Source organism: Rhodococcus antarcticus (assembly GCF_026153295.1).
Lineage (GTDB): Bacteria > Actinomycetota > Actinomycetes > Mycobacteriales > Mycobacteriaceae > Rhodococcus_D > Rhodococcus_D antarcticus.
Map to the genome: position 1 here is coordinate 2,337,914 of NZ_CP110615.1, position 114,588 is coordinate 2,452,501.

Annotated in this window: 103 protein-coding genes, 7 tRNA genes, 1 other RNA gene and 2 pseudogenes (2 of these 113 only partly in view); 38 read left to right on the forward strand and 75 right to left on the reverse strand. The window is 73.3% G+C overall.

The annotated features are described in order from the left end of the window. From rpmA to RHODO2019_RS11395, 4 genes are all read right to left on the reverse strand, one after another. Positions 1–171, reverse strand: partial view of a 50S ribosomal protein L27 gene (gene rpmA, locus RHODO2019_RS11380; protein ID WP_265381912.1) — the 5' portion only. 105 nt of this gene lie to the left of the window's left edge; 171 of the gene's 276 nt are visible here — the first part of the coding sequence; it begins with the start codon at positions 169–171; its stop codon lies beyond the left edge, outside the window. Positions 172–217: 46 nt separating this feature from the next. Continuing rightward, the gene (gene rplU, locus RHODO2019_RS11385; protein ID WP_265381913.1) at positions 218–526 is read right to left on the reverse strand and encodes a 50S ribosomal protein L21; all 309 of its coding nucleotides are present in this window, start codon (positions 524–526) and stop codon (positions 218–220) included. Positions 527–729: 203 nt separating this feature from the next. Then, a complete protein-coding gene (locus tag RHODO2019_RS11390; protein WP_265381914.1) occupies positions 730–3,855 on the reverse strand; it encodes a translation initiation factor IF-2 N-terminal domain-containing protein in 3,126 nt (1,041 codons plus the stop codon). A gap of 136 nt (positions 3,856–3,991) precedes the next feature. Continuing rightward, a complete protein-coding gene (locus RHODO2019_RS11395) occupies positions 3,992–4,807 on the reverse strand; it encodes a TIGR03936 family radical SAM-associated protein (RefSeq protein WP_265381915.1) in 816 nt (271 codons plus the stop codon). A gap of 115 nt (positions 4,808–4,922) precedes the next feature. Between RHODO2019_RS11395 and acs the strand changes: the two genes are divergently transcribed. Beyond that, positions 4,923–6,851, forward strand: coding sequence for an acetate--CoA ligase (gene acs, locus RHODO2019_RS11400; RefSeq protein WP_435532112.1), 1,929 nt, complete (start codon positions 4,923–4,925; stop codon positions 6,849–6,851). A 28-nt stretch (positions 6,852–6,879) separates the two neighbouring features. Here acs and RHODO2019_RS11405 read toward each other — a convergent pair whose 3' ends face one another. The 7 genes from RHODO2019_RS11405 to mobA form a co-directional block, all read right to left on the reverse strand. After that, positions 6,880–8,511 (reverse strand): hypothetical protein, encoded by a 1,632-nt coding sequence (locus tag RHODO2019_RS11405; protein ID WP_265381916.1) that lies wholly within the window; start codon positions 8,509–8,511, stop codon positions 6,880–6,882. Positions 8,512–8,574: 63 nt separating this feature from the next. Beyond that, the gene (locus RHODO2019_RS11410) at positions 8,575–10,557 is read right to left on the reverse strand and encodes a TIGR03960 family B12-binding radical SAM protein (protein WP_265381917.1); all 1,983 of its coding nucleotides are present in this window, start codon (positions 10,555–10,557) and stop codon (positions 8,575–8,577) included. 121 nt (positions 10,558–10,678) lie between these two features. Then, the gene (gene ndk / locus RHODO2019_RS11415) at positions 10,679–11,092 is read right to left on the reverse strand and encodes a nucleoside-diphosphate kinase (protein WP_265381918.1); all 414 of its coding nucleotides are present in this window, start codon (positions 11,090–11,092) and stop codon (positions 10,679–10,681) included. A gap of 9 nt (positions 11,093–11,101) precedes the next feature. Further along, positions 11,102–11,506, reverse strand: coding sequence for a DUF4233 domain-containing protein (locus RHODO2019_RS11420; RefSeq protein ID WP_265381919.1), 405 nt, complete (start codon positions 11,504–11,506; stop codon positions 11,102–11,104). Continuing rightward, positions 11,503–12,894 carry a bifunctional tetrahydrofolate synthase/dihydrofolate synthase gene (gene folC, locus RHODO2019_RS11425; RefSeq protein WP_265381920.1) on the reverse strand — a complete coding sequence of 464 codons (1,392 nt, stop codon included), beginning with the start codon at positions 12,892–12,894 and terminating at the stop codon, positions 11,503–11,505. Before folC ends, RHODO2019_RS11420 begins: the two co-directional genes overlap by 4 nt. Further along, positions 12,891–15,521 (reverse strand): valine--tRNA ligase, encoded by a 2,631-nt coding sequence (locus RHODO2019_RS11430; RefSeq protein WP_265384739.1) that lies wholly within the window; start codon positions 15,519–15,521, stop codon positions 12,891–12,893. Before RHODO2019_RS11430 ends, folC begins: the two co-directional genes overlap by 4 nt. A 113-nt stretch (positions 15,522–15,634) precedes the next feature. Continuing rightward, positions 15,635–16,204, reverse strand: coding sequence for a molybdenum cofactor guanylyltransferase (gene mobA / locus RHODO2019_RS11435; RefSeq protein ID WP_265381921.1), 570 nt, complete (start codon positions 16,202–16,204; stop codon positions 15,635–15,637). A gap of 425 nt (positions 16,205–16,629) precedes the next feature. Between mobA and RHODO2019_RS11440 the strand changes: the two genes are divergently transcribed. Next, on the forward strand, positions 16,630–18,939 hold the full coding sequence (locus RHODO2019_RS11440; RefSeq protein WP_265381922.1) for an FdhF/YdeP family oxidoreductase: 2,310 nt from the start codon (positions 16,630–16,632) through the stop codon (positions 18,937–18,939). 70 nt (positions 18,940–19,009) lie between these two features. Here the strand turns inward: RHODO2019_RS11440 and RHODO2019_RS11445 are convergent, their stop codons facing one another. The 3 genes from RHODO2019_RS11445 to RHODO2019_RS11455 form a co-directional block, all read right to left on the reverse strand. After that, positions 19,010–19,147 carry an MFS transporter small subunit gene (locus tag RHODO2019_RS11445; RefSeq protein WP_265381923.1) on the reverse strand — a complete coding sequence of 46 codons (138 nt, stop codon included), beginning with the start codon at positions 19,145–19,147 and terminating at the stop codon, positions 19,010–19,012. After that, positions 19,144–20,532: an L-lactate MFS transporter gene (locus tag RHODO2019_RS11450; protein WP_265381924.1), complete on the reverse strand. Its 1,389-nt coding sequence runs from the start codon at positions 20,530–20,532 to the stop codon at positions 19,144–19,146. Before RHODO2019_RS11450 ends, RHODO2019_RS11445 begins: the two co-directional genes overlap by 4 nt. Positions 20,533–20,667: 135 nt before the next feature. Then, complete coding sequence (locus RHODO2019_RS11455) at positions 20,668–21,372, reverse strand: TVP38/TMEM64 family protein (RefSeq protein ID WP_265381925.1); 705 nt, start codon at positions 21,370–21,372, stop codon at positions 20,668–20,670. An 87-nt stretch (positions 21,373–21,459) separates the two neighbouring features. Between RHODO2019_RS11455 and fdhD the strand changes: the two genes are divergently transcribed. After that, positions 21,460–22,284: a formate dehydrogenase accessory sulfurtransferase FdhD gene (gene fdhD, locus RHODO2019_RS11460; protein ID WP_265381926.1), complete on the forward strand. Its 825-nt coding sequence runs from the start codon at positions 21,460–21,462 to the stop codon at positions 22,282–22,284. Between the two features lie 4 nt (positions 22,285–22,288). Here the strand turns inward: fdhD and clpX are convergent, their stop codons facing one another. From clpX to RHODO2019_RS11485, 5 genes are all read right to left on the reverse strand, one after another. Next, the gene (gene clpX, locus RHODO2019_RS11465; RefSeq protein WP_265381927.1) at positions 22,289–23,569 is read right to left on the reverse strand and encodes an ATP-dependent Clp protease ATP-binding subunit ClpX; all 1,281 of its coding nucleotides are present in this window, start codon (positions 23,567–23,569) and stop codon (positions 22,289–22,291) included. Positions 23,570–23,799: 230 nt separating this feature from the next. Then, on the reverse strand, positions 23,800–24,462 hold the full coding sequence (locus RHODO2019_RS11470; protein WP_265381928.1) for an ATP-dependent Clp protease proteolytic subunit: 663 nt from the start codon (positions 24,460–24,462) through the stop codon (positions 23,800–23,802). A 53-nt stretch (positions 24,463–24,515) separates the two neighbouring features. Further along, the gene (locus tag RHODO2019_RS11475) at positions 24,516–25,100 is read right to left on the reverse strand and encodes an ATP-dependent Clp protease proteolytic subunit (RefSeq protein ID WP_265381929.1); all 585 of its coding nucleotides are present in this window, start codon (positions 25,098–25,100) and stop codon (positions 24,516–24,518) included. Between the two features lie 151 nt (positions 25,101–25,251). Next, entirely contained in the window at positions 25,252–26,676 is a 1,425-nt protein-coding gene (gene tig, locus RHODO2019_RS11480) for a trigger factor (RefSeq protein ID WP_265381930.1), read from the reverse strand. 73 nt (positions 26,677–26,749) lie between these two features. Then, a tRNA-Pro gene (locus RHODO2019_RS11485) sits at positions 26,750–26,823 on the reverse strand. Between the two features lie 81 nt (positions 26,824–26,904). Here RHODO2019_RS11485 and RHODO2019_RS11490 point away from each other — a divergent pair. Further along, positions 26,905–26,978, forward strand: a tRNA-Gly gene (locus RHODO2019_RS11490). 96 nt (positions 26,979–27,074) lie between these two features. On the opposite strand, the gene RHODO2019_RS11495 is transcribed toward RHODO2019_RS11490, so the two are convergent. The 3 genes from RHODO2019_RS11495 to RHODO2019_RS11505 all read right to left on the reverse strand — a co-directional run bounded on the left by RHODO2019_RS11495 (position 27,075) and on the right by RHODO2019_RS11505 (position 28,963). After that, entirely contained in the window at positions 27,075–27,545 is a 471-nt protein-coding gene (locus tag RHODO2019_RS11495) for a hypothetical protein (RefSeq protein WP_265381931.1), read from the reverse strand. A gap of 136 nt (positions 27,546–27,681) precedes the next feature. Continuing rightward, on the reverse strand, positions 27,682–28,488 hold the full coding sequence (locus RHODO2019_RS11500; protein ID WP_265381932.1) for an Fpg/Nei family DNA glycosylase: 807 nt from the start codon (positions 28,486–28,488) through the stop codon (positions 27,682–27,684). Between the two features lies 1 nt (position 28,489). Continuing rightward, complete coding sequence (locus RHODO2019_RS11505) at positions 28,490–28,963, reverse strand: ribose-5-phosphate isomerase (protein ID WP_265381933.1); 474 nt, start codon at positions 28,961–28,963, stop codon at positions 28,490–28,492. A 16-nt stretch (positions 28,964–28,979) separates the two neighbouring features. Here RHODO2019_RS11505 and RHODO2019_RS11510 point away from each other — a divergent pair, with 16 nt between their 5' ends. Next, complete coding sequence (locus RHODO2019_RS11510; RefSeq protein ID WP_265381934.1) at positions 28,980–29,648, forward strand: DUF429 domain-containing protein; 669 nt, start codon at positions 28,980–28,982, stop codon at positions 29,646–29,648. A gap of 100 nt (positions 29,649–29,748) precedes the next feature. Here RHODO2019_RS11510 and RHODO2019_RS11515 read toward each other — a convergent pair whose 3' ends face one another. Continuing rightward, the gene (locus RHODO2019_RS11515) at positions 29,749–30,372 is read right to left on the reverse strand and encodes a mycothiol-dependent nitroreductase Rv2466c family protein (RefSeq protein WP_265381935.1); all 624 of its coding nucleotides are present in this window, start codon (positions 30,370–30,372) and stop codon (positions 29,749–29,751) included. A 103-nt stretch (positions 30,373–30,475) separates the two neighbouring features. On the opposite strand from RHODO2019_RS11515, the gene pepN reads away from it, so the two are divergent. After that, on the forward strand, positions 30,476–33,043 hold the full coding sequence (pepN, locus tag RHODO2019_RS11520) for an aminopeptidase N (RefSeq protein WP_265381936.1): 2,568 nt from the start codon (positions 30,476–30,478) through the stop codon (positions 33,041–33,043). A gap of 78 nt (positions 33,044–33,121) precedes the next feature. Here the strand turns inward: pepN and RHODO2019_RS11525 are convergent, their stop codons facing one another. The 4 genes from RHODO2019_RS11525 to RHODO2019_RS11540 all read right to left on the reverse strand — a co-directional run bounded on the left by RHODO2019_RS11525 (position 33,122) and on the right by RHODO2019_RS11540 (position 35,981). Further along, positions 33,122–33,688, reverse strand: coding sequence for a DUF5130 family protein (locus tag RHODO2019_RS11525; protein ID WP_265381937.1), 567 nt, complete (start codon positions 33,686–33,688; stop codon positions 33,122–33,124). 4 nt (positions 33,689–33,692) lie between these two features. Further along, complete coding sequence (ctaJ, locus tag RHODO2019_RS11530; protein ID WP_265381938.1) at positions 33,693–33,953, reverse strand: aa3-type cytochrome oxidase subunit CtaJ; 261 nt, start codon at positions 33,951–33,953, stop codon at positions 33,693–33,695. Positions 33,954–34,034: 81 nt separating this feature from the next. Continuing rightward, complete coding sequence (locus RHODO2019_RS11535; protein WP_265381939.1) at positions 34,035–35,285, reverse strand: MFS transporter; 1,251 nt, start codon at positions 35,283–35,285, stop codon at positions 34,035–34,037. Positions 35,286–35,432: 147 nt separating this feature from the next. Beyond that, complete coding sequence (locus RHODO2019_RS11540; RefSeq protein ID WP_265381940.1) at positions 35,433–35,981, reverse strand: HNH endonuclease; 549 nt, start codon at positions 35,979–35,981, stop codon at positions 35,433–35,435. Positions 35,982–36,282: 301 nt separating this feature from the next. Between RHODO2019_RS11540 and RHODO2019_RS11545 the strand changes: the two genes are divergently transcribed. From RHODO2019_RS11545 to RHODO2019_RS11560, 4 genes are read left to right on the forward strand one after another with little or no spacing between them, the layout of a single operon-like run. Continuing rightward, positions 36,283–38,388: a prolyl oligopeptidase family serine peptidase gene (locus RHODO2019_RS11545; RefSeq protein ID WP_265381941.1), complete on the forward strand. Its 2,106-nt coding sequence runs from the start codon at positions 36,283–36,285 to the stop codon at positions 38,386–38,388. Positions 38,389–38,420: 32 nt separating this feature from the next. Then, a complete protein-coding gene (locus RHODO2019_RS11550; protein ID WP_265381942.1) occupies positions 38,421–39,368 on the forward strand; it encodes a mechanosensitive ion channel family protein in 948 nt (315 codons plus the stop codon). A gap of 13 nt (positions 39,369–39,381) precedes the next feature. After that, positions 39,382–39,783 (forward strand): globin, encoded by a 402-nt coding sequence (locus tag RHODO2019_RS11555; RefSeq protein ID WP_435532113.1) that lies wholly within the window; start codon positions 39,382–39,384, stop codon positions 39,781–39,783. A 56-nt stretch (positions 39,784–39,839) separates the two neighbouring features. Further along, a complete protein-coding gene (locus RHODO2019_RS11560; protein WP_265381944.1) occupies positions 39,840–41,450 on the forward strand; it encodes a glycoside hydrolase family 13 protein in 1,611 nt (536 codons plus the stop codon). A gap of 42 nt (positions 41,451–41,492) precedes the next feature. On the opposite strand, the gene RHODO2019_RS11565 is transcribed toward RHODO2019_RS11560, so the two are convergent. From RHODO2019_RS11565 to RHODO2019_RS11605, 9 genes and pseudogenes are all read right to left on the reverse strand, one after another. Further along, complete coding sequence (locus tag RHODO2019_RS11565) at positions 41,493–42,131, reverse strand: DUF8185 domain-containing protein (RefSeq protein WP_265381945.1); 639 nt, start codon at positions 42,129–42,131, stop codon at positions 41,493–41,495. After that, positions 42,124–42,495, reverse strand: coding sequence for an acyl-CoA thioesterase (locus RHODO2019_RS11570; protein WP_265384740.1), 372 nt, complete (start codon positions 42,493–42,495; stop codon positions 42,124–42,126). Before RHODO2019_RS11570 ends, RHODO2019_RS11565 begins: the two co-directional genes overlap by 8 nt. Before the next feature lie 227 nt (positions 42,496–42,722). After that, a complete protein-coding gene (locus tag RHODO2019_RS11575) occupies positions 42,723–47,561 on the reverse strand; it encodes an NAD-glutamate dehydrogenase (protein WP_265381946.1) in 4,839 nt (1,612 codons plus the stop codon). A gap of 104 nt (positions 47,562–47,665) precedes the next feature. Continuing rightward, positions 47,666–48,094, reverse strand: coding sequence for an acyl-CoA thioesterase (locus RHODO2019_RS11580; RefSeq protein WP_265381947.1), 429 nt, complete (start codon positions 48,092–48,094; stop codon positions 47,666–47,668). A 4-nt stretch (positions 48,095–48,098) separates the two neighbouring features. Then, positions 48,099–49,778 (reverse strand): energy-dependent translational throttle protein EttA, encoded by a 1,680-nt coding sequence (gene ettA, locus RHODO2019_RS11585; RefSeq protein WP_265381948.1) that lies wholly within the window; start codon positions 49,776–49,778, stop codon positions 48,099–48,101. Positions 49,779–49,814: 36 nt separating this feature from the next. Beyond that, a pseudogene (locus tag RHODO2019_RS11590) lies at positions 49,815–50,152 on the reverse strand (thiolase C-terminal domain-containing protein); the annotation flags it as partial. Between the two features lie 172 nt (positions 50,153–50,324). Continuing rightward, a complete protein-coding gene (ssb, locus tag RHODO2019_RS11595) occupies positions 50,325–50,795 on the reverse strand; it encodes a single-stranded DNA-binding protein (RefSeq protein ID WP_265381949.1) in 471 nt (156 codons plus the stop codon). 278 nt (positions 50,796–51,073) lie between these two features. Then, the gene (locus RHODO2019_RS11600; RefSeq protein WP_265381950.1) at positions 51,074–52,282 is read right to left on the reverse strand and encodes an acetyl-CoA C-acetyltransferase; all 1,209 of its coding nucleotides are present in this window, start codon (positions 52,280–52,282) and stop codon (positions 51,074–51,076) included. A gap of 61 nt (positions 52,283–52,343) precedes the next feature. Continuing rightward, a complete protein-coding gene (locus RHODO2019_RS11605) occupies positions 52,344–54,380 on the reverse strand; it encodes a bifunctional copper resistance protein CopD/cytochrome c oxidase assembly protein (RefSeq protein WP_265381951.1) in 2,037 nt (678 codons plus the stop codon). 98 nt (positions 54,381–54,478) lie between these two features. Between RHODO2019_RS11605 and RHODO2019_RS11610 the strand changes: the two genes are divergently transcribed. From RHODO2019_RS11610 to RHODO2019_RS11640, 7 genes are all read left to right on the forward strand, one after another. Beyond that, positions 54,479–54,555 (forward strand) — tRNA-Arg (locus tag RHODO2019_RS11610). Between the two features lie 21 nt (positions 54,556–54,576). Then, entirely contained in the window at positions 54,577–55,356 is a 780-nt protein-coding gene (locus RHODO2019_RS11615; protein ID WP_265381952.1) for an enoyl-CoA hydratase/isomerase family protein, read from the forward strand. A gap of 44 nt (positions 55,357–55,400) precedes the next feature. Continuing rightward, positions 55,401–57,038: an AMP-binding protein gene (locus RHODO2019_RS11620; protein WP_265381953.1), complete on the forward strand. Its 1,638-nt coding sequence runs from the start codon at positions 55,401–55,403 to the stop codon at positions 57,036–57,038. 56 nt (positions 57,039–57,094) lie between these two features. Continuing rightward, positions 57,095–59,137, forward strand: coding sequence for an SDR family oxidoreductase (locus RHODO2019_RS11625; RefSeq protein ID WP_265381954.1), 2,043 nt, complete (start codon positions 57,095–57,097; stop codon positions 59,135–59,137). A 49-nt stretch (positions 59,138–59,186) separates the two neighbouring features. Continuing rightward, positions 59,187–60,329, forward strand: a complete 1,143-nt coding sequence (locus RHODO2019_RS11630; RefSeq protein ID WP_265381955.1) for a LolA-like protein — start codon at positions 59,187–59,189, stop codon at positions 60,327–60,329. Continuing rightward, positions 60,326–61,276, forward strand: coding sequence for an ABC transporter ATP-binding protein (locus RHODO2019_RS11635; protein WP_265381956.1), 951 nt, complete (start codon positions 60,326–60,328; stop codon positions 61,274–61,276). Before RHODO2019_RS11630 ends, RHODO2019_RS11635 begins: the two co-directional genes overlap by 4 nt. Further along, positions 61,273–62,082, forward strand: a complete 810-nt coding sequence (locus RHODO2019_RS11640) for an ABC transporter permease (protein WP_265381957.1) — start codon at positions 61,273–61,275, stop codon at positions 62,080–62,082. Before RHODO2019_RS11635 ends, RHODO2019_RS11640 begins: the two co-directional genes overlap by 4 nt. On the opposite strand, the gene RHODO2019_RS11645 is transcribed toward RHODO2019_RS11640, so the two are convergent. After that, positions 62,079–62,897 (reverse strand): lipase family alpha/beta hydrolase, encoded by an 819-nt coding sequence (locus tag RHODO2019_RS11645; RefSeq protein WP_265381958.1) that lies wholly within the window; start codon positions 62,895–62,897, stop codon positions 62,079–62,081. The two genes, RHODO2019_RS11640 and RHODO2019_RS11645, sit on opposite strands and share 4 nt — an antisense overlap. A gap of 45 nt (positions 62,898–62,942) precedes the next feature. Then, positions 62,943–64,496: a helicase HerA-like domain-containing protein gene (locus RHODO2019_RS11650; protein ID WP_265381959.1), complete on the reverse strand. Its 1,554-nt coding sequence runs from the start codon at positions 64,494–64,496 to the stop codon at positions 62,943–62,945. A 43-nt stretch (positions 64,497–64,539) separates the two neighbouring features. Between RHODO2019_RS11650 and orn the strand changes: the two genes are divergently transcribed. Together orn and RHODO2019_RS11660 are read left to right on the forward strand one after the other, a co-directional pair. Continuing rightward, on the forward strand, positions 64,540–65,142 hold the full coding sequence (orn, locus tag RHODO2019_RS11655) for an oligoribonuclease (RefSeq protein ID WP_265381960.1): 603 nt from the start codon (positions 64,540–64,542) through the stop codon (positions 65,140–65,142). Between the two features lie 66 nt (positions 65,143–65,208). After that, positions 65,209–65,281, forward strand: a tRNA-His gene (locus RHODO2019_RS11660). Between the two features lie 112 nt (positions 65,282–65,393). On the opposite strand, the gene RHODO2019_RS11665 is transcribed toward RHODO2019_RS11660, so the two are convergent. From RHODO2019_RS11665 to RHODO2019_RS11675, 3 genes are all read right to left on the reverse strand, one after another. After that, positions 65,394–65,834 carry a helicase associated domain-containing protein gene (locus tag RHODO2019_RS11665; protein WP_265381961.1) on the reverse strand — a complete coding sequence of 147 codons (441 nt, stop codon included), beginning with the start codon at positions 65,832–65,834 and terminating at the stop codon, positions 65,394–65,396. Between the two features lie 87 nt (positions 65,835–65,921). Further along, positions 65,922–67,787 carry a GGDEF domain-containing protein gene (locus RHODO2019_RS11670; RefSeq protein WP_265381962.1) on the reverse strand — a complete coding sequence of 622 codons (1,866 nt, stop codon included), beginning with the start codon at positions 67,785–67,787 and terminating at the stop codon, positions 65,922–65,924. A 116-nt stretch (positions 67,788–67,903) separates the two neighbouring features. Further along, positions 67,904–68,617, reverse strand: coding sequence for a hypothetical protein (locus tag RHODO2019_RS11675; RefSeq protein WP_265381963.1), 714 nt, complete (start codon positions 68,615–68,617; stop codon positions 67,904–67,906). Positions 68,618–69,158: 541 nt separating this feature from the next. Here RHODO2019_RS11675 and RHODO2019_RS11680 point away from each other — a divergent pair. Further along, a pseudogene (locus RHODO2019_RS11680) lies at positions 69,159–69,446 on the forward strand (WhiB family transcriptional regulator); the annotation flags it as partial. 244 nt (positions 69,447–69,690) lie between these two features. On the opposite strand, the gene RHODO2019_RS11685 reads toward RHODO2019_RS11680, so the two are convergent. From RHODO2019_RS11685 to RHODO2019_RS11700, 3 genes are all read right to left on the reverse strand, one after another. Then, on the reverse strand, positions 69,691–70,470 hold the full coding sequence (locus RHODO2019_RS11685; RefSeq protein WP_265381964.1) for an SDR family NAD(P)-dependent oxidoreductase: 780 nt from the start codon (positions 70,468–70,470) through the stop codon (positions 69,691–69,693). Positions 70,471–70,975: 505 nt separating this feature from the next. Then, entirely contained in the window at positions 70,976–71,881 is a 906-nt protein-coding gene (locus tag RHODO2019_RS11695; protein ID WP_265381965.1) for an SDR family NAD(P)-dependent oxidoreductase, read from the reverse strand. A gap of 156 nt (positions 71,882–72,037) precedes the next feature. Next, positions 72,038–72,247 carry a hypothetical protein gene (locus RHODO2019_RS11700; protein WP_265381966.1) on the reverse strand — a complete coding sequence of 70 codons (210 nt, stop codon included), beginning with the start codon at positions 72,245–72,247 and terminating at the stop codon, positions 72,038–72,040. 570 nt (positions 72,248–72,817) lie between these two features. On the opposite strand from RHODO2019_RS11700, the gene RHODO2019_RS11705 reads away from it, so the two are divergent. Continuing rightward, on the forward strand, positions 72,818–73,516 hold the full coding sequence (locus tag RHODO2019_RS11705; protein ID WP_265381967.1) for a polyamine aminopropyltransferase: 699 nt from the start codon (positions 72,818–72,820) through the stop codon (positions 73,514–73,516). Between the two features lie 92 nt (positions 73,517–73,608). Beyond that, the gene (locus tag RHODO2019_RS11710) at positions 73,609–75,936 is read left to right on the forward strand and encodes a thiamine pyrophosphate-binding protein (protein WP_265381968.1); all 2,328 of its coding nucleotides are present in this window, start codon (positions 73,609–73,611) and stop codon (positions 75,934–75,936) included. Between the two features lie 10 nt (positions 75,937–75,946). On the opposite strand, the gene RHODO2019_RS11715 is transcribed toward RHODO2019_RS11710, so the two are convergent. Then, on the reverse strand, positions 75,947–76,105 hold the full coding sequence (locus tag RHODO2019_RS11715) for a WhiB family transcriptional regulator (protein ID WP_290428870.1): 159 nt from the start codon (positions 76,103–76,105) through the stop codon (positions 75,947–75,949). Between the two features lie 186 nt (positions 76,106–76,291). Here RHODO2019_RS11715 and RHODO2019_RS11720 point away from each other — a divergent pair, with 186 nt between their 5' ends. Next, the gene (locus RHODO2019_RS11720; protein ID WP_265381969.1) at positions 76,292–76,543 is read left to right on the forward strand and encodes a hypothetical protein; all 252 of its coding nucleotides are present in this window, start codon (positions 76,292–76,294) and stop codon (positions 76,541–76,543) included. Here RHODO2019_RS11720 and RHODO2019_RS11725 read toward each other — a convergent pair. After that, entirely contained in the window at positions 76,533–76,703 is a 171-nt protein-coding gene (locus tag RHODO2019_RS11725; RefSeq protein WP_265381970.1) for a hypothetical protein, read from the reverse strand. The genes RHODO2019_RS11720 and RHODO2019_RS11725 overlap by 11 nt on opposite strands. Positions 76,704–76,826: 123 nt before the next feature. Here RHODO2019_RS11725 and RHODO2019_RS11730 point away from each other — a divergent pair. After that, positions 76,827–76,899: transfer RNA gene (locus RHODO2019_RS11730), tRNA-Lys, on the forward strand. 164 nt (positions 76,900–77,063) lie between these two features. Here RHODO2019_RS11730 and RHODO2019_RS11735 read toward each other — a convergent pair. Next, entirely contained in the window at positions 77,064–77,285 is a 222-nt protein-coding gene (locus RHODO2019_RS11735; RefSeq protein ID WP_265381971.1) for a DUF3618 domain-containing protein, read from the reverse strand. A gap of 64 nt (positions 77,286–77,349) precedes the next feature. Here RHODO2019_RS11735 and bcp point away from each other — a divergent pair, with 64 nt between their 5' ends. From bcp to RHODO2019_RS11755, 4 genes are all read left to right on the forward strand, one after another. Further along, entirely contained in the window at positions 77,350–77,823 is a 474-nt protein-coding gene (gene bcp, locus RHODO2019_RS11740) for a thioredoxin-dependent thiol peroxidase (protein ID WP_265381972.1), read from the forward strand. A 16-nt stretch (positions 77,824–77,839) separates the two neighbouring features. Continuing rightward, positions 77,840–77,915, forward strand: a tRNA-Leu gene (locus tag RHODO2019_RS11745). Between the two features lie 76 nt (positions 77,916–77,991). Beyond that, a complete protein-coding gene (locus RHODO2019_RS11750; RefSeq protein ID WP_435532222.1) occupies positions 77,992–78,381 on the forward strand; it encodes a hypothetical protein in 390 nt (129 codons plus the stop codon). Beyond that, positions 78,378–78,734, forward strand: coding sequence for a DUF3817 domain-containing protein (locus RHODO2019_RS11755; protein ID WP_265381974.1), 357 nt, complete (start codon positions 78,378–78,380; stop codon positions 78,732–78,734). Before RHODO2019_RS11750 ends, RHODO2019_RS11755 begins: the two co-directional genes overlap by 4 nt. Here the strand turns inward: RHODO2019_RS11755 and rdgB are convergent. Further along, a complete protein-coding gene (rdgB, locus tag RHODO2019_RS11760) occupies positions 78,731–79,333 on the reverse strand; it encodes an RdgB/HAM1 family non-canonical purine NTP pyrophosphatase (protein ID WP_265381975.1) in 603 nt (200 codons plus the stop codon). The genes RHODO2019_RS11755 and rdgB overlap by 4 nt on opposite strands. Next, positions 79,333–80,106 (reverse strand): ribonuclease PH, encoded by a 774-nt coding sequence (gene rph, locus RHODO2019_RS11765; RefSeq protein WP_265381976.1) that lies wholly within the window; start codon positions 80,104–80,106, stop codon positions 79,333–79,335. The genes rdgB and rph overlap by 1 nt, the downstream gene beginning before the upstream one ends. Positions 80,107–80,343: 237 nt before the next feature. Here rph and RHODO2019_RS11770 point away from each other — a divergent pair, with 237 nt between their 5' ends. Then, positions 80,344–81,348: an FAD binding domain-containing protein gene (locus RHODO2019_RS11770; protein WP_265381977.1), complete on the forward strand. Its 1,005-nt coding sequence runs from the start codon at positions 80,344–80,346 to the stop codon at positions 81,346–81,348. A gap of 4 nt (positions 81,349–81,352) precedes the next feature. Here RHODO2019_RS11770 and RHODO2019_RS11775 read toward each other — a convergent pair whose 3' ends face one another. The 6 genes from RHODO2019_RS11775 to clpS form a co-directional block, all read right to left on the reverse strand. Next, positions 81,353–82,132 carry an MBL fold metallo-hydrolase gene (locus RHODO2019_RS11775; protein ID WP_265381978.1) on the reverse strand — a complete coding sequence of 260 codons (780 nt, stop codon included), beginning with the start codon at positions 82,130–82,132 and terminating at the stop codon, positions 81,353–81,355. Positions 82,133–82,158: 26 nt separating this feature from the next. After that, positions 82,159–83,040 (reverse strand): glutamate racemase, encoded by an 882-nt coding sequence (gene murI / locus RHODO2019_RS11780; RefSeq protein WP_265381979.1) that lies wholly within the window; start codon positions 83,038–83,040, stop codon positions 82,159–82,161. After that, the gene (locus tag RHODO2019_RS11785; RefSeq protein WP_265381980.1) at positions 83,037–83,618 is read right to left on the reverse strand and encodes a rhomboid family intramembrane serine protease; all 582 of its coding nucleotides are present in this window, start codon (positions 83,616–83,618) and stop codon (positions 83,037–83,039) included. The genes murI and RHODO2019_RS11785 overlap by 4 nt, the downstream gene beginning before the upstream one ends. A gap of 92 nt (positions 83,619–83,710) precedes the next feature. After that, positions 83,711–84,703, reverse strand: a complete 993-nt coding sequence (locus tag RHODO2019_RS11790; RefSeq protein ID WP_265381981.1) for a P1 family peptidase — start codon at positions 84,701–84,703, stop codon at positions 83,711–83,713. Beyond that, on the reverse strand, positions 84,700–85,284 hold the full coding sequence (gene aosR / locus RHODO2019_RS11795) for an oxidative stress transcriptional regulator AosR (protein ID WP_265381982.1): 585 nt from the start codon (positions 85,282–85,284) through the stop codon (positions 84,700–84,702). Before aosR ends, RHODO2019_RS11790 begins: the two co-directional genes overlap by 4 nt. A 38-nt stretch (positions 85,285–85,322) precedes the next feature. Beyond that, a complete protein-coding gene (gene clpS / locus RHODO2019_RS11800) occupies positions 85,323–85,622 on the reverse strand; it encodes an ATP-dependent Clp protease adapter ClpS (protein WP_265381983.1) in 300 nt (99 codons plus the stop codon). Between clpS and RHODO2019_RS11805 the strand changes: the two genes are divergently transcribed. The 3 genes from RHODO2019_RS11805 to RHODO2019_RS11815 all read left to right on the forward strand — a co-directional run bounded on the left by RHODO2019_RS11805 (position 85,621) and on the right by RHODO2019_RS11815 (position 89,677). Continuing rightward, on the forward strand, positions 85,621–86,967 hold the full coding sequence (locus tag RHODO2019_RS11805) for a nicotinate phosphoribosyltransferase (RefSeq protein ID WP_265381984.1): 1,347 nt from the start codon (positions 85,621–85,623) through the stop codon (positions 86,965–86,967). The genes clpS and RHODO2019_RS11805 overlap by 2 nt on opposite strands. A gap of 30 nt (positions 86,968–86,997) precedes the next feature. After that, a complete protein-coding gene (locus tag RHODO2019_RS11810) occupies positions 86,998–87,579 on the forward strand; it encodes an isochorismatase family protein (protein ID WP_265381985.1) in 582 nt (193 codons plus the stop codon). 79 nt (positions 87,580–87,658) lie between these two features. Then, entirely contained in the window at positions 87,659–89,677 is a 2,019-nt protein-coding gene (locus RHODO2019_RS11815; protein ID WP_265381986.1) for an ATP-dependent DNA helicase, read from the forward strand. On the opposite strand, the gene RHODO2019_RS11820 is transcribed toward RHODO2019_RS11815, so the two are convergent. The 12 genes from RHODO2019_RS11820 to RHODO2019_RS11875 form a co-directional block, all read right to left on the reverse strand. Next, on the reverse strand, positions 89,674–90,321 hold the full coding sequence (locus RHODO2019_RS11820; protein WP_265384742.1) for a peptidyl-tRNA hydrolase: 648 nt from the start codon (positions 90,319–90,321) through the stop codon (positions 89,674–89,676). The two genes, RHODO2019_RS11815 and RHODO2019_RS11820, sit on opposite strands and share 4 nt — an antisense overlap. A 74-nt stretch (positions 90,322–90,395) precedes the next feature. After that, positions 90,396–91,616, reverse strand: coding sequence for a phosphoserine phosphatase SerB (gene serB, locus RHODO2019_RS11825; protein ID WP_265384743.1), 1,221 nt, complete (start codon positions 91,614–91,616; stop codon positions 90,396–90,398). Positions 91,617–91,730: 114 nt separating this feature from the next. Beyond that, the gene (gene ctaD / locus RHODO2019_RS11830) at positions 91,731–93,494 is read right to left on the reverse strand and encodes an aa3-type cytochrome oxidase subunit I (protein ID WP_265381987.1); all 1,764 of its coding nucleotides are present in this window, start codon (positions 93,492–93,494) and stop codon (positions 91,731–91,733) included. A gap of 220 nt (positions 93,495–93,714) precedes the next feature. Beyond that, positions 93,715–93,787 (reverse strand) — tRNA-Ala (locus tag RHODO2019_RS11835). A 74-nt stretch (positions 93,788–93,861) separates the two neighbouring features. Continuing rightward, complete coding sequence (locus RHODO2019_RS11840; protein WP_265381988.1) at positions 93,862–94,656, reverse strand: DsbA family protein; 795 nt, start codon at positions 94,654–94,656, stop codon at positions 93,862–93,864. Further along, positions 94,653–95,177, reverse strand: a complete 525-nt coding sequence (locus RHODO2019_RS11845) for a MauE/DoxX family redox-associated membrane protein (RefSeq protein WP_265381989.1) — start codon at positions 95,175–95,177, stop codon at positions 94,653–94,655. Before RHODO2019_RS11845 ends, RHODO2019_RS11840 begins: the two co-directional genes overlap by 4 nt. Positions 95,178–95,186: 9 nt before the next feature. Continuing rightward, the gene (locus tag RHODO2019_RS11850; RefSeq protein ID WP_265381990.1) at positions 95,187–96,674 is read right to left on the reverse strand and encodes a cryptochrome/photolyase family protein; all 1,488 of its coding nucleotides are present in this window, start codon (positions 96,672–96,674) and stop codon (positions 95,187–95,189) included. Between the two features lie 26 nt (positions 96,675–96,700). Continuing rightward, positions 96,701–97,963 carry an MFS transporter gene (locus RHODO2019_RS11855; RefSeq protein ID WP_265381991.1) on the reverse strand — a complete coding sequence of 421 codons (1,263 nt, stop codon included), beginning with the start codon at positions 97,961–97,963 and terminating at the stop codon, positions 96,701–96,703. Positions 97,964–98,018: 55 nt separating this feature from the next. Beyond that, a complete protein-coding gene (locus RHODO2019_RS11860) occupies positions 98,019–98,861 on the reverse strand; it encodes a GNAT family N-acetyltransferase (RefSeq protein WP_265381992.1) in 843 nt (280 codons plus the stop codon). A gap of 52 nt (positions 98,862–98,913) precedes the next feature. Next, on the reverse strand, positions 98,914–100,524 hold the full coding sequence (gene pgm, locus RHODO2019_RS11865) for a phosphoglucomutase (alpha-D-glucose-1,6-bisphosphate-dependent) (RefSeq protein WP_265381993.1): 1,611 nt from the start codon (positions 100,522–100,524) through the stop codon (positions 98,914–98,916). 93 nt (positions 100,525–100,617) lie between these two features. Further along, on the reverse strand, positions 100,618–100,968 hold the full coding sequence (gene crcB / locus RHODO2019_RS11870; RefSeq protein WP_265381994.1) for a fluoride efflux transporter CrcB: 351 nt from the start codon (positions 100,966–100,968) through the stop codon (positions 100,618–100,620). Then, positions 100,965–101,381: a fluoride efflux transporter FluC gene (locus tag RHODO2019_RS11875; protein WP_265381995.1), complete on the reverse strand. Its 417-nt coding sequence runs from the start codon at positions 101,379–101,381 to the stop codon at positions 100,965–100,967. The genes crcB and RHODO2019_RS11875 overlap by 4 nt, the downstream gene beginning before the upstream one ends. Positions 101,382–101,444: 63 nt before the next feature. Here RHODO2019_RS11875 and RHODO2019_RS11880 point away from each other — a divergent pair, with 63 nt between their 5' ends. Both RHODO2019_RS11880 and RHODO2019_RS11885 read left to right on the forward strand, forming a co-directional pair. Next, entirely contained in the window at positions 101,445–102,305 is an 861-nt protein-coding gene (locus tag RHODO2019_RS11880; RefSeq protein ID WP_265381996.1) for an aldo/keto reductase, read from the forward strand. 141 nt (positions 102,306–102,446) lie between these two features. After that, the gene (locus tag RHODO2019_RS11885) at positions 102,447–104,129 is read left to right on the forward strand and encodes a class I adenylate-forming enzyme family protein (protein WP_265381997.1); all 1,683 of its coding nucleotides are present in this window, start codon (positions 102,447–102,449) and stop codon (positions 104,127–104,129) included. Between the two features lie 81 nt (positions 104,130–104,210). Here the strand turns inward: RHODO2019_RS11885 and ssrA are convergent. The 8 genes from ssrA to RHODO2019_RS11925 form a co-directional block, all read right to left on the reverse strand. After that, positions 104,211–104,581, reverse strand: a transfer-messenger RNA (tmRNA) gene (gene ssrA / locus RHODO2019_RS11890). Positions 104,582–104,845: 264 nt separating this feature from the next. Beyond that, a complete protein-coding gene (locus RHODO2019_RS11895) occupies positions 104,846–105,682 on the reverse strand; it encodes a DMT family transporter (protein ID WP_265381998.1) in 837 nt (278 codons plus the stop codon). Positions 105,683–105,692: 10 nt separating this feature from the next. Beyond that, entirely contained in the window at positions 105,693–106,592 is a 900-nt protein-coding gene (locus RHODO2019_RS11900) for an amidohydrolase family protein (RefSeq protein WP_265381999.1), read from the reverse strand. Beyond that, complete coding sequence (gene smpB / locus RHODO2019_RS11905) at positions 106,589–107,065, reverse strand: SsrA-binding protein SmpB (protein ID WP_265382000.1); 477 nt, start codon at positions 107,063–107,065, stop codon at positions 106,589–106,591. Before smpB ends, RHODO2019_RS11900 begins: the two co-directional genes overlap by 4 nt. Positions 107,066–107,089: 24 nt before the next feature. Continuing rightward, positions 107,090–107,992 (reverse strand): permease-like cell division protein FtsX, encoded by a 903-nt coding sequence (ftsX, locus tag RHODO2019_RS11910; protein ID WP_265382001.1) that lies wholly within the window; start codon positions 107,990–107,992, stop codon positions 107,090–107,092. A gap of 74 nt (positions 107,993–108,066) precedes the next feature. Beyond that, positions 108,067–108,756 (reverse strand): cell division ATP-binding protein FtsE, encoded by a 690-nt coding sequence (gene ftsE, locus RHODO2019_RS11915; protein WP_265382002.1) that lies wholly within the window; start codon positions 108,754–108,756, stop codon positions 108,067–108,069. A 95-nt stretch (positions 108,757–108,851) separates the two neighbouring features. Continuing rightward, a complete protein-coding gene (gene prfB, locus RHODO2019_RS11920) occupies positions 108,852–109,967 on the reverse strand; it encodes a peptide chain release factor 2 (RefSeq protein WP_265382003.1) in 1,116 nt (371 codons plus the stop codon). 44 nt (positions 109,968–110,011) lie between these two features. Next, entirely contained in the window at positions 110,012–110,536 is a 525-nt protein-coding gene (locus RHODO2019_RS11925; RefSeq protein ID WP_265382004.1) for a PadR family transcriptional regulator, read from the reverse strand. A gap of 106 nt (positions 110,537–110,642) precedes the next feature. Here RHODO2019_RS11925 and RHODO2019_RS11930 point away from each other — a divergent pair, with 106 nt between their 5' ends. From RHODO2019_RS11930 to RHODO2019_RS11945, 4 genes are all read left to right on the forward strand, one after another. Next, positions 110,643–110,789, forward strand: coding sequence for a hypothetical protein (locus RHODO2019_RS11930; RefSeq protein WP_265382005.1), 147 nt, complete (start codon positions 110,643–110,645; stop codon positions 110,787–110,789). Further along, entirely contained in the window at positions 110,786–111,766 is a 981-nt protein-coding gene (locus RHODO2019_RS11935) for an ABC transporter permease (protein ID WP_265382006.1), read from the forward strand. The genes RHODO2019_RS11930 and RHODO2019_RS11935 overlap by 4 nt, the downstream gene beginning before the upstream one ends. Positions 111,767–111,904: 138 nt before the next feature. Then, positions 111,905–112,765, forward strand: coding sequence for an ABC transporter permease (locus RHODO2019_RS11940; protein WP_265384744.1), 861 nt, complete (start codon positions 111,905–111,907; stop codon positions 112,763–112,765). Continuing rightward, positions 112,762–114,588, forward strand: the 5' portion of a protein-coding gene (locus tag RHODO2019_RS11945) for an ABC transporter ATP-binding protein (RefSeq protein WP_265382007.1). 276 nt of this gene lie beyond the right edge of the window; only the first 1,827 of its 2,103 coding nucleotides appear in the window; the start codon lies at positions 112,762–112,764; its stop codon lies off the right edge, out of view. The genes RHODO2019_RS11940 and RHODO2019_RS11945 overlap by 4 nt, the downstream gene beginning before the upstream one ends.

Consider the following 114,588-nt stretch of genomic DNA (forward strand, 5'->3'; position numbering starts at 1 on the left):
GTCGTCGCCACCCCGGCCGACGTTCAGCCCCGGGTGGAAGTGGGTGCCGCGCTGGCGCACGATGATCTCGCCGGACTTCACGACCTCGCCACCGAAGCGCTTGACGCCCAGTCGCTGGGCGTTCGAGTCGCGACCGTTGCGGGAGCTGGAAGCACCCTTCTTGTGAGCCATGGAGCGTCCCTCCTGGGGAAGTGCGGGTTCTGGGGAGCCGGGAAGGCTAGGCGGAAAGGCCGGTGACCTTGAGGATCGTCAGCTTCTGACGGTGCCCCTGGCGCTTGTGGTATCCGGTCTTGTTCTTGAACTTGTGGATCCGGATCTTCGGTCCCTTGGTGTGCTCGACGATCTCGCCGGTCGCGGTGACCTTGGCGAGGGCGTCGGCGTCCGTGGTGACCTCGGTGCCGTCCACGAGGAGGAGCACGGGCAGGGCGACCTGGGCACCGGGGGCACCGTCGACCTTCTCGACCTCGACGAGGTCACCCTCGGTGACCTTGTACTGCTTGCCGCCGGTCTTGACGATCGCGTACATCGGAGGGGATCTCCTGCTCTTTCGCACTCTGGCCGCAGCACCCCGTGCGGGGTGGTGCGCGTGTCTGGGGAACATCTGTGGTGGTGCTGCGGTCCTGCTCGCCACGACGACGCACGGACGCGCGTCACGGTGCCGCGGACCAGCGACCATCTGAGGTTACGGGGCGCCTCGACGGCTGGTCAAACCGCGGTGTGCGGCACCGGTCACGCCGACTCCCCCACCGGGGGCCCGGCCGGACGGCCGGCTGCGCGCCGGCGGCGGGGCCGGGTGACGGCGGGCTGCTCCACGGGCGGGGCAGCGGCCTCCGGGAGCACGGTCACCACGGCGGGATCCACCGCGGGGGACTCCGGGACCGCGACCGCGACCACCACGGGTGCGGTGCCGGACTCCGGGGCCGCCTCGGGGCGCGAGGCGGTCCGGCGGGCGCGGCTGCGCCGGGCCGGCGGGGCGACCACCGGCGCGTCCTCCACCGGCTCCACGACCGGGACCACAAGCTCATCGACCACGGGCTCCACCGGGGCTGCGGGCTCGACGGCCGCCGGCTCAGCAACCACCGGCTCCACGACCACCGGCTCCCCGGCCACGGCGTCACCGTCGGTCGGTGCGGACGCCGGGCGGGAGGCCCGACGGGCCCTGGAGCGCCGGGCGGGCGCCGGCTCCGGGGTGGCGACGGCTGGCTCGGGCGTGGACTCGGCGACCGTGGTCGACGTCTCCGACACCTCGGCGGCCGTCTCCTCGGCCGCGCTGGTGACCGGGGCCGGGGCCGAGACGGGGCGCCCCTTGGGCCCGGGCACGGGAGGGGTGCTGCGGACCAGCGGGCCCGGGTCCAGCACCACCGGTGCCGCGGTGGCGGGCCGGTCGTGGCGACGGTCGCGGCCGGTGCCGGCGGACTCGGCCCGGGCGCCCCCGGTGGAGGACTGCACCACCGGCTCGGCCTGCACGATCACGCCGCGTCCGTGGCAGTGCTCGCAGGGGACGGAGAACTCCTCGATGAGCCCGGCACCCATGCGCTTGCGCGTCATCTGCACCAGGCCGAGCGAGGTCACCTCGGACACCTGGTGGCGGGTGCGGTCCCGACCGAGGCACTCGGTGAGCCGTCGCAGGACCAGGTCACGGTTGCTCTCCAGCACCATGTCGATGAAGTCCACGACGATCATGCCGCCGATGTCGCGCAGCCTCATCTGCCGCACGATCTCCTCGGCGGCCTCGATGTTGTTGCGGGTGACCGTCTCCTCGAGGTTGCCGCCGGCACCGGTGAACTTGCCGGTGTTGACGTCGACCACGGTCATCGCCTCGGTGCGGTCGATGACCAGCGTGCCGCCCGAGGGCAGCCAGACCTTGCGGTCCATCGCCTTGGCCAGCTGCTCGTCGATGCGGTGCGCCGCGAACACGTCGGTGTCCTCGGTCCAGCGCTGCACGCGTGGGAGCAGGTCGACCGCGACCGAGGAGACGTAGCGCTCGACGGTGCCCCACGCGTCCTCACCGGCTACCACGAGCGAGCTGAAGTCCTCGTTGAACAGGTCGCGGACGACCTTGACCAGCAGGTCGGGCTCCTCGTGCAGCGCGACGGGTGCGGTGAACTTGGCCCCGCCCGCGGTGGCCGCCGCGGCCTTGGCGGAGATGTCCTCCCACTGCGCCTGGAGCCGCTCCACGTCCTTGGCGAGCTCCTCCTCGCTCACACCCTCCGACGCGGTGCGGATGATGACGCCCGCCTCGGCCGGGACGATGCGCTTGAGGATGTCCTTGAGCCGCTTGCGCTCGGTGTCGGGCAGCTTGCGGCTGATACCGGTGGAGCCACCGCCGGGGACGTAGACCAGGAAGCGACCGGGCAGGCTGATCTGGGTGGTCAGGCGGGCACCCTTGTGGCCGACCGGGTCCTTGCTGACCTGCACGAGCACCGGGTCGCCGGAGTGCAGCGCCTGCTCGATCTTGCGGGAGCGGCCACCGAGGCCGGCGGCGTCCCAGTCGACCTCGCCGGCGTAGAGCACGCCGTTGCGGCCCCGACCGACGTCGAGGAACGCGGCCTCCATGCTGGGCAGGACGTTCTGGACGCGGCCGACGTAGATGTTGCCGACCATGGCCGTGGAGCTGGCGCTGGTGACGAAGTGCTCGACGAGGACGTCGTCCTCCAGGACGGCCACCTGGGTCTGCTGCCCGTGCTGGCGGACGACCATCTTCCGGTCGACGGCCTCACGACGGGCCAGGAACTCCGACTCCGACAGGATCGGCGGACGACGCCGACCCACGTCACGGCCGTCGCGGCGGCGCTGGCGCTTGGCCTCGAGCCGGGTGGAGCCGGTGATGCCCTGGACCTCGTCGGAGCCCTCGCGGACGGCGTCACCCTTGTCGCGGGACTCGCCCCGACCGCCCCGGCTGCGGCGGGCGCGCGGCTCGCGCTCGTGCACGACCGTGTTGGGCGGGTCGTCGTCGGTCTGGGTCTCCCCCTCGGCGGACTCCCCGGAGGAGCGGCGACGCCGACGCCGACGCCGACGCCGGCCGTTGCCGCCGTCCTCGTCGGAGGAGTCCTCCGCGTCGTCGTCGCGCTCGTCGGCGTCGTCGGAGGTGTCCTCGGCGGCGGGCGGGACGGCCTGGTCACCGTCTCGTTGCGGCTCGGAGCCGGTGGACTCGGACCCCTCGTCGTTCTGCTCGTCGGCGGACGGGCCACGGCCACGGCCACGGCCACGGCGCCCGCGGCGGCGGCGCTTGGGCTGGCCGTCCTCGTCGAGCGAGTCGTCGGACTGGTCGTGATCCTGGGCGTCGGGGTCCGACGGCTCCTCGGACGCGGCTGCGGGGGTACCGGTCGTCGGGGCGTCGCCCTCGGCGTCGGCCGGCTTGGACGTGCGGCGGCGGCGGCCGCGACCCGACGACGGGGGGGACTGGTCCGCCTCGGGGGTCTCGGCGGCGGGCGCGACCGGCGCCTGCGCGGCCGCGGGCTCGGCAGGCGCGGCGTCGGTGACCTCGGTGGGCACGTCGGCCTCGGCCGGGGCGGCGGGACGGCTCGCGCGGCGGCGGCGCGGCGGGGCGGCCACGGGCTCGGGGGCCATGAACAGCGGCGCCTGGACAGCCGGGGCGGCGGCTGTGGGCGGGGCCGTGGGCTCCGGCTCCGCGGCTGGCTCCGGAGCCGGGCTCGCGGCGGCCGGGGCGAGCGCGGCGCGCACCTGCTCGGCGACGGCGCGGTCGATGCTCGACTGGGCGCTGCCGACGGCGGAGCCGAGGCGCTCGAGCTCGACCAGCACGGCCTTGCTCGTCACCCCCAGCAGCTTCGCCAGGGCGTGCACCCGCAGGCGGGTGGGGAGGTCGGTGTTCTCGGGCGGCACGATCTGGGCCACGTGTTCTCCTCGGGCCCCCGGGCGCGTCCACCGGGTGGTGGGACGCGGCCACGCGAGGGCCGGTTCGGTTCGGGTCACGGCGCCCGTGCGGGCGCCGGGTGGAGCGGGTCTCTCACCGCCGCAGACCTCGGAGAGATCAGGCGGTGCCGGTCTCGACCACGTGAGGCCCTCGCTGCGCCGGGTCGCCGAGCCCTGGGGGGCCGGCCTCCCGATCAGCGGCGAGCGGATCGCCGAGCGTCCCGTCGTCGTCGAGCGGGCCCTGGGCGACCCGGGTGGCCCTCACGGGCACCGGGAGCTCCAGACCAGCGACGACGAGCAGAGCGCTCATCACGTCATCCGGCCGAACGGCGGGACTTGCCTGCCGCACGACCGCGTCGAGTATCCCACACGGCGGCGCGCCCGGAGCCCGGGACGCGTCCGGGGGGCGCACCGACATGCTCACCACGGGACCCCGCGCGTCGAGCTGGCGGCGGCCGTCCTTGGTCAACCGCTCCACGGGTGCGGTCTCCAGGGCGAGGAACGCCTCGACGGCCGCGGCGAGGACGGCTGGCTCCACCCCGTCGACGACGAGCTCCCACAGGCTCGCGTGCATCCGCTCCGGGAGGGACCCGCCGGAGGCGGTCACCGCGTCCACCACGTCCAGCCCGGGGGGCAGCGCCTTGTCGATCTCGCGACCCACGAGCTGGGCGTCGAGCACCCGGACCAGGGAGATCTCGACGTACTCGGCCTCGCTGGCCACACCGGTGGGAGCCGCCCCCACCCAGGAGATCTTGGGGTGCGGGTGGAAGCCCTGGGAGTAGGCCATCGGTACCCCGGCCCGGCGCAGCGCACGCTCGAAGGCTCGGGCGACGTCGCGGTGGGAGGTGAAGCGCAGCCGGCCCCGCTTGGTGTAGCGCAGGCGGATCTTCTGGGCGGGCGCGGCCGAGGGGTTGGGCTCGTGCTGGGCGGGCACCGGTGCCTCCGGTCTCGTGGGTGGGTGCTGGCGGGCGGCACCTCCGACGGTAGCGGCCGGACGGGTGGGGGTGGTCACCACGGCGTGGGACTCGGCCCCGGGCGTGGCTACGGTCGTGCCCGTGACCGCCCCGGACCTGTACCCCGCCCCCGACGCCCTCGCCGCCGCGGCGAACGTGACCGAGGAGGCCTACGCCCGGGCCGCGGCCGACCCGGAGGCGTTCTGGGCCGAGCAGGCCCGCCGGCTGGAGTGGACCCGCCCGTGGGACACCGTCTACGACGGCCGCGACTTCCCCTTCGTCCGGTGGTTCTCCGGCGGCGAGCTGAACGTCGCCCGCAACTGCGTGGACCGCCACGTCGAGGCCGGCCGCGGCGACAAGGTGGCGCTGCTGTGGGAGGGCGAGCCGGGCGACTCCCGCACCGTCACCTACGCCCAGCTGCAGGTCGAGGTGTCCCGCTGCGCCCACGCGCTCACCGAGCTCGGCGTCGGCCGTGGCGACGTGGTGGTGGTGTACCTGCCGGTGCTCGTGGAGACCGTGGTCGTCATGCTGGCGTGCGCCCGGATCGGCGCGATCCACTCGATGGTGTTCGGCGGCTTCTCGGCCGAGGCCCTGCGCTTCCGGGTCGCCGACGCCCGCGCCAAGCTCCTCGTCACCACCGACGGCCAGCACCGCCGCGGCAAGGTCGTCCCGGTGAAGGCCTCCGCCGATGCGGCCGTCGAGGGCATCGAGTCGGTGGAGCACGTCCTGGTGGTGCGGCGGACCGGGTCCGACGTGGCGTGGACCGACGGACGCGACGTGTGGTGGCACGACGTGGTCGACCACCAGCCCGTCGAGCACACCGCGCCCGCGTTCGAGGCCGAGACCCCGCTGTTCCTCATCTACACGTCGGGGACCACGGGCAAGCCCAAGGGCATCGTGCACACGATGGGCGGCTACCTCACCCAGACCTCGTGGACGGCGTGGGCGTGCTTCGACCACAAGCCGGACGACGTCTACTGGTGCACCGCCGACCTCGCCTGGGTCACGGCGCACACCTACGAGGTCTACGGCCCGCTGAGCAACGGCGTGACCCAGGTGCTCTACGAGGGCACCCCCGACACCCCGCGCCGCAGCCGGCACGCGGAGATCATCGCCAAGCACGGGGTGACCGTCTACTACACCGCCCCGACCCTGGTGCGGACGTTCATGAAGTGGGGCGAGCAGGAGACCTTCGGCGGCCACGACCTGTCCTCGCTGCGGCTGCTGGGCAGCGTGGGCGAGGCGATCAACCCCGAGGCGTGGCGCTGGTTCCACCGCGTGGTCGGCGGTGGGCGGTGCCCGGTCGTGGACACCTGGTGGCAGTCCGAGACCGGGGCCGCGGTGGTCGCACCCCTGCCCGGGGTGACCGCGCTCAAGCCGGGCTCGGCCACCCGGGCACTGCCCGGGCTCTCGGTGCGGGTGGTGGACGAGTCCGGTCGCGACTGCGACCCCGGTGAGGGGGGCCTGCTCGTGATCGACCGGCCGTGGCCGGCGATGGCCCGCGGGGTGTGGGGCGACCCGGAGCGCTTCCGCAGCTCCTACTTCGCGAAGTTCGCGGCGCAGGGCTGGTACACCGCCGGGGACGGCGCCCGGACCGACGCCGACGGCTACGTGTGGCTGCAGGGGCGGGTGGACGACGTCATGAACATCTCCGGCCACCGGCTGTCGTCCATCGAGCTGGAGTCCGCCCTGGTCAGCCACCCGCGCGTGGCCGAGGCGGGGGTGGTCGGTGCCCCGGACGCCACCACCGGCCAGGCCGTCGTCGCGTTCGTGGTCACCCGGGGCGAGGCAGTAGCGGGTGAGGACCTCGTCGCCGAGCTGCGGGCCCACGTCGCGCGGGAGATCGGACCGGTCGCGAGGCCGCAGGAGGTCATCGTCGTCGAGGAGCTGCCCAAGACCCGCTCCGGCAAGATCGTGCGCCGGCTGCTGCTGGACATCACCGCCGGTCGGGAGCCCGGGGACACCACCTCGCTGGTGGACCCCGACGCACTGGTGGGACTCGCGGAGCAGTTCAGGACCCGCTGAGACCCCGCCCGCCCAGGGTGAGCCGGCGCTACTGGTAGCTGACCATCAGCGGCACGGGGTGGCGCCGGACGGTGTCGGCGGGGCTCGCGATCTGCGGGTCCTCGTCGTAGAAGTTCTTCCAGCCGAAGTGGATCCCCGCCGGCGCCGCCCGCACGATCGCGTGCCAGGTGGCCTCCTTCTGGCTGCGCCCACCCTGGCCGTCGGCGTGGATCAGCAGGGTCACGTCGTCGTCGGTGGTGTCCAGCGCCGCCTCGTCGGTGATCATCGACAGCCGGAACTGGTGCAGCACCAGCAGCTTCTGCGGCAGGTTCGCCGCCGCGGTCAGGTCGCTGAGCCAGGTGACGACGGCGTTGACCCGCTGCGCGGTCACCGAGCCGATCTGCTGCAGCGGGACCTGGTCGGGGCCCAGTGCCCACTCCGGGTCCAGGGCGAGGCCCACGTTCGGGCGGGCCAGCAGCGAGGCGTAGCGCTGCGCCTGGGTCACCAGGTCCGCCCGACCGGGCTGCAGGTCCAGCACCACGTACATCCCGGCGGCGGTGGCCGCGTCGACCAACGGCTGCAGGGTCGCGACCCCGGCCTCGTTGGAGTAGTCGCCGTCGGCACCGGGCGAACCGCTGGCGACCGTCGCGATGATCTCGAAGGTGGGCACGACGGGGACGTCGTAGAGCGCGGCGTAGGGGGCGGCCACCCGCTGGGCGCGCGCCACGCTGGCCGAGGGTCCCTGCTCACCCAGGACCCCCAGCGAGGACGAGCCGGGGTAGCCGTAGAGGGCGACGAGGGCGCGGCCGGGGAACACCGTCTGCCCGCCCCCGGGGAGCTGCACCCCGGTGCGGGCCACGGCGACGCGGTGGGTGAGCACCTCGGAGGTGCCGAAGCCGGCGCCGACCGCGAGCAGCGGCCCCTGCGGAGCCTGCTGAAGGGCGGAGATCGCGGCGGTGTCGGAGCGCGGGTCGTCGGCCACCACGTCGACGACGCGGGCGCCCGCCGCCTTCGCGGTGGCGGTGACGACGGCACCGGCGGCCACCGCGGGGTCCGTCGCGGCGTCACCGGTGCGCACGAGGACGGTCGTGGAGACCAGCGGGGAGGACGGGGCGGCGGTGACCGGGAGCTGGTCGGCGGAGTCCACGACCGTCACCCCCGGGTACCCGTCGGACCCCGGACCGCCGGAGGACCGAGCTGAGGAGGTCCGGGCCGGCGACGGCAGGACCGGGGAGGTCTGGCCGGTGGGGGCACGGACGGTGGGGGCACGGACTGTGGGGGCACGGACCCGGAGCACCGTCGTGGTGCCCAGCGCAGCGAGCCGGCCGGCGAGATTGCCGCCGTCGCCGTCCACCAGCACGGGAACACCGAGGCGGGTGGCCGTCGCGGCGGCCGGACCCACCTCGGCGTCCGCGGTGGAGGAGACGACCACGGCCACCGGTGCGCGGCGGAACAACGAGGCCGCCACCGCGTTCGCCAGCCCCGCCACCGTGGTACCGGCGACCACGCTCGTGCCCGCCGGCGCCTGGACATCGGCCTGCAGCGCCGCCGGCGCCGAGGGCGAGGGCGCCGACGATGGGCCCACCGCACCCGGCGTGCGGTCCTGACCGCCCCCGGTGCACCCCGCCAGCACGAGCGAGCCGGCGACCACGAGCACGGTCAACCCCCGAGGAACGGCCACTCCCCGAGCGTGTCACGCAGTCCCGACCGTGGTCACATCCGGGTCGGGGCCGTCACGGTCTGCTCAGCCGTCCGCCAGGGCCGTGTTGGTGATGGGGCTGCCGGTGCTCACCGGGGCGATCGGGATCAGGCTGCGACCGGTGGGGCCGACCTCGATGTCGGTGCCCATGGACGGGCACACCCCGCAGTCGAAGCACGGCGTCCAGCGGCAGTCGTCCTGCTCCTCGCTGTTGAGCGCGTCCTGCCAGTCCGCCCACAGCCACTCCTTGTCCAGCCCGGAGTCCAGGTGGTCCCAGGGCAGGACCTCGGTGCGCTCGCGCTCGCGGGTGGTGTACCAGTCCAGGCTCACCCCCAGCGGCTCCAGCTCGGCGGCGGCCGCGGCGACCCAGCGCTCGTAGGAGAAGTGCTCGCTCCAGCCGTCGAAGCGACCGCCGTTGCGCCACACCGTCTCGATCACCCGTCCGACGCGGCGGTCCCCCCGGCTGAGCAGGCCCTCGATCAGGCTGGGCTTGCCGTCGTGGTAGCGCATCCCGATGGCGCGGGCGAACTTCCGGTCGCTGCCGACCTCGGCCCGGAGCTTGCGGAGCCGGTCGTCGACGACGTCGGGGTGGCACTGCGCGGCCCACTGGAACGGGGTGTGCGGCTTGGGCACGAACCCGCCGATGGAGATGGTCGCGCGGATGTCCTTGTGCCCACTGGCGACCCGTCCGCTCTTGATGACCTCGCGGGCCATCCGGCCGATCTGCAGGACGTCCTCGTCGGTCTCGGTGGGCAGCCCGCACATGAAGTAGAGCTTCACCTGGCGCCAGCCGTTGGCGTAGGCGGTGGTGACGGTGCGGATGAGGTCCTCCTCGGACACCATCTTGTTGATCACCTTGCGGATGCGCTCGCTGCCGCCCTCCGGGGCGAACGTCAGCCCGGAGCGCCGGCCGTTGCGGCTGATCTCGTTGGCCAGGTCCACGTTGAAGGCGTCCACCCGGGTCGACGGCAGGCTGAGCCCGGTGCCGGTGCCCTCGTAGCGGTCGGCGAGGCCCTTGGTGATCTCGGCGATCTCGGAGTGGTCGGCGCTGGAGAGGCTGAGCAGGCCCACCTCGTCGTAGCCGGTGGCCTCCAGCGACTTCTGGACGATGGCGCCGATGCCCTCGATGCTGCGCTCGCGCACCGGGCGGGTGATCATCCCGGCCTGGCAGAACCGGCAGCCCCGGGTGCAGCCGCGAAAGATCTCCACGCTGGCCCGCTCGTGCACGGTCTCGGCCAGCGGCACCAGGGGCGTCTTCGGGTAGGGCCAGGCGTCGAGGTCCATGGTGGTGCGCTTGAACACCCGGAACGGCACGCGCGGATCGGTGGGCACCACGCGCTGGATGCGGCCGTCGGGCAGGTAGTCCACGGCGTAGAACTTGGGCACGTACACGCCGCCGGACTCGGCCAGGCGCAGCAGCAGCTCGTCGCGCCCGCCCGGGGACCCCTCGGCCTTGTGGGTGCGGATGATCTCGGTGGCCTCCAGCACGGCTTCCTCGCCGTCGCCGAGCACGGCCGCGTCGAGGAAGTCCGCGATGGGCTCGGGGTTGAACGCCGCGTGCCCGCCCGCGAGGACGATGGGGTGCCGCTCGTCGCGGTCCACGGCGTGCAACGGGATGCCCGCCAGGTCGAGCGCGGCGAGCAGGTTCGTGTAGCCCAGCTCGGTGGCGAAGCTGACCCCGAGGACGTCGAAGTCGACCACGGGACGGTGACCGTCCACGGTGAACTGCGGGACACCGGCCTCGCGCATCAGCTTCTCGAGGTCCGGCCACACCGCGTACGTGCGCTCGCACAGGACGTCGGGCTGCTCGTTGAGGAGCTCGTACAAGATCATCACGCCCTGGTTGGGCAGACCGACCTCGTAGGCGTCGGGGTACATCAGCGCCCAGCGGACGACGGTGGAGTCCCACTCCTTGAGGCTGGCGTTGAGCTCGCCACCGACGTACTGCACGGGCTTGGAGACCCGGGGCAGCAACGGCTCGAGCTCGGCGAAGACCGACGCTCCGGGTGTGCGCGTGGGTGCTGACATGGCAGTCAGGGTAGTGCCCGCCCCGCGCTGCGGCCCCGAACGCCGGTGCGGAGCGTGGTCAGCGCCCCGCAGCCTCGCGCGGTCGGGCCGCCGGGCCGGTCGACCAGCGGGCTGACCAGGCTCAGACCAGCTCGGGGAACCACAGCGCGATCTCGCGGACCGCGCTCTCGGGCGCGTCCGAGCCGTGCACGATGTTGAGCTGGGTCTCCAGGGCGAGGTCGCCGCGGATGGACCCGGTGGCGGCCTTCTCCACCGGGTCGGTGCCGCCGGCGAGCTGGCGGAAGGCCGGGATGGCCCGCTCGCCCTCGACCACGGCGGCCACGAGCGGGCCCGAGGTGATGAAGTCGAGCAGGCCCGGGTAGAAGCCCTTGCCCTCGTGCTCGGCGTAGTGCTGCTCGGCGGTGTCGCGGGGAGCCAGCAGCATCTTCAGGGCCACGATCCGCAGCCCCTTGCGCTCGATGCGGCCCAGCACCTCCCCGGTGAGGCCACGGGCGACTCCGTCGGGCTTGACCAGGACCAGGGTGCGCTCGCTCATGTGCGCACCTTATCCGCGCTGGCCGGGCAGCCGCCCCGAGGCCATCCGCTGCTGGATGTCGCGGCGCAGGTACATCAGGTACGCCCACACCGCGGCGAAGAGCACCCCGACGGCACCGAGCGGGATGCTGAACACCGCGGCCGCCACGGCGAGCAGCTGCAGGCCCAGGTTCGCGCCCAGGGCCCAGGGCCGACGCTGCATCCCGCTCATCACGACCATGACCACGGCGAGCGCGACCACGTAGGTGCCGGTGACCACGGTCAGCCCGCCCCCGGTGGTGGCGACGACCGGCAGCGCGAGCAGCACCACGATCGCCTCCAGCACGAGCGTCCCGGCCATCACCCCCCGCAGCCCCTTCCAGGGGTCGCGGTCGGGCGGCCCGAACTCGGGGGTCGGGGTGGCGTCGGTGGTCATGCGGGATCCTTCCCGAGCAGCGTGCGGGCCTCGCCGACGGTGACGACCGAACCGGTGACGACGACGCCGGACCCGGAGACGGCCTCGTCCTCGGCGGCCTCCTCGGCCTGGGCGACGGCGGTCTCGATCGCCCCGGCCAGGTCGTCGACCACCACCACGCGCTCGTCGCCGAAGCGGGCCACAGCGTGCGCGGCCAGCACCTCGACGTCCATGGCGCGGGGGGAGGCGCTGCGGGTCACCACGACCTCGTCGAGCACGGGCTCCAGGGCCGCGAGCAGCCCCGGCGCGTCCTTGTCGGCCATCACCGCGACGACGCCGACGAGCTTGCGGAAGTCGAACTCCTCGTCGAGCGCGACGGCGAGCGCGGTCGCGCCGTGCGGGTTGTGCGCCGCGTCGAGGAACACGCTCGGGGCGTTGCGGACGCGCTCGAGGCGGCCGGGCGAGGTGACGGAGGCGAACGCGTCGCGCACGGCCTCGGCGGGCAGCGCCCGCTCCGGGCCGGCACCGAAGAAGGCCTCGACCGCGGCCAGGGCCAGGGCGGCGTTGCGGGCCTGGTGCGCGCCGTGCAGCGGCAGGAACACGTCGGGGTAGATCGCCCCGAGCCCCTGCAGGGTGAGCAGCTGGCCGCCCACGGCCACGGCCCGGGACAGCACGGAGAACTCCGCCCCCTCGCGGGCGACGGACGCGTCCACCTCCACGGCCCGGCGCAGCAGCACCTCTCCCACCTCGGGCGACTGCTGGGCCATCACGGCCACCGAGCCCGCCTTGATGATCCCGGCCTTCTCGCCCGCGATGCCACCGAGGTCGGAGCCCAGGTACTCGACGTGGTCGACGGCGATCGGGGTGATGACCGCGACCTGGCCGTCGACGACGTTCGTGGCGTCCCAGCGCCCGCCCATCCCGACCTCGACGACGGCCACGTCCACCGGGGCCTCGGCGAACGCGGCGAACGCCATGGCGGTGAGCACCTCGAACGTGCTGAGCGGCGGTCCGCCCCGGGCCGCGGAGGAGGCGTCCACGAGGTCGAGGAACGGGGCGACGTCGGCGTAGGTGTCCACGAAGCGCGCGGGGCTGATGGGCGCACCGTCGATGCTGATGCGCTCGGTCACCACCTGCAGGTGCGGGCTGGTGGTGCGCCCGGTGCGCAGCTGGAGCCGGGTGAGCAGCGCGTCGATCATCCGGCTCACCGACGTCTTGCCGTTGGTCCCGGCCACGTGCACCGCCGGGTAGCTGCGCTGCGGGGAGCCCAGCGCCTCCACCAGCTGGACCATCCGCTCGGTCGTGGGGTCGATCTTGGTCTCGGGCCAGCGCTGGTTCAGCAGGCCCTCGACGACGGAGAGGTCGGCCAGGTCCTGCGGGCCCCAGCCCTTGGGCACGGGTCGGCTCATCCCTGGCCCAGCCCGGCCAGCCGCGCGGTGACCCGCTCGATCTCCTCGGTCGCGAGGCTCTGGCGCGCCCGGATCTTGGCCACCACGTCGTCGGGTGCCTTGCCCACGAACGCGGCGCTGCCCAGCTTGCCGGTGGTGGTGGCCAGCTCCTTCTCCGCCGCGGCCAGCTCCTTGTCCAGCCGGCGGCGCTCGGCGGCGAGGTCGACGGTGCCGGAGGTGTCGAGCTCCACCTGCACGGTCGCCCGCGACAGCCTGACCTCGATCGAGGCCGTTGCGGCGAAGCCCTCGCCGGGCTCGTCGAGGCGCGCCAGCGAGAGCAGCTGCGCGGCCACCGGGTCGAGGTCGGCGCCGGAGAGCCCCGTCAGCCGGGCCGCCACCTTCTGGGTGGGGCGCAGGCCCTGGTCGGCCCGGAAGCGGCGCACCTCGGTGACCAGGCGCTGCAGGTCGGCCACCCGGCGCGCGGCGACGGTGTCCGCGCTCGCGCCGGAGTGCGTCGGCCAGCTGGCCACGACGACGGACTCGCGGCCGGTCAGTGCCGTCCACAGGGTCTCGGTGACGAAGGGCATCGTGGGGTGCAGCAGGCGCAGCAGGACGTCCAGCACGTGCCCGAGCACGGCCCGGGTGGCCGGTGCGGTGGGCTCGTCACCCTCGCGGCCCAGCTGCACCTTGGCCAGCTCGAGGTACCAGTCGAACACCTCGTCCCACGCGAAGTGGAAGACGAGCTCGCTGGCCTTGCCGATCTCGAAGCGGTCCAGCAGCGCGTCGTTCTCGGCCAGGACGACGTCGAGCCGGTCGAGGACCCAGCGGTCGACGTCGGTGAGGTCGGCACGGTCGGGCAGGCCGTCGACCTCGGCGCCGTTCATCAGGCCGAGCTTGGTCGCGTTGAACAGCTTGGTGACGAAGTTGCGCGAGGCCTGGGCGTGCTCGTCACCGACGGAGAGGTCCGCCCCCGGGTTGGCTCCGCGGGCCAGGGTGAAGCGCACCGCGTCCGCACCGAAGGTGTCCATCCACTCGATGGGGTCGATGCCGTTGCCTCGGCTCTTGGACATCTTCCTGCCCTCGCCGTCGCGGAGCAGCCCGTGCAGGAACACGTCCGTGAAGGGCACGGCGTCGACCGGGGCACGGCCGTCGGCCTCGGCCACGTACAGGCCGAACATCATCATCCTGGCCACCCAGAAGAACAAGATGTCGTAGCCGGTGACCAGCACGTCCGTCGGGTAGAACCGCGCCAGCTCCGGTGTCTGCTCGGGCCAGCCCAGGGTGGCGAAGGGCCACTGGCCCGAGGAGAACCAGGTGTCCAGCACGTCGGGGTCCTGGTGCCAGCCCTCGCCGCTGGGCGGGACGTCGTCCGGTCCGACGCAGACGGTCTCACCGTCGGGGCCGTACCAGATGGGGATGCGGTGGCCCCACCAGAGCTGGCGGCTGATGCACCAGTCGTGCATGTTGTCGACCCAGGCGAACCAGCGCGGCTCCTGGCTCTTCGGGTGGATGGTGGTGCGACCGTCGCGGACGGCGTCGCCGGCGGCCTTCGCCAGGGTCTCGGTGGCCACGAACCACTGCAGGCTCAGCCGGGGCTCGATGGGCTCGCCGGTGCGCTCGGAGTGCCCGACGCTGTGCAGGTAGGGCCGCACCTCCTTCACGACGCGGCCCTGGGCGGCGAGGGCCTCGCGAACGGCCACCCGCGCCACGGAACGGTCCATGCCGTCGAACTCGGTGCCCGTCCCGGTGATGCGACCCTCGACGTCCATGATCGAGGGCATCTCGAGGCCGTGCCGGCGGCCCATCTCGAAGTCGTTGGGGTCGTGGGCAGGGGTGATCTTGACCGCGCCGGTGCCGAACTCGGGGTCGACGTAGTCGTCGGCGATGACGGGGATGCGGCGCCCGGTCAGCGGGTGCTCCAGCGTGGTGCCGACGAGGTGGGCGTACCGCTCGTCGTCGGGGTGCACGGCCACCGCGGTGTCCCCCAGCATGGTCTCCACCCGGGTGGTCGCCACCACGACGTGCGGCTCGGTGTCGTCCAGGGAGCCGTAGCGCAGGCTCACCAGCTCGCCCTCGACGTCGCGGAAGCTGACCTCGATGTCGCTGATGGCGCTCTGCAGCGCGGGCGACCAGTTGACCAGCCGCTCGGCCCGGTAGACGAGCCCGGCGTCGAACAGGCGCTGGAAGATCGTCTGCACGCCGCGGGAGAGACCGTCGTCCAGGGTGAAGCGCTCCCGGCTCCAGTCGACCCCGTCGCCGAGGCGACGCATCTGCCCGCGCACGGTGTCCCCGGAGATCTTCGTCCAGTCCCAGACCTTCTCCACGAACGCCTCGCGCCCCAGCTCCTGGCGCGTGGTCCCCTCGAGCCGCTTCTCGACGACGGCCTGGGTGGCGATGCCGGCGTGGTCGGTGCCGGGCAGCCAGAGCACCTCGTAGCCCTGCATCCGCTTGCGGCGGGTCATCGCGTCCATCAGCGTGTGGTCCAGCGCGTGACCCAGGTGCAGGCTGCCGGTCACGTTGGGCGGGGGCAGCACGATGGAGAACGACGGCTTGCTGCTCGTCGCGTCCGCGGTGAACCACCCGGCGTCGACCCAGCGCTGGTAGAGCTCGGACTCCACGGCCCCGGGCTCCCAGGCGGCGGGCAGCACGGCGGAGCGGTCGTGCGGGTTGGTGCGGGGGGTGTCGGCGCTGGTGGCGCGGTCCTCGGGGCGGGTCACCGGGTGAGTCTAGGAAACCCCGGGACGCGCCGCGTCCGGCCCCGTCAGCGCCCGGCGACGAGCCCCGCCAGCGCGGACCACTCCTGCGGGGTGTTGGCGCTGCGCAGGGAGTGCAGGTGGGGGTCGGCGGCGGCGACGGCGGGATCCCCGGCCAGCTCGGCACCGTCGATCCGACGCACGTCCACGCCGGCCAGGACTGCCAGCAGCCGACGCTCCCCCGCGGAGACCAGCTCGCCGGCCACCGGCGCCAGGGAGGTGCGGTAGACCGCCGCCAACGGCTGCTCGTGCCCGTCCACCACCGGCAGCAGCACGTCGTGGTCCCCGAGGCGGGCCAGCAGGGCGTCGACGACGGCCGGGTGCAGCAGCGGCAGGTCGGTGGCGCAGACGACCGCCACGCCGGCCCCCGCACCCGCCGCGGCACGCAGCCCGATCGCGAGCCCGTGCAGCGGACCGGTGTCGGCCCTCTCGTCGCGGACGACGGTGGCGGCCAGCCGGGGCAGCGGCTGGTGCTGGGCCGCGACGACGACCACCCGGCCCAGGTGCGCGAGCGCGGCGACGACACGGACCACGGAGGGCACTCCGTCGAGCTCGAGCAGCGCCTTGTCGGTGCCCATCCGCCGGGACCGCCCGCCCGCGAGGACCACGCCGGCGGGCCTCACGTGGAGCGCAGGAACGAGCTGCCCGCCGACGCCGAGGTGGTGCTCCGGTTGATGTGCGCCGCCGTGCTCGTCCCGCCATCCACAGGTCGTCACCCCTCGCAGCTCCGGTGTTGGTGTGCGTCACGGCTGGACGGACGGCAGGAAACCGAGCGCCATCCGGTGCGCGGGTCGACACGACGCCGACGAGGACGCGGCCCCTGCTGCGACGCCCTCACCGTAGTGCGACGCGGGCCGTCGGTCCCGGGTCCCGACGAACCGGACCCGCGCGACCCCGTGCGCCGGCCCTCGTGCGACCGCCGTCCGCCGAGGGTCGGGTACCGCCGGCCGTGCCGCCACCTGCTCGTGTGGTGCTCGGCCGCGCCCGTGAGGAGACTGGAGCCATGACACGCCCGGCACCCATCAAGGACATCGACGAAGCGGACCTGGAGGTCACCAAGCGCAAGGACTACGCGGCCGGAGTGCCCGCCGTCGCGGTCTCGCTCAAGCGCGGCCTCGAGGAGATGGGCCTGCTGCGCACCACCCGCACCCTTCTCAAGCTGAACCAGCGCGACGGGTTCGACTGCCCGGGCTGCGCGTGGCCGGAGCGCCCCGGTGGTCGCAAGATCGCCGAGTTCTGCGAGAACGGCGCCAAGGCGGTCTCCGAGGAGGCAACGCTGCGCCGTGTGACGCCGAAGTTCTTCGCCGAGCACTCCGTCGAGGAGCTGCGCACCAAGTCCGGCTACTGGCTGGGCCAGCAGGGGCGGCTGACGCACCCGATGGTGCTGCGCGAGGGCGCCACGCACTACGAGCCGATCAGCTGGGACGGCGCGTTCACCCTCATCGCCGACGAGCTCAACGGCCTGGCCAGCCCCGACGAGGCGATCTTCTACACCTCCGGGCGCACCAGCAACGAGGCCGCCTTCACCTACCAGCTGTTCGTCCGCAGCTTCGGCACCAACAACATGCCGGACTGCTCGAACATGTGCCACGAGTCCTCGGGGGCCGCCCTGAGCTCGAGCATCGGCATCGGCAAGGGCTCGGTCTCGGTCACCGACGTCGAGGAGGCCGACCTCATCATCATCGCGGGGCAGAACCCCGGCACCAACCACCCGCGGATGCTGTCCAACCTGGAGATCGCCAAGGGGCGCGGCGCGAAGATCGTGGCCATCAACCCGCTGCCCGAGGCCGGTCTGCGCCGCTTCAAGGACCCGCAGAAGGTCAACGGCGTCCTCGGCAGCGGCGTCGAGATGGCCGACGAGTTCCTGCAGATCCGCCTCTCGGGCGACCTGGCGCTGTTCCAGGCCCTCGGCCGGATGCTGCTCGAGGCCGAGGACGCGAACCCCGGCACCGTCGTGGACCGCGCGTTCATCGACGAGCACTGCCACGGCTTCGCCGAGTACGAGGCCGCGATCCGCACCGTGGACTACGACACCGTGCTCGAGGCCACCGGCCTGCAGCTCTCGGAGATCCGCACCCTCGCCGACATGATGATCACCTCCGAGCGCACCGTGCTCTGCTGGGCCATGGGCCTCACGCAGCAGAAGGACGCGGTCGCCACCATCGAGGAGGCCGTCAACCTGCTCCTGCTGCGCGGGATGATGGGCAAGCCGGGTGCCGGGGTGTGCCCCGTGCGCGGGCACTCCAACGTCCAGGGCGACCGCACCATGGGCATCTGGGAGAAGATGCCGGACGAGTTCCTCGACGCGCTGGACACCGAGTTCCGGATCACCAGCCCGCGCGAGCACGGGGTGGACACCGTCGACGCCATCCGGGCGATGCGCGACGGTGCGGCCCGGGTGTTCGTCGGGATGGGCGGCAACTTCGCCCACGCCACCTCCGACACCGCCGTGTGCGAGGCAGCCCTGCAGGGCTGCTCGCTGACCGTGCAGATCTCGACGAAGCTCAACCGGAGCCACGTGGTGCCGGGCCGCACCGCGATCATCCTGCCGACGCTGGGCCGCACCGAGCGCGACGTGCAGGCCAGCGGCAAGCAGAAGGTCTCCGTCGAGGACTCCATGTCGATGGTGCACCTCTCCCGCGGTGGCCTCGAGCCGGCCAGCGAGTACCTGCGCAGCGAGGTCTCCATCGTCTGCCGGATGGCCCTGGCGACCCTCGGCGAGGACCACGTCGTGCCCTGGCGCACCTTCGAGGGTGACTACGACACCATCCGAGACTCGGTCTCCAGGGTGATCACCGGCTTCGACGACTTCAACACCCGGGTCCGCCAGCCGGACGGCTTCCTGCTGCCCCACCCCCCGCGCGACTCGCGCAGCTTCCCGACGACGACGGGCAAGGCGAACTTCGCCACCAACCCGCTGACGTGGCTGCCGACGCCCGAGGGCCGGGTGATCCTGCAGACGCTGCGCAGCCACGACCAGTACAACACCACGATCTACGGACTCGACGACCGCTACCGGGGGGTGAAGAACGCCCGAAAGGTCATCTTCATGAACCCCGCCGACATCGCCTCGCTCGGTCTGGTGGACGAGGCGGCCGTCAACCTCGTCTCGGAGTGGACCCTCGCGGACGGCACCGTCGAGGAGCGCCGCGCGGACGGGTTCCGGGTGGTCTCCTACTCCACCCCGCAGGGCAACGCCGCGGCCTACTACCCCGAGACGAACCCGCTGATCCCGCTGGACCACGTGGCGACGACGTCCAACACGCCCGTGTCCAAGGGCGTGGTGGTCCGGGTGGAGCCCGTGACGGTCTGAGTCCTGCCCCACCCGCGACGCAGCCCCCGCACTCGAGCCGAGTGCGGGGGCTGCGTCGTGGGTGCGGAGCTCAGCCGAACAGGTTCTTCACCTTGAGGACGAGCTCGTAGACGCCGTAGGCGAAGGGCAGCAGCACCCAGAGCCAGGCGACGACGACGACCACCGCGGGCGCGGCCCCGGTGGTGTCGCGGGCAGTGTTGGTGCTCATGCGTTCGCTCCCGTCTTGCCCAGGGAGGGCGAGGTCGACGTGTCGGGCTCGTGGAACTTGGTTGCGACGGGCTTGATGAGCTCGTTGGCGACGAAGCCGATGACCAGCAGCACGATCATGACCGCGAACGCCGGCACGTAGCGGCCGGGGTCCCCCGCCTGACCGCGGTCGGCGATGGCGTTGACGATGAGCGGGCCGAGCACACCCGCAGCCGACCACGCGGTGAGGACACGGCCGTGGATGGCGCCGACCTCGTAGGTGCCGAACAGGTCGCGCAGGTACGCGGGCATGGTCGCGAACCCGGCCCCGTAGAAGGAGATGATCACCAGCGCGCTCACCAGGAACAGGACCTTGTTCGAGCTCGTGTACAGGGTGATGTAGAGGTAGAGCAGCGCACCGACGCCGAGGTAGACGCGGTAGATGTTCTTGCGGCCGATGGCGTCGGAGGCCGAGGACCAGAGGAACCGGCCGAGCATGTTGGTCAGCGACAGGAAGGCGACGAACCCGCCGGCGGCCGCGGTCAGCGCCGTCGGCGACGTCGCGGACGGGAAGAAGTCCTGGTAGATCCCCGAGGCGCGCTCGAGGATGCCGATGCCCGCGGTGACGTTGAAGCACAGCACGATCCACAACAGCCAGAACTGCGGGGTGCGGATGGCGCTGGCGGCCGAGACGGCCTTGCCCGCCGCGCCCTTGGTGCCGTGCGCGGGCGGGGTGAAGCCGGCGGGCTTCCAGTCGTCGGCCGGCACCCGGATGATCACGGCGCCCAGGGCCATGAACACGGCGTAGCCGATCCCCAGGACCAGGAACGTGGAGGCGATCCCGCCGCTGGTGGTGGCCTGGGTGCCATCGGCGTTCATGCCGGAGAAGGCCTTGATGAGCTGGGTGGTCAGCGGCGACGCGATGAGCGCACCACCACCGAAGCCCATGATCGCCACGCCGGTGGCGAGGCCGGGACGGTCCGGGAACCACTTGATCAGCGTCGAGACCGGCGAGATGTAGCCGATGCCCAGCCCGATGCCACCGATGACGCCGTACCCGAGGATGACCAGCCAGAACTGCCCCAGCGCCATGCCCAGCGCGGAGACGAGCAGGCCCGAGGAGAAGAAGATGGCGGCCATCGTCATGGCCCAGCGCGGGCCGTTCTTGTCGACGCGGGTGCCGAGCACGGCGGCGGAGACGCCGAGCATGACGATCCCGAGCTGGAACGGGATGGCGGTGACGGTCCCGGAGAGACCCTCGGACTTGGAGATGGCGGCCTTGAACACGCTCCAGGCGTAGACCTGGCCGATCGCGAGGTGGATGGCCAGCGCTGCTGGGGGGATCAGCCACCGGCTCCAGCCCGGTGGTGCGACGATGCGCTCGCGCGCCAGGATGCCGACGCTCATGCGCAGGTCCTCTCGGTGGTGGTGGAGGTCGTCGCAGGTTGGACGACCCGGGCGACGGTATGACCTGCACCACGCCTGAGCAAACCGAGCGCGGTCCTGCGGGTGCGTGCGCGCCGAGCGGTGAGGTCCGCGCGCTCAGAGGTCCTCGCCGGGGAGCTCCCCCGTGCGGCGGCTGCGCCGAGCCAGCACACCGGACACCGCGAGCAGCAGGAGGAACGCCGCGACGGCACCCAGGAACGCCGGCGAGGTGGGGTCCCCCACGCTGCCCCCCAGCACGGTGAAGACCACGACGCCGGGCAGGATGCCGATGCCCGTCCCCACCGCGAAGTCCCGGACCTGCAGGGCCGTGGCACCCGCGACGTAGCTCGACGGTCCGAACGGCACCACCGGGACCAGCCGCATCGAGAGCACGGCCACGAGTCCCCGCCGAGCCAGGAACAGCTCCAACCGCGCCAGGGCCGGGCCGCCGCGGTCGGACCCCGCCAGCCGGAGCAGCGCGGGCCGCGAGAGCACCCGGCCGAGCCCGAAGCACGCCAGCGACCCGGCCATGGCACCCAGCCACACCAGGCCGAGGCCCTCGACCGGCCCGAAGAGCACGCCGGCCGACAGGGAGAACAGCGACACCGGCAGCACCGCCAGCGTCGCGAGGGCGAACAGGACGACGAACAGGACCGGGGCCCAGGCACCCGCCCCGTCCACCGTGGAGCGCACGTCCTCGAAGGAGGGCACACCCTCGACGGCGAACACCACGACGACGGTGGCCACCACCGCAACCAGCACGGTGAGCCGGACCCACTCCGAGCGCACCCGTGCCCCTGTCTGCCGTCCGACCTTCTCCACGTCAGTCTCGCACCCACCCGCACGGCACCGCGGGACCGACGGTGGCACAGTGGTGTGGTTGAACCCTGCAGCAGAGGAGGAGCACCCGTGGGACGCGTCACCGCTCGCCGCCCGGTCCGCCGGATCACCGCCGACGGCGAGACCACCCGGCCGGACACGCTGGTCGTCGAGGAGCCGATGGAGATCCGCGTCGGCGGGGCCTCGCTCGCCGTCACCATGCGGACCCCCGGCCACGACGTGGACCTGCTGCACGGCTTCCTGCTCACCGAGGGTGTCATCGGCAGCCGAGACGACGTGCTGGTGGCCCGCTACTGCGACGGCGTGGACGAGGAGGGCCGCAACACCTACAACGTGCTCGACGTCGAGCTCGCCGAGGGCGTCGCGCCGCCGGACCCGTCCGTGGAGCGCAACTTCTACACGACCAGCTCGTGCGGGGTGTGCGGCAAGGCATCCCTGGACGCGGTGAAGCTGGTCAGCCGCTACTCCCCCGCCGAGGACGAGGTGGCGGTGAAGGTCAGCGTCCTGACGACCATGCCGGGGACCCTGCGGGCCTCGCAGAAGGTGTTCGGCTCCACGGGTGGGCTGCACGCCGCTGCGCTGTTCACCCCGGACGGTGAGCTGCTGGTGCTCCGCGAGGACGTGGGCCGCCACAACGCGGTGGACAAGGTGGTGGGCTGGGCCGTGCGGGAGGGCCGCGTGCCCCTGCGGGGTTGCGTGCTCATGGTCAGCGGCCGGGCGTCGTTCGAGCTCGTCCAGAAGGCCGTGATGGCGGGGATCCCGGTGCTCGCCGCGGTGTCCGCCCCGTCCTCGCTCGCGGTGGAGCTGGCGGCCGAGGCGGGGGTCACCGTCGTGGGCTTCCTGCGCGGGCAGACCATGAACGTCTACTCCGAGGTGCAGCGCATCCTCGCCTGAGGGCTCAGGCGCTCTTCTCGCGGCGCTCCGCGCGGGCCGGCTTGCGGGGCACGATCGTCGGCAGCACGTTGTCGCGGACGGTCTCCCCGGTGATGACGACCTTGGCCACGTCGTCGCGGCTGGGGATGTCGTACATGACCGGCTGCAGGACCTCCTCCATGATCGCGCGGAGCCCCCGGGCCCCGGTGCCGCGGTGGATGGCCGCCTCCGCGATCGCGTCGAGCGCGTCGGCCTCGAACTCGAGCTCCACACCGTCCATCTCGAACAGCCGGTTGTACTGCTTGACCAGCGCGTTCTTGGGCTCGCTGAGGATGGTGACCAGGGACTGCTTGTCCAGGTTGGTCACGGTCGCGATGACCGGGAGGCGGCCGATGAACTCGGGGATGAGGCCGAACTTGATGAGGTCCTCGGGCATCACGTCGGCGAAGCGGTCCATCGTGTCCATCTCCGCCTTGGAGTGCACCTCCGCGCCGAAGCCGAGCCCGCGCTTGCCGACCCGGTCGCTGACGATCCGCTCGAGGCCCGCGAAGGCGCCGGCGACGATGAACAGCACGTTGGTGGTGTCGATCTGGATGAACTCCTGGTGCGGGTGCTTGCGGCCACCCTGCGGCGGGACGCTCGCCTGCGTGCCCTCCAGGATCTTCAGCAGGGCCTGCTGCACGCCCTCGCCCGACACGTCCCGGGTGATCGACGGGTTCTCGCTCTTGCGGGCGATCTTGTCGACCTCGTCGATGTAGATGATCCCGGTCTCGGCCCGCTTCACGTCGTAGTCCGCGGCCTGGATGAGCTTGAGGAGGATGTTCTCCACGTCCTCGCCGACGTACCCGGCCTCCGTCAGCGCCGTGGCGTCCGCGATGGCGAAGGGCACGTTCAGCATCTTGGCCAGGGTCTGGGCGAGGTAGGTCTTGCCGCAGCCGGTGGGGCCGAGCATGAGGATGTTGGACTTGGCCAGCTCGATCTGCTCGTCGCGCGGGTCGCGGACCTTGTCCCCGGCCTGGATGCGCTTGTAGTGGTTGTAGACGGCCACCGCGAGCGTGCGCTTGGCCGTGTCCTGGCCGATGACGTAGTTCTCGAGGAACTCACGGATCTCGGCCGGCTTGGGCAGCTCGTCGAGCTTGACCTCGCCGGCCTCCGCCAGCTCCTCCTCGATGATCTCGTTGCACAGGTCGATGCACTCGTCGCAGATGTACACCCCGGGCCCGGCGATGAGCTTCTTGACCTGCTTCTGGCTCTTGCCGCAGAACGAGCACTTCAGCAGGTCGCCCCCGTCACCGATGCGTGCCATGGGTGGTCCTACTTCCTCAGCCGGTGCGGCTGGCTGCGAGCGGTGGTCGATCGTGCGATGCGTTCCTCGTCGAGCGCGCTGCGTCCTCGTTCCAGGACCGACGCTACCCGTCGACGGCACCCGGGCGAGGCGTGATCACCAGGACTGGTCGCCCAGGGTGCCCGGTGCACGTGCCGCCCGGACGCAGGAGCGTCCGGGCGGCGTGTCGTGCGCGTGCGGGGAAGCGCGTCTCAGCTCTTGGGTCCCTGCGCGGAGAGCTTGCGGTAGGGCAGCACGTTGTCCACGATGCCGTAGGCCTTGGCCTCCTCGGCGGTGAGGATCTTGTCCCGCTCGATGTCCTCCTTGACCTGCTCCGCCGTCTTGCCGGTGTGGTTGGACAAGGTGGTCTCGAGCAGCCGTCGCATGCGCTGGATCTCGTTGGCCTGGATCTCCAGGTCCGAGACCTGGCCGTAGATGCCCTCGGTGGCGGGCTGGTGGATGAGCACCCGCGCGTTGGGCAGCGCCATCCGCTTGCCGGGCGTGCCGGCCGCGAGGAGCACGGCCGCGGCGGAGGCCGCCTGGCCGAGGCACACCGTCTGGATGTCGGCGTGGACGTACTGCATCGTGTCGTAGATGGCCATCAGCGAGGTGAACGAACCCCCCGGCGAGTTGATGTACATGATGATGTCGCGGTCCGGGTCGTCGGACTCGAGCACCAGCAGCTGGGCCATGATGTCGTTGGCGGACACGTCGTCCACCTGCACCCCGAGGAAGATGATGCGCTCCTCGAAGAGCTTGTTGTACGGGTTGGACTCCTTCATGCCGTAGCTGGTGCGCTCCACGAAGGACGGGAGCGTGTAGCGCGAGCTCGGCATCTGCATGCCCTGGGATCCGAGCAGCGGGGGGATGTTCATGGTGTGGGTCTCCGTCTGGGGTTCGGCAGCCTGGGGTGGGGTGACGGCTCGGGTCAGGAGCCGGTGCCGCCGGTCTGGGTGGCCCGGCTGACGACGTGGTCGACGAAGCCGTACTCCTTCGCGTCGGCGGCGGTGAACCAGCGGTCGCGGTCGGAGTCGGTGTTGATGCGCTCCACCGTCTGCCCGGTGTGCTCGGCGATGAGCTCGGCCATCTCGCGCTTGGTGTAGGCGAACTGCTCGGCCTGGATGGCGATGTCGCTCGCGGAGCCACCGATGCCGGCCGACGGCTGGTGCATCATGATCCGGGCGTGCGGCAGTGCGTAGCGCTTGCCCTTGGTCCCGGCCGAGAGCAGGAACTGGCCCATCGAGGCAGCCATGCCCATCCCGATCGTGGCGACGTCGCACTCCGCGAACTGCATCGTGTCGAAGATGGCCATCCCCGCGGTGACGGAGCCACCCGGGGAGTTGATGTAGAGGGAGATGTCGCGCGTCGGGTCCTCCGCGGAGAGGAGCAGGATCTGCGCGCACAGCTTGTTGGCGATGTCGTCGTCCACCTGGGTGCCCAGGAAGATGATCCGCTCCTGGAGCAGCCGCTCGTACACCGAGTCGCTCAGGTTGAGCCCAGCGGTGCCGGCCATGGAGGGGTTCTTCGGCGTCACGAGGGGGCCTGCCTTCCGGTCGAGGTTCAGCGTCAGTGGTGACCGAGAAGACCCGGTCGAGCTGTCCTCTCGACACTAACGAAGACGGGCGGTGCCGCAGTCCCGGCACCGCCCGTGTTCGCTCTGGGCGTCAGGAGGTGGCGCCACCCTCGACCACGTCGCCCTCGATGACGGCGTCACCCTCGGCGGTGGTGCCCACCACCTCGGGACCGTCGTCGGAGCCCTCGTCGGAGGAGGTGCGCCCGAGCAGCTCGTCGAGGTCGACGGCCGCACCGTCGGTGTCGGTCACGGTGGCCTGGCCCACGACGCCGGCCAGCGCCTTGCCACGGCGGACGTCGGCGAAGATCGCGGGGAGCTGGTTGGCCTCCTGCGCCTGCCGGACGTACTCGTCGGGGCTGATGCCGAAGCGCTGCGCCTGGTAGACGATCCGCTCGGTCAGCTCGTCGTTGCCGACGGTGGTGCCCTCGGCCTCGGCGATGGCGTCGAGCAGCAGCTGGGTCTTCACCGACCGCTCGGCGTCCGCGCGGGCCTCGGTGTCGAACTCCTCGCGGGTGGAGCCCTCGGCGACCAGGGCGGCCTCGAACTTCTCCTCGTCGTGGTCGAACGGGTGCACGGCGTCGTGCAGGCGGGAGTCGTACTCCGCCTGCGCCACCTTCTCCGGCACGGCGATCTCGGTGACCTCGAGCAGCGCGTCGAGCACCTTGTCGCGGGCCTGGGTGGCCTGCTCGACCTTCTTCACCCGCGAGACGCGCTCACGGAGGTCGGCGCGCAGCTCGTCGAGGGTGTCGAACTCGCTGGCCATCTGCGCGAACTCGTCGTCGGCGTCGGGCAGCTCGCGGACCTTCACCGCACCCAGGACGACGGCGACGACGGCGTCCTTGCCCGCGTGCTCACCCGCCAGCAGAGCGGTGGAGAACTCGCCGGTGTCGCCCTCGGACATGCCCACGAGCGCCTCGTCGATGCCCTCGATGAGCTGGCCGGAGCCGATCTCGTAGGACAGGCCCGTGGTGGAGGCGTCCGGGACGTCCTCGCCGTCGACCGTCGCCGACAGGTCGATGCTGACGAAGTCGCCCGTCTCCGCGGGGCGCTCGACGCCGGTGAGGGTGCCGAAGCGGGCGCGCAGGGAGTCGAGCTGCTCGGTCACGTCGTCCTCGTCGATGACGATGGGGTCGACGGTCACGGCGAGCTCGCCGAACGCCGGGACGGTGATCTCCGGGCGGACGTCGACCTCGGCGGTGAAGGTGAGCTCCTCGCCGTCCTCGAGCTTGGTCACCTCGATCTCCGGCTGGCCGAGGACCTTGAGCTCGGCCTTGGTGATCGCCTCGGAGTACTTCGCCGGGATCGCCTCGTTCACCACCTGCTCCAGCACCGCACCGCGGCCGACGCGTGCCTCGAGCAGCCGGGCCGGCGCCTTCCCCGGGCGGAACCCGGGGAGGCGGATCTGCTGCGCGAGCGCCTTGTAGGCACGGTCGAAGTCGGGCTTCAGCTCGGAGAACGGGACGTCGACGACGACGCGTACCCGGGTCGGGCTGATCTGCTCGACGGTGCTCTTCACGGGGTGTGCTCCTCTGGCGTTCGGTGGATCGGGTGGGCTCGTGCTCGTGCGGGGGCGCGGTGCCTCTGGTGCGTCGGGGTGGCGGGATTCGAACCCACGGCCCCTCGCTCCCAAAGCGAGTGCGCTACCAAGCTGCGCCACACCCCGTGGTGTGGATCGTACGGGCCGGGTGGGTAGTCTCTGACACCGCACGCGGCGGTCCCGGCGATCCTGGGGCCGGCGCTGCACGCGGGCGTAGCTCAATGGTAGAGCTCCAGTCTTCCAAACTGACTACGCGGGTTCGATTCCCGTCGCCCGCTCCACAGCAGCACCCGTCGCGGTCTGCCCAGGTCAGAGCTTCGGGGTGCACGCACTCCGGACCACGGGTCCACCGGCGACGGTGGACCCGTGGCGGGTGGTCAGCGCGGGACGACCGGGGTGCGCGGGTCGAGCAGGTGGTGCAGCGCCAGCACGGTGACGACGCCGTAGGCCAGGTGGCTCAGCGCCTCGATGGCGGTCTGCTGCGGCGTGGTCGGCCGCGCCGCCCCCGTGGCGGCGGCAGCACCCAGGGCCGAGGCCCAGGCCGCCACACCGACACCGACGGCGGCCACGGGCTGGGGTGGGGTGGTGGAGAGCCCGCGCAGCGCACCGGCTGCGGCCCCGATCACGACCCCGAGGACGGTGCCGCCCAGCGGGCCGGCCGCGGCGGTCTGCACGGGCGCGGGCGTGGCCCCGTCAGCGGTGCGGGCGGGCACGTCGGAGGCCGGCGAGGAGGGCGACGCCGAGCCGGTGAGGGCCTGGTGCACGTAGGTGACCGCGTTGTGGGCGGTGACGCCGGCGGCGCCGGCGAGCAGTCCGGCGGCGAGGCCGGTGAGGGGGCGGGAAGCCATTGGGGGTTCTCCTGGTTCGTCGAACGGGCTGGGCACGCACCCGGGCTGCTGCAGGCGACCTCAGGACGGTAGGCCGGGACGCCGGCCCCCGCCCGACCGACGGCGACGCGGGCGGGGCGACCCCCGCGCCGCGCGCTCAGTCGGGCTGGCAGGTGGGGCACCAGAACAGGTTGCGGCCCACCATCTCCTCGGTCAGCACGGGAGTCCCGCAGGTCCGGCAGGGCAGGCCCGCGCGGCGGTAGACGTAGCTGCGCGGACCGCCCACCCGGCCCCGGCGCACGGGCAGGTCACCGTGGTCGTGCTCGGGACGGATGGTGACGATGCGCCCCCGCCGCACGCCGACCTTCATCAGCTCCACCAGGTCCAGCCACACCGCGTCCCACTCGGCGCGGTCGAGGTCGCGGCCGCTGCGGTGCGGGCCGATGCCGTGCCGGAACAGCACCTCGGCCCGGTACACGTTGCCCACCCCGGCCAGCACCTTCTGGTCCATGAGCAGCGCCCCCACGGTGACCTTGGAGCGGGAGATCCGCGCCCAGGCCCGCTCGGGGTCGGCATCCTTGCGCAACGGATCCGGACCCAGCCGGTCGAGCAGGGTGTCCACCTCGTGGGCGGTCCACACCTCGCACGCCGTCGCACCCCGGAGGTCGGCCCAGTGGTCGGTGCCCACCATCCGCATGCGCACCTGCCCACGTGGCTCGGCGACCTCCCCGGTGTGCGAGGTGAACTTCCCGTAGAGCCCCAGGTGGACGTGCACCACCGTGTCCGGGCCGTAGCGGTGCAGCAGGTGCTTGCCGTACGCCTCGGCCCCGCGCAGCGTCATGCCGTCGACCAGCTCCGCACCGGTGGAGAAGCGGCCCTGCGGGCTGGTGACGTGCACCGGCGCCCCGCCGAACTGCTTCTGGTGGTCGCGGGCGAGGCGGTGGATCGTGTGGCCCTCGGGCAACTCAGGCCTCCGGCAGCGCCGGCGGGGTGCCCGTGCGCTCGTAGTCGCTGAGCTGGTCGATGCGCCGCTGGTGGCGCTGCTCGCCGGAGAACGGCGTGGCCAGGAAGGCGTCGACGATGGCCAGCACCTCCTCCGGGGTGTGCAGGCGACCGCCGATGCCGATGACCTGGGCGTCGTTGTGCTCCCGGGCCAGCGTCGCGGTCTCCACGCTCCAGGCCAGCGCCGCGCGGCAGCCGGGCACCTTGTTGGCCGCGATCTGCTCGCCGTTTCCGGACCCGCCGAGCACCAGGCCCAGGCTGCCGGGGTCGGCCACCGTGCACCGGGCCGCCTCGACGCAGAACGCGGGGTAGTCGTCGACCGGGTCGTAGGCGTGCGCCCCGACGTCCACCGGCTCGTGCCCGGCGGCGAGCAGGTGCTCGACGATCCTGGCCTTGAACTCGAAACCGGCGTGGTCGGCACCCAGGTAGACGCGCATGCCTACAGTGTCTCAGGTGGGTGCGGTGGTCGCTGGCGTGGACGGGTTCGGCGGGCGGTGGGTCGTTGCGACCGTCGACGGCCGCGACGTGGGGTTCACCGTCGAGCAGGACGCCACCGGTGTGCTGGCGGCCACCGCGGGCTGCGCCGCCGTCGCGATCGACGTCCCCATGGGCCTGGCCGACGACGCGGTCCGCTCCTGCGAACCCCTGGCCCGGAGACGGCTGCCCGGGGCGACGTCCTCGGTGTTCCCCACCCCGGCGAGGTCCGTGCTCGGGGCCACCAGCTACCCCGACGCCAACGCCCGCTCGGTCGTCGCGGCCGGCAGGAAGATCAGCAAGCAGACGTGGTTCATCGTGCCGGGCATCCTGGACTTCGACTCGGTCCCGGTGGACCCGGTGCGGGTGGTGGAGTGCCACCCGGAGGTCGCGTTCCGGGCGATGGACCCCGGCACGGCCTTCGCGTCAAAGAAGACCGCGCGCGGGCAGGGTCAGCGGATCGCCGCGCTGGGCCTCTGGCTGGACGTCGCGGTCTCGCTGGGCGGGATCCCCCCGGGCCCGGCGATGGACGACGTGCTGGACGCGGTGGCGTGCGCGTGGTCCGCGCGACGGTGGGCGGCCGGGGAGGCGGAGGTGCTCGGCGGGGAGCCCGACGGCCTGGGCAAGCCCATGCGCATCGTCGTCTGACGCGACCGGCGGGGCCGCAACGGGTGCCAGCCCCCGTGGTGACCAGGCAGACGTGGGGCGGCGACCCCGGCCGCTCGTGATCACCACGGACCGGCAGGGCTCAGTCGAACTGCGGCTCCTCGTCGCGGGTGCGCTTGAGCTCGAAGAAGTGCGGGTAGCTCGAGAGCAGCACGGAGCCGTCCCACACCCGGCCGGCGTCGTCTCCGCGCGGGATGCGGGAGAGGACCGGGCCGAAGAACGCGACCCCGTTGAGGTGGATGGTGGGGGTGCCCACGTCCGGGCCCACGGCGTCCATGCCGGCGTGGTGCGAGGCTCGCAGCGCCTCGTCGTGGGAGGTGCTGGAGGCCGCCTCGGCGAGCTCGGCGGGTAGACCGGCCTCGGCGAGCGACTCACGGATGACCAGGTCGAAGTCGTCCATCCCCTGGTTGTGGATCCTCGTGCCCATGGCCGTGTACAGCGCGGCCAGCACCTTGGTGCCGTGCGCCTGCTCCGCGGCGATGCACACCCGCACCGGGCCCCAGGCCTTGGCCATCAGCTCCTGGTAGCTCTCCGACAGGTCCCGGCCCTCGTTCAGCACGGCCAGGCTCATCACGTGCAGGTTCAGCTCGATGTCGCGGACCTTCTCGACCTCCAGCATCCAGCGCGAGGTGATCCAGCACCACGGGCAGAGCGGGTCGAACCAGAAGTCGGCGGTGTCCTTCTCCGGGGCAGCAGCAGTGGTCATGCCCGGCACAACCACGCGGACGGGCCCGCTCTTCCCGTGGTGGGATGGTCGGCAGCCCTGGCGGTGATCCCGCCCGACGACGACGACGAAGAGGTGCATCTGCGTGACGGCCCCGAACCTCACCCAGCAGCAGGCCCAGGATCGCGCGGACGTGCTCGCGGTGCAGCGCTACGCGATCACGCTGGACCTGACCGACGGGGCGGGCGGTGCCGGCACGTCGACGTTCGACTCCCGCACCACCATCACCTTCACGGCGACGCCCGGGTCCACCTCCGTGGTGGACCTGGTCGCACCCACCGTGCACGGCGCGACGCTGAACGGCACCGAGCTGGACATCTCCGGCTACGACCCCGAGCAGGGCATCGTGCTGCCCGACCTGGCCGAGCGCAACGAGCTCGTGGTCCACGCCGCGTGCGAGTACTCCCGCACCGGCGAGGGCCTGCACCGCTTCGTCGACCCGGTCGACGAAGCGGTCTACCTCTACAGCCAGTTCGAGACCGCGGACGCCAAGCGGATGTTCGCCTGCTTCGACCAGCCGGACCTCAAGGCCGTCTTCGACCTCACCGTGACCGCTCCCCAGGACTGGCAGGTGATCAGCAACTCGTCCGCGACGTCGACCGAGGGCGGCGTGCACGTCTTCGCCACGACCCCGCGCCTGAGCACCTACCTCGTCGCCCTGATCGCCGGTCCGTACGCGGTGTGGACCGACAGCTACACCGACGCCCACGGAACCATCCCGCTAGGGCTGTACTGCCGCAGCACGCTCGCCGAGCACATGGACGCCGAGCGGCTGTTCGCCGAGACCAAGCAGGGCTTCGCCTTCTACCACCAGAACTTCGGCACGCCCTACGCCTTCGGCAAGTACGACCAGCTCTTCGTGCCCGAGTTCAACGCCGGGGCCATGGAGAACGCCGGCGCCGTGACCTTCCTGGAGGACTACGTCTTCCGCAGCCGCGTCACGTCCGCCCTCTACGAGCGGCGCTGCGAGACCGTGCTGCACGAGATGGCACACATGTGGTTCGGCGACCTGGTCACCATGCGCTGGTGGGACGACCTGTGGCTCAACGAGTCCTTCGCCACCTACGCCTCCGTGCTCTGCCAGTCGGTGGCCACCGAGTACACCAGCGCCTGGACGACGTTCGCCAACCTGGAGAAGAGCTGGGCCTACCGCCAGGACATGCTCCCCTCCACCCACCCCATCGCCGCGGACATCCCCGACCTGGCCGCCGTGGAGGTCAACTTCGACGGCATCACCTACGCCAAGGGTGCCTCCGTGCTCAAGCAGCTGGTGGCCTACGTGGGCCAGGAGGACTTCCTGGCCGGGCTGCGCGCCTACTTCGCCGAGCACGCCTACGGCAACGCGGAGTTCGCCGACCTGCTCCGTGCTCTCGAGGCCTCCTCCGGGCGCGACCTGTCCGACTGGGGCGCGCAGTGGCTCAAGACCACGGGCCTGAACACCCTGCGACCGGAGTTCGAGACCGACGCCGACGGCCGCTTCACCTCCTTCGCCGTCCTGCAGGGACCAGCGAGCCCGGGGGCCGGCGAGCGGCGCACCCACCGCCTGGCCGTGGGCGTGTACGACGACCAGGACGGCCGCCTCGTGCGCACCCACCGCGTGGAGCTCGACGTCTCCGGCGAGCGCACGGAGGTCCCCGACCTGGTGGGCGTGCACCGCGGCGAGCTGGTGCTCGTCAACGAGGACGACCTGACGTACTGCTCCCTGCGGCTCGACGACCGGTCCCTGGCCACCCTGGTCGACCGCATCGCCGACGTGGCCGAGCCCCTGCCCCGCACCCTGTGCTGGTCGGCAGCCTGGGAGATGACCCGCGAGGCCGAGATGAAGCCGCGCGACTTCGTGGCGCTGGTGCTCTCCGGGCTGGCCGGGGAGACCGAGGTCGGCGTGCTGGGGCGGCTGCTGCTGCAGGCCCAGACCGCGCTGGCCAGCTACTCCGAGCCCGGCTGGGCCGCCGGACAGGGGTGGCCCGCCTTCACCGACAAGGTCCTGGAGCTCGCGCGGACCGCCGAAGCCGGCTCCGACCACCAGCTCACCCTGGTCGGCTCGCTGGCCTCCTCGGTGCTCGGTCCGCAGCACACCGCCGTCCTGCGTGGGCTGCTCGACGGCGACCCGGCCGCGCAGGGCCTGCCCGGGCTCGTGGTCGACACCGACCTGCGCTGGTCGCTGGTGCAGGGTCTGGCCGCGGCCGGCGAGCTCGACGCCGCCGGCCTCGACACCCCGGAGATCGACGCCGAGGTGCGCCGCGACCCGACGGCCGCGGGTGAGCGCCAGGGGGCACGGGCCGCCGCCCTGCGCCCGCAGCTCGCCGCCAAGGAACAGGCGTGGCAGCGGGCCGTGCACGACGACACGCTCAGCCACGCCGTCGGGCGGGCGATCATCGGTGGGTTCGGGCGACCGGGCCAGGGTGAGCTGCTCGAGCCCTTCGTCGACCGCTACTTCGCGGAGGTCTCCGACGTGTGGGCGCGCCGCTCCAGCGAGGTGGCCCAGGCCGTCGTCGTGGGGCTGTTCCCCACCTGGTCGGTGCGTCCGTCCACGGTGGACGCGGCGGACGCGTTCCTCGCCGAGGAGCACCCGCCCGCCCTGCACCGGCTCGTGGTCGAGGGTCGCGCGGGTGTCGTCCGCTCCCTGGCGGCCCGGGAGTTCGACGCGAGCTGACGTGCGACGACGCCCCCGTCACCGGCATTGCCGGTGACGGGGGCGTCGGGATTCGCGCAGGGTCGGGATTCGTGCAGGTCAGTGCCCGGCGGGGCCGGCCTGGTCGGCGAGCATCCGGAGGGCGCTGACGAGCCCGCCGGCGAGGTCACCCTCGCGGAAAGAGGCGACCATGGCGGTGACGGCCAGCCGTGCGGCCCGGTCGGTGACACGTCGCTGCACCGAGGAGCCGGTGACGAGCTCCACGACGCGCTCCCCGGGGGACACCGCGATGAGGACGGCCTCGGGGGCGGCGGCACCCAGGCCGGCGAACATCTCCTCGGCCCGGGCGCGGGTGTCCTCGCCCAGCTCGCCGAGGTAGACGCTGAACGCCACGCCGGTCTCCCGGCCCGCGAAGGTCAGGGCCTCGTCGAGGCGGGAGAGCTGCTGGGGGGTGAACGGCAGGGTCGGTCGGTCCGCCTTCTGCATGCGGGCGACGGAGACCCGCGAGAGGTTCACGACGGCGGCACCGTGCGCCAGCTCGTCGTCCTCACGTCGGCCCGTGGGGGTCTGCGGACTGCCGTCCGGGGTCTCCACGGCCCGGGCGGCCTCCAGGTCCTTCTCGGCACCGCTCTCCACGAGACCACCCTTCACGAGATCACCCTTCACGAGATCACCAGGTGCCACGAGCTCCGCCTCCCACGGTCGACGGGCGGTCCGACGACCCCGCGGTGAGCTGCGGCACCGACGAGTGGTGGGCGGTGCCCACCCCCTCCGGGTTGGCCGACCACCACACGGGCGCGTGCTCCCACGGCTGGCCGCTCCGGTAGCGCGGGCGCTTGCCCAGCCGCGGTGCCATGGTGACGAGGGCGAGGACGGCCAGGGCCCCCACCGGGATCAGGACGTAGACCAGGACGGTCTCGGCGACGCTCACAGCGGGAACCGTAGCCGACGCGCCCGCCGGGTCCGCGCCAGTGGGGTCGAGATCGTTCCCGCGCCGCCCGCGTTCTCGCCCTCAGGCGGTGGCGGACTGCCGCAGCGGTGAACCCGACCGGTGTGCGGCGCGCAGCGCAGCGCGCGTCAGCCCCGCCACCACGAGCACCAGGACCCCGGCCGCGACGTGCACGACGGCCATCGAGGTCGCCGTCGCCAGCACGCCGGCCACCAGTGCGCCCAGGGGCATCGCTCCCCAGGTGACGGCCCGGCTGGCGTTGCTGACCCGACCGAGCAGGCCCTCCGGGGTCAGCCGCTGGCGCCGCGCGGAGGCCAGCACGTTCCACAGGGCGAACCCGATGCCGGTGACCAGGTAGCAGGTCAGCACCACCGGGACGCGCGGGACCAGGCCGATGACCACGTAGGCCCCGCCGACCAGGACCAGCGCGAGGGTCATCACCGAGCCCTCGCCCCATCTCGACGCCGTGGGCGTGACCAGCCGCGAGCCGACCAGCAGTCCGACGGCCTGCAGCACGAGCACGAACGGGACCAGTGCGATGGGGAGGTCGAGCACCTGCAGCGCGTACAGGGTGGTGATGGCCTCCACCGCTCCCGTGGCCAGCGAGGTCCACGCCATGACCGAGACCACCAGCCGCAGCCCGCGGTCGGCCAGCACGGCCCGCACGCCCTCCCGGACGGCCCGCAGCAGCGGCTCGGCCGGACCGCCGCCGCCGTCCTCGGCGACGAGCGCGCGCGGGAGGCGGGTCACGAGGGCCGCGGCGGCGAGGAAGGTCAGCCCGTCCACGGCGAACGCGAGCGCGGGCTGCACCGCCACCAGCACGCCGCCGAGCAGCGGGCCGGCGAGGTGCAGGGTGAGCGACTCCACGGTGCGCACGCGCGCGTTGGCGGGGACCAGGTCGGCGGGCCCGGCTGCGCCCACCAGGAGCACCTGCGAGGCCGCATCGGCGAACGTCTCGGCCACGGTGAGCATAAACGCCAGGGCGCACAGCAGGGCCACCGTCGAGGAGCTCTGCAGCAGGGCGACCACGAGCACCCCGGACAGCGCGGCCCGCACCAGGTGCGCGACCAGCAGGGCGGTGCGGGCGTCCCAGCGGTCCACCAGCGCACCGGAGGGCACCGAGAACAGCAGCCACGGGACGAGCTCCGCGGCGGCCACCGCGGTCACGGCGAGCGGGCTGCCGGTCATGAGGGCGGCGACCAGCGGCAGCGCGACCATCCGCACGCCGTCGCCGAGCACCGAGACGCCCCACGCGACCAGCAGGCGCCGGAACGCGGTGCCGTCCACCCCGGAGGCCGGTCCCGACCGGGGCACGGCGGCCACCCTGTGTCGTCCCACCCCCCGCACCCCCCGGCCGTCCAAGATCAACCCTGGCGAGGGTAGCCGTCACCCGTTCGGACGAACAGACAGCGCACAACGGTTCCGCCCGGACGGCCCAGCGCGACACGCCCGGGTGCGGCGTCAGGCCGCCGGCTCGCCCAGGTAGCGCGCCCACTCCGGCTCGACGGCCTCGGCGGCCACCAGCAGGCGCCAGTGTCGCCCCCTGGGGGGCACGAGGACTGTGCGCAAGGTCCATCCGAGCTCGCTGAGCAACGTGTCGGCCTTGCGGTGGTTGCAGTCCGAGCAGCAGGCCACGCAGTTCTCCCAGGAGTGCTCGCCACCCCGGCTGCGCGGGACGACGTGGTCGATGGTCTCGGCCTTGGCACCGCAGTACGCGCACCGGAACCGGTCCCGGTGCATGAGCGCGGCCCGGGTCATGGGGATGCGGGCGCGGTAGGGCACCCGGACGTAGGTGCGCAGGCGGATCACCGACGGGACGTCCACCGACGTGCCCGCGGAGTGCAGGACCAGGCCGGAGGGATCGCCGTGCACCACGTCGGCCTTGCCACGGAGCAGCAGGACCACCGCCCGGCGCAGCGGGAGCGCGGTGAGCGGCTCGTAGGTGGCGTTGAGCAGCAGGACGCGGCGCGTGACCCAGGCCGGCGCGACGTGGTCGTCGACGGCGGACACCGCCGGTGCGACCGTGTTCCGCGCTTGGGCTGCGTCCCGTGCTTCGGCGGTGCCCGGCTCCGTGGCACGGGGGACCCCGCGGAGCGCCGTGGAGCGCGGCGGCCGGTTCGACCGGCCACCGGTGGGTCTGCGTTGTCGTCCTGGCACGCACCACCTCCCGCGAAGGTGGAACCATCCGACCACGCCGACGCCGGTCACGCACGACTTTTGTGCGACCAGCCCGTCGCGGGGGCGCACGGCCCGCGGTGCGGCGAACCGTCGGACCGTCGGACCGTCGGACCCACTGCCTAGGGTCGAGGGCGTGAGCACCGACCCGAACACCTACCCCGCCGCCGACCGCTCGGCCCTCGTCGAGGACCTGCACGGACGCTCCGTCGCCGACCCGTACCGCTGGCTGGAGGACGCGGCGGACCCGCGCACGGCCGCGTTCCACGCCGCCCAGGACGCCCTGACCGGACCTGCCCTGGCGAGCCTGCCGGGTCGGGCGGCACTCGGTGACCGCCTGCAGCAGCTGCTGGACGTCGGGGCCGTCTCCACCCCGGCCTGGCGCGCGGGCCGGGCGTTCTCGGTGCGGCGCGACCCCGGCCAGGAGCACGCGGTGCTGCTGGTCACCGAGCCGGACGGCACCGAGCGGGTCCTGCTGGACCCTGCGTCGCTGGACCCCTCCGGACTCACGACGCTGGACGCGTGGACACCGAGCCGCGAAGGTGACCGGCTCGCCTACCAGCTGTCGGTCGGCGGGGACGAGGAGTCGCTGCTGCACGTCCTGGACGTGGACAGCGGGGAGCTGCTCGACGGCCCGGTCGACCGCTGCCGCTACTCCTGCGTGGCCTGGCTTCCCGGCGGCGAGGAGCTGTACTACGTGCGGCGCCTGCCTCCGGAGCAGGTGCCGGCCGGGGAGGAGCAGTTCCACCGGCGCGTGCTGCGGCACCGGGTGGGCGCCGACCCGTCCACCGACGTGCTCGTCGAGGCCCCCGGCATGTACGACGACCCGACCTTCTACTTCGGGGCCACGGTGAGCGCGGACGGCCGCTGGCTCGTGGTGGCCGGCTCACCCGGCACGGCACCCCGGGACTCGGTGTGGATCGGGGACCTGGCCAGCACCGGCGAGCTCGTGGTCGTGCTCACCCAGGCCGACGGAGTCAAGGCCAACGCGTGGGTGGAGGACGGGCGCCTGCTGGTGCACACCACCCTCGGCGCGCCCCGATGGCGGCTGTGCGCCGCCGATCCGGCCGCGCCGCAGCCGGTAAGCTGGACCGAGCTGGTCGGCGAGGACGCGGGCTCCGTGCTCGAGGGCGTCCGCGTCCTGCAGCCCGGCGGCGAGCTCGTCCTGGCCCGCTCCCGGCACGCCGTGGCCGAGCTGGCCCTGCACGCGCCGGACGGTGCGCCGCTGGGGGCTCCCGCCCTGCCCGGTCCCGGCTCCCTGACCGGCCTCTCGGTGGCCGACCGGCTGACCCCCACCGGCGCTGGCCGCGTCTGGGTGGGCTGGACCGACTTCGTCACCCCCACCCAGGTGCACCGCCTCGACGTGGTCGACGGGACGTCCGAGCTCGTCGCCTCGGCCCCGGGTGCGGCCGACGTGCCGGGGCTGCACACCCAGCAGCTGGAGTACTCCTCGGCCGACGGCGAGACCATCCGGATGTTCGTCATCAGCGCCGGTGCGGAGCCGGACCGTCCCCGCCCGACCCTGCTCACCGGCTACGGCGGCTTCTCCGTCAGCCGGGAGCCCGGCTACGCCGCCTCCGCCCTGGCCTGGGTGCAGGCCGGCGGGGTGTGGGCCCTGCCGTCGCTGCGGGGTGGGGGCGAGGAGGGCGAGGCCTGGCACCGGGCGGGCATGCGGGAGAGCAAGCAGAACGTGTTCGACGACTTCCACGCGGCGGCGGAGACGCTGGTGGCGCGCGGGTGGACCACCCCGGCGCAGCTCGCGATCATGGGCGGCTCCAACGGAGGGCTGCTGGTGGGCGCCGCGCTCACCCAGCGCCCGGCGCTGTACCGGGCCGTGGTGTGCTCGGCCCCCCTGCTGGACATGGTCCGCTACGAGCGCTTCTCGCTCGGACGCACCTGGAACGACGAGTACGGCACGGCCGACGACCCGGTCGAGCTGGGCTGGCTGCTGGGGTACTCCCCCTACCACCGGGTGGTCGAGGGCACGGCGTACCCGGCCACGCTGGTCACGGTGTTCGCCTCCGACACCAGGGTGGACCCGGTCCACGGGGCCAAGCTCACCGCCGCCCTGCAGCACGCCACCTCGGCTCCGGTGGACACCGCGCCGGTGCTGCTGCGCACCGAGGGTGACGTGGGTCACGGAGCGCGCTCGGTGTCGCGCACGGTGGCCCTCACCGTGGACCAGCTGGGCTTCCTGGCCCTGCACACGGGCCTGCGGCTGGACGACCTGAGAGGATCCTGAATGTCCACAGTAGACATCGTTACGATGGTCGGGTGACCCCCACCGCGAGCGACCTCGCCCTCAGCGACACCGCCCAGGAGTGGCTCGTCGTGCGTCCGCTCCAGATCCTGGCGATCGTGGTCGGCGCCGTGCTGGTCCGCTACCTCGCCCAGCGGCTGATCGACGGGCTCACCAAGGACCGTGGACCCGGCCAGGTGCCCGCCCTGCTGCGCCCGCTGCGCGACCGCGCTCCCGAGCGGGTGCGCACGGCGGTGAGCCCGCTCGTGCACGAGCGCCGCAAGCAGCGCGCGCACACCATGGGATCGGTGCTCAAGTCGGTCACGTCCATCGCGGTGCTGAGCCTCGCCGTGATCTACGTGCTGGGGGTGCTGGGCCTCGACGTGGCGCCGCTGATCGCCTCCGCCGGGATCGTCGGCGTGGCCCTGGGCTTCGGTGCGCAGAACCTCGTGCGCGACTTCCTGTCCGGCATCTTCATGATCCTCGAGGACCAGTACGGGGTGGGCGACGTCGTCGACCTCGGCGAGGCCAGCGGCGTGGTGGAGACCGTCGGCCTGCGGGTGACAGCGCTGCGGGACATCAACGGAACGCTCTGGTACTGCCGCAACGGCGAGGTGCTGAGGGTGGGCAACAAGAGCCAGGGCTTCGCCGTGGCCGTGCTCGACCTCCCGCTGGCGCACACCACCGACGTGGACGTCGCGTCGGCCGTCGCCGCCCGCGTCGCCGCCGAGGCCACGGCCGAGAGCCCGCTCTCCGAGGACGTGCTCGAGCCCGTGCAGGTCCTCGGGGTGGACAAGGTCACGGCGGACACGGTGACCCTCCGCATCACCGTCAAGGTCCGCCCGGGGCGGCAGTGGGCCGTCCAGCGCGCGCTCAACCAGCGCATCCTCGACGAGTTCGACGAGCAGGGGATCCGCCCGCCCTACCCGCAGGGCCGCTTCGGCGGCCTCGCCGAGGCCCACGCGCCCGGCACGGCGCCCTGACCGGCAGGATGGGGTGGTGAGCGAGACAGCAGCGCAGACCTTCTACGACGCGGTCGGTGGGCACGACACCTTCGCCACCCTCGTCGGCCGCTTCTACGAGCGCGTGGCACTGGACCCCGTGCTGCGACCGCTCTACCCGGAGCAGGACCTGGGCCCGGCGGAGGTGCGGTTCCGGATGTTCCTCGAGCAGTACTGGGGCGGTCCCCGCACCTACTCCGACCTGCGCGGACACCCCCGGCTTCGGCTGCGGCACGCCCCCTTCGCCGTCGACGCCGCCGCCCGCGACGCCTGGCTGCGGTGCATGGAGCTGGCCCTGGCGTCCATCGGCTCCGACACGATCGACGACGAGCACCGCACCGCGCTGTGGACCTACCTCACGTCGGCCGCCGACAGCCTGGTGAACACCCCGGGCTGAGGCCGGGTGGGCCACGAGTCGTGTCCCGGCCTCCGGGTTTGGCAGGATCGTGCCCCGTGCGTAGAACCCAGGCCGGTCCCAGCCCCGTCAGCCCTGCGCAGGGCTGGTGGCAGGACGCGGTGTTCTACCAGGTCTACCCCCGTTCCTTCGCCGACTCGAACGGTGACGGGGTGGGTGACCTCGAGGGCGTGCGCAGCCGGCTGGGGTACCTGGAGCTGCTGGGGGTGGACGCGCTCTGGCTGAGCCCGGTGATGCGCTCGCCGATGGCCGACCACGGCTACGACGTGTCCGACCCCCGGGACATCGACCCCGTCTTCGGTGACCTCGCGGCCATGGACGCCCTGGTGGCCGACGCCCACGACCACGGGCTGAAGGTCACGATGGACCTGGTGCCCAACCACACCAGCGACGCGCACGCGTGGTTCCAGGCCGCCCTCGCCGCCGGTCCCGGCAGCGAGGAGCGGGCTCGGTACCTGTTCCGCGACGGGAAGGGCCCCGACGGGGCGGAGCCACCGAACAACTGGCCGAGCATCTTCGGCGGCCCGGCGTGGACACGTGTCACCGAGGCCGACGGCGAGCCCGGCCAGTGGTACCTGCACATCTTCGCCGCCGAGCAGCCGGACCTGGACTGGACCAACCCCGAGGTGCGCGAGGACCTGGAGCAGACCCTGCGCTTCTGGCTGGCGCGCGGAGTGGACGGTTTCCGCATCGACGTCGCGCACGGCATGGCGAAGCCCCCCGGCCTGCCCGACATGGACCCCCAGCTGCTCGCCGACAACCAGCTGCTGGCCAACAGTGACGACGACCCGCGCTTCGACCACGACGGCGTCCACGAGATCCACCAGATGATCCGCTCGGTGCTGGACGAGACTCCCGGCGCGATGGCGGTCGGCGAGATCTGGGTCGGCGACGACGAGCGCTTCGCCCGCTACGTGCGGCCCGACGAGCTGCACCTGGGGTTCAACTTCCGCCTCGTGGAGGCCGAGCCCGTGGCCGACGCGGTGCGGGAGGCCGTCGAGCACTCGCTGGCGGCGGTGGCCTCCGTCGGCGCCCCGCCCACGTGGACGCTGTCCAACCACGACGTGGAGCGCCACGTCACCCGCTACGGCGGCGGTGAGCTCGGCGTGCGACGAGCCCGGGCCATGGTTCTCGTGGAGCTCTCCCTGCCCGGCGCGATCTACCTCTACAACGGCGAGGAGCTCGGGCTGCCGAACGTGCACCTGCCCGAGGATGCCCTGCAGGACCCGGTCTGGGAGCGGTCCGGACGCACCGAGCGCGGCCGGGACGGCTGCCGCGTGCCGCTGCCGTGGGAGGGCACCGAGCCGCCGTTCGGGTTCTCCACCAGCCCCGACACCTGGCTGCCGGTGCCGCCCGAGTGGGTCTCGCTGACGGTGGAGGCGCAGCTCGAGGACCCCGGCTCGATGCTCTCGCTGTACCGCGGCGCTCTCGAGGTGCGGTCGACGCGGCCGGAGTTCTCCGGCACCGACCTGGAGTGGTACGGAGCGCCGGCCGGCTGCCTCGCCTTCCGGCGCAAGGGCGGCGGGCTCGTGTGCGCGCTGAACACCTCCTCCGAGCCCGTGCCCGTTCCGCCGGGCGAGGTGCTGCTCTCGAGCGTGCCCCTGGTGGACGGGCTGCTGCCCCCGGACGCCGCGGTCTGGCTGGTGTAGGCGGCCTGCGCCCCGTGCGTGGGTGTTGGGGACGGCCTGCGATCAGCCGATCAGCAGCGGGATCTGCGGGTGCCGCCGACGCAGCACGGACCCCCAGCGCGCGTCCAGTCGCAGCCAGCCCCCCGTGGCCCGCACGCGCACCAGCTCGTCACCGCGCTCGCCGACGAACCCCATGCCGGACAGCGCGAACACGCAGCGCAGCGGCACCGCCACCTCGTGGCCGCCGCCGTGCACCGTGAGCACGACGGAGTCCAGCAGCGAGGCCGGCGGCCCCTGGGGGCCCGCGTGCTCCTTGGCCAGCGCCACGCCCTGCTCGGAGAGCTCCGCCAGCACCGAGGCCGGGACGTCGTCCACGTGCACGAACCCGTCCTCGGGGGGCAGCGCGGAGCGCCACGAGGCGTCCACCGGGAACCCGGGGTCCACGGAGTCGGCACGCTGCACCGCCAGCGCCGTCAGCAGGTCGGCCGAGTTGACGGTGGTGTCGGCCGGCACGAGCTCCCCGCGCACCACCCGGGCAGCGATGACGTCGAAGCCCGTGGACGCCCAGGCCCCCACCTGACCGTCCGACCGTGCCCGCAGCCGCACGATGCCGTCGGGGTCCAGCCGCACGGCCCGCCCGACGAACTGCGCCAGGTCGTCCCGCTCACCGGCGTCGGCCACCGTGAGCCCCCGCTCAGCCACGGACGTGCACCTGCAGCGACTCCCGCTCCTGCGCGCTGAACCGGCGCGGACGCTGCGCCACCATGTCGAAGGGCACCATCTGCGTGCTCGCGGTCACCGAGGGGGCGGCGGCCGCATCCGCGGCCGGACGCACCTCGTACTGGACCACCGCGTCGGCGGCACGCAGCCGGGAGATCCACATGAGCACCTCGAGCGGGCCGTCGAGGTGGGTCAGCTGGCTGCGGTAGCGCACGTGCAGGTCGGCGACCACGGAGCCCTTGGCCATCTCCTCGGTCGGAGAACCCGGCTGGAACAGCCAGATCACCCGCGCCTCCTCCAGCAGCGTGACCACGCGGGCGTTGTTGACGTGTCCGTAGGCGTCCATGTCCGACCAGCGCACCGGCACCAGCGCCCGGTACCCCGCAAGCGCGCTCACCGCGCGACCCTCCACACCTGCTGCGCTCACCGCGCGACCCTCCACACCTGCTGCGCTCACCGCGCGACCCTCCACACCTGCTGCGCTCACCGCGCGACCCTCCACATCTGCTGCGCTCACCGCGCGACCCTCCACATCTGCTGCGCTCACCGCGCGACCCTCCACACCTGCTGCGCTCACCGCGCGACCTCGACCCTGGCGCCCGTGCCGCGCACCATGCTGCGAACCTGGCGGGCGGCCACCGACAGCATCGCCAGGTCGAGCGTGCCCACCTCGGCGATCTCGGCCAGCGCGGTCCGGGCGCGCGCCATCCGGGAGGCGTTGGCCTGCTCCCACTGCTCGATCTTCTCCGCCGCGGACTCCTCGGGCTCGGACAACGACAGGACGTCCAGGGTCAGCGAGCGCAGGGAGCCGTACAGGTCGTCGCGCAGCGCGAGCCGGGCCAGCGAGTGCCAGCGATCGCCGCGCTCGAGCTCGGAGACCGCCGTGAGCATCAGGTCCACCCCGAGGTGCTCGCTGAGGGCGTAGTACAGCTCGCCCACCTCCTGCGGTGCGCGCTCCGCGATGTCGGCCACCTCCACCACGTCCAGCAAGCCGTACACGTGCAGCAGGCCCACGATGCGCTCGGCCAGCACGCGCGGTGCACCGCGGTCGACGTAGCCCTGCACCTGCCCGGCCACCACCTCGGCCTCGGCTCCGCACAACCACCCCGGTACGCGCGGGGTCAGCGCGTGCACGTCGGCAGCGAAGCGGCTGATCTCCGCGCCCACGGCTAGCGGCTGCGGACGGTTCGACAGCAGCCATCGCGAGGCCCGGTCGAGCAGCCTCCGGGTCTCCAGCGCCAGGTCGTCGGTCAGCCCGGTGGGGACCCCCGCCCCGAGCCCGCGGACCTGGGTCCACACGTCGGCGAGGTCGAAGACCACCGTGGCTGCAGCGTGCGCACGCACCGCGTCCGTCGTCGACGCACCGGCCTCCTCGGAGAGCCGGAACGCGTACGAGATGCCGCCGGTGTCCACCACCTCGTTCACCACCATCGTGGCCACGATCTCGCGGCGCAGCGGGTGCCCCGCCACCGCCGCCGGGAAGCGCTGCGGGAGCGGGTGCGGGAAGTAGTGCGGCACCCGCCGGGCGAACACGTCGGACTCGGGGAGCTCGCTGGCGAGCACCTCGTGCTTGAGGGCGAGCTTGACCTGGGCCATGAGCGTGGCCATCTCGGGCGAGGTGAGTCCCTGGCCCGCCTGCTCCAGGGCACGGAACCCGGCCTTGGTGGGCAGCGCGTCCAGCGTGCGGTCGAGACCACCGGACTGCTCGAGCCGGGCCACCAGGCGGGCGTGCACGCCGAGCATCGGTGCCGAGTTCGCCCGGCTGATGCCCATGAGCTCGTTCTGGTCGGCGTTGTCGGACAGCACCAGCCGGGAGACCTCGTCGGTCATCGACTCCAGCAGCGGGTTCCGGTCGGCGGCGGCCAGCGAGCCGTCGGTGACCAGAGCGTCGAGAAGGATCTTGATGTTGACCTCGTGGTCGGAGCAGTCGACACCGGCGGAGTTGTCCAGGGCATCGGTGTTGACCTTGCCCCCGGCACGGTCGAACTCGATGCGCCCGCGCTGGGTGAGCCCGAGGTTGCCGCCCTCCCCCACCACCTTCACCCGCAACTGGCTCCCGTTGACCCGCAGCCCGTCGTTCGCCTTGTCCCCCACCTCGGCGTGGGTCTCCGCCCCGGCCTTGACGTAGGTGCCGATGCCGCCGTTCCACAGCAGGTCCACCGGGGCCAGCAGCACCGCCCGCACCAGCTCCTGCGGAGACAGCCGCACCACGTCGTCGTCCAGGCCCAGGGCCCGGCGCACCTGCGGGGTGATCGGCACCGACTTCAGCGTCCGCGGGTAGACGCCACCCCCGGTGCTGATCAGCGAGGTGTCGTAGTCGGCCCAGGAGCTGCGCGGCAGGTCGAACACCCGCTTCCGCTCGGCGAACGAGGTGTCTGCCACCGGATCCGGGTCGAGGAACACGTGCCGGTGGTCGAAGGCCGCCACGAGCCGGAGGTGCGGGCTGAGCAGCATGCCGTTGCCGAACACGTCCCCGCTCATGTCACCGACGCCGACCACGGTGAACTCCTGGCTCTGGGTGTCGACCCCGAGCTCGCGGAAGTGCCGCTTGACGCTCTCCCAGGCGCCCTTGGCGGTGATGGCCATGCCCTTGTGGTCGTAGCCGGCCGAGCCGCCGGAGGCGAAGGCGTCGCCGAGCCAGAACCCGTAGTCGGCGGCGACGGAGTTGGCGATGTCGGAGAACGTCGCCGTCCCCTTGTCCGCCGCGACCACGAGGTAGGTGTCGTCACCGTCGTGGCGGACCACGCGGGCCGGGGGCAGCACGGTGCCCGAGACGGGATCGAGGTTGTCGGTGACGTCGAGCAGCGCGGCGATGAAGGTGCGGTAGCAGGCGACGCCCTCGGCCTGCAGCGCCTCGCGGTCGACCGTCGCGTCGCCGGTGGACGCGGGCGGGTGCTTCAGCACGAACCCGCCCTTGGCCCCGACGGGAACGATGACGGCGTTCTTCACCGCCTGGGCCTTGACCAGCCCCAGCACCTCGGTGCGGAAGTCCTCGCGCCGGTCGGACCAGCGCAGCCCGCCCCGGGCCACCGCGCCGAAGCGCAGGTGCACCCCCTCCACGCGCGGGGAGCAGACGAACACCTCGAACCGCGGGCGGGGCTGGGGCAGCTCGGCGATGCCGCGAGGATCGAGCTTGAGCGCCAGGGACGGCCGGTGCGCCCCGCTGGCGTCGGTCACCCAGTGGTTGGTGCGCAGGGTCGCCTGCACGAGCGAGAGCATGGCCCGCAGGATGCGGTCGGCGTCCAGGCTCGTCACCTCGTCCACCATCGCCCCCACCGCGGCGACCCGTGGGTGCAGCTCCTCGGGGGTGGGCACGTGCTCCAGGGCCGGGTCGAGCTTGGCCTCGAACAGCGCGACGAGCGCGGCGCAGATGGGCGCGTTGTCCAGCACCACCTGCTCGACGTAGGCCTGGCTGAACGGCAGTCCCGCCTGGCGCAGGTACCGGGCGAAGGCGCGCAGCACGGACACCTGCCGCCAGTCGAGCCCGGCGTGCAGCACCAGCGCGTTGAACCGGTCGCTCTCGCACAGCCCGCTCCACACCGCCGTGAAGGTCTCGGTGAAGCGTCCCGCCACGCCGTCCGGGCTCCCCGCGAGCATCGCCGGGTCCACCAGCAGGCCGAAGTCGTAGATCCAGCAGGGCAGCCCGTCCGGGCGGTGGACCTCGTACGGGCGCTCGTCGAGCACCTCCACGTCCATGCTCTGCAGCAGCGGCAGCACGTCGCTCAGCGACACCCGTCGCCCGCCGAGGTAGAGCGTGAAGCGCAGCTCGCCCGGGGCACCGCCGTCGCGGCGGCGCAGGGACAGGTCGGTGCCCCCGTCGGTGAGTGCCTCCAGCCGGGCGATGTCGGCCACCGCGTGCGCGGCGTCGAAGTCCTCCTTGTAGCTCTCCGGCAGCTCGCGCGCGTAGCCGGCCAGCAGGTCCGTGTGGGCGGCAGCCGGGTCGACGTCGGCGGTCGACGCCGCCTCGGTCAGCCGGTCGTCCCACGTCCGGCTCGCCTCGTTGACGAGCTCCTGCACCCGCTCCTGGGTGCCGGCGGGCAGCTCGGCGCGGCCGGGGGTGTGCACCGTGACGTGCAGCAGCGCCAGCGCCGACTCCGTGACCCGTGCGGTGTGCTCCAGGCTCACCCCGCCCAGCTCGCGCAGCAGCACCTCCTGCACGGCCGTCCTCGTGCGCGTGGTGTAGCGGTCGCGGGGCAGGTAGACCAGGCAGGACACGAAGCGTCCGTAGGTGTCCCGGCGCAGGAACAGCCTCGCCGAGTGCCGGTCGCCGAGGCTGGTGACGGCGGTCACCGTCTCGAAGAGCGTGTCGGTGTCCGTCGCGAAGAGCTCGGTGCGCGGGTAGGTCTGCACCACCTCGAGCATCGCCTGGCCGGAGTAGGAGTCCAGGTCCACGCCGGCCCGCTCGACCACGGTGCGGGTGCGCCGGGCCAGCACCGGGATGTCCAGGACGTTCTCGTGCAGCGCGCTGACGGTGAAGATGCCCAGGAAGCGGTGCTCCCCGGTGATGGTGCCGTCGACGTCGAAGGTCCGCACGCCCACGAAGAACGGGTACACCGGACGGTGCACGGTGGTCTGGGTGGAGGCCTGGGTGAGCACGAGCAGCCGGTCGCTGACGTCGCCGCGGTCACCGTCGGGGCCCGTGTTGGCGCTCGCCCGTCGGGCCACGTCGTCGTCGCGCAGGACGCCGAGCCCGGAGGAGGGCACAGCCCGCTCCTGCACCGCACCGTCGACGTGGACCCGCTCGTAGCGCCGGTAGCCGAGCACGGTGAAGTTGCCGTCGGCCAGCCAGCGCAGCAGGGCGGCGGCGTCGAAGACGTCCTCGTGCGGGAAGCCCCCCGAGTCCGAGGCCACCTCGAGCGCCGCGGCCAGCTCGCGCTGGGTGGTCCGCATCCGCTCGGTGTCCTCCACCACCACCCGCACGTCGGCGAGCACGTCGAGGACCTCCTCGGACAGGGTGGCGAGCACGTCGTCGCCGAGCCCGGCCTCCAGCTCGAGGAACATCCACGACTCCACCAGGGCGTCGGAGGGCGGTTCCTGGGCCGCGCAGTCCGCGAGCACCTCGGTGAGCAGGCCCTCGGAGTCTCGACGCACCACCACCAGCGGGTGCACCACCGAGCGCACCCGCACCTCGGCGCGGCTCAGCGCGGCCGTGACGGTGTCGACGAGGAACGGCATGTCGTCGACGACCACCTGCAGCACCGGGGTGGGGTGCGACCAGCCCTCGCCCGCACGACGCAGCGCCACCAGCGCCGTGCCCGGGGCGCGACGTGCAGCCAGCTCGCGGTGCGCGGCGACAGCGGCCCTGGCGGCCTCTCGATCACCCACCACCACGTGCTGGAAGTAGCGCTCCACCAGCGCGGACAGCTCGCCCTGCTCGTGCCCGGTGCCCTCGCCCTGCGCCGCCTCGCCCACTGCTGACCCATCCCCGTGCTCGACCCGTGCCGGCGGCCAGTGCTGCTCCACCGGGTCCTGCCGATCACCCTAGCCACTGGGCCGGACGCGGCCGGGCGCGTCCTTCAGGCCCGCGCGTCGGGCTCGTCGAGCAGCGCGGTGAGGCCGGTGCGCTCGACGTCCTCCAGCGGCCGCGAGGACTCCGCGACCGGGTCGAACCCGACCAGCACGGTGACCACGCGCGCGTAGGTGGACCCGTCCGGCTCGGGGTCACGGATGGTCTGCACCAGCGTGAACGACCGGTTGCCGAGGTGCGTCACGACCACGTCGACAGCCACCTGCCCGTCCCGGTGCACCAGGGGCAGGAGGTAGTCGATCTCCTGGCGAACCACGACGAACGGGCTCCGGTCGTCCGGGTCGAGACCGACCGCCCGGGCGAAGAACGCGATGCGGGCCTCCTGCGCGTACTCCACGTACCGCACGTTGTTCACGTGGTGCAGCGCGTCCATGTCGCCCCACCGGGACTGCAGGAGGAACCGGAAGGGGCTGACCACCGGATCAGTCGCGGGTGAGCTTGCGGTGGGTGACCCGGTGCGGGCGCGCCGCATCCGGGCCGAACCGCTCGATCTTGTTGGCCTCGTAGCCCTCGAAGTTGCCCTCGAACCAGAACCAGGACGCCTCGTTGTCGCTGAGGCCGCCCTCCCAGGCGAGGATGTGGGTGCAGGTCCGGTCGAGGAACCACCGGTCGTGCGAGATCACGACGGCGCAGCCCGGGAAGTCGTCCAGCGCGTTCTCCAGGGACCCGAGCGTCTCGACGTCCAGGTCGTTGGTCGGCTCGTCCAGCAGGATCAGGTTGCCGCCCTGCTTCAAGGTCATCGCCAGGTTCAGCCGGTTGCGCTCCCCGCCGGAGAGCACCCCGGCCGCCTTCTGCTGGTCGTGGCCCTTGAACCCGAACGCGCTGATGTAGGCGCGGCTGGGCATCTCGGTCTGGCCGACGATGATGAAGTCCAGCCCGTCGGAAACCGTCTCCCACACGCTCTTGGCGGGGTCGATGCCGGAGCGGTTCTGGTCGACGTAGCTGAGCTTGACCGTCTGGCCGATCTTGACCTCGCCCGAGTCGGCGTCCTCGAGCCCCACGATGGTCTTGAACAGCGTGGTCTTGCCGACGCCGTTGGGGCCGATGACCCCGACGATGCCGTTGCGCGGCAGCGTGAACGAGAGGTCCTTGATGAGCACGCGGCCGTCGAAGCCCTTGTCGAGGTGGCTGACCTCCACGACGACGTCGCCCAGGCGGGGCGGCGCAGGGATCTGGATCTCGTCGAAGTCGAGCTTGCGGTTCTTGTCGGCCTCCGCCGCCATCTCGTCGTAGCGGGCCAGGCGGGACTTGCTCTTGGCCTGGCGGGCCTTGGCACCGGAGCGCACCCAGGCCAGCTCGTCCTTGAGCCGCTTCTGCAGCTTCTGGTCCTTCTTGCCCGCCACCTCGAGGCGCTCGGACTTCTTCTCCAGGTACGTGGAGTAGTTGCCCTCGTAGGGGTACAGGTGGCCGCGGTCGACCTCGGCGATCCACTGCGCGACGTGGTCGAGGAAGTACCGGTCGTGGGTCACGGCCAGCACGGCGCCGGCGTAGGCGGCCAGGTGCTGCTCGAGCCACAGCACGCTCTCGGCGTCGAGGTGGTTGGTGGGCTCGTCCAGCAGGAGCAGGTCCGGCTTGCTCAGCAGGAGCTTGCACAGGGCCACGCGGCGCTTCTCCCCCCCGGAGAGGTGGGTGACGGCCTCGTCCGGCGGCGGGCAGCGCAGCGCGTCCATGGCCTGCTCGAGCTGCGAGTCGATCTCCCACGCGTCGGCGTGGTCGAGCTTCTCCTGCAGGTCCCCCATCTCCTCCATGAGCTCGTCGGAGTAGTCGGTGGCCATCAGCTCGGCGATCTCGTTGTAGCGGTTGAGCTGCACCATGGTCTCGCCGAGGCCGTCCTCGACGTTCTGCCGGACCGTCTTGGTCTCGTCGAGCACCGGCTCCTGCATGAGGATGCCGACCGTCGCGCCGGCCGCGAGGAACGCCTCGCCGTTGCCGGGCTGGTCGAGCCCCGCCATGATCTTGAGGATGCTCGACTTGCCGGCGCCGTTGGGCCCGACGACGCCGATCTTCGCGCCCGGGTAGAACGACATGGTCACGTCATCGAGGATGACCTTGTCGCCGTGCGCCTTGCGCACCTTCTTCATGGTGTAGATGAACTCAGCCATGGCCCCCAGCCTAGTGGCCCCGCGCGAGGGCGTCGGTCACCCGCAGACGACCAGGCTCACCACGGTCGCGGCGCTGCCACCGATGTTGAGGGTGGCCACCCGGTGCGCGCCCTCGACCTGGGTCGCACCGGCGCGCCCGGTCACCTGGCGGGCGGCGTCACCGAGCATCCGGACCCCGGTGGCGCCCACGGGGTGGCCGAGCCCGATCACGCCTGGCCGGGTGGGGTGAGGCCCAGGTGGTCCAGCGCCACGTGCTCGGTGATGGTGAAGCAGTCGTGGGTCTCCACCGCGTCGAGCTGGGCGGGGCCGGAGATCCCGGCGCGGCCGTAGGCGTCGGTGATCGCGGTGCGCAGGTGGGGCAGCAGGTAGGGCTCGCAACGGCTCGCCGCCCTCCCGCGCGACGGTGCGGACGAAGTCGGACTGGTAGCTGCCGAGCACGTGCACCTGGGAGGGCATGGGCCCAGCACCACCCCGCGCGGGCCGTGCGTCCACGCCCGTCCGCCCCGGCGCGGGGGCACCGGGGCGGGTCGTGGTGGTCCCGGCGGCTCAGGCGTCCACGGTCTCCTCGGCCGTGAGCTCCTCCGCCGTGTCCGGCACCGACACCTCGAGCTGCTCGATCTGCTCCTCGGCGGCCGAGGAGGCCACCCCGGCCGGGAGCTTCTTGGTGCGGTCGATCGAGGCGATGCACCGCGAGAGGTCGATCCCGACCGTGACGGCGTCGAGCTCTGTGGTGTGCCGGCGCTGACCCTCCACCTCGTAGCTGCGGGTGTAGAGGCGTCCGGTCACGACCACCGGGTCACCCTTGGCGAGCGCGTACGCCACGCCCTTGACCAGGCGGCGCCAGCAGGTGACGTTGGCGTACAGCGTCTCGCCGTCGACCCACTCCCCGGAGGTGCGGTCGAAGCGCCGCTCGTTGCTGGCCATGCGGAAGCTGATCAGCTCCGCACCCTCGGCGGTGGTGCGCCGGCGCAGGTCCTGGATGACGGTGCCGACCAGGGTCACGTGGGTCTCGTTCATGGTTCTCTCCTCAGCTCGACCGCCAGGACCTGGGTGCCTGGTCGGTGGCCGGTCGGTGTGACCGGTGGGGAGAGCCTGCGTCGGGACCGAGGTGGGTGGGCGGAGCCTTCCGGTGCCTGTGGACAGCTCGGGCGGGTGTGGACGGACGGGCCCGTCGAGGGCCGTGCGGCCCGGTTCTGTCGGGGCGCTGTGCCAGGGTCCCGGGCGCCGTCGGGCTGCCCGCGTCCCACGACACCGCGCCCGCGGGATGCGCCTCTGCCTCAGCCGCCGACGCCCGGTCAGACCCGCTCGAACACCGCCGCGAGGCCCTGCCCGCCGCCGATGCACATGGTCTCCAGCCCGTACCGGGCACCGCGACGGTCCATCTCGCGCAGCAGCGTGGCCAGGATCCGCGCGCCCGTGGCGCCGACCGGGTGGCCGAGGGAGATGCCGGAGCCGTGCGGGTTCAGCCGCGGGTCGTCGGGCTCGATCCCCCAGGTGCGGGTGACGGCGAGCGCCTGGGCCGCGAAGGCCTCGTTCAGCTCGATGACGTCCATGTCCGCGAGCCCCAGGCCCACCCGGCCCAGGGCCTTCTCGCTGGCCGGCACGGGACCGATCCCCATGGTCCGCGGCGGCACCCCGGCCACCGCCCAGCTGACCACGCGCGCCAGCGGCCGCAGACCCAGGGCCGCGGCCCGCTCGGGCGTGGTCACGATGCACACCGCGGCGCCGTCGTTCTGCCCGCTCGCGTTGCCCGCGGTCACGGTGGAGTCCGGGTCCGCAGCCAGCCGCACGGGCCGCAGCTTCGCGAGCGACTCGAGGGTGGTGTCCGCGCGCGGGTGCTCGTCGGTGTCCACCAGCACGTCCGCGCCCCGCCGCTGCGGCACGGCGACGGGGACGATCTCGTCGGCGAACACGCCGGCGGCCTGCGCGGCCACGGCCCGCTGGTGCGACCGGACGGCCAGGGCGTCCTGGTCGGCACGGCTGATGCCGAGCTCGGCCCGCAGGTTCTCCGCCGTCTCGAGCATGCCGCCGGGCACGGGGAAGTCGCGGCCCCCCGCGGTCACCCGTCCCCGGGCGAGCCGATCGGCCAGCTGCACGCCGTCACCCCGCACGCCCCAGCGCATGCCCTGGGCGTAGAACTCGACCTGGCTCATGCTCTCCACGCCGCCGGCCAGCAGGAGGTCGCTCGCTCCGGTCTGCACCTGCATGCACGCCTGCAGCACGGCCTGCAGGCCGCTCCCGCAGCGACGGTCGACCTGCAGCCCCGGCACCTCGATGCCGAGCCCTGCGTCCAGGGCCACGATCCGCCCGATGGCCGGGTTCTCCCCCGACGGGTTCGCCTGCCCCAGGATGACGTCGTCGACCTGGGCGCCGGTGATCCCGGTCCGGGCCACGAGCTCGCGGACCACGGCCACGGCGAGGTCCTGCGGCGCAAGGCCGGCGAACACCCCCCCGAACCGGCCGACCGGGGTGCGCAGGGGCTCGCAGATGACGGCATCGGGCACGGGGTCCTCCGGTTCGGTGACGGCGGTGTCGCGTCGATCAGATCACGACCGGCGGGGCTGCTCAGGCGCGGGGGGCGGAGTCCCGGCGACGCAGCTCGGCGAACATCGCGTTGTGCGCGGCGAGATCGGCGTCGTCGTCGTTGACCGCAGCCCGGTCGGTCCGCCTGGCGATCTTCTCGTCCGCCCGCGACCACTGCACGACCAGCGCGAGCATGACGAGCAGCAGCGGGAGCTCCCCGGTGGCCCAGGCGATCCCTCCCCCCAGCCGCTGGTCACCCAGGAGGTCGCTGTTCCAGGACAGGCCCAGCGAGCGGTACCAGCTGCCGGCGAGCAGCTGCGTGGTGCCCATCAGGATCACGCCGAAGAACGCGTGGAACGGCAGCGCCGCGAAGACCAGGCCGAGCTTCCCGATCGGGGGGAGCGTCCGGGGAGCGGGGTCGACGCCGATGGCCAGCCAGTAGAAGAAGTAGCCGGAGAGCAGGAAGTGCGCGTTCATCAGCACGTGCGCGGAGTGGTGCGGCGCGGCCAGGTCGAACAGCCCCCCGAAGTACAGGGCGTAGAAGCTGCCCACGAACAGGGCGAGAGCGATGGCTGGGTGCGACACGACGTGGGCGATCCGGCTGTTCAGCGCGAGGACGATCCACTCGCGGGGTCCGGGGACACCCTGCTTGCCCGCGGTGGGCAGCGCGCGCAGCGCCAGGGTGACGGGCCCACCGAGGACCAGCAGCACCGGGACGAGCATGGAGAGGGTCATATGGTTGGCCATGTGGATGCTGAACACCGCGGTGGAGTAGCGCCCGACGCCCGACGAGGTGGCCACGAGCAGGACTAAGCACCCGGACATCCAGGCGACCGTTCGGCCGACGGGCCACGCGTCACCCCGGGCGCGAAGCCGCCGCACGCCGAGCCCGTAGAGCACGGCGAGCACGATCGCGGCCGTGCCGAAGACCAGGTCGAAGCGCCAGTCCAGGGCCAGCCGGGCCAGGGTGGGCGGACCGGCGAGGTCGTAGCCCAGCTCGACGTCGGTGAGGCTGGGGATCTCCGTGGTGACCGGTGGCGGGGTGCGGCTGAGACCGACCGCGAGACCGATGGTGGCCATCAGCACGAGCACCTCGACCCCGGCGAGGCGGACGAGCGGGCCCCGGGCGGTGGGGTCGGCGGCCAGCGCGGCCACGGAGCTCCGCCGCTGGGCCCACCCGAAGCCGCCGAGCACCACCAGCGCGGCGACCTTGGCGAGCACCAGGCGCCCGTAGGTGGTCGTCAGCAGGTCGGACACGGGCAGTCGCACCGCCGCGTTCATCACCCCCGTGACCCCCATGACGACGAAGGCCACGAGCGCGATCGCCGAGAAGCGCCGGGTCGCCACGTCGGTGTGCGCGCCACGGCGTCGGGCGTGCGCGAGCAGCGCGGCCAGTCCGCCGGCCCAGATCGAGGCGGCCGCGATGTGGAAGACGAGGCTGTTGGTCGCGATGTCGTGCGAGCCGCCGCCCGAGGAGTGCCCGGACAGGCCGAGCGGCAGGAGGGTGGCCAGCGCCAGCACGAGCAGTGGCGGGGTCCAGCCCCAGCGCAGCACCACCCGGGCACCCACGGCGAGCAGGAACGCCAGCGCGGCCGTCCACACCCACGACTTCGCGACGTCGACCTGCCCGACCGAGCTGATGATGACCGACGGGCTCAACGCGGCCGCGAGCGGCTGCCCGGAGGTGTCGGACAGGCTCAGCGGGACCATGAGGACGGCGCACACGCACCAGACAGCCGCAGCCGTGCTCGCCGTGCGCACCGCGCGGTAGCCGTCCACGTCGAGCACACCGCTGCGCTGGGGGGGCACGAGGAACGCCGCGAGAAGCAGGAACCCGATCGCCAGGACCGCCGCGACCTCGCCGACGCCGGTGACGAGGGGGAGCCCGTAGGTGGTGAGAGCACCCGGGTCGGGCAGGCCGAGCAGCACCAGGGCCCGGGCGGTGGAGACGGCCGCGAGGGCGGCGGCCACCAGACCGGCCAGGCCGGCGGCCGCGACCAGCAGGCCACCCGTGGGGCGCGGGCCGTCGGCGGGGGACGCCGCGAAGACGGGATCGGGCGCTGCTTCGCGGACGGCCATGGGACCAGGATAGGAGCCCCACGGCGCGGCGGTCGGCCCAGGTGCGCAGCTGTGAGGTGCGTGACCTGCGGCAGCGCTCCGCTACCCTTCGGCCGCACGCCTCCGTAGCTCAGGTGGATAGAGCAAGGGCCTTCTAATCCCGAGGTCGCAGGTTCGAGTCCTGCCGGGGGCACCACGCGCTGGCTACGCTGCGGCGGTGACCACTGCTGAGGACGCCGCTGTCTCCACCACCCGCGAGGGGGCGGTCGCCACCGTCACCCTGCTGAGGCCCGGGTTGTCCGTGGCGGTGAAGACCCAGCTGCGCGACGCCCTCCACGAGGTCGCGGCCGACCCCTCGGTGCGTGCGGTCGTGCTCACCGGCTCCGGCCGGGCCTTCTGCTTCGGCCAGGACCTCGCCGAGCACGCCAAGGTCCTCGACGCGGGGGCCTCCACCGCGCTGAGCACCGTCACCGAGCACTACAACCCGATCGTCGTCGCGCTGGCGACCATGCCCAAGCCCGTGCTGGCGGCGATCAACGGCACCTGCGTGGGTGCCGGGCTCGGGTTCGCCCTGGCCTGCGACCTCCGGCTGGCGGCGGCCGGGGCACGGATGGGCACGGCGTTCACCGCAATCGGGCTGACCTGCGACTCCGGGCTCTCGGCGAGCCTCGTCCGAGCGGTGGGCTCCTCCCGGGCCGCCGAGCTCGTGCTGCTGGCCGAGACCTTCACCGCCGAGCAGGCGCAGGGCTGGGGCCTGGTCCGCGACGTGCTCCCGGCCGCCGAGCTCGCGGACGGTGCGGCCGCCCTGGCCGCCCACCTGGCCGCAGGTCCCACCTCCGCCTACGCCGAGTCCAAGGCCCTGATGGCCGACCCGCACCTGGTCGAGGTCCTCACCGCCGAGGGAGCGGCCCAGGCCCGCCTCGGCCGCACGGCCGACCACCACGGTGCGGTCCGCAGCTTCCTGGCCAAGGAGAAGCCGAGCTTCAGCGGCCGCTGAGACGCCGTTCCCACCGATACCTACTCGCCGGTAAGTTGACTCCCGTGGACCTCTCCCCGCTGAGCACCCGCCTCACCTCGGCCGTCGATCTCGCGAGGGGACTCGTCCCGGTCGCACGGGCCGGGATCGTCCGACCCATGCGGCCGAGCCGTCTCGCGGGGGTGGCGGGGGCCTGGGTCCGCTGGGACCTCACCCCCGGCGGGCTGCTCAGCATCTCCGCCCGTCGCGCTCCCGGCCGGACGGCGGTGGTGGACGACGCGGGCAGCCTGACCTACGCCGAGCTCGACGCCTCCGTCAGCGCGCTGGCCCGGTCCCTGCAGCGCCGCGGCATCGGGGAGCGCAGCCGGGTGGCCGTGCTCTGCCGCAACCACCGCGGCGTCCTGCAGGTGCTCGGCGCCACCGGTCGCCTGGGTGCGGACCTGGTGCTGCTGAACACCGGGCTCTCGGCCGGGCAGCTCGCGGACGTCGTGTCCGAGCAGGGTGTCGACCTCCTGGTGGCCGACGGCGAGTTCGCCGACGTGGTGCCTAGCGGGCCGGACGCCCCTGTGCTGGTGCAGGCCTGGGCCCCCGACGAGGGCACCGGCCTCGCCGCCCCCACCCTCGCCGAGCTCGTCGACGGAGCCCCGGACGAGCCGCTGCCCACCCGCCCCCGCCGAGGCCGGACCGTGGTGCTCACCTCCGGCACCACGGGCACCCCCAAGGGAGCCCACCGCCCCGAGCCCCGCAGCTGGCTGCCCGCCGCGGCGGTGCTCTCCCGCATCCCGCTGCGCAGCGGGCGGACCACCGTGGTCGCGGCGCCGGTGTTCCACACGTGGGGCTTCGCGGCGCTGCAGCTGAGCCTGGCTCTGGGCTCCACCGTGGTGCTGCGCCGCCGCTTCGACGCCGCGACGGTGCTCACCGACGTGCAGGCCCACCACGCCGATGCCCTGTTCGTGGTGCCGGTGATGCTGCAGCGGATCGTCGAGCTGCCCCCCGCCGAGCGCGCCCACGACACGTCCAGCCTCCGGGTCGTCGCCGCCAGCGGCTCGGCCCTGGGCGTGCCCCTGGTCCGCCGGGTGCTCGCCGAGCTGGGTCCGGTGCTCTACAACCTCTACGGCTCGACGGAGGTCAGCTGGGTCTCCATCGCCACCCCGGACGAGCTGGCGGCCGCGCCCTCCACGGCCGGTCGGCCGCCGCTGGGCACGCGGCTGGCCGTGGTCGACGAGGACGGCGAACCCGTGCCGGTGGGCACCGTGGGCCGGGTGTTCGTCGGCAACGGCATGCTCTTCGAGGGCTACACCCGCGCCGGCGAGGACAAGGAGGTGCTCGGCGGGCTGATGTCCACCGGGGACCTCGGCCACGTCGACCACGACGGGCTGCTGCACCTGGACGGCCGGTCGGACGACATGGTCGTCTCCGGCGGGGAGAACGTGTACCCCGGCGAGGTCGAGGACGTCATCGCGGCCGTGGACGGCGTGCGCGAGGTGAAGGTGGTGGGCGTGTCCGACGAGCGGCTCGGCGCCCGGCTCGCCGCCTACGTGGTGGGCGACGGGGTGGACGCCGACGCCGTGCGCGCCCACGTCAGGAAGCACCTGGCGCGGTTCAGCGTGCCCCGGGACGTGGTGCTGCTGGACGAGCTCCCCCGCAACGCGACCGGCAAGGTGGTGACCCGCGAGCTGCCCGGCTCGACCGGTGGGTCGTGACCCGGCCCGCCGTGGACCACTAGGTTCGCGGGACACCCACCACCAGGAGGCCGACGATGACCGTCCACGTCGTGACGGGGGGCACGGGCTTCCTCGGTCGCCACGTCCTGCCGCTGCTGCTCGCGCGCACCGACGTCGAGGCGGTGCACGTGCTCGTGCGCGAGTCCTCCGTCGCCCGCCTGGAGGCGATGGCGGCGGGCTGGGACGGCGGGGAGAAGGTGCACCCGCTGGTCGGCGACCTCACCGCCCCCGGCCTGGGCCTCGGCCGCCGGGGCCCGCGCGCGGCCGACCACGTGATCCACCTGGGCGCGGTGTACGACATGACGGCCTCGGAGGAGGTCAGCCGGGCCGCCAACGTCGAGGGCACCCGGTCGGTGATCGCCCTGGCCACCCGGCTGGGCGCCACCCTGCACCACGTGTCCTCGGTTGCCGTGGCCGGCGAGCACCGCGGCCGCTACACCGAGAGCGACTTCGACCGGGGCCAGAGCTTCGGCTCCCCGTACCACCAGACCAAGTTCGAGGCCGAGCAGCTCGTCCGGGAGACGTGCACCGGCCCGTGGCGGGTGTACCGCCCCAGCGTGGTGGTGGGCGACTCGGTGACCGGCGAGATGGACAAGGTCGACGGGCCCTACTACTTCTTCGGCGCCCTGCGCCGGCTCGGCGAGCTCGCCCCGGGGATGGCTGCCGTGCCGGTGGCGGTCCCCGACGTCGGGTCCACCAACATCGTCCCCGTCGACTACGTCGCGCAGGCGCTCGTGCACCTGGTGCACCGCGCCGAGGGCGACGGCAAGGCCTTCCACCTGGTGCACCCCCGGCCGCAGTCGGTCCGCGAGGTCTACGGCGCCTTCGCCGCGGCCGCCGGCGCCCCCACCCCGGTGCTGACCGTGCCCGCCCCCTGGCTCGTGCCGTTCGGGGCGATCGGCGCGGCCGTCTCCCGCGTGCCGGGCGTGAGCACCGTGCGCGACCTCGTGCTGGACCAGCTGGGCATCCCCCCCGAGGTGGTCGACCACCTGACGTTCACGGCCACCTTCGCCAGCAAGCAGACCCAGGACGCGTTGCGCGGCAGCGGGATCGTCTCCCCCGAGCTCGGCACCTACGCCGACGTGCTGTGGCGCTACTGGGCGGCCAACCTCGACCCGGACCGCAACCGGCGCCACGACCCGGCCGGCGAGCTCGTGGGGCGGGTCGTCGTCATCACCGGGGCGTCCTCGGGCATCGGGAAGGCCACCGCGCTGAAGCTGGCCGACGAGGGGGCGGTCACGATCCTGCTGGCCCGCCGGGCCGACGAGCTCGACGAGGTGGTCCAGGAGGTGCGCGCCGCCGGCGGGGAGTCCTTCGCCTACCCCTGCGACATCACCGACCCGGACTCCGTGACCTCCGTGGTCAAGGAGATCATCGCTGCCCACGACCACGTGGACGTGCTGGTCAACAACGCCGGGCGCTCCATCCGCCGCTCGATCACGCTGAGCACCGACCGGTTCCACGACTTCGAGCGCACCATGGCCGTGAACTACTTCGGGGCCGTGCGCCTGGTGCTGGAGCTGCTGCCGCACATGGAGTCCCGCCGCACGGGCCACGTGGTCAACGTGAGCTCCATCGGCGTGCAGACCCACCCGCCGCGCTTCTCGGCCTACGTGGCCAGCAAGGCTGCCCTCGACGCGTTCAGCGAGGTGGTGGCCAGCGAGACGTGGCACGACGGCATCACCTTCACCTCGGTGCGGATGCCCCTGGTGCGCACCCCGATGATCGCGCCCACCTCGCTCTACGACGCGTTCCCCGCGGCCACCCCGGACGAGGCCGCCGCCATGCTCGTGCGGGCGATCAAGGACAGGCCCAAGCGGATCAACACCCCGGTGGGCACCCTGGGCGAGCTCATGGGCACCCTCGCGCCCAAGACCAAGGACGCGATCCTGCACCAGGCCTACCGGGTGTTCCCCGACTCGGCCTCCGCGCGCGGGGAGAAGAAGGTGGTCTCGCCCGTCGACGCCGACGCGCCCGCCTCGTCCGGGGGGTCGTTGGTGCCCTCCGCCCCGGGCGTCAAGCAGGCCTCCCGCGCGGCCGTCGCCTTCATGCGACTGCTGCCCGGCGTGCACTGGTGAGCCACGCCCGCTCCGCCAGCGCGGCGGGGACGGGAGCACGCCCGCCACGGTGAGCACCGTTCCTCACGCGCACGCCACCCGGTTCGGCCGTACCGTCGAGCGGGTGAGGGTGAGCTGGCGCTGGGCGGTGGTGGTCCTGGCGGTGGCAGCACTGGCCGCTGCCCCCTCCGTGGTCGCCCGGTTGCCCGTCGGCGACACCGACGTCTCCGCCGCCGGGCTGCTCGCCCGGGTCCGGGGGTCGTCGGAGATCCCCTACTCCGGCTACGCCCAGTCCACCGGTGGGGTGGTGCTGCCGGTCACCGACCCGCTGAGCTCGCTGACGAACCTGCTGGGCGACACCACGACCATGCGCACCTGGTTCCTCGGCTCGGACCGGTGGCGGGTGGACACCGTGCTGCTCACCGGCGAGCGCGACCTCTACCGCGACGGGCTGCAGACCTGGTCATGGGACTACGAGGCCGCCCGTGCGGTGCTCAGCACGGACCCGGCGCTGCGGCTGCCCCGCGAGGCCGACCTGCTGCCCACCGAGCTCGGTCGGCGACTGCTCAGCGAGGCCGAGCCGTCGGAGGTGAGCCGGCTGCCCGCCGTGCGGGTGGCCGGGGTCGATGCTCCGGGGCTGCGCCTGGTGGCCGCCGACGCGCGGACCACGGTGAGAGAGGTGGACGTCTGGGTCGACCCCGGCACGGGGCTGCCGCTGCGGGTGGACGTGCTCGGCGACGGCGCCACCCGTCCCGTGGTCACCACGTCGTTCCTCGACTTCTCGACCGCGGTCCCGGACGCCGCGACCACCTCGTTCACCCCGCCGCCCGGAGCCGAGGTGGAGCGGCAGGGCCCCACCGACCTGGCGGCGCTGGCCGACCAGCACTCCGACGCCGTGCCGCCCACCACGCTCGCCGGGCTCCCGGCCCGCGAGCGGGTGGGTGCCGGCGCCGTGGGGATCTACGGCAGCGGGGTGACCCTGCTCGCGGCGATCCCCCTGCGCGGCCGGGACACCCATGGACTCCGCGACCAGCTCGAGGCCACCCCGGGAGCCGTGGTCGACGCGGACGGTGTGGGTGTCGGTGTCGGTCCGCTCAACCTGCGCCTGACCACCCGCGGTGCGGACGGGACCAGCTGGATCATCTCCGGGACGGTCACCGCCGACACCCTCACCGCCGCCGCCCAGCAGCTCGCCACAGGAGGCTCCGCATGATCCGCACCACCGGGCTGACCAAGCGCTACGGCTCGCTGCGGGCGGTGGACTCCGTCGACCTCGACGTCCGCGCAGGTGACATCTACGGCTTCCTCGGCGCCAACGGCTCCGGCAAGACCACGACCGTGCGGATGCTGCTGGGGCTGGTGCTGGCCACCTCCGGGACCATCGAGGTGCTCGGCGAGCCGATGCCGCGCAGCCGGCACTCGGTGCTGCCTCGCGTCGGCGCGCTCATCGAGGGCCCGGCGGCGTACCGCAACCTCTCCGGTCGCACCAACCTCGCGATGCTCGACGCCGCGGGGCCCGGGGGCTCGCGCCGCACCCGCCGCACCCGGGTCTCCGACGCGCTGGAGCAGGTGGGGCTCGCGGGCGTTGGGCGCCGACCGGTGAAGAACTACTCCCTGGGCATGCGGCAGCGACTCGGCCTGGCCGCCGCCCTGCTGCGCACCCCGGAGCTGCTCGTCCTCGACGAGCCGACCAACGGCCTGGACCCGCAGGGCATCCGCGAGATCCGGGAGCTGTTGCTCGGGCTGCACGCCCAGGGCACCACGGTGTTCCTCTCCAGCCACCTGCTGGCCGAGGTGGAGCAGCTGTGCGACCGGGTGGGTGTGCTCGACCGGGGTCGGCTGGTGGTGCAGGACCAGCTCAGCGCCCTCACCCGCCCCACCGGTCGGGTGGTGGTGCACACCCCCGACCCCTCGCACGCCGTGGCGCTGCTCTCCGGGGTGACGGAGGCGGAGGTGGTCGACCGGGACGGCCAGCGCCTGGTGGTGGCACACCCGGACCCGGCGCGGCTGAACGCGCTGCTCGTCGCGGACGGGGTGCGGGTGCGCGAGCTCGTGGACCAGCGTCGCAGCCTGGAGGACGCGGTGCTGGCGGCGACCGGTCCGGGCTCGGACCACGTGGGCGCCGAGGCCCCGAGCCTCCGAGCCGGGGCCGCCGCGTGATCGGCGTCGAGCTCCGCGCCCTGCTCCGCCGTCCCCGCACGTGGGTGGTGATCCTGCTGCTGGACCTGCTGCCGACCATCGTGGCCGTGCTCGTGTCGGTCACCAACGTCGGCCCGCGCCCGGGCCAGGGCCCGGCGTTCCTCTCGGCCGTGCTCGCCAACGGTCAGCTCTTCCCGCTGGCGGCCCTGGCCATCGTGCTCCCGCTGTTCCTGCCCGTGGCCGTGGCCGTGGTGGCCGGGGACGCCATCGCCGGGGAGGCCCAGGCCGGCACGCTGCGCTACCTGCTCGCCCGACCGGTCGGGCGCACCAAGCTCCTCGTGGCCAAGCTCGTGTCGGTGGTCGTGTTCGTGCTGCTCGCGGTGGTGGTGGTGGCCGGCACCGCGTACTTCGTCGGCACGACGCTGTTCGGCACGTCGACGCTCGCGGCCACCAGCGTCTCGGGCACCGTGCTCAGCGGCCAGCAGGTGGCACTGCGGACCGCCCTGGCCGTGGGCTACGTGACGCTGTCCATGCTGGGCGTCGCGGCCATGGCCCTGTTCCTCTCGACCCTGACCGACTCCCCGCTCGCGGCCACCATCGGCGCGCTGGCCCTGCTCATCGCGTCCTCGCTGCTGCTCACCCTCGACGCGGCCGGGGCGGTGCAGCCGTACCTGCCGACGCGGTACTGGCTCGCGTTCACCGACCTGTTCCGGGACCCGGTGCCGCTGCGGGACATCACGCGGGGCATCGGGCTGCAGGCCGTGTACGTGGTGGTGCTGGTGGGTGCGGCGTGGGCGAGCTTCACCTCGAAGGACATCACCAGCTAGGAGCGCGGGCCGCCGTAGGTCGCGCAGCTGCCGGAGCCCGGGGTCACGGTCGGGCCCGACCCCAGCTCGGCCAGCACCAGGGCGCCGACCACCGGGTCGCGCGGAAGGTTCCCGTGGTCCACCGTCGCCGACGGACAGACGTCCTGCACCGGCACGTCGCGTGCGCCGTCCAGGCTGGCGGAGCGCGGCGGCGTCACCACCTGGTCCCTCGTCGTCCAGAACGATACCCACTGCGGCCCGTCCGGGGTCTCGTCACCGGAGTTCAGCGCGCTGAGCACGAAGCTGTCCGGCGCGAGCTGCCGGCAGGCCGTCGGGCACTGACCGGGCACGAGTCCCGCCGCGAGCCCGGCGAGCTGGGTGCCGTGGTGCGGCGAGCCGAGGGTGACGATCCGCCGGGCCTCCGCGGCGCCGCCGAGGTCCTTGGCCCAGATGCGCGCCACCACGCCTCCGGCGGAGTAGCCGACCACGTCCACCGATCCCGCCCCGGTACGGCTGCGTGCGGCGTCCGCCGCGTCGGCGAGCGTCCGGGCCTGCACGGCGAGGTCCCCCGTCCCGCCGTCGGGCAGGTCCACCACGGTGGCGTCGCGCCCGGCGGCGCGCAGACGGTCGGCGAGCACGGTCAGCGACTCCGTCGAGCCGCCGTAGCCGGGAACCAGGAGCACCGGGCCCGGGACGGACTGGTCGACCGCGGCCACCGGCGCGTCGCTCGACCGCCCGGCCACCAGCGCGAGGCCCCCCGCGGCCACGGCCACCACCCCGATCCCCAGCAGGGCGAGCACGAGCCGACGGCGGGCCGGGGCCAGGGAGGACAGCACGGTTCCAGTGTGCCCGCGGCTCCCGCGGCGTGCGCCGGCCCGGGATCAGCGCTTGCGGGTGCCGAACAGCCCCCGGGTGATCTCCCGGCCCGCAGCCGAGGCCGCCGAGCGCAGGAAGCTCTTCACCGCCGGGTTGCCCAGCACCTGGCTGAACACCCCCTCCCGGTCCTGCTGGTCCTGATCCGGCTGGTCGTGGCGCTGCTCGGGCGCCGGTGCGTCCTCCGTGGCAGGGGCGGGCGCGAGCTTGGCCGCGAGCTTCTCGTAGGCCGACTCCCGGTCCACCGTCGCCGAGTAGGTGGCGTGCAGCGGGCTGGCGGCCGCCGCGGCCGTGATCGCCGGGTCCCCGATGGTGTCCATCAGCGAGCGGGGGGCCCGCAGTCGGGTCCACGCCACCGGGGTGGGGGCGCCCCGCTCGCTCAGCACGGTGACCACCGCCTCCCCCGTGCCGAGCGAGGTCAGCGCGGTCTCCAGGTCGTAGTGGGCGGTGCGTGGGTAGGTCTTCACCGTCCGCGCCAGCGCCTTCTGGTCGTCCGGGGTGAACGCGCGCAGGGCGTGCTGCACCCGGGCGCCGAGCTGGGACAGGACCGAGTTGGGGATGTCGGTCGGCATCTGGGTGCAGAAGAAGATGCCCACCCCCTTGGAGCGGATCAGCCGGACGGTCTGCTCCACCTGCGCCAGGAAAGCCTTGGACGCGTCGGCGAACAGCAGGTGCGCCTCGTCGAGGAAGAAGACCAGCTTGGGCTGGTCCAGGTCGCCCTCCTCGGGCAGGTCCTCGAACAGGGTGGCCAGCAGCCACATGAGGAAGGTGGAGAACAGTGCGGGGTGGGCCGCGGAGGCGCCGAGCTCGACGAGGCTGATGGTCCCGCGCCCCTCCACCACGCGCAGCAGGTCGGCGGGGTCCAGCTCCGGCTCGCCGAAGAACGTGTCCCCGCCGTCGGCCTCCAGCGTGACCAGCGCGCGCAGGATCACCCCGGCCGTGGCCGAGGACACCCCGCCGATGCCCTTGAGGTCCGCCTTGCCCTCGTCGCTGGTCAGGTGGCTGATGACCGCGCGGAGGTCCTTGAGGTCCAGCAGCGGCAGTCCCTGCAGGTCGGCCCAGTGGAAGATCAGCCCGAGCGTGGACTCCTGGGTGGGGTTCAGACCCAGCACCTTGCTCAGCAGCAGCGGGCCGAAGCTGGTCATGGTGGCCCGCACGGGGACGCCGATCCCGTCGGTGCCCAGGGACAGGAACTGCACCCCGAAACCCGTTGCCGCCCAGGTGTCACCGGTGTCGGTGGCGCGGGTGGTCACCCGGTCGGAGCTCTGGCCGGGGGCGGAGAGCCCGGACAGGTCGCCCTTCATGTCGGCCATCACCACCGGCACGCCCGCCGCCGCGAGCTGCTCGGCCATGAGCTGCAGGGTCTTGGTCTTGCCGGTCCCCGTGGCCCCGGCGACGAGGCCGTGCCGGTTCATCATCGCCAGCGGGATGCGCACCCGGGCGGACGGGTCGACGGTGCCGTCGACGACCACCGTGCCCAGCTCCACCGCCGCGCCCCCGGTGGCGTAGCCGGCCGCGATCTCCTGCGTGGGCGTCTGCTCGCTCGGCGTCTGCTCGCTCATGGGTCGGGACAGTACTGACGGGGACCGTCGATAGGGTGGTCCAATGCAGGACAAGCTGGTGTGGATCGACTGCGAGATGACCGGGCTCGAGCTGGCGACGGACAAGCTCATCGAGATCGCGGTGCTCGTCACCGACAGCGATCTCAACGTCCTGGACCCGGGCATCGACCTGGTGATCCACGCGGACGACGAGGCGCTGGCCGGGATGCCGGAGGTGGTGCAGAAGATGCACGCCCACTCCGGGCTCACCGAGGAGGTGCGGGCAGCCACGCTCACCCTGGCCGACGCCGAGCAGCAGGTGCTCGCCTACGTCCAACGGTTCGTCCCCGAGGCGCGGACCGCCCCCCTGTGCGGGAACAGCATCGCGACCGACCGCGGGTTCCTCACCCGCGACATGCCCGAGCTGGACGCGCACCTGCACTACCGGATGATCGACGTGAGCTCGATCAAGGAGCTCAGCCGCCGGTGGTACCCACGGATCTACTTCGGCCAGCCGGAGAAGGGGCTCGCCCACCGGGCGCTGGCCGACATCACCGAGAGCATCCGCGAGCTGGCCTACTACCGGCGCACCGCGTTCGTGCCCCAGCCGGGCCCGTCGTCGGACGAGGTGAAGGCCGTGGCCGCGGACCTGCTCGCCGGGGGCTGAACCCGATTTCGTGACCGGCCACCCAGGCGGTAGTTTGTGCGAGGTTCCCGGGCGACCGGGACCGTGGTGGGTGTAGCTCAGTTGGTAGAGCACCGGGTTGTGATCCCGGTTGTCGCGGGTTCAATCCCCGTCACTCACCCGCAGGACACGCAGGTGGTGCAGCCCAGGACCGTGCGTCCTGGGGTGCACCACCCGTCCCTCGGCCCCGCGATCGCGTCGTCAGCACGCCGGCCGGGCGGTTGCGGGTGTGCTCAGCTGCCGGGGTTCCACTCCCACCCGGCCAGCCGCTGCAGGGCGGCGGCCCGGTCGGTGGGCAGGCTGCCGCTCCGGTGGGCCGTGCGCTGCCGGCTGACCCACGCCCCCAGCCGCACACCACCGGTGGTGTGGCCTGTCGGGACGCGCGCGGTGCCGTTCTCGGCGGCGTACGCGCAGAGCAGGGCGAAGGTGGTGGCCCACGCCTCCTGCTGCCCAGCACCCCAGGACCACCCCGGCAGCGCCTCCAGCTGGGTGACCTGCTCGTCGCCCAGCTCGCCGGTGCGACGCTCGTGGCGGCGGGCGCTGACCCACCGGGACAGCACCACCCCCTCCACCGCCACACCTGGGGGCAGGGTGCCGATGTCGCCGTGGTTCTCCGCCCACGACCACAGGGCGGCCACCGCCTTCTTCCACGTGTCGCTGTGCACCCCGTACATCCCTGCACCATCCCCTGCTCGTCACTCCCACCCGCCGCTGGAGGTACCCGGTCGACGCGTTGCCCGCTGCCCCCGGGGGGCACCCGGTCACGCCACGGCGGCCGCCTCCCCGGCAACCCGCCACGGTCCCGGTGAGGCCTCGGTCAGCCGCTCGTCGATCTCGGTGGCGGTCAGGGGCCGGGCGTAGAGGTGGCCCTGGGCGAGGTCGCACCCCACCGCCTTCACCTGCCGGTGCTGGTCGGTGGTCTCGACGCCCTCAGCGACCACGGCCATCCCGAGGACGTGGCCCAGGGTGGTGACCGCGTCGATGATCGCCGTCCCTGCTGGGGTGTCGTCGAGATCGGCGACGAAGCCCTGGTCGATCTTCACGATGTCCACCGGGAGCCGGCGCAGGTGGGACAGCGACGAGCAGCCGGTGCCGAAGTCGTCCAGGGCCAGCCGCGGACCCAGGGCCTTCAGCGCGGTCAGGGCGATCAGGACCCGGTCGCCGTCGTCGACGACGTCGCTGTCGGTCAACTCCAGGACCACCTGGCCGGGGTCCGTACCGGTGCGGCGAAGGACGTCCGCGACCAGCCTCGGGAAGTCGGGGTGCACGAGCTGGTGGGTGGACACGTTCACCGCCACCTCCAACGCGATGCCGGGGTGCGTGGAGGCCCACCGGGCGTGGTCGGCGCACGCCTGCTCCAGCACCCACGCCCCGATGTCACCGATGAGCCCGGTGCTCTCCGCGATCTCCACCACCACCGCCGTGGGTACCGGACCCCGGGTGGGGTGGGTCCAGCGCAGCAGGGCCTCCACCCCGACCACCGCCCCGTCGGTGAGGGCCACGACCGGGTGGTATAGCACCGACAGCTCGCGGTGGTCCACGGCACGGCGCAGGTCTTGCTCGAGAGTGGCCCGGTCGTGGGTCTGGACCCCGGTCCCGAGGTCGACGACCTGGTGGTTGGCCCCACCGAGCCGCTTCGCCTCGTACATCGCCGCGTCGGCGCGGTGGATGAGCACCTCGGTCAGCTCCTCCCCCGGGCCTGAGTGGGCCACCCCCACGCTGGCCGTGACTGACAAGGTGATCCCACCGAGGACGAACGGGTGGCCGAACGCGGCATCCACCCGGTCAGCAACCCGGTGCACGTCGTCGACGCCGGTCAGGCCCTCGCACAGGAACACGAACTCGTCGCCGGACACCCGGGCCAGGGTGTCGCCGGGGCGGACCAGCCCGGACAGCCGGTGCGCCACCGCCAGCAGCAGCTCGTCGCCGGCCTGGTGGCCGTGGACGTCGTTGATCTGCTTGAACCGGTCCAGGTCGCAGAACACCACCACCGACGTGCTGTGGTTCCGGGTCGCCCGCGCCGCGGCGTGGATGAGGCGCTCGTGCAACAGCCTGCGGTTCGCCAACCCGGTCAGGGCGTCGTGCGTCGACGTGTGCTCGTGGTAGTCGGCGGCCCTGGCGGCGTCCTCCCGGGCCTGGGCGTTCAGCAGGTACGCCGCCGTCACGTCGGCGAGGGTCTGCGCGGCCTCCGTGTCCTCGTCGCTCAGGTCGCCGGGGGTGTCCCGGTAGAGGTCCAGGGCTCCCAGGCACCCCGCGGGGTGGCGCAGCGGGAAGGTGAACACCGCCGCACACCCGGCGGCGACCGCGGCCGGGGAGAACACGGGGAACACCGCATCCAGGGCCAGGTCCGCGATGGCCACGGGCCGCTGGGAGGAGCAGGCGAGCAGGCACGGGCCCTGCCCCAGCTCGGACTGCAGCTGCTCGAAGCGCAGCGCGGCACCGTCGGAGGCGGCGATGTAGTGCGGGTCGCGGCCGCGGTCGATCAACGTCACCCCGGCCGAGGTGACGGGCAGGACACCCACGATGCGCTGCACGAGGTGGTCCAGGATCGCCTGGATCGGAAAATCGGTGACCAGGGTGCGGGCGAACTCCGACAACACCGTCGACAGGACACGTTCCTCGACCACCGGGGCTCACCACCGTTCAGGCGCTGCACTGCAGGGCCCGCACACGCTCCGAACGGGGACGTCGACCGACGTAACCCCACTGTGCCCGCCGGAGCAGCACGACGGCAAGCACCGCCTCACAGCAGGTCCGGACCCGGCCCCGTCACGCCCCCGTCGGGGTCGTCGTCGTCCAGGTCGTCGTCGAGGCCGTCGTCCGTGTCGAGGCCGTCGTCCGTGTCGAGGTCGTCGTCCGAGTCGAGGGGTGGGTTCCGGGACGCGGCGGCGGCCACCACCTCTCGGGCGGTGGCCACGATGCCGAGCCCGGTACCCGCCGCCCGGGCGTCCAGGACCACCCGGGCCTCGGCCGGGGTGCGGCCTCCGCCCATGACCACCCCGAGGGCCTGGTTGATCACCGAGATCTCCGCCCACCCCGACGTACCCGACACCGGGTGCGCCCCGTCGGGATCATCGAGGTGGGCGTCCAGGACCACCGCCCCCGGTGTTGGGTCCTGCCGGGCAGCATCCGCGGCGAGGTCGACGAACGCCCCCGGCGTGCCCGCGTAGAAGACCACGCTGCTGCGGGGACCCCACCGGCCCGCAGGCTCCAGCGTGATGAGCACCGAGGCACCGACAGCTCCCGGGCCGGTGCCACCGGCGCCCCGACCCATGGCGGTGATGGTGAACGGGTAGCCGTCCACCAGCACCGTCAGGCGCAGACCCATGAACGAGGACACCGACACCCCGACCACCGCACCCAGACGGTGCACCTGCGACTGCAGGTCCGCGTCGGGGTCGTCCAGGGCGTCGGTCAGCACGGCCAGCTCGGCGGCCAGGGCACGGGAGAGATCCACGAGGAACCTCGGGGGACGCTCCGACGACGCCGTGCTCGTGGAGCCTGGTCCCCGCGCCCGGCAGACCGCGGGGTGCAGGGTCCGAGTCCCGGCGCGGGTCGGTACCCGCACCCCGTGGTCTCAGGAGCGAGACGCTACGCGCGTTCGGTCCGCACGGTGCGACGAGATGGCATCGCAGGTGCGGGTCCCTGCGTCCGGACGGTCAGCTCTCGGTGCGCCGGGCGCGCGACCGGCTGCCGGCCTGCTCGACGATGCCCTGCGCGAGGACGGACACTGCGGTTCTCCTGCTGGCACCCCCTCCGACCCGACCAGGGGCATCGACAGCGCGCTGCGCACCCCCAGGCGGCCCAGCCCGGGCCCGAACCGCGGCCACGTCCGGTCCACACCCAGCTCCTGCGCAGCGTCCTGCACGGTCCGCTCCGGCGTCCACGAGGCCGACGGTCGCATCGTGGTCTATGTTCGAGAAAGGGTTCGGACCGGGAGCCCATCGCGTCCACCGGACGTCCAACCCCAGGCTCGTGGTCTCCCGGGAGACGTGCTCGTGGCCCACTCCGCTCCGCGCCCCGCAGCCCTGCCGGGCCCGAACACCCACCCCGGGGACTGGCAGCTCCACGGTCTGTGCCGTGGCTTCGACCCGGCGATCTTCTTCCCTCCCGACGACGAGCGCGGCGATGCCCGTCGACAGCGCGAGATGGTGGCGAAGTCGCTGTGTCGGCAGTGCCCGGTGCAGCTGCAGTGCCGGAGCCACGCCGTCGCGGCGCGGGAGCCGCACGGCGTGTGGGGCGGGCTCTCCGCCGAGGAACGCCGCGAGCTCGCGCACATCGGCGTCGAGGTGCACGTCACCGCGGACGTCACGAGCACCTCGACGGTCCGCCGCACCGCAACGATCCGCGCCGGGGCCGGCCCCCGGTCCGCCGTGGTGAGCGGGCTCCGCGCCACCGTTGCCGGACAGCGGCGAACCGGAACGGTCCTGAACCGGAACGGGTCGCCGGGTGGAAGCGTTCCGTCGACGAGCCCGACGAGCCCGACGTGCTCGTGACCTCGGTGTTCCGAGACGTGCCTCGGCCGTCGGCTCAGTGCATGACCCGTGCGGCGCCGGTCAGCCGGGACAGCTGGTCGGCGATCCTGGCCGGCAGGACCGTGAACAGCCGACCCTGGAGCGCGACCTCCCGCGGTACGTAGATCTCCGGGGTACCGCGCCGCAGGGCCGCCACCACCGCGCTGCCGACCAGCTCGGGTTCCACGGTCCGCACACCCCACGCCCGCCGGAACCCACCGGTCATCCCGGTCCGGACCACGCCGGGCACGACCACGGTCGTGAGCACCCCGGACCCCCTCAGCTCCCCCCGCAGTGCACGGGTGAAACCCAGCACCGCGTGCTTCGTGGCCGAGTACGTCGCGCCCTGGGGAGCGGCGACCATGGCCGCCGTGGACGCCAGGTTGACGACGTGACCACCGCCGCGCGGCAGGAACCGCTCCAGCGCGAGCTGGGTGCCCGTCAGGACCCCGCCGAGGTTCACCTCGACCTGCAGCGAGACATCAGCCGGGGAGGCGTCCGCGAACGGCCCCGTGCGCAGCACACCGGCGTTGTTCACCACCGCGTGCAACGGGCCGAGCTGCGCTTCAGCTCCGTCGAGGAAGGTGGCGAACGACGCGCGGTCGCGGACGTCCACCACCAGGCCGCACGCCGGTCCGGGCAACGACCGTGCCGCCGCCGCGCTGGCGTCCGCCGACAGGTCACCGATGGCGACCGACATACCGGCGTCGCTGCACGCGCGGGCGATGGCAAGACCGATGCCACGCGCCCCGCCCGTCACCGCCACGGTCTTGCCGGCCAGCTCACAGGACACCATCCAGCGCTCCTCCTCGTCGGTTCCCCCGTCGTGCGGAGGCTATCGACCGGTGGTCCGGGAGCTCCCGACGGGCGACGCGGGTCCCGGGTGGGGTGCGCGCCGCGGCGGCGCTGTGGGACGGTCAGGCTCGTGGGTCACGACCACCTCGTCCAGCCGGTCGAGCCGGTGCCCCGGACGAAGGGTGGACCACCGTGGACGCACCCGCCGTCGAGGGCTCGTCGCCTGCCGGTCCTGACCTTGCTCGCCTGATCCGCTGGACGACCGCGGGAGGCGGCTGGCGGGTTTCCGCGCGCACGGTCACCAGCCTCACCGTTGCGCTGGTGACGTGCGACGGTGGCGAGGAGATGGACCGCATCGTCTCCTCGGACCCCGAGCTCATCGCCCACGTCGACGCCGATCCGGGCGCGGGCGCGGGCGCGGGGCCTGGGTAACCGGCGGTCCGCGTGGACCGGTCCGGACCCCGTCACCCACCGCGGGGCGGTGGACGACCGGACGGTCGGGTCCGTCACCGGTGGTCCTGCTGGTTGCCCGGGCCGACGGCCGGTGGCAGGGCGGTGGTGCTCAGCGTGCGGACGAGGGGGCCGATGAGCCGGTCGAAGACCCCGGGCGCCAGGGTGAACGCCGCGGCCAGCACCTTGTTGCCGAGGCCGCCCACGGCGTCCACGTCGTGCTCGCGCGAGCCGCGGGCGGCTGCGGCACGGACCGCCCGGGCCACGGTCCGGGGCGATGTGGACGGCGGCGGCGGGGTGGCGCCGTGCTCGCTGCCCCCCACGGCGCTGGAGTAGATCGAAGTCCGCACCGACCCCGGTGCCACCGACGTCACCCGTACCCCGGGCAGGTCCCGGTTCTCCTGCTGGAGCACCCGCACCAGTCCGCGCAGCCCCCACTTGGAGGCGACGTAGGCCCCCATCCCGGGCACCGCGACGCGACCGAGCACCGATCCCACGACGACGAGGGTCCCGGCGCCCTGCGCCCGGAACACGACCAGGCTCGACCGGGCCACGTTCGCCGCCCCGACGAGGTTGGTGCTGATGACGTGGGCGAAGACGTCCGCGGTGGTGTCGGTGTGGTGGCCGTAGGCCGAGACCCCAGCGACGTGGACGCAGATGTCCAGGCGCCCGAAGCGTGCGAGCGCCGCCGCGACGGCCCGCTCGACCTGGGCGTCGTCGGTCACGTCGGTGGCGACGACCTCGACCGCGGCGCCGAGGTCCTCGCAGACCGCACCGACCTCGACCAGCGCGTCGACGGACCGGGCGCACAGCACCAACCTGGCACCGCGGGCGGCGTAGAGCTCGGCGGTGGCCCGCCCGATGCCCTGCGACGCCCCCGTGACGAGGACGACCGGACGCGCCGGGTCGTGGGCACTGGGACGCGGGGTGCGCCCGGCGGCCGGTTCAGCGGTGGGGCTCACCGGTCACGGCCGGCGGCAGTGACGCGGCTCGGCACGATCGGGGACCGCGCGGTGGTCGTCATGGGTCGACGGTGACAGGGCGGAGCCCGCGGGGCAGAACGATGGCGTGGCCACGCACGTCACCAGCACCAACCGTGACCGCCGACCGGCGAGCGGTCACCACAGGTCGCGGGGGTGGGCGCGACGGGTGCCGCGCGAGAGACCGGGCCGGGGCAGGAGCACGCCGACCGGCCCCGCGGAGGACACCCTGCCGAGGGTGTCGACGGCCGGCGCCGTCCTCGACCCGGCCACCGGACCGCCAAGCACGACGGCACCGGTCGTCGGGCGGGCCCAGGGCGGTGGGTCGAGGCGCTGTGGGTCGGTCATGGCGGTTCTCACCTCGAGCTCAGGGGTGGCCGGTGGGGCTGAGGCCCGCGCGGCGGAGCGTCAGCTTCGCCGTCACCGTGACACACGGTGCGGGACGCGGCGACTCGGGAACGGCCGCCACGACGGGTCCGAGCCGGCACAGCACCCCGGACCGACGAGGAAACCGTCCCCGCTGTTCGGCCCGGCGTTCACGGCCCGGTCGCCACCGTGCCCAAGGCTGCGCAGGTCGCTCAGCCCCTCCACCACCGGCGCCCAGCAGTCCACCAAGGCGGAGACACCCGGTGCACAGCTCTCGGCGCGGCCTGCCGGCCAGCAACACCTGGACCAGCCACGCCAGCACCACCTACGGCCGCTGCCTCGACGGAACCCGGTCGTGCGCGCGGCCGCGGCGGGGTCTGGCCAGCACGGACGTGGACGCGGCCGACCAGCCCCTGCTCGGCGCCCTCGCCCTGGCCGCGGGCTGCGCGCTCGTCCTGCTTCGGCCGTCGGCGGCGCACCGGCCCGCGGCGCTGACCGGCCGGCGGGCTGCCGAGGAGCACAGTGGGCGGACCCGAGGAGAGGTGCACCGTCGTGAGCGCACGGTACGAGGAGCTCGACCGCCGGCCGACGGCGATGGGCGAGATCAGCCTGCGTCGCCGGTGGGAGCCGGTGCTGCGGGTCGACGTGCACGAGGTGCGCCTGGGTGAGGAGTTCCTGATGTCCAGCCTGTTCACCGTGGCCGAGGAGGAGCTCGCCCGGCTGGGGCTGGCCGCGACCACCGGCCGCGAGCTCGACGTGGTGGTCGGCGGCCTGGGGCTGGGATGCACCGCCGTGACCGCGCTGGAGGACCCGCGGGTGCGGTCGCTGCGGGTCGTCGACGCCCTTGAGGCCGTGATCGGGTGGCACCGGGACGGGCTGCTCCCGCTGGCTGGAACGCTCACCGGGGACCCGCGCTGCGAGCTCGTGCACGGCGACTTCTTCGCCCTCGCCGCCACGGGTGCGCTCGGGCCCGCGCACGTGGTGCTGCTCGACGTCGACCACTCCCCGCGCGCCGTCCTGCACCCGAGCCACGCGCCGTTCTACACGGCGGACGGTCTGACCAGGCTGGCCTCGGGGCTGCACCCGGGCGGGGTGTTCGCGCTGTGGTCGGACGACCCGCCCGACCACGACCTGCTCGAGGTGCTGGGCGCGGTGTTCGCCACGGCCCGCGCGGACGTGGTGCCCTTCGCCAACCCCTACACCGGCGGCGAGTCGGCCAACACGGTGTACGTGGCCACCACCGCGGGGTGATCCGGGCGCCGTGCCGGGCCGGGTGGTGCGCACGGCCGGGGGGTGCCTACCGTCACCAGTCGGTCCGCCGTCCAGAGCTGGGAGCACCACTGATGTCAGGAAATGCGGCGAGCCCCGCCGTCGAGCCCCGCACCGAGCTCGAGGTCCTGCGCGAGGTGGAGCAGCGGGTGCTGTGGCTGGCCACCGCCACCGTCGACCACGCCAACCGGGTGCGGCCCAACCCCGGCGGGCTCAAGGTCGGCGGCCACCAGGCCTCCAGCGCGTCCATCGTCTCCATCATGACCGCGCTCTACCTGCGCCACCTCGGCCCCGAGGACCGGGTCTCGGTGAAGCCGCACGCCTCACCCGTGCTGCACGCCCTCGAGGTGGTGCTCGGCCAGCTCGACGCGGCGCACCTGACCACCCTGCGCGAGTTCGGCGGGCTGCAGAGCTACCCCAGCCGCACGAAGGACCCGGTGCCCGCCGACTACTCGACCGGCTCGGTCGGCATCGGCGCCACCGCCCCGATCTGGGGTGCGCTGGCCCGGCGCTACGTCGGGGCGCACTTCAACCCGCAGCCGCACGGTCGGCAGTGGTCACTGGTGGGCGACGCCGAGCTCGACGAGGGTGCGGTGTGGGAAGCGGTGCTGGACCCGATGGTCGCCAGCCTCGGCGAGGTGGTGTGGGTGGTCGACCTCAACCGCCAGTCGCTGGACCGCGTGGTGCCCACCATGGGGGCCACCCGGCTCGAGGGCATGTTCGCCGCGGCGGGCTGGCAGGTGCTGACCGTCAAGTACGGACGGGTGCTCACCGAGCTGTTCGCCCGGCCCGGCGGGGAGGCGCTGCGCCGGCGCATCGACGACATGACCAACCCCGAGTACCAGCGGCTGCTGCGGCACGGCGCCGAGCGCGCCCGGACGGTTCTGCCCGGTGAGGGACCGGGGGCCCCCGCCGTCGCGGCACTGGTCGCCGGCCTGGACGACGAGCACCTGATGGCCGCGGTCCGCAACCTCGGCGGGCACGACCTGGCCGCGCTGGACGAGGCCTTCGACGCCATCGACGACACCCGGCCCACCGTGGTGCTCGCCTACACGCTGAAGGGCTACGGGCTGGCCACCGAGGGGCACCCGCAGAACCACTCCGCCCTGCTGACCGGCGAGCAGCTGCACGAGCTGGCCGCCCGGGTGGGGGTGGACCCCGAGCGCCCGTGGGCGCCGTTCGCCGCCGGTTCCGCCGCAGCCGAGCTGTGCGCAGCGGCAGGCGCGCGCCTGCGCCGTGCGGCCGTTCCCGCACCGCCCACCCTGGAGGTCCCCACCGACCTGGGCCGCACCCCCTCGGGCACCGCCACCACGCAGGCCGCGCTCGGACGCACGCTGCTCGACCTCAACCGGGCCGCCCCGGAGGTGGGCGCCCGCGTGGTCACCGTGAGCCCCGACGTCAGCTCCTCGACGAACCTCGGCGGGTGGGTGAACAAGGTCGGGGTGTGGGCGGAGGCCGAGCGGGAGAACTGGTTCGCCGACGACTCCGAGACGATCCTGCACTGGCGCGAGCGCCCGACCGGCCAGCACGTGGAGCTGGGCATCGCCGAGACCAACCTCGTGGGCCTGATGGGCGAGCTGGGGGCGACGTGGAGCCGCTGGGCCCAGCCGCTGCTGCCCATCGGCGTGATGTACGACCCGTTCGTGGCCCGCGCCCTGGAGCCGTGGAGCTTCGGGATCTACGCCGGTGGCCAGTCGATCCTCGTCGGCACCCCGTCCGGGGTCACGCTCGCGCCGGAAGGTGGTGCGCACCAGTCGATCACCACCCCGTCGATCGGGCTGGAGCAGCCGGGCTGCGACACCTGGGAACCCGCCTTCGCCCTCGACACCGAGTGGTGCCTGCTCGCGGCCCTGGGCAACCTCGGCCGCCCCGGCGGTCGGTCGGCGTACCTGCGGCTGTCCACCCGCGGGGTGGACCAGACCCTGGCCGCGGTGCCCACCGACCCGGCGGCGCGCGAGCGCCGACGGCGGCAGGTGGTGGCCGGGGCGTACACCCTGAGACGGCGCGACCGCCCGGGGGTCACCCTCGTGGCCATGGGCGCGCTGGTCCCCGAGGCCCTGACGGCCGCCGACCGGCTCGAGGCCCAGGGCACCGCGACCGACGTCGTCGTGGTGACGAGCCCCGGCAAGCTGTTCGAGGCCGTGCAGGCCCGCGCCGGGCACTCCGACGCGCCCACCTGGATCCTCGACGCCGTCCTGGGCGCCGACCGGGCCGTGCCCATGGTCACCGTGCTCGACGGGCACCCGCACACCCTGGCGTTCCTGGCCGGGGTGCGGGGCGTGCGGGCCAGCCACCTCGGGGTGACGCAGTTCGGGCAGAGCGGCGACCTCGCGAGCGTGCACCGCCACCACCACCTGGACGCGGACGCCGTCGTGGCCGCAGCGCTGGACGTGCTGGGCTGAGCAGTCGCGCTCACGCCCCGTCGACGACGACCAGCTCGCGGCGGTCGCGGGGCGAGGTGCCCCCCCAGATGCCGTGCGGCTCACGCCGGTCCAGGGCGTCCTCGCGGCACAGGACGAGCACGGGGCACCGCGCGCAGACCGCCTTCGCCCGCGCCTCGTCCACGTTCACGTCGGCACCCCGTTCCGCGCACGCCGTCCGGCTCCGCGCCTACCGGGGCTCATCGGCCACCGACGCCGACACGGGACCGCCTGGCGCGAGCAGCCTGTGCAGCGGGCCCCCCGGGCCGTAGGTTCACCTCCAGAACGCGCCACGTCGGCGCGTCGGCATGTCAGAGCGGACATGAGGAGAGTGCAGATGCCTGCGATCAAGGACCTCGACGGCTTGGACCAGCGGATCGTCGCGTACGTGCGCACGCTCGGCCCACGCAAGAGCGGCCACGTCCGCATCACCGGTCACGGCCTCGCGAAGGACCTCGGCGTCGAGGTCGAGGCGGTGCGCCAGTCCCTGGCCCGGCTGGAGACGACGTACCTGCGGGCCGAGCGACGGATCGAGCCCACCAGCGAGCACTGGGACGTCTTCGGCGTGAAGGGCGACGTCACGGGGTAGGCACCGCCAGGAGGGTGTGCTCCGTTCGACCGCGGAGCAGCACCTCCTCTGTGGTCCGCCAGTGCGCAGCCTCCCCGGCGTCGCCGGCGTGCCCGGCGCGGGCCGCGGCGACGAGCCCCCCGGGAACGGTCTTGGCGAGCTCTCCCAGCCGGGCAGCCACGTTGGCCTGGTTCCCGCCACGGCAGGGTCCGCCCCTCTCGCGCACCTGTTCCCGGCCGCGCTGACCAGCCGATTTCGTGGCGCCCCACGGGCCCTGTTACTGTTCCGCCGGTCTGATCGACAGGCGCCGTTAGCTCAATTGGCAGAGCAGCTGACTCTTAATCAGCGGGTTCGGGGTTCAAGTCCCTGACGGCGCACAACCGCTCTCGAGAACGACCCCTCGCAGCTCGTGCGGGGGGTCGTTCTCGTCCCGGGTCCACCACCGAGGCATCGCGCGGGCCGGGTGCCGGACCGGGAGGCACGCGAACGTCACAGGGGCCCGACCGCGGTCTGCGGTCGGGCCCTGGACGTGTTCGGGGGGTCAGCGGCGGGCGCGGACCACCACGAGCGCCACCACGAGCACCCCGACGCCCGCGAGCGCGGCGCGCACCTTGGGGTCGGCGAGCGTGGTGCTGATCGTGCGGCGGGCGTTCTCGACCAGCCGCTGCGGGCTGGCGCGGGTGCTGAGCTCGTCGAGGGTGCTGGCGAGCTGCTCGCGGGCACGCACGATGTCCCGCTCGATGCTGTCGGTGTCCCGGGCCACGTGTCCTCCATCTGCTGCGTGCACTGCGTCGGGAGGAACCGTAGTGCAGGTACCGTCCGGGCTCGTGACCGAGAAGACGATCCTCGCACCGGGCGACACCGCGCCGGAGCTCACCCTCCCCGATGCGGACGGCAACCCCGTGTCGCTCGCGGACTACCGGGGCCGCTCCGTGGTCGTCTACTTCTACCCCGCCGCCGGCACTCCCGGATGCACCAAGCAGGCCTGCGACTTCCGCGACAACCTGGCCCAGCTCAACGGCGCGGGGCTCGACGTCCTGGGGGTGTCGCCCGACGCGCCCGCGAAGCTCGCTCGCTTCGTCGAGGCCGAGGGGTTGACCTTCCCCGTGCTGTCCGACCCGGGCAAGGAGGTCCTGCGGGCCTGGGGCGCGTTCGGGGAGAAGAAGCTGTACGGCAAGACGGTGACCGGGGTGATCCGCTCCACGTTCGTGGTGGACCCCGAGGGGAGGATCAGCACCGCCCAGTACAACGTGAAGGCCACCGGGCACGTCGCGAAGCTGATCCGCGACCTCGCTCTCTGACGCACGTCCGACCCCAGGGGCCGTAGCCCAACGGCAGAGGCACGCGGTTTAGGTCCGCGCCAGTGAGGGTTCGACTCCCTCCGGCCCCACCACCTGCGCGACCCGTCGACGCCGTGCCTCCGCCAACCGACGGCCCCGGGGCCGACCACGACGTCCGGTAGTACCGTGGTGCTCGTGCCGGAGACCACCACCACACCGCGTCGCGGCCCCCTCATCGCGCTGGTGGTCGTGGCGTTCGTGGCCTGCCTCGGCCTGGGCTGGTGGCAGTGGGAGAGGTTCTCCGCCGCCGGGGGCACCTTCCAGAACCTCGGCTACGCGTTCCAGTGGCCGCTGTTCGCCATTTTCGTGATCTACGCCTACCGCCGCTTCGTGGTGCTGGAGTCCGGGGCCGCCCCCGAGCAGGTGCGCGAGGCGGAGCCCTCCGAGCTCCCCGCCGGGCTGCTCCCCGAGCGCCCCCGGACCCACCTCGACGAGGACGACGAGCTCTTCGACTACAACACCTACCTCGCCCGCCTGGCCGCCCAGGAGCTGGACGAGGACCTGAGGAGCACCCGATGACGAGCTCCGCGACCACGCCCCCGGCGGCCCCCGCCGCCCTCACCCCGCGCGTGGCCTCGGCCCTGCTGCGCTACCGGGTGATGGCCTACGTCACCGGTGTGCTGCTCATCGGCCTCACCGTCGCCGTGATCTTCAAGTACACCTCGGGCGACGGCGGCTCGACCACCGTCATCGGTGTGGCCCACGGCTGGATCTACATCGTCTACCTGCTGGCCAGCCTCGACCTCGCCGTCAAGGCGCGGTGGCGCCCCGGGCCCGCCCTGCTGGTGCTCCTCGCCGGCACCGTCCCGCTCATGTCGTTCGTGGCCGAGCACCGCGTGAGCCAGCGGGTGCGCGCCGGGCGCCCGCTCTAGCGGGAGAGCTCGCGCAGAACGGGCACCAGCTGGGCCAGGGCCCGACCGCGGTGGCTGGACCCGTCCTTCTCCTCGGCCCCCATCTCGGCCGCGGAGCGGTCCTCGCCGTCCGGCACGAACACCGGGTCGTAGCCGAAACCGCCTGCCCCGGCGGGGGACCGAGTGATCCGGCCGGACCACCGCCCCAGCACCACGTGCTCGCCCACGTCCGGGACCACCAGGGCCACAGCCGAGACGAACGCGGCGCCGCGGCGCTCGTCGGGGACGTCGGCCAGCTGGGCCAGCAGCAGCGCGGTGTTCGCCGCGTCGTCACCGTGCCGGCCGGCCCAGCGCGCGGACAGCACCCCGGGCATGCCGTTGAGGGCGTCTACGGTGATCCCCGAGTCGTCAGCCAGGCAGGCGAGACCGGTGGCCGCGGCGCCGTCGTGGGCCTTGGCCAGGGCGTTGCCCTCGAAGTCGGGCGCGGTCTCCGGGGCCTCGTCGTAGGGCTCGACCTCGTCCAGGCCCAGCAGCTGCACCCCGACGATGCCCGCGGCGTCGAGGATGCGCTGCAGCTCGCGCAGCTTCTTGGCGTTGCGGCTGGCCACGAGCAGGCGCATCAGCGCTTCTTGCCCTTGGGTGCAGGCGTGGGCAGCGTGCCCGGGTAGGGCGCCGCGAGGGCCTCCACCTGCTTGCGGGTGAGCTCGGCGCACCCGGCCAGGGCCAGCTCGAGCATCGCGTCCAGGGTCGACCTGGGGAAGGTCGCCCCCTCGCCGGTGCCCTGGATCTCCACGAAGGTGCCGGCGTCGGTGGCCACGACGTTCATGTCGACCTCCGCACGGGAGTCCTCGGAGTAGGGCAGGTCGAGCCGCACGCGGCCGTCGACCACACCCACGCTCACCGCCGCGATGGAGCAGGACAGCGGTGCGGGGTCGGCCAGCGCACCCTTGGCCCCGAGCCAGGTCACCGCATCGGCCAGGGCCACGTACGCGCCGGTGATGGCCGCGGTCCGGGTCCCGCCGTCGGCCTGCAGCACGTCGCAGTCGATCGCGATGGTGTTCTCGCCGATGGCCGCGAGGTCGATGCACGCCCGCAGGGAGCGCCCGACCAGCCGGCTGATCTCCTGGGTGCGCCCACCGACCTTGCCCTTGACGGACTCCCGGGCGCTGCGGTCGTGGGTGGCGGCGGGCAGCATCGCGTACTCCGCGGTCACCCAGCCCAGCCCGGAACCGCGGCGCCAGCCGGGCACCCCCTCGGTGACGCTGGCCGTGCACATCACCCGGGTGCTGCCGAACTCGACGAGCACGGAGCCCGCCGGGTGGTCGGTGAACCCGCGGGTGATGCGCACCTCGCGGAGCTGGTCGTCGGATCTGCCGTCGGCGCGTGAGGACACACCGGCGACCCTACTGGCGCAGCAGGGAGCGGTGGAGCACGAGGTGAGTGGTGGCCACGGCGGGCCGGGCGGGGTCGGCGGGGTCGGCTGGGCACGCGTTTAGCGCGACAGCCGATCCGGACCGTGGCGGACGGTGGCTGGCGCGCTGCGGGAGGATGACGCCCGACCCCACCGCTGCGGTGGTGGCCACGGCACCGTCGACACGGTTCGCCGGGCAGCCGGACAGGAGGGCCCCGCGTGATCCCGTTCGCCTACTCCCGCGCCACCGACGCCCCGGCCGCCGTGGCCGCGGTCGCCGCGGACCCGGGCGCAGCCTTCCTCGGCGGCGGCACCGACCTCGTCGACCGCCTCAGGCTCGGGCTGGTGGAGCACGCACTGCTCGTGGACGTCTCGCGGTTGCCCGCCACGGTCGAGGCCCTCCCCGGCGGCGGTCTGCGCATCGGTGCGGCCGTGCGCACGACGGACCTCGCCGTGCACCCGCTGCTCCTGGCGCACTACCCGGTGCTCGTCGAGGCCTTGCTCAGCGGGGCCTCCAGCCCGCAGCGAGCCCTGGCCACCACCGCCGGCAACCTCCTGCAGCGCACCCGGTGCGTGCACTTCCTGGACGCCTCCGCCCCGTGCGGCAAGCGCGAGCCCGGCTCCGGCTGCTCCGCGGTGGGCCGCCACGACCGCCACCACGCGCTGCTCGGCGCCTCCGAGCACTGCACGGCGACCCACCCGTCGGACCTGGCCGTGGCCCTGGTGGTCCTGGACGCCGTCGTGGTGGTCCTGGGCCCCGAGGGTGAGCGCCGCGTCCCGGTGGTGGCGCTGCACCGCCTGCCCGGCGCGCACCCCGAGCGGGACTCGGTGCTGGCGCACGGCGAGCTCGTCACCCACGTCGAGCTCCCCCCGGCCGACGCCGCCGCGCGCTGCTCGACCTACCGCAAGGTCCACGACCGGTCGGCGCAGGCGTTCTCGCTCGTCTCCGTGGCCGCCGCGCTGGAGGTCACGGCCGGCACGGTCACCGCCGTGCGGATCGGGCTCGGCGGCGTTGCACCCAAGCCCTGGCGGGCGACCCTGGCCGAGTCGGTGGCGCTCGGTGCGCCCGCCACCGACAGCACCTTCCGGGCCGCGGCGGCCGCCGAGCTCGCCCACGCGCACGTCCGCGCGGGCAGCCGCTACAAGATCCCCATGGTCACCGGCACCCTCGTCACGGTGCTGCGCGAGCTGGCGCGGAAGCAGACCGGCACCGGCGCGGAGTAGGCGCCTAGGACCGCGCCGTCGCCGGGGCGAGCTCGATCTGCTCCGCCGCGCGGACGGCGTGCACGTCCCCGGTGTACTCCGCCCGGGCCTCGGCCACCACGGCGTCGATCGAGGTCCACGGGGGGACGTGGGTGAGCAGCAGCCGCCCCACCCCGGCCTCGCGCGCGAGCACACCCGCCTGGGTGCCGGAGAGGTGCACACCGACGGGCCGGTCCGGGGCGTCGGTCCACGAGGCCTCGGCCAGCAGCACGTCCGCCCCCTGCGCGAGGGTCGTCATCGCCGCGCAGGGCCCGGTGTCCCCGGTGTAGACGAAGGTGGCACCGTCGGCGTCGGCGAACCGCATCGCGTAGGCCTCGCACGGGTGGTCCACCAGCGCCACCTCGACGGTGACCGGGCCGAAGGTCAGCGTCTCGCCGGGCACCCACGGCCGCAGGTCCAGCACGTCGGTCACGTCGTCGACCTCACCGCCACGCTCGGCGGAGGCGACCCCCAGCCGCAGCGCCGCGTCGGAGGGGGCGTGCACCCGGGTCAGGCCCGGGCGGGCGTGCGGGTGGTAGCGCCGCCAGACGAGCAGCCCGGCCACGTCGAGGCAGTGGTCGGCGTGCAGGTGGCTGAGCAGGACGGTGGCATCGGCCGGGTCCACGTAGCGCTGCAGCGCGCCCAGGGTGCCGCCGCCGAGGTCGAGGACCAGCGGGGGGGCGCCCGAGGCCGTGAGCAGGTAGCCCGAGGCCGGCGAGTCCGGGCCGGACACGCTCCCGGAGCACCCCAGCACGGTCAGCCGCATGGCCGCCATGCTGCCACGGAGCCCCGTCAGGTCGTGACCGAACCCACCGACGTCGAGCCCTCTGCCGTCGAGCCCACCGACGCCGACCCCACCGCCGTCGAGCCCACCGACGCCGACCCCACGGCCGTCAGCTCCGGGCCGAGGAAGCGCCGACCCAGCCGGGCGAACTGCTCCGGGTCCCCGGTGGCCAGGAAGGTGCGCCGCGGGGCCGAACCCCCGTGCTCGCGCAGCAGGTCGGCGGTCGTGAGGACCTTGAGCACGTCCTTGGCCGTCTCCTCCGCGCTGGAGACCAGGGTGACGCCGTCACCCATCACCAGCTGCACCACCCCCGACAGGAGCGGGTAGTGGGTGCAGCCGAGGACCAGGGTGTCCACGTCGGCCTCCTGCAACGGCTCCAGGTAGGCCTGGGCGAGGCCGAGGACCTGGCGCCCGCTGGTCACCCCGCGCTCGACGAAGTCCACGAACCGCGGGCAGGCGGCGGTGGTGAGCTGCACGGCGGAGGCGGCGAAGGCGTCGTCGTAGGCCCGCGAGGTGACGGTGCCCCGGGTGGCGATGACCCCCACCCGGCTGCTGCGCGTGGTCGCTACGGCTCGGCGCACCGCCGGCAGGATCACCTCGACCACCGGCACCGGGTAGCGCTCCCGGGCGTCGCGCAGGCACGCGGCGCTGGCGGTGTTGCACGCGATCACGAGCGCCTTGACCCCGCGCTCCACCAGGTCGTCGGCCACGGCGAGGGCGTGCGCACGGACCTCGGCGACGGGCAGCGGACCGTAGGGGCCGTTCGCGGTGTCCCCCACGTAGAGGACCGCCTCGTCGGGGAGCTGGTCGATGATCGCCCGCGCCACGGTGAGCCCACCGACCCCGGAGTCGAAGATCCCGATCGGCCGGTCCGCCGGGTTGGTGCTCACCGGGGGCGCGCCAGCACCGCGGCCGCGCCGATCCCGCCCAGCGCGCCGAACAGGTGGCCCTCCCAGCTGACACCGGGGTCACCGGGCAGCACGCCCCACAGCACCCCGCCGTAGACCACCAGCAGGACGAGGCCGAGCGCCACCTGGCCCAGGTTCCGGGCGAACACCCCGCGCACCAGCAGGAACGCGAGCCAGCCGAACACCAGCACCGACGCGCCCAGGTGCACACCGGGCGCTCCCACCAGCCACACCCCCGCACCCGCGGTCAGCCAGACCACGGCGGTGACGGCCAGCGCGCGAGGCACCCCGGAGAGCAGCAGCAGGAAGCCGAGCACGAGCAGCGGGACCGTGTTGCCCGCGAGGTGGCCGAACCCGCCGTGCAGCAGGGGTGCGAGCAGGATCCCGACCAGGCCGTCGGTGTCCCGGGGGGTGATCCCGTTGGCGAAGACCTCGGCGTCCAGGGCGGAGCCCGTGGTCTGGTCGACGACCTCCAGCACCCACAGCAGAGCCACGAACGCGACGGAGCCGAGCAGAGCGGTGCGCCAGACCGGCCGTGACGGCGTCGGCGTGGCGGTCACGGCTCGCCCCCCGACCCCTCCGGGGGGCCGGCGCGGTCCTGCCCGGTCCTCAGCACGGTCGTGATCGTAGTGCGGGCCGTCCTGGCTGCGGATCAGGCCAGCGCCGAGGGCAGCACGTCCCGGTAGGCCCGCACCCCCGTCACGGTGGTCGCGGCGAGCACCGCGTGCACGATGGCCCGCGCCACGCAGTCGGCCCCGGCCGCGGTGATGGCGTCCAGCCGGGGCACGTCCACCGCACCCTCGCCGGTGGCCAGGGCGAAGAAGGTGTCCCCGTCCAGCATGGAGTGGGCCGGGCGCACGGCCCGGGCCAGCCCGTCGTGCGCGGCCACGGCGAGGCGGCGGCACTGGGGCTTGGTCAGACCGGCATCGGTGGCCACCACCCCGATGGTCGTGTTGAGCCGCGCCGCGTCGTCGGCGAGGGCCGCGAACGCGTCCACCTCTGCGTGCACGGGTGCACGCAGCCCGTCGAGCTCGGGGTCCGCCGCCCACGGCAGCCCCGTCCGCGGGTCGACCACCGACCCGGCCGGGTTCACCGCCACCAGGGCCGCCACGGTCGTCCCGTCCGCGAGGACCGCGCTGGCCGTGCCGATCCCGCCCTGCAGCACCCCGGCACGCGCGCCGGTGCCCGCCCCCACGCAACCCTGGGCCACCTCGAGCCCGGCCGCCTCGCACGCCGCCCGCCCGAACGCCGCGTCCGGGACGTTGCCGAACACCGTGGAGGAGTGCAGGTCGAACAGCACGGCGGCCGGGACGATCGGCACCACGTGGTGCTCGGCCGGGCCCACCCGGAACCCGTGCCCGCGCTCGGCGAGCCAGCCCACCACCCCGTCTGCCGCAGCCAGCCCGTAGGCGCTGCCGCCGGTCAGCACCACGGCCTGCACCTGCTGCACGAGGTGGCTGGGGTCGAGCAGGTCGGTCTCCCGGGTGCCCGGCCCACCCCCGCGGACGTCCACCCCACCGGTCGCGCCGGCCGGCGCCAGCACGACGGTGGTGCCCGTGGCCCACCCGCCGCCGAGGCGCTGGTGGTGGCCCACGGTCAGCCCCGCCACGTCGGTGAGGGCGTCGCGCGGGCCGGGGTGGGTCACGGCAGCAGGACCTGCACCAGGGAGTCCTGCACCCAGGTCAGCCAGTGGTACACGCCGAGGTGGCCGGCGCGCGGGTCGTCCTCGGGCAGCTCGTCGGGGGTGTCGGCGTCGATGTCGAGCACCACACCCAGCGACAGCCGCACGTCGTTGATGGCCACGAGCCAGGCGTCGGCCTCCTCGGGAGTGAGGTTCACCCGTCCACCGTGCGCGGGGCAGGTGGCCAGGAGCACGGCCGCGGCCGCCCGCTTCGACTCGATGATCTCCGGCTCGTGCAGGCTGCGCAGCGCCGCCGCGGAGTCGTCCCCCGCCCCGGCCGGGTCCACCCCGTCCACCTCGCCGAGGTCGGTGCGGTGGAAGTCCGGCAGCAGCCGGGCCAGGGTCGCGTCCTCTGGTGGCGTGCTGTGCCCGGTGCGGACGCCGGTGATCTCGCTGAGCTCGTCCTGGGGTGCGGCGTCCGCGCGCTCACCGAGCATCTCGGTGATGGAACCGACCATGCCGCGCAGGACGGCCGCCTCCTGGGCCTCCAGCTCGGACCGGAACCGGGAGCCGGTCAGCGAGGCCTTGCGGATCCAGGGCTGCACGGTCCTCTTCTCGGTGGTCGGTACGGGGCGGTGCGCGGTCAGTCGCGCTGGACGGTGGCCCAGAGTCCGGCGCCCTGGAGCTTGGCGGCGTCGGCCTCCATGCTCTCGCGCGGGCCCGAGGTGACCGTCGAGCGGCCCTCGCTGTGCACCTGCATCATCTTCTCGGTGGCCTTCGCCTTGCTGAAGCCCAGCAGCTTCTGGAACACGTACGTCACGTAGTGCATGAGGTTCACCGGGTCGTCCCACACGACGGTGACCCACGGTCGGTCGGTGCCGACGGCCTCCTCCACCGAGGCGTCGGAGGCGGTCCCGGGCTCGACCTCCAGCGGTGCAGCCATGCTGGACACCCTACGACCAGGGGCCCGCCTCGTAGAGTCCGTGATCGTGACGACGCGCACGAGCACCGCCCTGCTCACCGACTCCTACGAGCTGACGATGCTCTCCGCCGCCCTGCGCAACGGCACGGCGCACCGGGCGTGCACCTTCGAGGTGTTCGCCCGCTCGCTGCCGCACGGGCGTCGCTACGGGGTGGTCGCGGGCACCGGACGCCTGCTGGACCTGCTGCGCGAGTTCACCTTCGGCGAGGCCGAGCTCGCCTCGGTGGAGCACGGCCTGGACGAGGCGACGCTGGAGTGGCTGCGCGGCTATCGCTTCACGGGAGCCGTCGAGGGCTACCGCGAGGGAGAGCTGTACTTCCCGGGCTCCCCCGTGCTGACCGTCACCGGCACCTTCGCCGAGTGCGTGCTGCTGGAGACCCTCGCGCTGTCGGTCCTCAACCACGACAGCGCCGTCGCCTCCGCCGCCGCACGGATGGTCCAGGCCGCCGGGGGCCGCCGGACCATCGAGATGGGCTCGCGGCGCACCCACGAGGAGGCTGCGGTGGCCTCGGCCCGGGCCGCGTACCTCGCCGGCTTCGACGCCACGTCCAACCTGGAGGCGGGCCGGCGCCACGGCGTGCCCACCTCCGGGACCAGCGCGCACTCGTTCACGCTGCTGCACACCGACGCCGACGGGCCCGACGAGGCCGCCGCGTTCCGCGCCCAGGTCGACGCTCTCGGGGTGGGCACCACGCTGCTGGTGGACACCTACGACATCGCCCGGGGCATCGCCACCGCCATCGAGGTGGCCGGTACCGGCCTGGGGGCCGTGCGCATCGACTCCGGCGACCTGGGCGTGATGGCGGTGCAGGCCCGCGCGCAGCTCGACGGACTGGGCGCGACGAACACCCGGGTGGTGCTCTCCGGCGACCTCGACGAGCACTCCATCGCGGCGCTGCGGGCGGAACCGGTCGACGTCTACGGGGTGGGGACGTCGCTGGTCACGGGATCCGGGGCACCCACCGCGGGCATGGTCTACAAGCTCGTGGAGGTCGACGGCGTCCCCGTGGCCAAGCGCAGCAGCCACAAGAACTCCCGCGGAGGGCACAAGCACGCCGTCCGACGGGCCCGCGAGACCGGCACGGTGGTCGAGGAGCTCGTGCACCGCGCCGGTCGTCCGCCCGAGCTGGGCGCGCACGACCGCGAGCTGGTGGTCCCGATGGTCCGCGACGGGGAGCTGCTCCACGGCCTGCCCACCCTCGAGGACTCCCGCGCACACCTGGCCGCCGCCCTGGTCAGCCTGCCCTGGGAGGGCCTGAAGCTCTCCCGCGGCGAGGCCGCCATCCCCACCACGTTCCTCGACTGACCCCACCCGCCCGACCGAGAGGCACCCGCCGTGACCACCGCGCTCGTCGTCGTCGACGTCCAGAACGACTTCTGCGAGGGCGGCTCCCTGGCGGTGGCCGGCGGCGCGGCGGTGGCGGCCGCGATCTCCCGGCACATCGCCGAGATGCGGGGGGCGGGCAGCGCGTACGCCCACGTCGTGGCCACCCGCGACCACCACGTCGAGCCCGGCGCGCACTTCAGCAGCACCCCGGACTTCGTGGACTCCTGGCCGCCGCACTGCCGGGTGAGCACGGCCGGGGCCTCCTTCCACCCCGACCTCGACGTGGCCGCGGTGGCGGCGGTGTTCTCCAAGGGCGCGCACGCCGCGGCCTACTCCGGGTTCGAGGGCACCGACCCCGACGGTCTGCGCCTGGCCGAGTGGCTGCGCGACCGGGAGGTGGACAGCGTGGAGATCGTCGGCATCGCCACCGACCACTGCGTCCGGGCCACCGCCCTGGACGCCGTCGCCGAGGGCTTCGACACCACGGTGCTGCTCGACCTCACCGCCGGGGTGGCCCCGGGGACGGTGGACCGCGCGCTGGCCGAGATGGCCGCGGCCGGCGTGGTGCTGCGCGGGGTCCCGCTCGGCTGAGCTGCGGTCACCGGCCGTCCCCGCCCGCCCCGGCCCGGCGACGGCGAACGGTCGGCCCGCGGCGGTAGCGTCACCCGACGTGCCCGACCTGCCTCCCGTCCCCGAGCTGCTCGCCTCCGCGGTGACCGCGCTGGGCGGCACCGAGCGCACCGGGCAGGTCACCATGGCCTCGGCCGTCGCCCACGCCCTGGACACCGGGGAGCACCTGGCGGTGCAGGCCGGCACGGGCACCGGCAAGTCGCTCGCCTACCTGGTCCCGGCCATCCGGCACGCCGTGGAGTCCGGGAGGACCGTCGTGGTCTCCACCGCCACCATCGCCCTGCAGCGCCAGCTCGTGGACCGCGACCTCCCCCGGCTCAGCAAGGCCCTGGCCCCGTCGCTGCCGCGCACCCCGGAGTTCGCGATCCTCAAGGGTCGCCGCAACTACCTGTGCCTGCACCGCCTCGCCTCCGGTGCACCGGAGGAGCCCGAGGACGCCGCCCTGTTCGACCCGTTCGCCGTGTCCAAGCTCGGCCGGGAGGTCCAGCGGCTGACCGCCTGGGCGGAGAAGACCACCACCGGCGACCGCGACGAGATAGTCCCCGGGGTCACCGAGCAGGCCTGGCGCCAGGTCAGCGTCTCCGCCCGCGAGTGCCTCGGCGTCTCCCGCTGCCCGGTGGGCCAGGACTGCTTCGCGGAGAAGGCCCGCGCCTCGGCGGCCAAGGTCGACGTGGTGGTGACCAACCACGCTCTGCTGGCCATCGATGCCATCACGGGCGTGCCGGTGCTGCCGGAGCACGACGTGGTCGTCATCGACGAGGCGCACGAGCTGGTGGACCGGGTGACGGGCGTCGCCACGGCCGAGCTGTTCGGCGGGGCCGTCGCCGCCGCCGCCCGGCGCAGCGCCAAGCTCGCCGACGACCGGGACGTCGACCACCTCACCGAGGCCGGCGACCTGCTCACCCTGGCCCTGACCGAGACGACGCCCGGTCGCTGGGAGGCCCTGCCCGAGGGCATGGCGGGCCCGTTGACCACCGTGCGGGACGCGGCGTGGTCGCTGCGCACGGCGATCGGCCCGGCCAGGCCCGGGCAGAACGCCTCCGACCCCGAGGGTGCGGCCGCCCGGACCGCGGCCCTGGCCCTGGTCGAGGAGGTCCACGACACCGCCGTCCGCGTCCTCACCGCCTTCGACGAGCCGGACCCGGCCCAGCGCCGTGACGTGGTGTGGCTGGCCGACGAGGAGCGCCGGGGACGGGTGGTGCGGGTGGCGCCGCTCAGCGTGGGCGGGCTGCTGCGCGCGAGCCTGTTCGCCGAGGCGACCGTGGTGTTGACCTCGGCGACCCTGGCCCTGGGCGGCAGCTTCGACGGCCTGGCCCGGCAGTGGGGGCTGCCCGCGGAGAACAGCGCCCCGGTGAGCGCGGCGACGGCCTCCGGCAAGGAGGTGGTGCCCGCCGCGCGGTGGAGCAGCCTCGACGTCGGCTCGCCGTTCAACCACTCCGGCGCCGGGATCCTCTACGTGGCCAAGCACCTGCCCGCGCCGGGCCGCGACGGGCTCGTGGAGTCCTACCTGGCCGAGATCGAGGGACTCGTGGGCGCCGCGGGCGGCCGTACCCTGGGACTGTTCAGCTCCATGCGGGCCGCCAAGACCGCCGCCGAGGCCATGCGCGAGCGGCTGGACACCCCGGTGCTGTGCCAGGGCGACGACTCCACCGGCCAGCTGATCACGCGCTTCGCCGCCGACGAGGCGACCTCGCTGTTCGGCACCCTCTCGCTGTGGCAGGGGGTGGACGTGCCGGGGCGCTCGCTGTCGCTGGTGATCCTCGACCGCATCCCGTTCCCGCGGCCCGACGACCCCCTGCTCGTGGCACGGCAGCGCGCGGTGGAGAGCGCCGGGGGCAACGGGTTCCTGTCCGTGGCGGCGAACCACGCCGCGCTGCTGCTCGCCCAGGGGGTGGGTCGGCTGCTGCGCAGCGTCGACGACCGGGGCGTGGTGGCCGTGCTCGACCCGCGCCTGGTCACCGCGCGCTACGGCGGCTACCTGCGAGCGTCGCTGCCGCCGTTCTGGCCGACGACCGATCCAGCCGTGGTCCGCGCAGCACTCGCCCGGCTCACGGCCTAGCCCTGCCGCCAGCGCGTCACCACGGTCACGGACCCGGCCGGCACCTCCGTGTACCCCGCGTCCCGCACGGCCACCGAGCCCGGCCGGCCCAGCTCCCGCGCGAAGCGCTCCGGCGTCGCGTCCCGCACCGCGCACGCCCACCCCGTCGCCCGCCACGCCGCCAGCTCCGTCGCCCCGAGCGAGGCCGCGAGCAGCATCGTCGCGTGGCCCACCTGGGCGGCCGCCTTCCCCACGGTCATCTCCAGCCCGGCGTCCAGCCACAGCACGGGCGTCCCGTCCGGCACCCCGCCCGGCTCGTCGGGCTCCAGCTCGGTGCCGCTGATCTGCAGCCGCCGGACCTGCGGCGGCGTCTCACCCACGGCCACCGGGACCAGCGCCCTCGCCTGCGCTCCCCCCACGTCCACGGTCACCCCGTCCAGCACGCCGACCGCCGCCCAGTGCGCACCGCGGGCCCGGCGGCTCACCTTGCGGATGCGTCCGGAGCACCACTCCAGCACGGGCTCGCGCCACGGACCGGGCTCGCCGTCCTCGGCCGTCCCGGACCGCGGGTCCAGGCACACGGCGAGCGCGGCACTCGCCGCGGCCGCGAGCAGCGCGGTCCGGGCTGGCGGGTCCGCCCGCTCGATGCGCAGCACCAGCGGCATGGCCAGCACCCGGGCCGGGTCCTCGGGATCGGGCCGCGTGCGCGGGTCGGCGATCGCGGCCAGCACGGGGCCGGTCACGGGATCGGGACCCGGCTCACCAGACCGTCGCGGGCGTCCGCGGCCTCCACCTCGTCCCTGGTCACGCCCAGCACGAACAGCACCGCGTCCAGGTAGGGGTGGGAGATCGCGGCGTCGGCCACCTCGCGCAGCGCCGGCTTGGCGTTGAAGGCGATGCCGAGGCCGGCGGCGGCGAGCATGTCGATGTCGTTGGCGCCGTCGCCCACGGCCACCGTCTGGTCCATCGGCACGCCCGCCTGGGTGGCGAAGCGGCGCAGGGCCACCGCCTTGGCGGGACGGTCCACCACGTCTCCCACCACGCGTCCGGTCAGCACCCCGCCCACGATCTCCAGGGTGTTCGCGGCCACGAAGTCGAGCTCCAGCTCGCGCGCGAGGCCCTCGATGACCTGGGTGAACCCGCCGGAGACCACCCCGCAGCGGAAGCCGAGGCGCCGCAGGGTCCGGATGGTCGTGCGTGCACCCGGGGTGAGCTCCAGGCTGTCGGCCACGTCGTCGACGACGGAGGCGGGCAGCCCCGCGAGCACGGCCACCCGGCGGTGCAGCGACTCCGCGAAGTCGAGCTCGCCACGCATGGCCGCGGCCGTGACCTCGGCGACGGCCGCCTCCTGCCCGGCGCGGGCAGCCAGCATCTCGATCACCTCGCCCTGCACCAGGGTGGAGTCGACGTCGAAGACGATGAGCCGCTTGGACCGCCGGGCCAGACCGGCCCGCTCCACCGCCACGTCCACGCCCTCCGCGGCAGCCACGGCAGCCAGCGCGGCCCGCAGCGCAGAGTCGTCCTCGCGCGCGTCGTCGGCGGCGGTCACGGCCAGCTCGAGACCGGTCACCGGGTAGTCGGCCACCCCGCGGATGGAGTCGATGTTGGCCCCGCGCGCGGCGAGCTCGCGGGCCAGTGCGCTCAGCGCCCTGGCGGTGACGGGCCGCCCCAGCACCACCACGGCGTGGGTGGAGGAGGCGCGCGGCCCGGTGCTCGGAGCGATCTCGACGTCCACGTGGACGTCGACGGTGCTCATGGCCTGCTCGACGGCCTCCTGCAGCTCCTCGGCGTCACCGGGGCAGAGCACCAGGACACCCAGCGTCAGCCGGCCCCGGATCACCACCTGCTCCACGTCGAGCACGTCCACGGAGTGCTGGGTCAGCGCGGCGAACAGCACCGACGTGACACCGGGACCGTCCGGACCGGTCACGGTGACGAGCACGGACGTGGGCAGGGGCACGCTCACGGGTGGGAGACCTCCAGCTCGGGGGCGGGCAGCCCGGGTCGGCGTGGCGCCGCGGGCCCCGGCCGCTGGTGCGGACGGGGCCCGGGGGCGCTGCGGTGGAACCGACCTCTACCGGGAGCGGGCGTCGCTGCCGTTGACCTCGTCGGGCTCGAGTGCGTTGGTGAGCTTCTCCGACACCGCGCCGGAGTGCTGCGCACTTCCGGTGTGGGCCTCCAGGCGCATCCGCTCGGCCATGTGCGGGTAGTGCAGCTCGAACGCGGGGCGCTCGGAGCGGATGCGGGGCAGCTCGACGAAGTTGTGCCGTGGCGGTGGGCAGGAGGTGGCCCACTCGAGGGAGTTGCCGTAGCCCCACGGGTCGTCGACGGTCACGATCTCGCCGTAGCGGTAGCTCTTGAACACGTTCCACAGGAAGGGCAGCGTGGACGCCCCGAGGATGAACGCGCCGATCGTGGAGATGGTGTTCAGGGTGGTGAACCCGTCGGTGGGCAGGTAGTCGGCGTAGCGGCGTGGCATGCCCTCGGCACCGAGCCAGTGCTGGACCAGGAAGGTGGTGTGGAAGCCGATGAACGTGGTCCAGAAGTGGTACTTGCCCAGGGTCTCGTCCATCATCCGGCCGGTCATCTTGGGGAACCAGAAGTAGATGCCGGAGTAGGTCGCGAACACGATGGTGCCGAACAGCACGTAGTGGAAGTGCGCCACCACGAAGTACGTGTCGGAGACGTTGAAGTCGATGGGCGGGCTGGCCAGCAGCACACCGGTGAGCCCACCGAACAGGAACGTGATCAGGAAGCCGACCGCGAACAGCATCGGCGTCTCGAAGGTGATCTGGCCCTTCCACATGGTGCCGATCCAGTTGAAGAACTTCACCCCGGTCGGCACGGCGATGAGGAAGGTCATGAAGGAGAAGAACGGCAGCAGCACCGCGCCGGTGGCGTACATGTGGTGCGCCCACACGGCGATGGACAGCGCCGCGATGGAGAGGGTGGCGTAGACCAGGCCCTTGTAGCCGAACAGCGGCTTGCGGCTGAACACCGGGAAGACCTCGCTGACGATGCCGAAGAACGGCAGGGCCACGATGTACACCTCGGGGTGGCCGAAGAACCAGAACATGTGCTGCCACAGGATCACCCCGCCGTTGGCCGGGTCGAAGACGTGGGCGCCCAGGTGGCGGTCGGCCGCCAGCCCGAACAGCGCTGCGGTGAGGATCGGGAACGCGAGCAGGATGAGGATCGAGGTCACCAGGATGTTCCAGGTGAAGATCGGCATCCGGAACATCGTCATGCCGGGGGCCCGCAGGCAGACCACCGTGGTGATCATGTTCACCGCACCGAGGATGGTGCCGAGGCCGGCGACGATGAGTCCGGTGATCCACAGGTCCGCGCCGGCGCCCGGGGAGTGCACGGCGTCCGAGAGCGGGGTGTAGGCGAACCAGCCGAAGTCCGCGGCACCACCGGGGGTGATGAACCCGGCGACGACGATGATGGCGCCGAACAGGTACAGCCAGTAGGAGAACGCGTTCAGCCGGGGGAACGCCACGTCCGGCGCCCCGATCTGCAGCGGCAGGATGTAGTTGGCGAAGCCGAAGACGATGGGCGTCGCGTAGAGCAGCAGCATGATCGTGCCGTGCATGGTGAACAGCTGGTTGTACTGCTCGTTGCTCAGGAACTGCAGCCCCGGCACGGCCAGCTCGGTGCGCATGAGCAGCGCCATGAGCCCACCGATGATGAAGAACGCGAAGGACGTCACCAGGTACATCAGCCCGATGGTCTTCGGGTCCGTCGTGTGGACCATCTTGAGGATGAAAGAGCCCTTCTTCGCCTCTCGGACCGGGTACGGCCGAGTGGCGACGGGCTGGGGCGCTAGGGCCGTCACAGATCCTCCAACGTTGCTCGAGACGCCGTTCACCGGCGAGGAGGATGGTAGCCCGGGCACGTCCACTACGCGCTGTCGGACCCCCACTCGTGACCTCGCGGCCCGCGTGGGCTCACCCGCCCCTCACGCCCGACGCCCCGCCCGCGTGGCGGACGGGACCCCCGGACGCACGAAGGGCCCGGATCCACGAGGATCCAGGCCGTTCGCACGCGCTTCCCGGTGGAGCTGAGGGGACTCGAACCCCTGACCCCCACACTGCCAGTGTGGTGCGCTACCAGCTGCGCCACAGCCCCGGGTGTGCTGCGCAGAGGAAGTTACACCAGCGGCGCAGTCACGTCCCAATCGCCTGGTCGGAGCGGGGCGCTGCTCAGGTCAGGCTGGTCAACCAGCCGCGGTCGTTGATGTTGACCTGGGTGCCCCCGTTGAGCACGGTCGGCGTCCCCACCTGTCCGACAGCGGCCTGGAGCGCGTCCTGGCCGGTCTTCGAGGCGGCCTGCGCGGTGGCGGTCCGGTCGCCGGCGGCGATGCACGCCTGCGCGCTCTGCGACGCACCTGCGGTGCCGGCGAGGGTGGCGAGCTGGTCGTTGCTCAGGTCGTCGCCCGCCCCCTCCTTCGGTTGGTTCTCCGTCGCGAACAACGCCGTGTGGAAGGCCGGGAAGGCCGATCCGGTGCCGTCGGAGGCCACGCAGATCGCGGCGCCGGCCGCGCGGCTGGAGTAGTCCTTGCTGGCCGACCTCGAGTTGAGGAAGTCCAGCATGTGGTAGCTGACCGCCACCTTTCCCTCGTCGAGGGCCTGGGCCACCTGCTGGCCGTAGAGCCCCTCGAACTGGCTGCAGATGGGGCAGAGGAAGTCCTCGTAGACGTCGAGGGTCACCGGTGCGTCGGTCGCGCCCACGCGGACCACGCCGTTGCTCACCGACACCGCAGCACTCTGGGCCGAGCCGTAGCCGTCGTTGACGGGGGCGGTGCGGGAGCGCTGGTAGAGCACACCGCCGATGACGACGGCGAGGACCAGCACCACCGCACCGCCGGCGACGAGGGTGCCGCGCCTCGACTGGGTCGGCCGGGCCGCCGTCACCACTCCGCGACCGGAGCCACCACCCCGACCGACCCCGCCGCTCGGCCTGCCGTCGCCCCGGCCCTTGCTGTCCTTGCCGCTCACGCGCGCCGTCCTCCACCTGTGTCGTCGACGGGCCCGCCCCCGGGCGGGAGCCCCGTGCTCGTCCGCGAACCCGGTCCGGTCGCCAGCGGCGTCCGCGGCCTGGCCACCAACCAGAGTGCCACCACGACGAAGGCGACGTCGCGGGCGATCTCGGCGAGGTAGTCCAGCGGTCCGACGTCGGCCGCACCGCCACCACCGAAGCAGCCGCAGTCGATGCTGAGCCCGCGGGCCCAGGAGGAGCCCACCCCGGCGAGGAAGACCCCCAGCAGCACCACCGACGCGACGGCCACCGGTCGCACCCCCACCCCGAGCAGCAGCAGCAGCCCGAGCCCGATCTCCAGGAACGGCAGGGTGGTCGCCACCGGGCTCACCACCGGCTCCGGCAGCAGCTGGTAGGCCCGCACCGCGACCTCGGTCTGCAGCGGGTCGACCGCCTTGATGGCGCCGGACACGAGCCACACCGCGGCGAGCCCGAGCCTGCACAGGGTGCTCAGCCACACCGGCCACCCGACTCCCTGCACGCGCACAGGCTAGAGCTCCTCCCTGAGCGACTCCTGGGCGAGCACGGCGTCGAGGTCGGAGAGGCGGTTCATCGAGGCCACGGCGCGGGCCGTCCGGTGGTTGGCGGCCAGGCGCTCGCGGTGGCGGTGGGTGAAGGCCCAGTACCCGGCGGTGAACGGGCAGGCCTTCTCCCCCACCCGGACCTTGGGGTCGTACGCGCACCCGCCGCAGTGGTCGGTCATCTTGTTGAGGTACGCCCCGCCCGCGGCGTAGGGCTTGGTGGCGATGAGGCCGCCGTCGGCGTGCTGGCTCATCCCGATGACGTTCACCGGCATCACCCAGGCGAAGCCGTCGACGAACGCGGTGGCGAACCAGTCGGTGAGCGCGCGGGGGTCGTAGCCGCGCTGCAGGGCGTGGTTGCCCAGCACCATCAGCCTCGGGATGTGGTGCACCCAGCCGCGGTCGCGGACCCCGTTCACCGCGTCGGCCAGGCAGGCTGCGGTCACCGCGTCCCCGTCGAGCTCGGTCAACCAGTCCGGCAGCGGCACGTGGGCGTCCAGGGCGTTGCGGTCGAGGTAGTCCTCGCCCAGGTGCCAGTAGAGGTGCCACACGTACTCCCGCCAGCCCAGCACCTGGCGGACGAAGCCCTCCACGCTGGCCAGGGGGGCGTCACCCCGCGTGTGGGCGGCCTCGGCGGCGTGCACCACCTCGAGCGGGTGCAGCAGGCCCAGGTTCATCGGGACGCTGAGCAACGAGTGGGCCATGGGCCAGTCGCCGGCCATCACGGCGTCCTCGTGGGGCCCGAAGTCCGCGAGCCGGGTGTCGACGAACTGCTCGAGGGCCTGCTCCGCCTCGCTCCGGGTGACGGGGAACAGCCGAGGCCCGTCCACCCCCACCGTGTCCAGCTCCATGGCGTCGAGGTCGGCGCGCACCTGCTCGTCGACCGCGTCCTCGGTGGGCCACCAGGGCGGCTCCACGCCCAGGGTGGTGCGCCCCTTGGGCGGGCGCTCCCGGTTCTCGGCGTCGAGGTTCCACGTACCGCCGACGGGTTCCCCGGCGTCCATCAGCACGTCGAACCGGCGGCGCTGCTCGCGGTAGAACGCCTCCATGCGGAAGCTCTCCCGACCGGCCGCCCACTCCGCGAACTCGGCCCGGCCCAGGGCGAAGGTGGGGGTGGGCAGCACGGCCGCCACCAGTCCCTCGGCGGCGAGCCGGTGCACGAGCGCCTCGGCCGCACGGGAGGTGGGCTCGTGCACCACCACTGGCCGACCCAGCTGCTCGAGGGCCTCGCGGTAGGTGTCGGTGCGCAGGTGGACGGCCCGGTCACCGAGCTCCTCGGCCAGGTGCCGCAGCCCCGAGAGCACCAGGTGCAGCTTCTGGCGGTGGTAGCGGCGTCGGCGCAGCGCGGAGGTGGCCTCGACGAGCAGCACCTGCCGGTGGGCGTGCTCGGGGGCCGAGTGCACGTGCGGGCCGAGCTGGTCGGCGAAGACCCAGAGGGGGGCGTCATCAACGGTCACGCCGGAAGTCTGGGGCGCGGCGGCGCTCAGCGCCCGGTGATCGGCTCCACCAACGGGGCTGCGGGCACCCCGGGACGCTCCAGGGACTCCGGGGCTCGGGACCAGATCGCGGCGGCCACCAGCACGATGACCCCGGTGAGGCCGAAGGCGGCGGAGTAGGAGACCCGGTCGGCGATGAACCCGGCCACCAGCGGACCCGTGATGCCCCCGACGTCGGAGGCCATCTGGAACCCGACCAGCACCGGACCGCCGCGACCACGGGACCCGATGACGTCGGCCACCGAGGCCTGCTGGGCGGGGTTGAGCATCCCCGCACCCAGCCCGGCCACCACGCAGGCCAGCAGGAACAGCGGTGTGGAGGTGGTGAACCCCAGCCAGGCCGTGCCCGCCCCGAGCAGCACCAGTCCCGCCACGGCCAGGGGCTTGCGCCCGCGGGCGTCGGCCACCCGACCGGAGAACAGCAGCGCGCCCGCGTTGGCGGCGGCGAACACCGACAGCGCCACCCCGGCGAGGGCGGGCTCGGACCCGAGCACGTCCACGACGAACAACGGCACCAGGGCCACCCGCACGCCGAACACGGCCCAGCCGTTGGCGAAGCTCGAGGCCAGCGCGGCACGGTAGGTGCGGTGCTCCCAGGCGTCGCGCAGCCGCAGCGTCGGCCGGTCGTCCGGTCCCTCGGGCGCGGCGAGCGTGGAGTGCCGCAGCTGGGTGTGCACCACGGCCACGGCCACCAGCAGGGCGGCGGCGTAGATGAGGAACGGCACCCGCAGGCCGAAGCCGACGAGGAGCCCGCCCACGATGGGCCCTGCGATGTTGCCGAGCAGGAAGCTCGACGCGTACAGCCCGGTGACCCGGCCGCGGATCCCGGGCGGGGCCATCCGGACGAGCAGGGCCAGCGCGGAGATGGTGAACATGGTGGAGCCGACGCCGCCGAGCCCGCGGAACACCAGCAGCTGCCAGTAGGACTGGGCGAAGGCGCAGGCGCCGGTGGACACCGCGACGACGACGAGGCCGACGAGGTACACCGGCCGCTCCCCCAGCCGCTGGACCAGCGAGCCGGCCGTGGGGGTGAACAGCAGGCGCATGAGCGCGAACGCGCTGATCACCGCGGAGGAGGCCGTGACCCCGACGTCGAAGCTGGTGGCGAACGCGGGCAGGGCGGGGGCGACGATCCCGAACCCGATGGCGATGACGAAGCTGGCCGCCACGAGCACCCAGATCTCGCGCGGCAGGGGCACCTTCGCGGTGCGGACGCGCGCCGTGCCTCGCCCGAACACCGTGCTCCCCACGTCGCCGACCAGGACCAGCGGAACTGTACGCCCGTACCGGTCTCGGACCCACCCCTCAGACGAGCTCGTCGAGCCGTCGGGCGTAGGTGGTCACCGGGTAGGCCGCCACGAACCCGCCCGCCTCGCTCAGCGCCTCCTCGACCCCCGCCTCCTCCACCAGCGCGGCCACCAGGGTCGCGCCCGCGTCGAACAGGTCCTGACCGACGGCGGTGAGCAGCGCGGTCCCGATCCCCCGCCGGCGCCGCGACGGCCGCACCACCACGTGCTCCACCACGCCCACCCCGGGCCCGCCCACCCCGGTGCCGCAGTAGCCCAGTGCCGTTCCCACCACCCGGTCGAGCTCGGCGTCCACCACCACGAGCAGCGCGGTGCACGGGTCCTCCAGGCGGTGCCCGAGCACGGTGAGCAGCGCGTCCGTGCCGTCCTCGGGCAGCTCGACCGCGTCGGCCAGGAGCTCGGCGATCCCCACCAGGTCATCCCCGGTGGCGGGCCGGACCCCCGGGGTCGGCGCGTCCGAGGGCACCACCCGCACCACCGTCCACCGCTCGGCCACGGCGAACCACCCGGCCTCGTCGGCCAGCCCCTGGATCTCGGTGACCGTGGTGGGCGAGGCGTGCACCAGCGCCTCGGCCTTGCCCGCGGCGGCGAAGGTCTGCTCCAGCGCCAGCAGCGTGGAGCCCAGCGGCGCGCGCACCCCGTCGAGGCCGACGGCGAAGCTCCCCGAGGGCAGCGGGCTGGCCGGGTGCACCACCACCCGCGCGCACCCGACCCGTCCGACCTTCCCGTAGCGGACCGCGCCCGCCGCGAGCTGCGCGTCCTCCACCTGCTCGGCGAGCAGGCGGGCGGCCTCCGGGGTGAGCAGATCCGGGTCGTCTGGGTCCCAGAGGGGGTCGCTCAACCCAGCACCGTCATCCCAGCACCGTCATCCCAGCACCGTCATCCCAGCACCGTCATCCCAGGACGCCGTCCACGAGGGACTGGGCCTGCTCCTGCACCTGCGCCAGGTGGTCCGGCCCGAGGAAGCTCTCGGCGTAGATCTTGTACACGTCCTCGGTGCCCGACGGGCGGGCGGCGAACCACGCGTTCTCCGTGACGACCTTGAGCCCGCCGATGGCCGCCCCGTTGCCCGGGGCCTCGGTCAGGGTCGCCGTGATGGCCTCGCCGGCCAGCTCGGTCGCGGTCACGTCGGAGGCGGACAGCCGGCCCAGCGTCGCCTTCTGCTCGCGGGTGGCGGGCGCATCGGTGCGGGCGTAGGCGGGGTCGCCGTGGCGGGAGACCAGCTCCGCGTAGCGCTGCGAGGGGCTCCGGCCGGTGACGGCGAGGATCTCCGCCCCGAGCAGGGCCAGCAGCAGGCCGTCCTTGTCCGTGGTCCAGGTGGTGCCGTCGTGGCGCAGGAACGACGCTCCGGCGCTCTCCTCGCCGCCGAAGCCCACGGAGCCGTCGAGCAGGCCGGGCACGAAGTGCTTGAAGCCCACCGGCACCTCCAGCAGGGTGCGGCCGAGCTCGGCGACGACCCGGTCGATCATCGAGGAGCTGACGAGGGTCTTGCCGACGGCAGCGGTGGCACCCCAGCTGCGGCGGGCGAACAGGTGCTCGATGGCCACGGCGAGGTAGTGGTTGGGGTTCATCAGCCCGGCGTCGGGGGTGACGATGCCGTGCCGGTCGGCGTCGGCGTCGTTGCCGGTGGAGATGTCGTAGTCGTCCTTCGCCCGGACCAGCGTCGCCATCGCGTTCGGCGAGGAGCAGTCCATCCGGATCTTGCCGTCGGTGTCCAGGGTCATGAACGCCCACCGCGGGTCGACCTCGGGGTTCACGACGGTGAGGTCGAGGCGGTGCCGCTCGGCGATCTCGCCCCAGTAGTGCACCGCAGCACCGCCGAGCGGGTCGGCGCCGATGCGCACCCCGGCGGCGCGGATGGCGTCCAGGTCGACCACCGAGGGCAGGTCGTCGACGTAGTGGCCGAGGAAGTCGTAGGTCCCGGGCTCCGGGTCCGTGGTCCGCCGGACGCCCTGCAGGCCCGCGCGCAGCAGCTCGTTGGCCCGGTCCGCGATCCACCCCGTCGCCTCCGAGCCGGCCGGGCCACCGTGGGGGGGGTTGTACTTGAAGCCGCCGTCGCGGGGCGGGTTGTGGCTCGGGGTGACCACGATCCCGTCGGCGTTCGCACCCTGGCCGTTGAGCCGCAGGATCGCGTGGCTCACCGCGGGAGTGGGGGTGTAGCCGTTGCGGGAGTCGACGAGCACGTCGACCTCGTTGGCGGCCAGCACCTCGAGCGCGGTGCGGAACGCAGGCAGGCTCAGCGCGTGGGTGTCCCGTCCGACCAGCAGCGGGCCCGTGGTGCCCTGGCCCGCCCGGTACTCGCAGATGGCCTGGGTGGTGGCCAGGATGTGCGCCTCGTTGAACGCCGTGTCCAGGCTGGAGCCGCGGTGGCCGGAGGTGCCGAACACGACCTGCTGGGCCGGGTCCTCCGGGTCGGGCGTCCGCTCGAAGTACGCGGCCTCCAGGGCGGCGAGGTCGACGAGGTCCTCGGGCTGGGCGGGCTGTCCTGCGCGCGGGTGGGCCATGGGATCCATCCTGGCCCGCCGGTCCGGGCCGGCGCGAGCCCGGGCTCTCCCCCAGGTCGGGGCAGGCGTGGGGGCGACGCCGGCGGGGGCGCGTCAGGACGTCAGCGCGTACCCCGTCGCGGCGAGGGCCACGCCGCCGACCACGCTGGCGAGGACGTAGGTCAGCGCAGCCCGCCGCCGTGCGCGCTCCGCCAGCGACACCGCCTCGTAGCCGAACGTCGAGTAGGTGGTGTACGCCCCGCAGAAGCCGGTTCCGAGCAGCGCGACCGCCCCGGCCGGGAGGGTTGCGCCCGAGACCAGACCCAGCAGCAGGCAGCCCGTCAGGTTCACCACGAGCGTCCCCCAGGGAAAGCCTGCGGCCACCCTCGCCGTCACGGCCTTGTCGACGACGTAGCGCGCGGGCGCACCCACCGCGGCCCCCAGCACCACGAGCAGCACGGTCACCGGGCCCCTCCGATCCGCCGGACGGTGACGACCCCGGCCCAGGACCCGGCCAGCGCGAGCACGAGGGTGAGCACCACGTAGAGCACCGCCACCCCCGCCGAGTCCCTGGTCACCGAGTCGACCGCGTAGGTGGAGAACGTGGTGAACCCGCCCAGCACCCCCGTGCCGAGGAACGGGCGGACCAGGGGGTGCGGACGGCGCAGCTCGGTGAGCACGACGAGCAGCGCACCGAGCAGGAAGCACCCCAGGACGTTCTCGACGAAGGTGGAGAGCGGGAAGCCACCGTGGTGCGGCAGGACCGTGCTCACCCCGAGGCGGGCCAGGGAGCCGAGCGCCCCGCCGGCGGCGATCACGGCGATCACGGGTCCGTGCTCGGGGACCAGGCCCACGTCCGGGTCGTCGACGTGGCTCACGAGCGTCGACGTTAGTCGTTGCGTGGCGGAACAACGTCGACCGGTCGCACCGTTGCACCCAGCATGACGACACCGAACGCCTCCAGCTCCGGCACCTTCGACATCCCGGGCGTGGGTGGCGTCAACCGACTCGGCTACGGCGCCATGCGCATCACCGGCGAGGGCATCTGGGGCGAGCCCGCCAGCCGGGAGACCGCCCGCGAAGTCCTGCGACGGGCCGTCGAGCTGGGCGTGAACTTCATCGACACCGCTGACTCCTACGGTCCGGACGTCTCCGAGGAGATCATCGCCGAGGCCCTGCACCCGTACGCCGACGGCCTCGTCATCGCGACCAAGGCCGGCCTGACCCGCACCGGCCCCGACGTGTGGGTCCCGCTCGGCCGCGCGGAGTACCTGCGCCAGCAGGCCGAGAAGAGCCTGCGCAACCTGAAGGTCGACGTCATCGACCTGTTCCAGCTGCACCGCATCGACCCCAAGGTCGACACCGCCGAGCAGTTCGGCGTCCTCAAGGAGCTGCAGGACGAGGGCAAGGTCAAGGCCCTGGGCCTGTCGCAGGTCTCGGTCGCCGAGATCGAGGAGGCCTCCAAGGTCTTCACCGTCGCCACCGTGCAGAACCGCTACAACCTCACCGACCGCAGCGCCGCCGACGTGCAGGCCTACTGCGCCGCCCACGGCATCGGCTTCATCCCGTGGGCCCCGGTCTCCGCCGGCGAGCTCGCCCAGCCGGGCGGCCCGGTCGACGAGATCGCCACCCGAACCGGGGCGAGCCACGCCCAGGTCGCCCTGGCCTGGATCCTGCAGTCCTCGCCGGTGAACCTGCCGATCCCCGGCACCGGCTCCGTCGCGCACCTGGAGGACAACCTGGGCGGGGCCGGGCTCACGCTGTCCGACGCCGACCTCGCGGAGCTCACCAACGCCGCCTGAGCACCCCTCACCGGGCGCCCCGGCCGCCGTCAGCGGTCGGGGCGCTCGTGCGTCCGGACCCCTCGTTGGCATCGCAGCGGGGCCGGGTGCACAGTGGTGAGGCCCGTCACAGAGCAGTGGCGGAGCCTAGGAGGCCGCCCGATGACCAGCACGCCCGTCCACCCGGGAACCACCAGCACACGCATCCTGCCGCCGGGGCTGCCCGAGCACCTGGACGTGCCCGCGGTCGACGTCGGGGCGGTGCTCCGCGGGGCGGCCCGGCGCTACGGCGAGCACACGGCGTTCCACCAGGACGGCGCCGAGATCACCTACGCCGCGCTGCTGGCCGAGGCGGCGCAGGTGGCGCACGGCCTGCGCGCGCAGGGCATCGTCCCCGGCGACGTGGTGGCCGTGCACATGCCCAACTGCCTCGACTACCCGGCCGTGTACTACGGGATCCTGATGGCCGGGGCCGTCTTCAGCCCCACCAACCCGCTGCTGCCGCCAGCTGAGCTCGCCTTCCAGCTGCGCGACTCGGCGGCGGTCGCCGTGGTCACCTGGGGTGCTGCCTCCGGCGTGCTGGCCGCCGTCCGCGAGCAGGTGCCCGCACGCCTGGTGGTCACCGTGGACGCGAGCCTGCCCGACTCCCTCACCCTCGCCGAGCTCCGGGCCGGGCAGCCGTCCACGGCCCCGGACGGGCGGCCGCAGCCCGGCGAGCTCGCCCACCTGGCCTACACCGGTGGCACCACCGGCCGCAGCAAGGGCGTGCGGCTGACCCACCGCCACGTCGTCACCAACGTGGTGCAGTCCGCGTGCTGGACCTCGGGCAGCACGGCCGGGCTCGACGCCGAGGGTGACCTGCTGCTGGACCAGGTGGGCTCCGCGCAGGAGTGGCCCACCCGGCTGGGCACCGGGGTCTCGGTCACCATCACGCCCTGGTTCCACGCGATGGGGGTCATCGGGTACCTCAACGTGCCGGTGCTGACCGGGTACACCTGCGTGATCCACCAGCGATTCGACCCGGGTGCGTACCTCGCCGACGTCGAGCGCTTCGGGGCCACCATGATCGGCGGCGCTCCCCCGGTGTTCGTGGCCCTGCTCCGCCACCCGGACGCCGCCACCCGGGACCTGTCCACCGTGCTCGGCCTCTCCTCCGGCGCCGCACCGCTGCCGGTCACCGTGATCGAGGCGCTCCGGGTGCGGTTCCCGGACGCCGTCATCGGGGAGGGCTACGGCCTCACCGAGGTGACGATGGTGGCGACGATGAACCCCTCGTGGCGCTCCGGCGTGCGCAAGGTCGGCACCGTGGGGGTGCCGGCCCACGGCACCGAGGTGCGCCTGCTCGACCCGTACGGCGCCGAGGTGCCCACCGGCGGGCGGGGTGAGGTCTACCTGCGCGGGCCCCAGGTGATGGAGGGCTACCACGAGCGACCCGACGCGACGGCCGAGGTGCTGGTCGACGGCTGGCTGCGCACCGGGGACGTGGGGGTGCTGGACGCCGACGGCTACCTGTCCATCGTCGACCGGGCCAAGGACATGCTGCTCTACAAGGGCTACAACGTGTTCCCCCGCGAGCTGGAGGAGATCCTGCACACGCACCCCGGGGTCGCCGGGGCCGCGGTGGTGGGGCGGCCGGACGAGGAGGCCGGGGAGCTGCCCGTGGCGTTCGTGGCCCTCGTCCCCGGCGCGGAGGTCACCGCCGAGGGGCTGCGCGAGCACGTCAACGCCCAGGTGGTGCACTACAAGAAGCTGCGCGAGGTGCACCTGGTGGACGCGATCCCCGTCTCGGCCGCCGGCAAGGTGCTGCGTCGGGAGCTGCGCGACGGGCTCACCGCGCACACCTGAGCCGTCCGGGGTCCACGAGCCCCGCCCCGCACAGCACTCGAGCCCGGTACCTCCAGGTACCGGGCTCGAGCGTCGAGCAGGGGGTGGAGGTGCCGGGAATCGAACCCGGGTCCTCCGCCGGCTCACCAGGGCTTCTCCGTGCGCAGTCGGCTACGTCTCTGCTCGGACCTCCCGATCACACCGACGAGTCAGGATGACGGTCCCAGCCGCTGTTTGGTGTCCCCAGCGGGTCCGCGGCCGACCCGCTGGGTAAGAGCCCTCTAGTCGATGCCAGGGTCCGGGGCGAGGGCACACCCGGTCTGACAGAGTCGCTACTCGCTCAGGCGGCGAGGGCGAACTCGCGCTGACTGGAGTCGGCGCTTATATGTGTGCAGTGACGCTTGTGGTGGTCTCCTGCCTGCACCAGCACGCTTCCCCTGGATCAACGTACGGAGTCGAAACCGATCACCCCCGTGCGCTCCCGGCCCACGAGCGGCCGAGACGACCACTGTAACCCCCGGGCCCGTCGGGATCATCCCCACCTCTCGTGGTGCTGCCCGGCCGCCCGCCCCAGCACCCGTCGCTCCCGCACACCGAACGGCCCCCGGCTCACCTGACGCCGTCGGACCGAGATGGGTGTGCGCGAACGACGGAGGTGTGTGCGAACGACGGAGGTGCGCCCCGGGCCACTCCTGCCCCAGGCCGACGACCGCCGGGTCGAGGGGGACCCCGTCGGCTCAGCCCTGGGCGGCGATCAGCCCGACCGCGACCGCCGCCAGCGCCATCCCCACCTGCTGCACCCGCCCGGTCCGCTCCCCCAGCACCACCGCCGCCAGCAGCACGGTCGCGGCCGGGTAGAGCGCCGTGATCACGCTGACCAGCGAGAGGAGCCCGCCCTGCACCGCGAACAGGAAGGCTGTGTTCGCCACCACGTCCAGCACACCGGCCAGCAGGGCCAGGCGCAGCGGCACCCCGCGCGGGGCCCGCAGCTGGCCGGCGACCACCGCGGCCACCAGCACCACCGAGGCCGCCCCCACCCGCGAGGCCAGCAGCGGCCAGAGCCCGGTGCCGGTGTCCACCTGCGCCAGCAGCACGAAGTACACCGCGAACGCGACCCCGGAGCCCACGGTCAGCAGCGCCACCCGCCGGGTGAACGGCAGCGCGGACGGCGCCTCGCGGCTGACGAGCACCACCGCCACGAGCGCGAGCCCCGCACCCACCAGGGCGAGCTGACCGGGTCGCTCCCCCCGGGCCACGGCGAACAGCAGCGGGAGCCCCGCCACCAGCACGGCGGTCAGCGGCGACACCACGCTCATCGGCCCGGTGGCCAGGGCCAGGTAGAACCACCACACCGCGAGCCCGGCGGTCGCCCCCGCGGCGAGCCCCCACAGCAGCGAGCCGAGCTCGACGCGGCCGCCGACGACCGGCGCCACCGCGGCCACCAGCAGCACCGAGAGCGGGTAGCTGACCAGCACCACGCGCAGGGCCGCCACCCGGCGCGCGGCGACCCCACCCACGAAGTCGCTCACCCCGTAGCCGGCAGCGGCGAGCAGGGCCAGCAGCACTGCGCCCATCAGGTGGTGGTCACAGGCCGAGCAGTCGCGCGGGCGTGTGGTGCAGCACGCGGCGCAGGAAGTCCTCGCCCAGGCCGTCGTCGGCCGCGGCCCAGCCGGCGATGGCCCGCAGCTGGGTGGCGTAGTCGTAGGGGATGTTGGGGAAGTCGGTGCCCAGGACCACGCGGTCGCCGACGTCGACCAACCGGGCCGCCCAGTCGGCGGGCAGGGCGCACATCTGCTCGGTGAACGGGGTCCCGACCATGGTGGTGTCGAGGTGCACCCGCTCGAAGCGCGCCACCAGCTCCAGCGCCGTGTCGAACTCCGGCATCCCGGCGTGGGCCAGCACGGCCGTCAGCCGCGGGTGGCGGGCGAGGACCTCACCGAACACGTCCAGACCGGTGAAGGAACCGGGGATCGGTCCGTGCCCGCAGTGCACCACGGCCGGGACCCCGGCGTCGGCGACCAGGCCCCACGTGCTGTCCAGCTGGCGGTCGCGCGGGTCGAACCCGCCCACCTGCACGTGCACCTTGACCGCGCGGGCCCCGGCGTCGAGCGCGGCGGCGACGTAGTCGTGCACCCCGGGCTCGGGGAACAGGGTCGCCGTGGGCACCGCACCGTCGACGCGGTGGCCGAACTCGGTGGCCCACTCCGTCAGCCACGCCCCCATGCCCGGCTTGTGCGGGTACACCAGCGGCGCGAAGCCGATCACGCCCAGGCCCCGCAGCACCGACAGCCGCTCCGGCTCGGGCAGCGCGTAGTGCACCGGCCAGTCGGTGCCGTAGTGCTCGCCGGCGTGGGCGAAGTAGTCCCACACCTTGGCCATGACCCGCTCGGGCAGGAAGTGCGTGTGCACGTCCACGAGCCCCGGGATCCCGAGCTCGCGGACCCAGCCCGCCACCGCTGCGTCGTCGGCCGGCCCCGCGGTCACCCGCGCATGCCCTTGACCCGGCGGCCGAGCTCTCGGGTCACCTCGCGCTCGGTGTCCCGGCGCGCCAGGTCCTGCCGCTTGTCGTGGGCCTGCTTGCCCTTGCCGAGGCCGAGCTCGACCTTGACGTACCCGTTCTGGAAGTACAGCGACAGCGGGACCAGGGTCAGGCTGCCCTCGCGGGTCTTGCCGATGAGGCGCTCGATCTCGCTGGCGTGCAGCAGGAGCTTGCGCACCCGGCGCGGCGCGTGGTTGGTCCAGCTGCCCTGGGTGTACTCCGGGATGTGCAGCCCCCGCAGCCACACCTCGCCGTTGTCCACGGTCGCGAAGGCGTCGACGATGGAGACCTTGCCGTCGCGCAGGCTCTTCACCTCGGTGCCCACCAGGACCATGCCGGCCTCGTAGACGTCGATGATGGTGTAGTTGTGCCGAGCCTTGCGGTTGGTCGCGATCGCCTTCGTCCCCCGGTCACGCACGAGAACACCCTACTGGCGGACGCATCACTGGCGGACGTAGAGCCGCAGCGTGACGTAGGCGGTGACCGCGGCCAGCCCGATGCCGACGATGGCCAGCACCGGGGACACGAACAGCACGTCGCTCGTGGTGATCTGGCCGATGATGTTGGACTGGTAGAGATCGCGCAGCACGTCGTCGAGGAAGGCTGTCTTGGCCACGACGAGACCGCCGATGGCCAGCGCGGAGCCGATGACGCCGGCCACCACCGCCTCCAGGAGGAACGGCAGCTGGGTGTACCACCGCGTGGCCCCGACCAGGCGCATGATCCCCACCTCCGTCCGCCGGGTGTAGGCGGCCACCTGGATCATGTTCGAGATCAGCAGCAGCGCCGCGAAGGCCTGCAGGATCGCGATGGCGAACGCCGCGTTGCGGACGCCGCCGAGCACGGAGAACAGCCGCTGCACGAGGTCGGCCTGGTCCACGACCTTGTCCACGCCCGGCTTGGTGCCGAACTGCTGGTTGATGATCGCGAAGCGCTGGGGGTCGGTGAGCTTGACGCGGAAGGACGCGGGCAGGGCCTCCGGGCGCGCCAGCTGCACCAGCTCGGGCTGGTTCGCGAACACCTCCTGGAAGCGCGCGTAGGCGTCGGCCCGGCTCTCGTAGCTGACCGACTCCACCCCCGCGGTGGCCTCCAGGTCCCGCTGCAGGGTGGAGCAGATGGCCCCCGTGCAGGCGGCGTCGTTGGTGGACACGTCGTTGGTCAGGTAGACGGCCACCTCGACGCGGTCGAAGTAGATCTGCTCGGTCTTGTTGGTCATCTGGACCACCAGCAGGCCACCGCCGAGCAGGCCCAGGGAGATGGCCGTCGTGATGATCATGGCGATGGTCATGGTGATGTTGCGGCGCAGGCCGGTGACGACCTCGCTGAAGACGAAGCTGGCGCGCATGGGGGTTCGGGGTCCTCCGGGTCGGGGGCGGGCTGGCGGGGGTACAGCCCGGCGTTCTGGGTGGGGCCGTGGAGCTAGCGGCCCACCCCGTAGACACCCCGGGCCTCGTCGCGGACGACCTTGCCCAGGCTCAGCTCGACCACGCGGCGGCGCATCGAGTCGACGATGTGGTTGTCGTGGGTGGCCATGAGGACGGTGGTGCCGGTGCGGTTGATGCGCTCCAGGAGCAGCATGATGTCCTGGCTGGTGTCCGGGTCGAGGTTGCCGGTGGGCTCGTCGGCCAGCAGGAGCAGCGGGCGGTTCACGAACGCCCGGGCGATGGCCACGCGCTGCTGCTCACCACCGGAGAGCTCGCCTGGCAGCCGGTCGGCCTTGCCGGACAGACCCACCAGGTCCAGCACCTCGGGGACGACCTTCTTGATGGTGCCCCGGGGCTTGCCGATGACCTCGAGGGCGAAGGCGACGTTGTCGGCCACCGACTTCTGCTGCAGCAGGCGGAAGTCCTGGAACACGCAGCCCACCCGCTGGCGCAGCTTCGGCACCCGCCGGGCGGCCAGCTTGTTGACGTGGAAGCTGGCGACGTGGATGTCCCCGATGGAGGGGATCTCCTCGCGGAGCAGCAGGTTGAGGAACGTCGACTTCCCGGAGCCCGAGGCACCGATGAGGAAGACGAACTCGCCCTTCTCGACCTTCACCGTGACCCCGTCCAGCGCGGGCCGGGTGGAGGTCTTGTAGGACTTGGAGACGTTCTCGACGCTGATCACGGGTTCCTACTGTAGACACCCAACCTGAGGACACCCTCTCCCCGCGCCGGGCGGGCGGACCGGGCGGGCGGACCGGGCGGGCGGACCGGGCGGGCTCAGTCGTCCGTGCCGCGCATGCGCCAGCGGATGCCGGCCTCGAGGAACCCGTCGATGTCCCCGTCCAGCACCGCGGAGGGGTTGTTGACCTCGAACTCGGTGCGCAGGTCCTTGACCATCTGGTAGGGGTGCAGCACGTAGGAGCGCATCTGGTTGCCCCACGAGCTGCCGCCGTCGCCCTTGAGCGCGTCCATCTGCGCGCGCTCCTCCTGGCGCTTGACGGCGAGCAGCTTCGCCTGCAGCACCTTCATCGCCGCCACCTTGTTCTGCAGCTGGCTCTTCTCGTTCTGGCAGGTCACGACGATCCCGGTGGGGATGTGAGTCAGCCGCACCGCCGAGTCGGTGGTGTTGACGCTCTGCCCACCGGGCCCGGAGGAGCGGTACACGTCCACCCGCAGGTCGTTCTCGGCGATGTCGATGTGGTCGGTGGTCTCCACCACCGGCAGCACCTCCACCCCGGCGAACGAGGTCTGCCGGCGCCCCTGGTTGTCGAACGGGCTGATCCGGACCAGCCGGTGGGTGCCCATCTCGACCGAGAGGGTGCCGTAGGCGTAGGGGGCCTTGATCGCGAAGGTGGCCGACTTCAGGCCCGCCTCCTCCGCGTAGGACGTGTCGTAGACCTCGGTGCCGTACCCGTGGCGCTCGGCCCAGCGCAGGTACATCCGCATGAGCATCTCGGCGAAGTCGGCCGCGTCCACCCCGCCGGCCTCGGACCGGATGTTCACCAGGGCGTCGCGCTCGTCGTACTCCCCGCTGAGCAGGGTGCGCACCTCCAGCGCGGCGATGTCGGTCCGCAGACCCGCCCGCTCGGTGTCCGCGTCCGCGGTGGCCTCGGCCTCCGCGTCGCCCTGCTCACCCTCGGCCAGCTCGTAGAGCAGGGGGAGGTCGTCCAGGCGCTGGCGCAGGGTCTCCACCCGCTTGAGCTCGGCCTGGGAGTGGGAGAGCTGGCTGGTCACCTGCTGGGCGTGCTCCTGGTCGTTCCACAGGTCCGGCGAGGCGGCCTGCTGCTCGAGCTCGTCGACCCGGCGGCGGAGCTCCTCGACGTCCAGCACCGCCTCGACCGTGCCCAGGGTGGTGTCGAGCTCGGCGAGGTCGGAGATGACGTCAGGGTGCACGTCTGTCGAGTTTACGTGCCCTCACACGCGAGCGACCCGCCACGTCACACGCGAGCGACCCGCTCGACCACCTTGGCCACGGCCTTCACGTGCGCCACCGCGAACTCCGCCGCCGCCACCGCGTACGGGCCCTCGGCCTCCCTGGCCGCGATCCGGGCCGTGGCCAGCCGCTGGGCCAGCACCTGCCGGGCCCCGTCCACCAGGCGCTCGCGCTGGGGGCCGGTCAGCTCGCCGGCGTGCACCAGCCGCAGCAGCAGGGGGCTGCGGACCGCGTCCGCGGACCCCACCGGCTCCGCGGCGAGCCAGCCGCGGAAGGCCTTGCGGCCGGCTGCGGTCAGCACGTACTGCTGGCTGGCGCGCGGCCCCCGCCGACCGAGCCGCAGCAGGCCGGCCGCCGCCATCACCGGCAGCTCGCGGTAGACCTGGCTGCGGGTGAGGCCGAAGAAGCCGCTGTAGGTGGACTCCGCGCTGCTCACGAGCTCGCCCCCCGTCGCGGGCCCGTCCCGGAGCAGTCCCAGCAGGGCGGCGGCGGTCGCGTTCACGGTCACGGGGGCGGGGGCGGCAGCCATGCGCCCACGGTGCCACAGCCGCACCGACCGGACCGGACCGTCCACCTGGGACCCACCGCCGGGCTTCGGGCCGTTCGCAAGCACAACGATGTGACATCCTCGTGTCGTGGATGAGGCGTGGTTCACACCGACGGAACATGCTGAGAGCATCCTGGGCGGCAGCCACCGGCCGAACACCGGCTCGTGGCCCGACGTTGAGCCGCTGTTCACCCACGAGGTGGCCGGCGGCGGACGAGATGAGGAGATCGAGTGACCGGCTTCCTGCTGAAGCGGTTCGTCAACTACGTCGCGCTGCTGCTGGTGGCCACGTTCCTGGCGTTCGCGCTCGCCGCGGTGACGTTCAACCCGCTCTCGTCGCTGGAGCAGCGCAACCCACGACCGCCGCAGGCGACCCTGGACGCCAAGGCGGCCGACCTGCGCCTGAACGAGTCGATCCCGGTCCGCTACGTGGCCTGGCTGGGCGACGTGGTGCTGCACGGGGACTTCGGGCAGACCGTGACCAACCAGCCGATCACCGACGAGCTCGGGCGGCGGGTGGGCGTGAGCCTGCGGCTGCTCGTCGTCGGCACGGTGCTCGGCACGGTCATCGGCGTGGTGGTCGGCGTCGCTGCCGCCATCCGCCAGTACAAGCTCAGCGACTACCTGGCCACCCTGTTCAGCTTCCTCATCCTCAGCACGCCCGTCTTCGCCATCGCCATCCTGCTGAAGTACGGCGCCACCACGTTCAACCAGTCCACCGGCAGCCAGTTCTTCCTCTACACCGGGGAGTCCTCGCCGGGGCTGCAGGGCGGGTTCGGGACGCAGCTGGTGGACCGGATCCAGCACCTGGTGCTGCCGACGCTCTCCCTGGCGCTCCTGCAGATCGCGTTCTACAGCCGCTACCAGCGCAACACCATGCTCGACGTGCTGGGCAGCGACTTCCTGCGCACCGCGCAGGCCAAGGGGCTCACCCGCCGCAAGGCGCTGTTCAAGCACGGGCTGCGCACCGCCCTGATCCCCATGGCCACGCTGTTCGCCTTCGGCTTCGGGCTGATCGTGACGGGCGCCGTGTTCACGGAGAAGATCTTCGGCTGGCAGGGCATGGGCGACTGGCTCATCCGCGGGATCCAGACCCAGGACACCAACATCACGGTGACGGTGACCCTGTTCGCCGGGGTGGCGATCCTGGTGTCCGGCTTCCTCTCCGACATCCTCTACGCCGCACTCGACCCGCGCGTGCGGGTCGGCTGAGAAGGGCAGAAGGACATGGCCGCACCCACCCGCCCCTCGACCGGGAGCTCGCCCGCCGACGAGTCCCTGCCCGTCACCGACGGTGCCGCAACAGCAGCGGGCAGCGCCAGCCCCGTGGTGGAGACCACCACCGCGTACATGGCCGTGAGCCGCGGCAAGCTCGTCCGCCGGCGGTTCCTGCGCAACAAGCTGGCCGTCACCGGGGTGGGCACCCTGCTGGTGCTCTACCTGCTCGCCTTCCTGGGGCCCTACGTCATCCCCTACGACTACACCTACATCGACTACACGGCGCTGCTCGCCCCGCCGTCGTCGGACCACTGGTTCGGGACCAGCCAGATCGGCCAGGACGTGCTCGCGCAGACGCTGCGCGGGCTGCAGAAGTCACTGACGATCGGCTTGCTGGTGGCCATCGGGTCGACGTTCATCGCGGCCGTGGTGGGTTCGGCGGCCGGCTACTTCGGCGGCTGGACCGACCGCACGCTCATGTGGGTGGTCGACCTGCTGCTGGTCGTGCCGAGCTTCCTCATCATCGCCATCGCGAGCCCCGCGCTGCAGGGCAAGTCGTGGCTGTTCCTCGTGCTGCTCCTGGTCGCGTTCCAGTGGCTGCTCACCTCGCGCATCGTCCGCGGGCTCACCATGAGCCTCAAGGAGCGCGAGTTCGTGCAGGCCGCACGGTTCATGGGCACCCCGGCGCGCAAGATCATCGCCAGCCACATCCTGCCGAACATGGCCTCGCTGCTGATCATCGACGCCACCATCACCGTGGGCAGCGCGATCATCGCCGAGACGGGGCTGAGCTTCTTCGGCTTCGGGGTGCAGCCGCCGGACGTCTCCCTCGGCACGCTCATCGCGGACGGGACGGCCTCCGCGCTGACCTACCCCTGGTTGTTCGCCTTCTCGCTGGGCTTCCTCGTCATCACCGTGCTCGCGGCGAACTTCGCCGGCGACGGCCTGCGCGACGCCCTCGACCCCAACTCCCAGAAGGGACGCGCCACGTGACGGCCGTGCAGGAGGTCCCCACCGGGGCCGACACCCCCGGGGACCACCCGGTGCTCGAGGTCAGCGACCTCGAGGTCAGCTTCCCCAGCGAGGAGGGCCGGGTCACGGCCGTCCGCGGGATCAGCTACTCGGTGGCGCCCGGCGAGGTGCTCGCCATCGTCGGGGAGTCCGGCTCCGGCAAGTCGGTGTCCTCGCTGGCCGTGATGGGCCTGCTCCCCCCGCAGGCCCGCATCTCCGGGTCGGTTCGCTACCGGGGCCGCGAGATGCTCGGGCTCAGCGACCGCGACATGTCCAAGGTCCGCGGCAAGAAGATCGCCATGGTCTTCCAGGACCCGCTCTCCGCGCTCACCCCGGTCTACACCGTGGGCGACCAGGTGGCCGAGGCGCTGCTGGTGCACGGGAAGATGTCCAAGAAGGCCGCCGCGGAGCAGGCCGTGGAGCTGCTGGACCTGGTCGGGATCCCCAACGCCCGGGCCCGCGCGTCCTCGTTCCCGCACGAGTTCTCCGGCGGGATGCGCCAGCGCGCCGTCATCGCGATCGCCATCGCGAACGATCCGGACCTCATCATCGCCGACGAGCCCACCACCGCCCTCGACGTCACGGTCCAGGCCCAGGTCCTGGAGACGCTGAAGAAGGCCCAGGACGTCACCGGGGCCGGCATCGTGATGATCACCCACGACCTCGGGGTGGTCGCGGGCTTCGCCGACCGCGTGCTGGTCATGTACGCCGGCCGCGCCGTGGAGTCGGCTCCCGTCGACGAGCTCTACGCCCACCCCCGGATGCCGTACACGCTGGGGCTGCTCGGCTCGATCCCGCGCATCGACGCGCGGGGCAAGCAGCCCCTGGTCCCGATCGAGGGCAACCCGCCCGCCCTGGTGAACCTGCCCACCGGGTGTCCGTTCGCGCCGCGGTGCCCGATGGTGATCGATGCCTGCCACGACGCCGAGCCCGCCCTGCTGGAGGTCTCGCACCTGCACTCCGCGGCGTGCATCCGCTCGGCCGACCTCGAGGCCGTGGGCGCCGACGCTGCCGCCGTGTTCGAGGTGGAGGGGGTCACCACCTCCGCGCTCGAGTCCGTGCCCCGCACCGAGCGCGCCGAGGTGCTCCGGGTGGACGAGCTCGTCAAGACCTTCGCCGTGAGCAAGGGCGTGGTGTTCCGTCGGCGCGTCGGCACGGTCCAGGCCGTGGCGGGGGTCAGCTTCGACCTCCGCCAGGGCGAGACCCTCGGCGTGGTCGGCGAGTCCGGCTGCGGCAAGTCGACCACCCTGCTGCAGATCCTCGAGCTCACGCCACCGGAGTCCGGCTCGGTCCAGGTGCTCGGGAAGGACGTCGGCTCGCTGGACGCCAAGGCGCGCAAGGCCATCCGCCGCGACGTCCAGGTGGTGTTCCAGGATCCGATGGCCTCGCTCGACCCGCGACTGCCGGTCGGCGACATCATCGCCGAGCCGCTCAAGGTGCACGGGGTGGACGCGGCGACGATCGCCGCCAGGGTGCCCGAGCTGCTGGAGCTCGTGGGTCTTCGGCCGGAGCAGGGCGGCCGGTACCCCAACGAGTTCTCCGGCGGGCAGCGCCAGCGCATCGGCATCGCGCGGGCCCTGGCGCTGGAGCCCAAGCTCATCGTGCTCGACGAACCCGTCTCCGCCCTGGACGTCTCCATCCAGGCCGGGGTCATCAACCTGCTCGACGACCTCAAGGCGAAGCTGGGCCTGTCCTACCTGTTCGTGGCCCACGACCTCTCCGTCGTGCGGCACATCGCCGACCGGGTCGCGGTGATGTACCTCGGCAAGGTGATGGAGATCGGCGACGTCGAGACCGTGTTCCGG

What these genes read in the sequence shown, in the direction of transcription:
- rplU (WP_265381913.1), bottom strand. Translation starts at nt 526, where the DNA reads ATGTACGCGATCGTCAAGACCGGCGGCAAGCAGTACAAGGTCACCGAG.
- RHODO2019_RS11470 (WP_265381928.1), bottom strand. Translation starts at nt 24,462, where the DNA reads ATGAACATCCCCCCGCTGCTCGGATCCCAGGGCATGCAGATGCCGAGC.
- RHODO2019_RS11775 (WP_265381978.1), bottom strand. Translation starts at nt 82,132, where the DNA reads ATGCGGCTGACCGTGCTGGGGTGCTCCGGGAGCGTGTCCGGCCCGGAC.
- RHODO2019_RS11515 (WP_265381935.1), bottom strand. Translation starts at nt 30,372, where the DNA reads ATGACCACTGCTGCTGCCCCGGAGAAGGACACCGCCGACTTCTGGTTC.
- RHODO2019_RS11895 (WP_265381998.1), bottom strand. Translation starts at nt 105,682, where the DNA reads ATGGGCGCAGTGCTGCTGGCCCTGCTCGCCGCTGCCGGCTACGGGGTG.
- RHODO2019_RS11720 (WP_265381969.1), top strand. Translation starts at nt 76,292, where the DNA reads ATGCCTGCGATCAAGGACCTCGACGGCTTGGACCAGCGGATCGTCGCG.
- RHODO2019_RS11650 (WP_265381959.1), bottom strand. Translation starts at nt 64,496, where the DNA reads ATGAGCGAGCAGACGCCGAGCGAGCAGACGCCCACGCAGGAGATCGCG.
- rdgB (WP_265381975.1), bottom strand. Translation starts at nt 79,333, where the DNA reads ATGCGCCTGCTCGTGGCCAGCCGCAACGCCAAGAAGCTGCGCGAGCTG.
- RHODO2019_RS11820 (WP_265384742.1), bottom strand. Translation starts at nt 90,321, where the DNA reads ATGCCGCTGGTGCTGCGCATCGAGCGGGCGGACCCGCCAGCCCGGACC.
- ftsX (WP_265382001.1), bottom strand. Translation starts at nt 107,992, where the DNA reads ATGCGCGCCAGCTTCGTCTTCAGCGAGGTCGTCACCGGCCTGCGCCGC.
- RHODO2019_RS11635 (WP_265381956.1), top strand. Translation starts at nt 60,326, where the DNA reads ATGATCCGCACCACCGGGCTGACCAAGCGCTACGGCTCGCTGCGGGCG.
- RHODO2019_RS11925 (WP_265382004.1), bottom strand. Translation starts at nt 110,536, where the DNA reads ATGGCTGCCGCCCCCGCCCCCGTGACCGTGAACGCGACCGCCGCCGCC.
- RHODO2019_RS11755 (WP_265381974.1), top strand. Translation starts at nt 78,378, where the DNA reads ATGACGAGCTCCGCGACCACGCCCCCGGCGGCCCCCGCCGCCCTCACC.
- RHODO2019_RS11805 (WP_265381984.1), top strand. Translation starts at nt 85,621, where the DNA reads ATGCTGGACACCCTACGACCAGGGGCCCGCCTCGTAGAGTCCGTGATC.
- orn (WP_265381960.1), top strand. Translation starts at nt 64,540, where the DNA reads ATGCAGGACAAGCTGGTGTGGATCGACTGCGAGATGACCGGGCTCGAG.
- clpS (WP_265381983.1), bottom strand. Translation starts at nt 85,622, where the DNA reads ATGGCTGCACCGCTGGAGGTCGAGCCCGGGACCGCCTCCGACGCCTCG.
- ssb (WP_265381949.1), bottom strand. Translation starts at nt 50,795, where the DNA reads ATGAACGAGACCCACGTGACCCTGGTCGGCACCGTCATCCAGGACCTG.
- RHODO2019_RS11420 (WP_265381919.1), bottom strand. Translation starts at nt 11,506, where the DNA reads ATGACCACCGACGCCACCCCGACCCCCGAGTTCGGGCCGCCCGACCGC.
- RHODO2019_RS11700 (WP_265381966.1), bottom strand. Translation starts at nt 72,247, where the DNA reads ATGACCGACCCACAGCGCCTCGACCCACCGCCCTGGGCCCGCCCGACG.
- RHODO2019_RS11495 (WP_265381931.1), bottom strand. Translation starts at nt 27,545, where the DNA reads ATGGCTTCCCGCCCCCTCACCGGCCTCGCCGCCGGACTGCTCGCCGGC.
- RHODO2019_RS11710 (WP_265381968.1), top strand. Translation starts at nt 73,609, where the DNA reads ATGTCAGGAAATGCGGCGAGCCCCGCCGTCGAGCCCCGCACCGAGCTC.
- RHODO2019_RS11440 (WP_265381922.1), top strand. Translation starts at nt 16,630, where the DNA reads ATGACACGCCCGGCACCCATCAAGGACATCGACGAAGCGGACCTGGAG.
- RHODO2019_RS11450 (WP_265381924.1), bottom strand. Translation starts at nt 20,532, where the DNA reads ATGAGCGTCGGCATCCTGGCGCGCGAGCGCATCGTCGCACCACCGGGC.
- RHODO2019_RS11880 (WP_265381996.1), top strand. Translation starts at nt 101,445, where the DNA reads ATGACGACACCGAACGCCTCCAGCTCCGGCACCTTCGACATCCCGGGC.
- RHODO2019_RS11475 (WP_265381929.1), bottom strand. Translation starts at nt 25,100, where the DNA reads ATGGCCGGCACCGCTGGGCTCAACCTGAGCGACTCGGTGTACGAGCGG.
- clpX (WP_265381927.1), bottom strand. Translation starts at nt 23,569, where the DNA reads ATGGCACGCATCGGTGACGGGGGCGACCTGCTGAAGTGCTCGTTCTGC.
- RHODO2019_RS11445 (WP_265381923.1), bottom strand. Translation starts at nt 19,147, where the DNA reads ATGAGCACCAACACTGCCCGCGACACCACCGGGGCCGCGCCCGCGGTG.
- folC (WP_265381920.1), bottom strand. Translation starts at nt 12,894, where the DNA reads ATGAGCCGACCCGTGCCCAAGGGCTGGGGCCCGCAGGACCTGGCCGAC.
- RHODO2019_RS11885 (WP_265381997.1), top strand. Translation starts at nt 102,447, where the DNA reads ATGACCAGCACGCCCGTCCACCCGGGAACCACCAGCACACGCATCCTG.
- ettA (WP_265381948.1), bottom strand. Translation starts at nt 49,778, where the DNA reads ATGGCTGAGTTCATCTACACCATGAAGAAGGTGCGCAAGGCGCACGGC.
- pgm (WP_265381993.1), bottom strand. Translation starts at nt 100,524, where the DNA reads ATGGCCCACCCGCGCGCAGGACAGCCCGCCCAGCCCGAGGACCTCGTC.
- RHODO2019_RS11605 (WP_265381951.1), bottom strand. Translation starts at nt 54,380, where the DNA reads ATGGCCGTCCGCGAAGCAGCGCCCGATCCCGTCTTCGCGGCGTCCCCC.
- RHODO2019_RS11625 (WP_265381954.1), top strand. Translation starts at nt 57,095, where the DNA reads ATGACCGTCCACGTCGTGACGGGGGGCACGGGCTTCCTCGGTCGCCAC.
- RHODO2019_RS11410 (WP_265381917.1), bottom strand. Translation starts at nt 10,557, where the DNA reads ATGTCAGCACCCACGCGCACACCCGGAGCGTCGGTCTTCGCCGAGCTC.
- mobA (WP_265381921.1), bottom strand. Translation starts at nt 16,204, where the DNA reads ATGGGCACCGACAAGGCGCTGCTCGAGCTCGACGGAGTGCCCTCCGTG.
- RHODO2019_RS11505 (WP_265381933.1), bottom strand. Translation starts at nt 28,963, where the DNA reads ATGCGCGTCTACCTGGGTGCCGACCACGCCGGTTTCGAGTTCAAGGCC.
- RHODO2019_RS11665 (WP_265381961.1), bottom strand. Translation starts at nt 65,834, where the DNA reads ATGTACGGGGTGCACAGCGACACGTGGAAGAAGGCGGTGGCCGCCCTG.
- RHODO2019_RS11940 (WP_265384744.1), top strand. Translation starts at nt 111,905, where the DNA reads ATGGCCGTGAGCCGCGGCAAGCTCGTCCGCCGGCGGTTCCTGCGCAAC.
- RHODO2019_RS11685 (WP_265381964.1), bottom strand. Translation starts at nt 70,470, where the DNA reads ATGGTGTCCTGTGAGCTGGCCGGCAAGACCGTGGCGGTGACGGGCGGG.
- RHODO2019_RS11570 (WP_265384740.1), bottom strand. Translation starts at nt 42,495, where the DNA reads ATGGACGCCTACGGACACGTCAACAACGCCCGCGTGGTCACGCTGCTG.
- ndk (WP_265381918.1), bottom strand. Translation starts at nt 11,092, where the DNA reads ATGAGCGAGCGCACCCTGGTCCTGGTCAAGCCCGACGGAGTCGCCCGT.